This window comes from Veillonella sp. oral taxon 780 str. F0422 (assembly GCF_000221605.1).
In the GTDB taxonomy this organism is placed as follows: Bacteria; Bacillota; Negativicutes; order Veillonellales; family Veillonellaceae; genus F0422.
This window is the reverse complement of record NZ_AFUJ01000023.1, coordinates 1-115,343: the sequence shown is the minus strand read 5'-3', so window position 1 is coordinate 115,343 and position 115,343 is coordinate 1. Positions and strand designations below refer to the sequence as shown.

Genomic DNA, 115,343 nt, shown 5'->3' with positions numbered 1-115,343 from the left:
GGCTAAGGCTTTAAAGATTTCTCCTACATTAATCTTCGATGGACTATCCACAAAACTGCTATCACGGAATACAGCACGAAGAGGTTGTAACTTCGCTATATGACGAATCACCGCATCTGGTACATTCGCATCGAAACAAGCTATCAAGTCCCCATCATTATAATTATGAATCGTACATCCATCCACTACCTCAGAAGAATATGGCAAGGACAATGGCAAGCCCCATTCTAGTAAACAACCGAACAACAAGTCTAAATCCGTCCGATCTTCCTTCACATTATTCTCTAATGTAGGTAGCATCTCTTGAGTAAACGCTTGAGGTGCGTAGTACACATCCTTCATATTTGTATCATCTAGCTTAAGCACACGGAAACCGATGTCGAGATTTTCAATCCCTTCCTTACCTTCATTCTCTGAAAGAATCTTTTGATCAGCCCGGCGGATGCGTTCCTTGCCGATTTCGGTGAGAACATGAGGCGCATTAAGTCTCTCTAAATATTTAATAGCCATTGTAAGAGTATTAACTGCATCCTTTTGAGCTTTCGATAAAGCAAACTCCAGATCCTCTTGAACTTGAACTAGAATAAATTTTCTACTCGCTCCATCCATAGCATTAGATAAAAGTGTTAAATGTGCTGTGGTTCCAGATCCACATGATACATCAACTACAACTCATTTCTTTTTTGTTGCAAAAGAACAACGCATTTTGATATTTTTTCAGATATTCTATCACTAGAATGTTTTTTAGAGAAGCCATACATATTCATGAGCAAAAAATCTAATCTCCTAATTTCTTCGTCCAATTTCAACTTTCTATAGAATTCACAAATAGTTTTATCTGTAATAAATTTATTCTCCACTTTTATATAGTAGTTCTTGTCTCTATAAAATAATTCTGTTATACTTCCATCATCAACATTAAATTTCGAAGAATATACTTCATCCCATATAAAATCTTTCTTTGCTCTATTACATTTTTTACACGAAAGCACTAAATTTTTTATTTTACCTGCATTTATAGAATCTCCATTAAATGATGATTCACATAAAAAATGATCGATTTCAAATAATTCAGAACTTACTACATCCGTTGTTATTCCACAATATGAACATTTATCGCTGTATATGTCTCTAAATAACTTATGATAAACACTATCTTTTTTATTTATTTGGTTATATATTATTTTAGTTCGAGAATGTTCAGCTTTTATTTGCTTTTCTAAAGCGTCTTTTTCAGACACTATATTTTTTTTGAAACCCAATATATCGTATTTCTATAATCATTCTTCATATAATTTTCTCATTTCTTCAAACGCCTTAATAAGAGTATCTATGTCAGCCTTTGTTAAATTATCGTAATTTGATAATCCATTAATAGAATTCTCCATTTTTTCAAAAAGATATTTTTCCACATATCTTTTTTGAATAAATATTTTTTAAAATATTCCTATTTAAAATAATATTTTTCGTAGCATTTACTATTTCTTTATTCCAGTTATCTTGAAAAAAGGAATCCTCATCACAATGATACGTATTAGAATTATATTTTTTTAATGTGCTATATTCCATCTTGTCTTGGTATTGGGTAATTACTATTATTTCTTTAAACGGAAAATTTTTTTAATTATCAAGCCAAGCTCTTCCCCAGAGATTTTGTTATCTTGTACGTTTCCATTTTCAAAAAGCATTGAATCCAAAAACAATATATCAGCTTTTTGAATTTTATCATTCTCAATCAAGTCTTCGTAGGAATATTTATTTTCAAATTTCAATTCTGAATATTTATATTCAGCCTTATCATTTGAATATGAATTTAAATATTTCGAAACATACAAATCAATTTTGTCATCTACATAAAGCATAGTTATTAATTCCATCTTAAATCGTTTCCTCCATTTCAAAACTAAATTCAAATCCACCCTCTCCCGAAATAGAAAGAATTTTTCCTTTTGTAAATTAATTGTATTGTTAATTATCCACATCCCAAGACCGTGTCCATTTGTTCTGCTTGTTTCATGCGGTTCTAAAATAATTCTTGGGTTATCTAAATATTTTTTTGACAATCCCTTCCCATCATCGTAATATGATATTTTTAGCTTATTATTATCTCTACTAATTACAATTTTTATTTTTAATTCATTAGCTTCGCTGTTTTGTTGAACACTATTTAATATTAAATTATCAAATATAGTGTAGAATGTGTCTTTTGATATATTAAATTCTACTTTATCATCTATACACGTTTCTATACGTAACCAAGAATAATCTTTTTCCAACCTTCTAATATTTGATTTAAAATTTCTTTTATATTTAAACATTTCGAAAAAAATTGATTTTTTTCTACTTTTTCTAAAATCGCATCAATAAATCTCAGTATTTTTTTACTGCAATATGATTATTTTCTAATAAACCTGGTATATCTTCACACGCAATTTCTCTATTCTCTGGACTATTAACAATTTCCCAAACCCTATATTTTTTAAAGCATTAACGATGTCATCATAGGATGGTTCCATTTGATTTCTGTCGTTATTTATTTCATGTGCTATTGATGTAGCCTTCATTCCTGAGGTTGCTAGAGCATTTAAAATTCTAACATCATATTTATACCTTGCTTCTACATTTGCTTTCTCTTGTTCAAATTTTTACTATCTTGTTTAAATAATTTTAGTTCATTAATAAGCTCATCCTGTTCACTTTTATCTAAATTTTCTATCCTTTTAGGATTTTTAACAATTTCATCTGATATTTTTTTATAGGTGCTTCTTCACCTTTATTTTTTTATTATTTTTCGAATTATTTTTGTCTATATCTTTCAAATTCTTTAATACCAGTTAATATAATTTGAACGAATAATTTATAGTATATATTTTCATCTAATCCTTGTCTATTCATAAGATCTTGCAATACTATATTTTGTTGCTTATCAATCAATACATATCCAGATATTTGATTTTCTCTAACTCTCCAAGCCCCTGTGGGATGTGATGCCGCTGCTGGAGATTTTCTTGTTCTTTTCCCTAATCCTAACCAATCTCTTTCACCTTCAAACGATGATATGCTAAAAGCATTTCTATAAAGAATCACCCCACTATCAACACTTTCATCAGTACTTAAATATTTATATAAAATTTTTCTTTATCTTGCTTTGTTGCGTTTAAGTTGAAAAGTAAGTTTACAGAGAATCCCCCAAGTTTCTCTAATTGAGAAAATAATTCTTCTCCTTCCACCTCAGCAATTTCATTACCTTCAAATTCATCAAAAATATTCACTTCACTTTTATATATATTTAAATCCATTTCTGAACAATACTTTATGGCTTCACTATCAAATTCGTCTGAAAGCACTAATACAGACAGTATTCCTTTATTATATTTTAGTACAATATTCGATCTACAATTTTTCCCAGGTTCAGGTTTTGGAAAATGCAACTTCACAAATTCATCGTATTCATTAGCTATAATCCGTATCTTCATAGCCGTATCATTATATGTTTTCTCAAGGTACTTATTTAATTTTTCAATTCTCCTAAGAGTCCATTTTTCTCTAAGATTGTTTATTATTATACAAGTACCTTTATTTTCTATGCTAAAATCTAAATCTAATGTTGATTTATCCCAATCTGTTTTCCAAACAACTCCATCTTTTTGTGCCTTTTTACTATACAATTGTATATTTTCACCTAATCTAGACAAGGCAAAACGACCTACTCCTTTCGCTCCTGCTTGCACTCTAACATTATTATTTGTATCAATGAAATCGTAGCCTTTACTGCTTTTTCCAATATGCATCCAGTGTTTCTTTATATCCTCTGAATCCATGCCATCTCCATTATCAGTTATTTTCAGAGTTGTTTTATCTACAAATTCTAATTTGACAACCGACGCCCCCGCATCATATGCATTTTTAACTAATTCTAAAACTGCAGCCTCATCATTGGAAAAGTTCTGTACACCTAAAAGCTCTGCAATTGTATTATCTTCAATACTGTATTTAAGATATTCCATATTTCCTCCGTTAAAAATTAAATTCTTCAATATCTTTTGATGTAATTCTCAATGAACTTCCGCTAACATTTATCCCCACTTTCATTACATATTCCATAAAATTTTCACTTTCAAGAATTTCTTTTGCAAAAGCCAAATTATATTCCTGATGTTCATCTCTTAAAGAAATGTACATCCCTGCATATGGAATACATGCCTCATCTAGTCTATATACAGCCACTTTATCTGTAATAATAGTTGATATAAGTAATTTTTCACACTTAATTCCTAAAAGTGCTTGCGTTCTTCCGTACTCAAACCACTTTGATTTTTTATCTGATTTCCTTTTTATTAAGTCTTCTTTGAATTTTGTTAAGTAAGAAAAAGCCCCAGGATATAAGTTTTTAAATTCTTTTTCTGTATATTTTATTAATTGATTATCAATATACTTATAAGGAAAAATAATTATTTCCTCTTTACCATATCTCATATTTCTTGGTGTTGCAGTTGGCATAATTACATCCTTTTCGATCATAAATTTTCCAACCTTATAGTATTCATCTACCTCATCGTACATATCTTCATTAATTACATACGCTTTATTCAACAAGGTTGCTACCACGTGAGATACTTTGAAATAATCTCCAAACCGTTTCTTACCAATGTTAAACTCATTAGAAAAAACCCATTTCTTTCTAATTGTTTTTTACAAATATATAACCCACTATCATTACTCATATTTATATATTTGATTTTTTCACTACAATCCTTTTTATCTACTATTATAATTGCTGACTTTACCAACGCATTATCAAATATTTTTCTTTTGTATAATCTTTTATTTCAACAATATACTGAACCATAAATTCTCTAAGCTTATTTCCAAAAACAGTTTTAAAAATACTACTAGGTATTAAATATGACATTTTTCCTTCACTTGATAATGACTTAATACTATGTTCTATAAATGCATAACAATAATCAAATTTTCCTTGTCTGCAAGTTTCATATTTATCCTTAATAAATGTTCTTTCCTCTTGAGATAAATTACTGTAAGTTATATATGGAGGATTACCCACTATAAAATCAAATTGTATATTTACCTCACTTTTTAAATAATCTTCATTATAGATTTTCCATTCAACATCTTGTATCCCATTTTTTTAACAAGTAAATTCAAGTTACAAATACACTTTTCAAATTGATTTTTGTCAATTTCAAATCCAAAAATATTGTTTTCTAAACCTTTTTTTATTTTTTTTTAGAAAATTTAAGTTCTATTGCTTCTTCAATGTACCTATTAACTATTTCAACAAGTATATTTCCATCGCCACAAGAATTTTCTAATATTGTTTTATTTACTATATTTTTATGATAATCAACAGAGTCCAATAACTCTTTAACATAATTTGTGGGAGTAAAAATTTGACATTTATTCGCTATTTTTTTTTCATTTGTTTTTTTAATCATCGAAATACTCCAGTTTTTTTATTGCTTTCTTATTTAATTTTTCCAAGGACACAATTTGAGTTCTCGCAAGCTTTCTAAGTTCTATCATTCTTTCTTTTTAAACCATATCTTTACCAATAAGAATTGCATTATAACTTTTCCATGCAAGCACCAGTAACTCATTCAGACCTGCATAATCTCTCATATTGCCTTTCAAATCTAGATTTTCTTCACGCCACTATTTTACTCGTTTGTTAGATAAGTCAACATCGAGCATATCTGCTTTACTTGCATATTTATAGAATAACTGTTCGTTGGTAAGATCTTTTAATAGATATTCTTTGATTGCATCTGTATGGATTTTATAGTTAATCTTAGAAATTTCTCTATTCAAATTCCAACCTAATGATAGCTTAGAATTTTCATCTAACTTAAGCCTTTTGTAATCTTGGATTAAATAGAGCTTAAACTCTGCTGAAATCCACGAAGCCAATTCCATTGCTATATCAGGATCAGCGAACGTTCCTCCGCCTCTCCCAGATTTAGAAACAATACCGATAGCATTTGTATTTTCAGTCCATCTTTGAGGCGATAATGTGAATGCATTTGTTCCTGCTTCCTTTCTAAAGGAGTCGAATTCGACCCCTTTAAAATTAGGATTATGAATAGTCTCCCATAAACCAAGAAATTCAATTGTATCTCTTACTCTTAGCCAGTTTTTAACAACATCTTTAGGTTCATGCACATTTTTGTATCTTGCAATATCCGTTAAACTTATATAGTCATTTTTAAAGTCTTCAGTATAAATTGGAATAGCAAAACCTTTTGCTTCAATCGTGTCTTTTTTCACCTTAGACATGTGAATGCCTCCTTTATGCTCATGCACTATTTACAACATTTATTTTCGTAATAACTGTTCTAAATAGCACCCCAACAATTAATTTTTTTGATTTTAAACTTTGGTAAAAGCTCTAAAACCCTTGTATTTACTCGATTATTTGCCTGTGACATTATTATGACACGAAACCTGGAAAAGAAATCTAGTATAATATCATCATCGCTGGTAAATCGTCTTGTAAAATCAAGTAATATCTCAATTGGTTTTTGCAAGCTAAATGGAGGTTCATCCAATTCAAATAGAGTGGCAAGAGCATTAGATGCAGAAGCTTGTGTTCCAAAATTACATGTTGTTTGCGGTGATTCAACTCCACGAATTTTTTTCACTTGTATTTTTCCTGTAGAGTTAAAGAAAAACTCTACAATTTTTTGACTATTTGAATCAACAAGTTTTTCTTTATCGCCATAAAAATACTGTTCCATCTGATTTATTTGTGTGAATTCTGCCTCAATAGTAACATCTTCAACAAGCTTATTGTCCTTTGCAACCATTTTCCCATCAATTATATTAAAGTTTATCGTATCCCCTGCTTTACCAGATAAAGTGGTGCCATCAGGAGCATTAAACTTAGTTCCTTTTGGAAATGTAAATAAAGAAGCTAGATGTCTACCTTAAACTTTTTTATAGCTGCAGCTTCGAATTCATCATCAAGAGATCTAGGAGCCTTAATATTTTTGATATTCTTTTCAATAGCAAGAATATATTCATAATAACCCTTGTAAATTCCAGACTGAGCACTAACACTTTTATCCCAAATTAATGTTGCTATAATATTTTCCTGTCCAAAAAAACTCGCCACATATGTTTATTAAAGAACTCAGCTCACTATCATTAGTTGAGATAAAAATAATTCCATCATTGCACAATAAATTACGTGATAGTAACACTCGAAAATAGATCATAGAGCACCAATCAGAATGATATCGTCCTGCGGTTTCTTCATTCTTAAACATCCGATTCCCTACGTCATCGTATTCGCCAGCTTCCTCTGCATAGTCATCTCGATCCATTTTAAAGTCATCGTTATAGATAAAATCATTCCCCGTATTGTACGGTGGATCAATATAAATCATTTTTACTTTACCAAGATAACTTTCTTGCAATAATTTCAGCAATTGCAAGTTATCACCTTCGATATATAAATTCTCAGTTGTATCCCAGTTCACACTTTCTTCCTTGCAAGGGCGTAATATTTTGCGAATCGGTTTGTTCGCCTCTACGATGGATGCTTTCTTGCCAACCCAAGTAAACTCATAAGCTTCCTTTCCATCCACTACATCCTCCGATAACATTTTGCGTAACATCTCAAAATTAATAGCCCATTTTAACTGACCATTCTCATCCTAAGACTCCGTAATGCAATTCAGAAATAATTCCCCAATACGCTCCACATTATTCGCTACTACATTCGCCGTCTCTAACTTCATCTTATCCATGATGCTTACACCTTTCCTACACATACTTTCACTATATAAACTTGCTATAGGATACCTACAGTTTATCATTCTATCTGCTACACAGCACAGATCCATGCCTATGCCCTACACATGGACTATGCATATATTGCCTTTAGTATACCATAGTACGGGACTCCAACTCAAAATTCCATCCTAATGAATACTATTACGAGTAGAAACTGTGTGGCGGTTCTTATTACCTACATCACACAAACACAAGAAGAGCACGGTGTGCTCCGAACAAACATTATGAAATACCGTTTGTGAGGAGTATACCGCGCTCTTCCCTTTTCTATATTCAGTTAAGAATGCCATAGGGTAACTAGCGAAACAAGTAATATTTTTTCTAGAAGTATGCTAGAATATAGACATGAACAAGAAGAGCCATCAACGTTTCTGAGGCGTTAGGCTCCTCTCAAACAACTTAAAAAAGTGATGATGCCTAACGTGTATAAGTGCTGCCAACACTTATTTTGACGTTAGGCTTTTCACTTACATTTGTATATAAGTCAAAACTGCTACAACAAGCAATCCGAACTGAATTAATAACATCAAACTTCGAATAGTGTCATAGTACCATCTCCTCCTATAGTAAGAAGAGATGAGCCCAACTCACGTCGGTGACTCTCCTATGCACATAGTATATCACAAAATTCAGCAAATCGTTTATATTTTAATGCAATCTCCCCTGAGGAACGCAGTTAGGCGTAGCAGCCTTGTGGCAGATCGTACTGACAAAATCACATAAATACAAGAAGCCCGTGGCGTGCTCCTGAACAAACATTATGAAATACCTTTTAAGAAGGAGTATGCCATGGGCTTCCCTTTATCATATTTAGATACCACCGCCACAGGCTGCATAGCGTTACAAGTGACGATTTATAGGAGCGCATGCTCTTTTCCAATTCGAATCACCTGCTCTACAGACATATTCGTAATACGGGCAATCATCTCTACCGATAATTTTTCACGTAACATACCAATAATAGCCTCTAACGTACCTTCTTCTTTTCCCTCACGCCAGTATTTCTTCCGATCCATTTCTAACTTCATATACTCGCCCCTCCATTCCTTACTTTGCTTCACTACATGCACAATCTCATCCATCTGTTGTAACAAACCATCTACTGGTGGTCTGCCATCTACATAGTCTAAAAAATTCTGTAATAATTCCGAAACATCGTTCATTTCTCCTTTAGTACTTAAAAATATTGTAGTTAGCCCATCTCCCAACTCTCTGTCCACTTCTTCTGTACATTTTTTGTATACGTGTACTTATGACGCTTTCCAGAAAATATAGGGAACGTACAGATAAAGATAACAAAACAATCATTCAACGTCATATAGTCAGCGCCCTTTTCCATAGAATAATTGTCAATCGCACTATGATAAAACCGCGACCGTTTTACTAACTCATGCATATTCTTATACGTTTGCATTTCAATATTGTAGATAGTTCCTTTATTATCATTCACATACACATCCAAGCGCACACCTTTATCATCAAGACCAGATTCCATTGTCTTTTCTGTTTCAATATACGCAATATCAAAAATTGAAATCTCCAACAACCGTTCTAATAATTCCTTACAAATCGACTTCTCACGCATCACCTTTTCAAAGATAAAATTATCCTGAATACTCAGTTCCTGAAACTCTTTGAATTGCATAGATGTACCTCGCTCTTTAGTTTAACTAAATTATACCACATACATAATGTAGTACGATAGCATACAATACGCCACCTATCCATACAATTATTTAAAAATACCATAATCCCTATAATATTTCCTACCAGTGTAATTATAGCAACAATCATTTAAATCTCATTATGATACACATACCTTCCTAGAGAAACGCAGTTAGGCGTAGCAGCCTTTGTGGCGGATCGTACTGACAAAATCACACAAACACAAGAAGCCCATGGCGTGCTCCTGAACAAACATTATGAAATACCGTTTGAGAAGGAGTATGCCATGGGCTTCCCTTTATCATATTCAGTTAAGAACGCCACAGACTGCATAGCGTTACAAGTGACAATTCACAGACTAACTAGCAAAACAAGTAGTATTTTTTCTAGAAGTATGCTACAATATACATATAACAAGAAGAGCCATCAACGTGTCTGAGGCGTTAGGCTCATCTCAAGCAACTAAAAAATGTGATGATGCCTAACGTGTTGAGGTATGAGAGACCTCTTTTACGTTAGGCGTTTTCATTGCTTACTTATATAAGGCAATGATGTTAACTACCAATGTCAAAATAGAAATGATTAAGCTAATCTTTTCATACTTCGTCATAGTACCACCTCCTCCCATATTAGGAAGAGATGAGCCCAACTCACGTCGGCGACCCTTCTATAAACTTATTATATCACAAAATTTATCAAATCGTTTATATTATGATTTGATTTTCCTTAAGGAACACAGTGATGAGTAGAAAACTTGTGGCCGATCATACTGACTAAATAGGACAAACAAAAAAAGAGCACGGTGTGCCCCCGAACAAACAACATCCCCTGAGGAACGCAGTTACGCGTAGAAAACTTGTGGCACCCATATTGACTGAATTACACAAATACAAAACGAGCGCGACATATTCCGGAGCAAACCTACCGTAGGATCAGTTTGTGGAGGAATGTGTCGCGCTCGTTCATGTAACCACTCAATGCGTGCCACAAGTTTTCATAGCATCGCAAGAAACGACACATTATGAAATACCGTTTGTGAAGGAGTATGCCATGGGCTTCCCTTTTCTATATTCAGTTAAGGACGCCACAGACTGCATAGCGTTACAAGAGACGTCTTATTCTGGTTGAATTGTAAAGGACAAGCTAGAGAAGTATTTAGTTTGTTCTCCTTTTGTTTCAGTTGGGAATGCTACTTCTACGCCTACTACGTTCACGCCGTTAGCAGCTACTGTAACCATTGCTTTACCTTGTGCGTCAGCTTGGCTTTCATTAGTCAAGTCGTTAAGAACGTCTTTGATCAATGGAGCGTTAGCATAAGGCATGCCATCTTTGAACACTTGGATTTCATAAGTGTCGCCTTTACGCAATGTCAATGGGTTAACACTTGGAACGATTTCGATTGGCATATTCAAACGTTCAGGTTTTACTGCTGCATTCCAGTAGTTTACATTGTATTTTACTGCATGAGTAGATTTTACCGCATTTGGTACATCTTTCATCATAGCTTTATGCATTTTGCCGTCTTTATCTTTTGTAAAGTAACCATAGTCAAATGTAGTTGCTGTTGTACCTAACATTTCATTTTTTTCGATAGTTACATTGTGCTCATGAGGAATTACTTTCACGTTTAGCGGATTATACGCTACATCATATGCTTCAAAACTTTTTACCATAGATGGCATATATCCGTTATCTACAGGACCTTCCCCTAATACTAATGTTGGTTGATCAATACGTTCTGCAAACCATACGCCATGTGCAGACGCATTTGTACCTACAGAAACTGCACCTACTAAAGCTAATGCAAGAATTGCTAACTTACTTTTTTCATGATGGATACCCTCCTATGAAATATAAAATTTATAACGCTTTTATTCTACACCTTCTGAGAATGACTAGCAAGATTTATTTTTAATTATGAATTATTTCTATAACCAAATACAATAACTATCTATATATACAAAAAACGCATACTATTCTGTTATAGAATCAACTGAACTATACTTTCAAAAACACCTAAAATCACTGCAAATACTGGACGGATGATGGCTCCTAAGAATCCAAATTGTCCCAATACCAAAATACCGATAAAGAACCATAACTGAGCGCCCAATAATTTTTCTTGCCATTCATAAGGCACATATTGCAATAGCACATAAAATCCTATAAAGCCAGGCACTGGTAACATGTTAAAGACACCAAATCCGATGCACAGTGTCACAATATAGGACATAACCATTTGTAAACCTGTGCTCACTGTGCTGACTTGCATAGCCACAGACATACCAGCATAGGCTAAGAATGCCACTAAAATATTAGCGCCTAGACCTGCTAAAGCAATTTGTATCATCCCTGTCCGTGGATTTTTAAAGTGATACGGTGAAAATGGAATTGGTTTACTCCACCCTACGCTAGCAATGAGCATCACCAAAATACCAAGCAAATCAATATGAGCAAAAGGATTGATTGTATCTCGCCCCCATTGTCTCGGTGTCGTATCCCCTAGGTGGATGGCCATCTTCGCCTGAGCATAGTTAAATATAGATATAGCAATAGCGATAGCTGGTAGCATCGCAATATAATGAATCATATCTTTCATAGTATCTCCTTCTATCATTAAAACTGTTCCTTTTATTATACACGATAGTCGTCTCCTTCCTCCATAGGTGATAGAAAATTTCCTACCAGTCATACACCCTCCTAACAGTGAGTGGACAACATGCTTCATTCTATGCATACTGAAAGTAATCTATCTTTCACAAGGAGGCATCTTATGAGGCAGCAAAAAAAGTTCATTATTCCCATTCCTTATGAATTACTATACCACCTATATGTGACGAAACACATAAGCACAAGCACTATTGCCAAGCAATTACACTGCAGTCAAACCACTATTTGTCAACGCCTACGAGACTATGAGATTCCTTTTCACAATAGAACTCCCTGCATTCCCAAAGAAGAACTAATTGCACTCTATACAAGTGGTACATCCATCGACGCCATCGCCCAGCACTTTCATGTGTCCTCTCGAACCATCTATAGCCGTTTACATGAATGGCACCTAAAAGAACCTCGCCCTAGTTCTTCCCTAACAGCATTACCTATCTCCTATATCCTAGAATCCTACGATAAAGGATCTAGTGCCGCCATGATTGGTCGAGAATTACAGGTGGCACCTTCTACGATTATTCATATCTTACAACGTCATGGTATTCCTCTTCGAAATAGTATGAAACGCATTGACTTACCTATCGATGATATTTGTCATCTCTATACACAACACAAACTCTCTACCATTCATATTGGTAAACTATATGATGTCAAAGCCTCTACCATTGCCTCGAGATTACGAGAACAAGGGATTATATTACGTGGGAATAAAGATCAACTTCCTACATACTCCATTATTTCTGACTATGTACAAGGTACCTCCTTACAACAATTAGCGAGCACCTATCAGACTAAGTATCATACTATTCGTAATCTATTAATCCGTCATGGGGTCTATCAAAAAGCACGACGTATCCGCGACTTCGCCCATGCTATACAGATCTTCCACCAACGAGAAGGACTTTCCATAGCTGAAATTGCCACCCATTACGGATGCCATCCAGAAACGATTCGTCGCATTGTAAAAGATATATTACCTAAAGAAAAATCTATCCATTGATATCCTTGCTATGCGTTCTAAAGTAACGTATACTAAAAGTAAGTCTATCATTATTTGAAAAGGAGTTCATCATGGAGTATATCTTTGCCCTACTACCTTACTTTACGATAGGTATCGTAGCAGCGTTTATCTCCCGGTTTACGGGGATTACCATCTCATTCTTACTGGTACCGACCCTATTATATTGGGGTGCTACACCAGTAGAAGTTGTGTCATTTATGTTGACATTCACTTTGTATAATACATTCACCTTAGAAACACAGGATGTACGATTAGATTTTAAAGAGTTGACCTTCTTTCCAGGTTGGAAGTTAGCGATCCCTCTTGTTATCTCTTTTGGATTAAGTCTCGTATCTCCGCACTTATCTATCGGTTTATTTATTTTCTTCTTTATCTTGGAATTAGGTGCAGCCTTATACAAACGCATTCCACAAGCAGAGCGTCCTACCCTACGACAAATTGGAGTTTCCTCCTTACTTGCGGCTGGTTGGACTATTGTTGGTGTCTTAGCATACCGTCATATTCCTGATACTTGGTACTTCCTTTTGGTAGGTATTGCCATGTTAGGCTTAACTTGGTTTGCCTACTATGTAGGTGCTAATCGCTATGCTATGCGGCAATCTTGGACTGCTGTTTGGCCATCCTTATCCCTACTATTAGGTCTATTCGGATTGGAAATCTCCTCCTATATTCATGGGGTAAAACGAAATTTCCCATCTCCATTTGATCGCATTGTGCCTATGGTCACAGTGATTGGTGCTTTTGCTGGTACCATGGTTCTGTTTGTACTAGAAAATCAATTCTCTTTGGCCTCCTTAATTGCTGCCGTTGGTTGTGCTTTCGGTATCCGCATGTTTGGATACTACGGATTCAGTAAGTCTGGTAAATTCTCTTGGTTAATCATCGGTTTAACCATCCTCATCGTACTTTGCTTATATTTGGTAAGTCCTGCTCCAGTTGGCATGGATACAGGCAATCAATTATTACAAGCACCGATTGCAGAATAATCTATAACTAAACCATGAAAAAGCTATAACAAACTAGTTCCCAATACAATAGGACTGTAACAAAATAGCCCATAAATAAAATAGAGGAAAGTTGATTAAAAATTATCAACTTTCCTCTTTTTGTATATGTAAAAGTCTATCCTTGTGGGAATGCTCCAACGAACTCCCAATCGGTTACATCTGGTATACGACTCTCTCTATCCATGGATTGTAAAGTCTCTATACACCACTTGGTAGTGACATATCGTTTTACATACATATGATTATAGCCCTCTATATCTAAAGCTATTTCCAAATTTAATTGATCTGGATGATCTTCATCCATAATGGCTTGGACAAAGTGGCAGTTTTCTTTTGGTGTGTCCCAAAACAAGCTAAAGAATACACGCTCATCTGCTACAATTTGATGTAATACCTTCTCTACATCGGACCAAGTTCCCTGTTCATAGGTTTCTTCATCCGTCACTAATCGAAACATTAGGCTTCTCCTTGTTCAATGCGGATTACATCGCCAATACGGTTACATAATTCATCCAATTGGTCTTGGTCTGGACCTTCTGCCATAACGCGAATCAATGGCTCAGTACCAGATGGACGCACTAAGATACGACCATTAGCACCCAGTTCTTCTTCTGCTTCACTGATGGCATCTTGGATAGCTGTATTCGTTTCCCAACCTGCTTTGGTTAAGACGCGTACATTCACCAATAATTGTGGGTACTTTGTCATCAAACCAGCTAGCTCCGATAGGGATTTTCCTTTTTCTTTCATAATAGATAAGGTTTGTACTGCCGTCAATAAACCATCGCCAGTGCTATTGTAATCCAAGAAGATGACATGTCCAGACTGTTCACCACCAATCGAATACCCTTCAGCTAGCATTTTTTCCAATACATAGCGGTCCCCTACAGCAGTGCTGCATGTTTGCATACCCAATTCTTTGGCAGCCTTGTGAAAGCCAATATTACTCATCACAGTGCCTACAATCATGTTCTCTTTTAGTTTTCCTTGTTCTTTCAAATGTAAACCACAAAGCAGCATAATTTGGTCACCGTCTAAGACTTGACCTTTTTCATCCACCATCAAGCAGCGGTCTGCATCACCATCATTGGCAATACCAACCTGAGCACCTTCTCTCAGCACTGCCTCTTGTAAGCCTTCTAAATGAGTAGATCCTGCATTGTCATTAATATTCGTGCCTGTTGGTGTTACATTGATAGCAACTACCTCTGCTCCTAATTGGCGAAGGATCTTAGGTCCCACGTAAGAAGCTGCCCCATGGGCTCCGTCATAGACTACCTTCAAGCCAGTTAGCATATCGCTAGTGGATACTACGAAGTTCACATATTCTTCCACCCAGTCTTGATGATAGAAGATTTGACCAATATCACCTTTTGTTGGTCGTGGCAAGCAATCATCTGCGCTAGCTGTACATAATTTTTCAATTTCATCTTCTACTGCATCTGGTAATTTAAAGCCATTACCATCAAAGAATTTAATACCATTATCTGGATACGGATTATGGGATGCAGAAATGACAACCCCTGCAGTACATCCTTTTTGACGCACTAAATAAGCAATCGCAGGTGTCGGTGCTTCCCCTAAAATAATCACATCCCCACCTACAGCGCAGATACCAGAGGCTAAGGCATTTTCTAACATACCTCCAGAAATACGTGTATCACGTCCAATTAGAAAAGTAGGACGATCTACGGATTGTCCAAAGTAAGACGCCGCTGCACGACCTAAATGATAGGCCAACTCTGGCGTTAAAAATTCATTAACTAAACCTCGTACCCCATCTGTACCGAATAATCTACTCATGATGATCTCCTTTCAAAGGGCCATATGTATTCATAATTAGTATGGCAGTTTCTGCCCCATCTAAAGCGGCACTCATGATGCCTCCTGCATATCCTGCACCTTCCCCGATGGGATATAATCCCTTCGTGGACTGTGAAAGTCTATTTTCGTCTCGCACGATGCGAAGCGGTGCTGATGTTCGTGTTTCCACCCCAGTCATACACACATGGTCCGCATCAAAACCTTGTATGCGTCGCCCAAAATATGGCAACGCCTCCGCTAATGTATTCGTCACATACTCTGGCAAGCATTGGCGAATATCTGCTGGTGTCACACCAGGTTCATAGCTATATGCCCCACGTTGTACATCATTTGTCTCTGTACGACCTAAGAAATGCCCTACCGTCTGAATTGGCGCATGGTAATTGCATCCTCCTACGATAAAAGCTTGCTCTTCCCACTTTCGTTGAAAGTCCACCCCAGCTAATGGATGCTCTCCAAAGTCACGAGGACCTACAGTAACCACCAAAGCACTATTCGCAATGCCACTATCACGAGCGTATAAACTCATGCCATTGGTCACAACGCCACCCTCTTCAGAGGCACTGGCAACCACTTGTCCCCCTGGGCACATACAAAAACTATAGCAAGAACGATCTTGCTCTTTATCGTGATACACCAAGGAATATTCTGCAGCTCCTAAGCCAATATCTGCTGGATGTACTCCGTATTGTGACGTGTCGATCACATCTTGATCATGCTCGATACGAACACCAATAGCAAAAGATTTCCCCTCTAAATGAACACCTCTGTCATAGAGCATACGATAGGTATCGCGTGCACTATGACCAACTCCTAACATCACAATATCTGCAGAGATTCGTTCTATTCCATTAATAACAACACCGGTTACAACTTGGTCTTGTACTTCAATATCTGTAACTTGCGCACCAAAACGGACTTCTCCGCCCCATGCAATAATCTGCTGTCGCATAGCTTTTACCATATGGCGCAAAATATCTGTGCCTACATGGGGTTTATGTTTATATAAAATTTCTTCAGGAGCTCCAAATTCTACAAAGTACGTAGCAATCTCATGAAGTCTTGGATGGGTTACACGAGTGGTTAATTTACCGTCTGAAAAGGTACCTGCTCCACCTTCACCAAACTGTACATTCGATTCAGGTTTGAAAATACCTTCTTTCCAAAACTGTTCTACATCTAAGGTACGTTGGTCTACATCTTGACCTCGTTCTAACACGATAGGACGATACCCTTCTCGAGCTAAGTAAAAGGCCGCTAGCATGCCCGCCGGTCCAAAACCTACCACCACTGGTCGATGTTGCATAGGCATAGTACCACGCACAATAGGTTCCGGCATTTCAGGTTCCATCAAAGTAATATCTTTATACCGACTTAGTTTTTTCATCAATTGTTGTTCTTGGTCTACTTCTAAGAACATAGTGTACACGAAAGTAATATGCGGTTTCTTTCTCGCATCCACAGCCCGTCGTACCACATGAATTGCTGTAATACGTCCTTGTAAAGGGCTATATTTTTTAATCAATAATTCTTCTAACCGTTCAGCATCTTGTACGGGTATCCGAAAGTTTATGATACGTAACATGACTATCTCCTACATATGAGGTTCTATTTCTACTTTTACTACAACTCGGTCTGTCGACGTAGCCACACCTTCTGGTAATACAAAGCTATAGTTCCCCGTAAAACTACCTGTAGCACCATTGACTGGAATATCAATGGTTTTCACCCCATCAATACCATTTAAAATGGATTCTTTTCCTACAATCGTCAATTCTTTTGGTTCCACTACCACTCGTTTCACTGTATATCCAACTGGTACATTACCTACTACATTGGCTTGAACAGGTACTTTTTTCTCCATACGAATACGCTCTAAATCATATTGAATTTGAGCTCCCTTTGGTGTAACCGTAAGACCTTCTACCACATTTCCAGATGTATCTACTGGCAGAATTTCCCCTACTTCAGTAAAGCTTTCACGATGTTTATCTAAATTAATCCGAATCACCGCATAGGTAGCCTTGCTCACAAGGTGAGCTGGCCCCGCAATAGTTACCGTCGTAGGCATAATTTTAGACTCTTTAATGGCAATGTCATTAGGCACTGTCCCCAATGGTTGTGCCTGCACTTGCAATTCTTTTACCATATATTCATCCACCGTAACGGTTACATTTTCAGGGGTCATACTGTCAATGAAAGTCCCTGTAGGTGCTGTAAAGTTAATGGCTATATTTTCCTGTCCTACATGAGCATTCTTTAAATTTACATAGGCTTTCAGTACAGACGGATTAATATCAAAGATAGCATTGCGAGGTCCTCGTAAATGGACACGCACTTCCGTAGGTACACCTTCTACTAAATAGTTGGGATCCAAGTTTTGCACTTGTACTGGTACGGTATAGGTCATTTCAATGATAGGGTTTTGATCCTTCATTACATACACCCACATACCAATAGCGCAAAATAAGCAAAATAACTTCATTCCCCAATTATGTTTTAATCCTACTATCCAATGCATCATTTCGATTCACCTCGTTTTATCTTAAGTAAAGAACTGACTGCACTTGGTGTTGGCTCCAATAAGGACAACATAACTGTGCGCAACGTATCTTCTGTGACACCACGGTGAATCTGCCCTCCTAAGGCATAAGAAATTTGCCCCGTCTCTTCGCTAACCACTACCACTAAGGCATCGCTTTCTTCACTTTGCCCCAAGGCTGAACGGTGTCGTGTACCCAATTCTTTACTCACATCACGATTTTGACTGACTGGAAGTAAGCTTGCGGCAGTCTCAATACGACCATTACGAATAATCACTGCTCCATCATGGAGAGGAGATTTAGGATAAAATAAATTCATCAACAATTCACTAGTCACGAGCCCGTCAATACGAGTCCCTTGCATAGATAATACGTCTAATTTCATATTTCTTTCAAAGACCATGAGAGCCCCTATCTTGCGACGAGACATACTACGGCAAGCAATGACTACTTCTTTCACAATGGATGTGAGTTCTTCTTTAGAAATTTTAGTACGGGATGAGAAAAATCCAGTACCACTACCCAATTGTTCCAAGAGGCGTCGTAATTCTGGCTGAAACACAATGGGTAACGCAATCATAAGGACTGCCACACTTTGTTGCATAATCCAACTTATGGTATGCAAACCCATGAAGTGTGCCACAATATTAAGAACAACTAACACGCCCAAGCCTTTTAATAAGCCTAAGGCTCTTGTATTTTTAACTAGACGATATAACCAATAAAATAGCGTCGCTACAAATATAATATCTACGATATCTAAGAACCGTAATGTGGCTAATGTAGTTTGTAATTGAAACAGCATAGAATATCTCCTATCCTTTCTAATACAAATAAGGGTACATGCTCATGCATGTACCCTTTTATTGTATCCTATATTGGTATTTTTTCTAGTAAACCTATTGGTTATACATGGTAAGTTTCGATAAGTACATCCATGTTACCGCCACAGACCATACCTTCTTTAATCGCCACATCATCGTTCAAATCCACATAAATACGACGAAAACGTTCTTTCTTTTTTAATGCATCTACCGCACTCAAACGAATTTCATTTTCCGCACGGCCACCACCAATGGTGCCAAAAATAGATCCATCAGGATGCACAATCATAGTAGTACCCGCTTTACGTGGTGTAGAGCCATGAGTTTGTAAAATCGTTGTCACTGCCAATGTATCTTGCTTATGTTGTTGTAGATATTCTATAAACTCATACTTCATGTGCATACCTCTTTTTCGATAAAAAACCACCTTGTTTACGATAGGACACCGCCATGTATTCTGCTACGATGGATAGTGCTATCTCTTCTGGTGTTTGGGCTCCTAAATCTAATCCAATAGGACCATATAACATATCTAGCTCTTGCTGTGTCCAACCTTCTTCTTTCAACACTTCAAAAGCATGGAAAATACGTTTTTGACTGCCCATCACACCCACATAGGTTGGCAACACATGACGCACTTGGTGCAAGCATATACTATCGAACTCATGAGCTCTAGTGACTACCACTATGCCTGTATAGGCATGAAGATTCAAATTATCCTTTAATGATTTAAAATCTAAATGCACTCGTTTTACACGAGAATCAAAAAAGTGTTCTTGTAAGTATTCCGCTCGGTCATCAACTACGGTAACGCCACAACCAATGAATAAAAATTGGTCAGCCACACAACGGCTTACGTGACCAGCCCCTAGTATGAGAACTTCTGGATCTTTTTCTACTGGTTGTAGGAAACATTCCATATCTTCAACAGAAAATAATTGTGGTTCTATTCTTTGAGGTACTGTAAAGCCTTCAATAGCATTGCCATACACCACGTCACCAGTATGGCTATACATCACTTTATCGCCTTGTCGCTCTCCAGATAAAATCGTTACAATCAACGATGATTCATCCTTTGCCATACGTTCTTGCGCAATATCAATCAGATTCATGGTACTACTCCTTTATCTGCTCATATTCCCAAGCAGTGATGGCCTCCATCACACCACCGCCGACAGCTAATGCTTTATCTGATATAGTAAAGCAATGGCTCTCTTCACATCGTGCGTCCACATCCGCTAATTTAAAGCCTTTCGTTACTAATATATTAGAGGCTAAGATACCTCGTAAAGTACCTTTAATTTTTGCATGCACTGGTACATCCTCTACATAGCCTATGATAGAACCCGCCTCTACTTGATCTCCAATATGACTTTTCGCTACAAATAGACCTTCCGTTGGGGACTTTATCACTCGTTCATGAGTATAGCCTCCCACATTGCCAGGAATCCCCGTATTGGCTAAAGCTGGACCTTCATAAATACATCGTCCTAAGGTATGACCACGCATAGTTTCAACTACAACATGCACATCCTTGCCAGCATTGAATCCGGGACCGCATCCAATGACTAAAAGAGCATCACTTTTTTGAGTTCCCACATTTCGCTTCGCCAAAATGGCATCTACTACAATAGTTGGCTTCATCGTGGTTAGTACTGTTTCATAAGGCTCAGTGACCACAGGAATTGCTTCCCGACTAGCTAATAATTTCGCTACATCTTGTAAGGGTACATGACGTGAGCGCAATCGCTCTAAGATCATTTCCCCTCGATGCACTGCATTCCCATAGGACACTTCTCTACGAATCATGGTAGGAATCGCAATTTCATTAATCACCACAGGATACCCTGCTCGCCACAATCGATAAATAGCGCCAGATGCCACATCTCCACCACTACGGATGAGAATCATTGGTTTCATAACGTCCTCCTTCGCTCACAATACGGTCATAGTCTTCTTTCGTATCAACATCTATACCACTATGCATAGTACATTGCCTTTCAAGCCATACATATGTAACATGAGGAGCTCCTTCACCTCTCAAAATGACACGACCTCCCATATCTCCAGGAATTAAGCGTAATGCATCCGCCCAATATCTCCCAAATACTACGGGATTACCTCGTTCTTGGTGTGGTCCATACTGTGGCTGTATAATGGATTTCTCGTCGCCAATGTCTCTGAAAGTGTTACACAAGTCGTCAATGACTTGCACATTCAATAGAGGTTGGTCAATCACACCACATACGATTGCCTCTAAACGTTCTTTCTGTGTATGTTCCCATTGCAATAAGGCCTCTACTCCTAATCGGATAGATGTACCCTGCCCCCATTGTGGATGCTCATTAGGCACAGGAATCCCCTGCACCTTATGCACCATATCCTCCACACCCATACATGGATCAATAACCACCGCTAGAGGTTGTATCCTGCTATACTTCGAGAGGGCACTCTCTAGTAAGGTATGTCCTTGATAGGTCAACAATTGCTTAGCACATCCCATACGTTTCGATTGTCCAGCCCCTAATAATACACATCCTATTGCCATGTTAGTATCCTTTGTATACAACAATTTTCACGATATCCATTAGCCAAGACCACTTTGTGCAATGAAAGGGATTGCAAAGCTTGTAAAAATTCATCCACCACTGTTGAATCCACCGTATCACAACCTGTACAGAATACAATTCGTTTCCCCCGAGCATATTGAAAGACACCTTGCTCGTGTCGTAGCAGTCTTACAACTCCTTCTGGAGTTATCCTATCCCCTAGTGGAACCTCCATGATAGCCTGTACTTCTTCTATGCGATGCACATAGTCCTCTGTGAGCGGTTTGCCTAACACCTGCATATTCACTACTGCAATGGTAGTTGCCGTTTTAGTCGGTATCACTGGTTCGTGAAATTTAGGGGCTTTTAACCACTTGGTTTTCGCTCCATCTGCCTCTATGATAATCGACCAATCTGGATGACGCTCTTGTACTCTATCTAGCAACTCTGGATCTAATCCTAGTACCTTATGGCCTGCTACGGATTGAAACCAAGAACCCATCCGTCCTTGTACCAATTGTTGTTCTATATGAGTTTCACCAAGTGTTAGGTCATCCCCATAGTAGGGGTTCCAAGGAGCCACTTGTTCAGATCCCATCTTTGTTGTAGTCGTTACCACTACTGGTCGCTCTAGACTAACTGCCACAGCACCTAGTTTAGATACAACAGTTGTTTTGCCACCAGCCCCTACGACAGCAAGTATGCCAGGTTCTAGTAAGGACTCCCAGTACTTCCTATCACTCATCTTGACTCTCCTATTACTTACTCTACTTATTTTTTTGTAACGCCATATACACGCGTTCTGGAATCATTGGCAATGTAGTTACCTCAGCACCTGTAGCATTCAAGATAGCCCCTTGAATAGCTGGACAAGATGTATTGATAACAACTTCCCCAATCGATTTAATACCGTAAGCACCAGTTGGTTCATAGGATTCCACAAAGTCTACATGAACATTACCAGTATCTAACCGCGTTGGTAATTTATAATGCATGAAATTGTTTGTTTCTAACACACCACGAGACGAATAGCGAATTTCTTCATATAAGGCCATACCGATACCTTGCACAACACCACCTTCTGTTTGTACAGTGGCTAGGTTTCTATTGACAACAGTACCACAGTCAACTACCGCATAGTAGTTTTCAGGCGTTACTTTACCAGTTTCAAGGTCTACTTTCACCTCTGCAATACCCACCATGAAAGGAGGTGGAGATGTTTGACTGCCCCAAGTAGCCATACCGCTCAAGTAATGTCCTTTTGGGCCTGATACAAGTTTAGGTGCTAACTCTTTAGTAGTCATTGTTTTAGAACCATCTTCGGTCCATGCTTTTTCCCCATCAAAGGATAATGTACTTGGATCCACTTCTAAGATACGACCAAATTCTTGCAAGATTTTTTCTTTCAACTCATCACAAGCCAGTTTCGTAGCTGTACCTGTCACATAAGTCGTACTCGATGCATAGGAGCCCGGATCGAATGGTACTACGTCAGTATCTGCTTCATAGACAACCATCATATCCATGGGACAGCCCAAAGTTTCACAAGCAATTTGTGCTAACGCCGTATTGGAGCCTTGCCCCATATCTGTCGACCCTGTAAATAACATATACGTACCATCATCAAGCATGCGCACTTCTACAGAGGCAGAGTCAATATTGGCAATACCCGACCCTTGGAAGGCTAAGGCAACCCCTAAACCGCCCCTATGGCGATCATCGATTTTCCATGATTTTGGACGATTGTCCCAGTTAGACATTTCTTTCGCTTTTTGGATGGCTTCTTTCAATAGACCAGATGCCAACACTTCACCTGGATGGAAGGATTGCGCAGTTTCCCCTACACCAATTAAGTTTTTCAAGCGTAGTTCGATTTCATCTACACCCATTGTATGAGCCAATTTTGTAATAGCACACTCCAACGGCCACAAGGCTTCTGTAGCACCATACCCACGGAACGCGCCGCCTGGCATATGGTTTGTGTACACTACATTAGATTCATAACGAATCGCTTTCGTTTTGTTATATAGAGGCAAGGATTTATGTTCTCCTGCTGTGAAAGTTGTCAATGCATGGCTACCGTGTGCTCCTGCATCGGATACAGCCACCATATCGATAACTTGGATAATACCATCTTTTGTGGCACCTACACGAACTTTCCAATCCCTTGCATGTCGGCTAGTGGAACAGTTATTCGCTTCGTGACGATCGTATACGATATAGGATGGTTTTTTAATTTCCATGTGACAAAAGCTGGGAACATTTCTGTACAACCTGTTTGCTTAGAACCAAATCCGCCACCAATACGAGGTTTGATAACGCGAATTTGAGCCGCAGAAAGCCCCAAAGCATGCGCCACATGTCTACGAATATGGAATGGTACCTGTGTCGAACTCGTAATCACAAGACGATTAAATTGGTCTATGGTAGCAAAGGTCCTAAAAGTTTCCATGGCGGATTGTAAGGTAGCTTGGTCAAAGTAAGACTCTTCTACCACATAATCACATTTTGCCAATTCTGCTTCTAAATCACCCACTACATGACTATAGGAACAAGCAATATTTCGCTTAGGATCTCCCCCTACTGGGAAGTTATAGTGAAAGTCATCTTCAGCGTGAATGATGCTAGGATGATCGATAGCTGTATGCATATCCAAGACTGGTTCATAGACCTCATATTTTACTTTGATGAGAGGCATAGCTTTCAATGCTGTCCGTTCATCCACAGCCACGACTATTGCTACTTCATCCCCCACATAGCGAACCACTTGATCTAAAATCAACATATCATACGCAGATGGCTCTGGATAGCTTTGACCAGCTAAGGTAAATCGAGTTTGTGGCACATCTTTATAGGTATATATTGCTTCCACACCAGGTACTTTTAAAGCGGCGTCAATATTAATATCTACAATTTTAGCAAAGGCATGAGGACTGCGAAGTATCTTAATACATAAGGCATTGGATGGAATAAAATCTTCTGTATAGGCGGCTTTACCACTTAAAATCGTTGTGGAGTCTGTTTTTTATAACTTTGTCCTAAATGTTTCATAGTGTTTTGCCTCCTAAAAATTTACGAATCCCTCGCATATGCGATTCATAACCAGTACAACGGCATAAATTGTTGTTTAGGTAAGCTTTAATTTCCTCATCAGTAGCATTTGGGTATTTACGGCTTAATGCAATGGCACTCATCATCATACCAGTTGTACAGTAGCCACATTGATCAGCCCCTTCTTCAGCCAAACAATCCGCTAATTCTGCAGCTTCCTCTGCTACACCTTCTAAGGTAGTGATTTCATGACCCACAGCTCTGAATGTAGGGTATGCACAAGATAATATAGGATCACCATCTACCCATACAGTGCATAAACCGCAGTTTGTTGTATCACAGCCGCAACGTACACTGTAAAAACCTAAGTTACGCAATGTTTCTAATAACATTTCATCCGTTTCGATGAGAATATTTCGTTTCACTCCGTTCACTTGTAACATTATTTCCATTGTGCCACCTCTTTTACCAATCGTTTAAACATGTTTTTTGCCATCTCTAAGCGATACTCTGCACTTGCATGTGAGTTACTTTGAAAGGATAATTCCTCTTGAATCAAGATTACCGCTTCATCCAAAGCATCCAATCCTTTTTCATTAATAATCTGGCAGGATTTCGCAGCTAATGCTGGTTTACCTGGTCGACAACCAATATATACCGAGTAGCCTTGATCATCTAATCGTGCAGATCCCGTTAAATAAGGAAAATCTGAAGTAGATTTCCGTAATGCTTCAATCGCTACAGGTACTTCTTGTTTTGGCACAATAATTTCAAGTAATAAATCTCTTGTTCCATACGTTAAATATTGTTCTATCGGCATACGGCCCGCTTCAAACAAACGTACTTCTGCTCGTAATGCTAATAAGGCAGGAATAATATCAGAGAAACCGAATTTTGCTGCTACCGATCCCCCCATGGTAGCCATACTGCGGAATTGAACACCTAAAATATCTTTCACAGCTTTTGGGAGCACTCCTCTACAGAATGTTTTAAATGGTTCGTACACCTCTACATCTCGCTGTGTAGCCATGGCACCAATACGGTATTCCGTTTCGTCCTCCTCAATATAGCGGAGACCTAATTCAGACAAGTCAATCACCATAGGCCATTTACGATTTCCCAATCGCGTCCAGCAACCACCAGCTAAGATAGGTGCCATCTTTTGCTTCACCATGAGTGCATGTGCCTCTTCTACTGTTTTAGGCTGTTGCACTTGCATAAACATAAGCATACTTATACCTCCTGACTCCAACATCTCTATATCCTTATTGTACCATGTATATGAAGATTTTGGCATATGAATTATCTCAGATACTAAGCATCCATATATGCATAATCCATATACATCATATGTTACTCGCAATCATTACTATAAAAATAGGCATACACAAACTACTTCGAACTACAATGAATCTATCATTATTCGAGACTAAGTTTATGTATGCCTAATATCAACTTTATATGAGATATAGTTTGCAAGCTCTTCAATTACTTTTATAGATCTCTCTATATCCTTCTGTTTGTTTCTCTACAACCTGCTCTATATCTTCTAAAATATCTTCAGGAATGTCTTCAACAATGCATCGATCCACTTGGAAAATTGCACATGTACCACATGATGAGCTAAGCCAACGTGGAACAGGCTGTAAGTGTACCGCAATCGATACTTGCTTACAAAATTGTTCAAATTGGATAGCCCCAAAGTGAGAATAAAACGTTGCTACATATTCCATATTATTATTTTGTAATAGTGAGGATATACTCACCATTCTCTTCTTTAGACACGATTGTATAACCTTGAGTCAATACAAATCGAGTAATATTTTCTACCGCTGTTTTAGAGTCAGATTGCACAGTATATTCACTGTCACCTGATGCCATTGCTTTTTGTACCATAATGACTGGTTCTGGACAAGATAGTCCTCTTACATCAATCATGCTTACCTCCTATGTTTCCTATTTACGCATATTTTTAACAGCAATTATTAAGGCAATCACAAAGCCTACACCTACTGCAATTTGGCCCGCCACTGGAACTCCAGTACCAGATGCAGCTAAACCAAAGTTATGTGCGAATGCTGCGCCTGCTGCTAGGCCCACTACTGTAATTGTAGAATCGGAGTTACCTTCACCAGATAAGATTAATTGACGCAATGGACAACCACCCATTAATGTACAGCATAAACCTGCCAAGGCCATACCTAAGAAATTCCACAATCCATCTGTATGCGCAATTGGTTGTTTCACAAAACCAGGATGGAAGTTACCTACAGAAATGTTCACTAGGAACGCTGCTACAAGAATTGCAATAAAACCAAGAATTAATTTTGTTTCTTTAAATAGAATGATATCCCGGATACCACCTACCATACAAAGACGGCTATATTGTGCCAAGCCACCTACTACTAAACCAGCTGCCAAAGAAATCCACAACGGAGCATGAATGGCACCTGGTCCTTTTTCAGTAAAGAAAATGAACGCTGGCGCTGCCACCACAAGACCTAATAGAATCACCTGTGCTGCTGGCATAATATAGGAATCCATTTTAGATACAATGTACGTTCTACCCAAGGAATATCCACGTTTTAAGAATACTGTACCCACTGCAATACCACCTGTGAATCCTAATAGACCCATGATTGCATTCCAGTCACCACCTGCTAAGCGCAAAATCATACGGAATGGACATCCTAAGAAAATAAGACAGCCAATCATAGTAAAGAACCCTAAGGTAAATCGTGTTGCTGGAGCAGAACCACCTTTAGCTGCTCTCTCTCCACGGAACCAAGATAATAAAAAGGCTCCTAACACTAATCCAATAATCTCTGGACGAATGTATTGTACTGGTGCTGCTCTATGCAGACCTAAGCCTCCTACAGAATCACGAATGAAACAGGCAATACAAAAACCCATATTTTGTGGGTTTCCTGCTAGCACTAACAAACTGGCAATCACACCAATAATTAATCCAGCAATAATAATTCTTTGCTTTTCACTTATTGCACTCATAGTACCTCTCCTACTAAACATTACCGCTTCGACTAGTTTACTTCAGTCCCTACAAATTGATATTTTGCACGCATTACTTTATACTAAATATAATATACATATTAAAAGGAGTTATAATTATGAAGTCTATCTATGCAGATAATAGCAGTACCTCTTTCCCGAAAGCGCCCACTGTAGCGCAAGCTATGTATGATTACATTTCCTATAATGGAGCTTCTGTTCATCGCTCCTCTAACGAAGATGCGTACCAAGTGGAACGTTTGATCCTAGAAACACGCCAACAGTTACAGCAACTATTAGGTGGACCTAGTCCAAAATACATCATCTTTACTCCCAATGTGACAACTAGTCTAAATATGGTCTTACAAGGTCTTTTTTCCGCTGGTGATCACCTCCTAATCTCCAGTTTAGAGCATAACGCAGTCATGCGTCCACTCCATCAATTATCTATGAAAGGTGTTTCTTACTCCACTATTCCAAGCACACCTCAAGGTGAAATGATTACCTCCACCTTAGAATCACTTCTCTTACCTACTACAAAGGCTATTCTAGTGACTCATGTCTCTAATGTATGCGGTACCATACAACCTATCGCTGAACTCGGAGCTTTTTGCAAAGAACACAATCTATTATGTATCGTAGATGCTGCCCAATCAGCTGGTATCTTACCTATCCATATGAAAGATATGAATATCGACATTCTATGCTTTACTGGTCATAAAGGATTACTTGGACCTCAAGGTATCGGCGGCTTTCTCCTTACTAAAGATGTAGCTCATCAAATACAGCCCATACTAAGTGGTGGCACAGGCAGTTTTTCTCATACCTTAGAGATTCCCACTACCTTTCCCGATCGCTTTGAACCAGGTACGCCCAATATTCCTGGAATCCTCGGCCTCCATGCTAGTCTATCCTATCTCAATACAAAAGGTATCGAGAGTATTTACCAACATGAATTGTCTTTGACCAAGCAATTCATATGTGGCTTGCAAGAATTATCGAAATATACTATTCACGGAATTCCCGACATTCAAAATCGGACAGCCGTGATTTCTATTTCTCCTACTCATTGTGATCCAGCAGAACTGGCTCACAAACTGGAACAAGATTATCATATTATCACTAGAGTTGGGTTGCACTGCGCTCCTACTGCTCATCAAATACTAGGTACCTATCCTAGAGGAACAGTTCGCTTTTCCTTTGGCTACCACAACACAGCTGATGAAGTAGATACTATATTAAATAGCTTGGATCTATTACAAACCAAACAACTCTTATAGCTAGAATATTACATATTAAAAATAAAGTAAGCACCAATTATACATATAATTGGTGCTTACCTATTTTTGTGCTACTTTCTGTATAAAGAAAGCACTTATATATGTAACCTAAGTCTAACCATATACAGTATTTTGATTAAATAGATTGATTTCTACGAACTTTACGTTCTGCTTTCCATTTATCTAAACGAGCAATCGCTTTTTCGCGACGAGTTTTTTGGACCACATGTGTTTCATTGCCATAGCCATTTAACAATACATTAAGAATGACTGCCATTAAGCTACCGAATGTAATACCACTATGAAGAACAATTTTCAACCATTCAGGGAAATGATTATAGAAACTTGGTACTGCTAACGGAATCATACTCACACCAATACTGATAGCTACAATCATAAGATTGTAAGTACCATCAAATTGTACTTTAGATAAAGAGCGAATACCACTAGCAATAATCATACCAAACATAGCAATACCAGCACCACCTAATACAGGGTTAGGAATACTTGCTACAACCGCTGCCATTTTAGGGAATAATCCTAATGCTACTAAAATAACACCAGAAGCAGCTACTACGAAACGGCTTTTTACGTTTGTTACAGCTACAAGACCTACGTTTTGCGCAAATGCTGTATGTGGGAAACTATTTAAAAATCCACCAATCATAGTTGCAAAACCATCTGCACGTAAGCAATCAGCTAATTCTTTTTTACCAATTGGTTTCTCAACGATTTCACCAATTGCGATACAGTCACCAGTCGTTTCTGTCATAACAACAAGCATAACAATGACCATAGAAATAATAGAGGAAAATTCAAATGTTGGCCAACCGAACGCTAATGGTGTTACGACAGCAAACCATTCCGCTTGACCAACGGCCCCTAAGTTAGCTACACCCAGTGCCATTGACGCTAATGTGCCAACTACTAAACCTACTAAAACTGCTACATTACTCCAGAATCCTTTACCAAATCGATACACTGCTACTACGATTGCCAATGTTAAGGTAGCCAGTAGCAAGTTAATTGGACTCGCAAATTCAGGTGAACTAGGGTTACCTCCCCCTACCCAACGAACGGATACAGGCATTAATGTAATACCGATAATTGTAATAATAGTACCTGTAACTACAGGTGGAAAAAAGCGGATTAAACGACTAAATAGATGAGAAATCAAGAATGTGACTATCCCGGCTACGATAACGGCCCCGTAAATACTTGTCATACCATGCTCTTGACCAATTAAAATCATTGGAGATACCGCAGCAAATGTAATCCCTTGAATCAAAGGAATTTTTGCGCCGATTTTCCAAAATCCTAACGTTTGGATCAAAGTGGCAATACCACAAGTAAATAAATCTGCGTTAATTAATTGAATCAACTGCGCCTCTGATAACCCCATAGCTTGTGCTATGATAATTGGAACCGCTACTGCTCCTGCATACATTGCCAATACGTGTTGTAAACCGTAAGCAAACAATTTAGGAATTGGTAACATTCCGTCTACATGATTAACTCCCTGAATTTGATGTGCCATATGAATCACCTCATATTACTTAATAGAATATACTAGTCTTATGCTTATATCATGTTTTGAATTTTAGACATCATCTGATGAAGTAGCAAGCACTCCCATACTTGCTACAACATCGAACTTCATAGACTGAGCACACTCTCTCCCTTACTGATTATTTTCGATATCCAGTTTTCTCAAGTGGTAAAGAACGACGTTCCATACCGTCCAAACGATTATATGCATTGGCAATAGCTGGAGCAATTGGGATACTACTGATTTCCCCAATACCTTTAGCACCATATGCATATTGGTCTGGTGTACCTTTCTCTATGAATGTACATTTAATTTCTGGACGTTGTGTAGCTCTTAACAAGCCTAATGTGCCATATTTTGTAACTACCTTACCTTCATTGTACTTGAAGTCTTCTGTTACACCATAGCCCATACCCATGATAGCTCCACCCTCTACTTGCCCTTCACAAGATTGTGGGTTTACAACTCGTCCTACATCATAGGCCACATGAAGTTCACTTACTTTGTTATCATCTCCAATCGTAGCTACGCAAGCTCCATATCCATAAGCCACATGGCTCTTAGGATGATCTTTGTCCGAATCAAATGGATCCGTAACGCCAAGGAACTCTTCATAAACTTCTATTCCTTCAAGTTCAGCTAACGTTTTAGTGGCTAACAATTCTGCTAATTTTATAGCCGCTCTACGTGTTGCTTCCCCTGTAAATACCGTTTGTCGTGATGCTGTTGTAGTTCCAGAGTTTGGTGTACGTTCTGTATCTGGTGCTTCTACTATAATTTGATCTGGAGACAATTTTGTGGCTTCACATACAATCTGAGATGCCACTGTGCCTACACCTTGACCAATACATGCAGCAGATGTACGGATGCGTACTTTACCATCACGGACTTCTAAAATAACTCGACCAGTATCTGGCAATCCTACACCAACCCCACTATTTTTCAAGCAAATCGCAAGACCTGTTCGATCACTCGCATAGTATGCATCTTTTACTGCTTCTAAGCATTCAGCTATACCAGTATCCGGTGTACATAATTGTCCATTCGGCAAGTAATCACCAGGGCGAACCGCATTTTTATAACGGAATTCCCAAGGGTCCATGCCTACCTCTTTAGCTAGTAAGTCAATATTTATCTCTTGTCCAAATATAGTTTGTGTTACACCAAAACCACGGAATGCACCACCTGGTACAGTATTCGTATACACACAAATACCATCCATAGAGAAATGTTCAAAGTTATATGGTCCACTAGAGTGTGTACCTGCCCGTTGTAATACTGGGCCACCTAAAGATGCATAAGCACCACAGTCGGATACAATTTTAACTTTTGTAGCTAACAATTTACCGTTTTCATCACATGCAGTAGTAATATCCATTTCCATTGCATGACGTTTTGGATGTACATCTAAACTTTCTTGACGAGTTAATTGTACTTTTGTAGGGAATCCAGTTTTCCAAGCTACAAGCGCTGCATGATGTTGCACACTCATATCCTCTTTACCACCGAATCCGCCACCTACTAGCATACTATGAACCTTAACTTGAGATTCTTCTAAACCTAACATACGAGCTACTTCATGTTGCTCATCATAGATACTTTGGCCACCTGTGTATAATTGTATGCCCTCTTCTGTTTTCACAGCAATTGCACACTCAGGTTCCATAAATGCATGATCTGTTTGCGGTGTAGAGTAATGTCTTGTTACCACATGAGCCGCATTGGCAATGACTTCATCAGCATTCCCACGATTTAACGCTTGATGAGATAGGATATTTCCATTTGGATGTAATAATGGTGCATCTTCTGCCAAAGCTTCTTCTGGAGTTAATACAGGTTTTAATTCTGTATAATCTACCGTTACCAAATTACATACTTCTTGCAAATATTTTTTCTCTTTTACTGCTACTACAGCAATAGCATCACCTACATAGCGAGTAATATCCCCTTCTGCAATCATAACATCCCAGTCAGGAACGATATGACCTGTTTTATTGAAAGGTACATCTTTCGCCGTTAATACAGTCACACATTGAGGATGTGCCAAAGCTTCTTCAATATGGATTGCATCAACACGAGCACGTGGATATTTAGAACGAATCGCTTTGGCATAAATCATGCCATCTACCACCATGTCATCTGCATATAATCCTGTACCTAATGCTTTTTCAGCTGCATCTATACGATGTAAGCGAGATCCTACAGTACCATCTGCATCATTTTTAGGAACTGGTGCATTCTCTTTAAATAAACGAGCAGCTAATAAAATAGCATCTTCAATTTTTACATATCCTGTACAACGACAAATATTTCCCAATAAAGCTTTTTGAACATCTGCCCTTGTAGGTTCTAATGTAGTATCCAATAATGCTTTAGCACTGATAATCATGCCTGGAATACAGAAACCACATTGTACAGCTCCACATTCCGCAAAAGCATATACATACACTTCTTTTTCACGTTCTGTAAGGCCTTCAATGGTAATAATTGATTTGCCTTCCATTTGCGAAACTTTACCTATACAAGCTTTTACCTTTTTCCCATCAATGAGAATTGTACAAGCTCCACAAGCACCTGCACTACAACCGTCCTTTGTTCCGGTTAAGCGTAGGTCATCACGAAGATAATCCATTAGTCGTTTATCTTCTTCCACCTCACGCCAAATACCGTTAACTTGAAATCGGTACATACAGAGACCTCCCTCCAATTATTGTTGGAACTCCCCTTTATAGGCTTCCACTAATTTTCTATCTTGCACCACATGGTGCCCACGTAAAAATACATCATCTATTCGACCATGTACAGTCATTCCTTCATAAGGTGTATAATCTGACCGACTATGAGTTTTATCCGAAGTCATACATTCTGTTACATCTGGTGAAAGTATCACAATATCCGCATCACTTCCTACCTGTAACGTTCCTTTTTTTGGATATAATCCATATAACTTAGCTGGTGTTTCGCTAGTTAATTTCATATATTCTACAGGGTCGATTCGTCCACTATGAACAAACATATCCCACATTAGAATCATCCGCTCTTCTACACCTGGCAAACCACCTGGTGTTTTCGTAAAGTCACCAAGACCCTGCGCTTTTTGCGCTAATGTATAATTGCAGTGATCCGTACATAAAGTTTGGAAAACTCCACGTTCTACCGCTGCTTGCAAAATCTCCACATCTCTTTGTTTTCTAAGAGGTGGACTTAAGATATATCTCAATCCTTTTCCATCCGGCTGATTATACAATTCATCTGTCAGTAATAAGTATTGAGGACAGGTTTCACAGGTCACTTTTGCCCCATTCTTTCTGCGTTCCTCAATCACATCTAATCCTGCTGCAGAGCTCACATGTACAATATGTACTGGATAATCTGCTAATTCCCCTAGTCGAATGAAACGATGCATTGCTTCTGCTTCTATGGTATCTGGTTTTGAAAGCGGATGATACTTTGCTTCTGTATCTCCTTCCTCTCTCATTTCCTGTACCTTAGCTGCAATCATCGCTCCATTCTCACAGTGGGCTGCCACCAACGCACCGGTTGGGGCGATTGCTTTGATTGCTTCATAAATTGACCGATCGTCAATACTAAAGCTGTAGGCCATATATACTTTGAAGGATGCGACGCCTTCTTCAACGACCTTAGGAATTTCCGCTGCTACTTGCTCATTCATATCTAATAATTCCATATGAAATTTATAGTCACAAGAGCAACGTCCTTCCGCCCGTTTCTTATCGCGTCGCAAACCTTCTAACAAAGATTCTTCAAAAGGCGATGCAAAATTAATAATCGTCGTGGTCCCCCCATAATGGCTGCTTTTGTACCACTTTCAAAATCGTCTGCCGTGGTGGCAAAAGCGTTGGTCATTTCAAAATGGGTATGTGTATCGATTCCTCCAGGCAACACATAGCGCCCTTTTGCATCGATTCGTACATCTCCTGGTTTTGCCTCAATATGAGGAGCTACCTCTACAATTGTATCGTTTTCAATTGCTATCGTCCCTTGCATGACTCCCGTTGGGAGTACAAGATATCCTTGTTCAATGAGTATCATAGATATAATATGGAAGTTCTTTAATGAACGCTTCCACAACTCCTTTCAACACCTCTGGTAAGGCATCAATCGCTGTGCGACCCGTAGCGCCTTGGAAACGATATCCGCATTCCTTACCTTGAATATAAAAGCCGTCATTATCGCTTGCTAATAAGCGTTCTTCATCAATAAAATATGTTAATTTATCTTTATATGGGAAGCATGGTTGTACGCAATGACAAGCACAGTTACCACATTCATTACAAGACTCATCAATATGAATGATTAATTTTTTACCATCTACAGTAATACATTCATTCGTTCTATTTGGACATACACGTACGCAAGTACCACATACAACACGGCATTCATGATTTTTGTCATGAGCTGTTGGGAAACCTGGTTGCTCTTCGCGTTTTTTCTTAGCAGCTGCAGATTTTTTGTATGTTGGAGCTGTTCCCATTGCCTCCGCAAAAGATTTGATTTCTGTTGGTTTAATTACCTTAGCAGTATCGTAATCTTCTGCTTCTACTAATTTAGCCAAGTTATCCAATTGGTTATAACCTAAACCTTGTAATAAGGTTGTACATACTGTGATTGGCCAAATACCTGTGCGGAATAAAGCTGCAATATTTTTCGCATCTGCACCACCGCTATAAGACATTGGTAAGCGTTCGCCAAATGTTTCACTCAATAATTGAGCTACACCGATAGATAATGGTAATAAGGATTTACCAGACATATACATTTGCTCACCTGGTAATTCTTTTTCGTGAATCGAAACAGGGAATGTATTTGTCAGTTTCACACCGAACACTAAACCTTCTTCTTCTGCAATCGTCAACAATCGTTCAATCATTGGCACTGCTTCTTTAAAAGATAAGTCTACTTCAAATTGATGTGCATCAAAATCAATATATCCAAATTCTGCTTGATTTAATAATTCTCTTACACGATCATAGCCTAATAATGTTGGATTACATTTTAGATATAAATTTAGATGTTTTTCTTTCATTAGGTATGTACAAATCGATTCAATTTCGCCTGCAGGACAGCCGTGCATTGTGGATAATGTAATACCTTGGCAAATGTTGTCATCAATATTGCGAATGTACTCTTCTGTTACATTTTTAAATTGATGTACATTAGCTAATGCCCATTCTTCGCATTCTTTCCAAACTGGTTTGGTACGTGCTGCACGTAAACATTCCATATAGGAATCTACATCTTCACTTTTAATGCCCGCTAAGTTGTAGCCAACACTCATAATAAAGATGAATCCATCTGGATCGCCGATGCCCCATTCTTTACTAATTAATTTAATAGCAAACCATGCTTTAATGTATTCATCAGCAGCCGCATGGCAATGGTACTCAGAGGACCATTCCACATTGTATGCTTCATCTTTTGAATAAATACATGGTCTTGGGATGCCCAATTCTTCACCGAACATAATTTGTACTGTTTTTAATTCTAAAAATCGGGAACCGCCAACATAGGCTGCTACTAAGTTTTGAGCTAATTGAGTATGTGGACCTGCTGCAGGGCCTAATGGATTTTCTAGGTTACGACCAAATAAGGATAACCGTTGATCCGTACCTGTTGTGTGCATGCGCTCCACATTATATACTCGATTGTGGGTAGCATATTCTGTTAGAATATGGTTCATTAAATGTCCGAAACTTACCGGATACATGATATCGCTCATAGTATTCACTCCTTACTGAAAGTGTATTATGGGACTAATCGTTTCCATAAACGATGGGAAATTTGTCGCACTTCTCGTAGCAATTCTTCTTTATTCATGCCACATAATTGACGATCTAGCATACGTACCTTACCACCAGAAATAGTTGTAATTACATTAAGACCATTTAGGCCAAATAGTAAATGACCATTAATATTATCAGCATGTAAATCTGTTCTAGGAATATAATCTAAAACAATTACATCTGCTTCTGCCCCCGGTGTCAAGGTACCAACTTTTACAGGGAAGAATTTTTCAATCATTGCTGGGTTAGTGTTGAATAACATATGTGGAATTTCAGTCCAACCAACATTTGGATGTTGCATGTTATGTTTCACTAAGCAATTTGCTACTTTGTAGGATTCTAACATATCGCTAGTATATCCATCTGTACCAAGACCCACTGGAATACCTGCTTCCATAAGTTTTAATACATTAGGTGCTCCTACCGCATTACCCATATTACTTTCTGGATTATGAGCCACCATGGTGCCAGTTTCAGCTAATACCTTTACTTCACTATCATCTACATGGATACAATGTCCAGCAATCGTTTTTGGTCCTAGGATGCCATCTTCATGCAAGCGATGCACTGCGCGCATACCATATTTTTCTTGGCTATCTTCTTGATCTGTAGTGCCTTCTGCTACATGGATGTGATATCCCAAATTGTCTACGTTTTGTCCACGAACATAAGCCAATGTATCTTTGCTCAATGTGAAAGATGCATGTAAACCCATCATAGCTGCGAGTGTTTCAGGGTTTTCTTTTGCTTCTTTACCAAAGCGTACATTTTCTGCTACAGCTTTCTCCATTTCCTCTTGGCCATTCCGATCACTTACTTCATAGCACAAGCAAGAACGAACGCCAAAATCTTGAGCAACTTCGCTAATAACAGATAAGCTACCTTCTGTTTCTCCATAACTTGCATGATGGTCAAATATGGAAGTCACACCATTTTCGATACATGCCATATAGGTCACAATAGCACTTGCCCACACGTCTTCTTTAGCAAGACGTTTATCTAGGTAGAACCACAATCCATCTAAAATTTCTTTAAAATTTGTTGGGTTGTTACCAGGGATATATAATCCGCGGGCTAAGGCAGAATAAATATGGTGATGAGCGTTCACAAAACCAGGCATAATCAAGCGCCCATGAGCGTTTACTCGATATGCTTTTGGATATTGTTTGCGCAATGTTTCGTATGAGTCTACTGCCACAATTTTAGTGCCATCCATTAATACGCCACCGTCTTCAATAATCGGTTGTAATGGATTGCGTGTAACGACAGTTCCTTTTCCTAATAAAATCATAGATAGGCTCCTTTCTATGAAAAACAGTATTCAATGAAATACTACTATTATAATTCGATGTGAGTGCCTGTTTTTCCTTCAATACCTTCTCTAGATTTTTCTAGTTGTGTGATAATTGCTTTTCTACCTGCTTTAGATTTAGCAAAAGCTACAGCTGCTTCCATTTTTGGTTTCATAGAGCCTGCTGCAAATTCACCATTGTCGATATGTTTTTGCGCTTCTTCTACTGTAATATGTTCTAACCATTGTTGGTTTTCTTTACCATAATTAATCGCTGCTTTTTCAATAGCTGTTAAGATAATCAATACATCTGCGTCAACTTCTTGTGCTAGTAAGCTACTAGTCCAGTCTTTATCAATAACTGCAGATGCACCTGTTAAATGATTGCCTTCACGAACGACAGGGATACCGCCACCACCGCAAGCGATTACTAATTCATGACCGATTAAGCCTTTGATAGCTTGTAATTCAATGATTTCTTTTGGAGCTGGAGATGCTACTACACGGCGATATCCACGACCTGCATCTTCTTTTACCACATAATCATATTGGTTCACTGCATGTACAGCTTCTTCTTTTGTCATAAAGTGACCAATTGGTTTTGTTGGATCTAAGAATGCTGGATCATCTGCATCTACACGAACTTGTGTAACCATTGTTGTCACAGGTAGATCTGTAATACCTCTGTTCAACAACTCTTCACGCAATGCATTTTGTAAATCATATCCGATATATGCTTGGCTCATGGCTACGCATACAGACAATGGAGTATTAGGTTGACCTTCTACTTCTCTAGTTAATGCAGCCATAGCATTATTGATCATACCGATTTGAGGGCCATTACCATGAGTAACGATAACATCACAATCTGCTTCAATTAAATCTACGATTGCTTTCGATGTTTCTTTCACCGCAATCATTTGTTCTGGTAATGTATTGCCTAGGGCATTGCCCCCTAAAGCGATAACAACACGTTTTTTCATAGGGTACCTCTCTATGGTGTATATATTCCTAACTACTTTGTAGGGATTAAAATAAGGGACTGTCTGAACAGACAGCCCCTTTGCTCTTAGCGGAGAACTCTTTCTGTTCCCTTTTCTTCTAGCTCTTTTAATAATTCTACTGGATTTTCAAATTTGCTTAATAAAATCATAGCAGCAATTACATATGGTTTATAGCTTGCTTCTTTGTAAAGAGGTACACGATAACGATCAAATACGGATGCGTCAACTTCACCTTCTTCACAGCTTAAGCCAGTGATATCAGCTGGTAAGCAATGTAAGTATAATGCTTTACCGTCTTTTGTAAGACTCATCATATCTTCTGTGCAAGCCCAATCTTTATGTTGTGCATTTTGTTCTAATAAACGACCTTCTAATTCTTTAATGCCTGCTGTATCGCCTTTGCCATATAAGTCAGTTCTTTCTTCCATTGCTGCGAAAGGTGCCCAGGATTTAGGATATACGATATCAGCATCTTTGAAAGCTTCTTTCATGTCGTTTGTACGTTTGAAAGATCCGCCACTAGCTTGTGCTTGTTTTTTAGCAACTTCTTCAACTTCTGGCATTACTTCGTATCCTTCTGGATGCGCTAATACAACTTCCATACCTAAACGAGTGAATAAACCGATAGCACCTTGTGGTACGGAAAGCGGTTTACCATAGGATGGGGAGTATGCCCAAGTCATAGCCACTTTTTTACCTTTTAAGTTTTCAAGTCCACCAAATTCATTGATAAGGTGAGCTGTATCAGCCATCAATTGTGTTGGATGGTCAATATCACATTGTAAGTTTACCAATGTAGGACGTTGTTCTAATACACCGTCTCTATGGCCTTCTTCTACTGCATCAGCTACTGCATGCATGTATGCATTACCTTTACCGATATACATATCATCACGGATACCGATGATGTCAGCCATGAAGGAGATCATGTTAGCTGTTTCACGTACAGTTTCGCCATGAGCGATTTGAGATTTTCCTTCATCTAAGTCTTGTACTTCTAAACCTAATAAGTTACAAGCAGATGCGAAGGAGAAACGAGTACGAGTGGAGTTATCACGGAATAAGGAGATACCTAAACCACTGTCGAATACTTTTGTAGAGATATTGCGCTCACGCAATGCACGTAATGCATCAGCTACAGCCCAAACAGCTTGTAATTCGTCGTCTGTTTTTTCCCAAGTCAAGAAGAAGTCATTGTTGTACATGTTTTTTGTGTCTAACTTAGCTAATGCGTCTACACATTTTTTGAAATCTGCCATTTTTTGCACCTCATTAATAATTTATAGCTTTATAAAATGTAAACTATTATTTGCAATAGTTTGTAGGTAAGATTGCATATACTGCTGCACATGTTACAAGGTCTTGTTTCCATGTGATTTCGTTAGGAGCATGTGCTTGTGCTTCTGCGCCAGGACCGAAACCGATACAAGGAATACCATTACGTCCCATGATGGATACGCCATTTGTAGAGAATGTCCATTTATCAGTTAATGGGCGAGCTTTACGTTCTGCCAATGTAACTTCTGCACCAATACGTTCTGTACCGTATAAGGAGATGTAAGATTCTTCCAATGCTTTTGTTACTTTATGATCTTTAGGAATTACCCATGTTGGGAAGTAGCATTCGATTGGATATGTTAAACCAGTCCAGGATGGACGAGCATATTCGTACATGGATACTTTTGCACCGTATTTTTGTACAGCTGGTAAATCTTCGATTTCTTTTAAGCAACTTTGCCATGTTTCACCTGCTGTCATACGACGGTCAAGAGATACTGCGCAAGAGTCTGCTACTGCACAACGGCTTGGGGATGTGTAGAAAATTTGGGAAGTTGTTACTGTGCCACGGCCCAAGAAACGAGCTTCTTCATAATGGTCAGGGTTGAATTTTGGATCCAACATTTTTTCTAAGCCACGAACACGAGTAGTCTCTGTAGAATTGTTTGCATTTAATGCACGAACATCTTGTAAAATGTCAGCCATTTTATAGATTGCATTATCACCGCGATCTGGTGCAGAACCATGGCAAGATACGCCTTCTACATCGATACGGATTTCCATACGACCACGTTGACCGCGATAGATACCGCCATCAGTTGGTTCTGTGGATACTACGAATTCTGGACGAATGCCACGTTCTTTAATAATGTATTCCCAGCACAATCCGTCGCAATCTTCTTCTTGTACTGTACCAACTACTAATACACGGTATTTATCATTCAATAAACCTAAGTCTTTCATGATTTTCGCACCGTATACTGCGGATACGATACCACCTAATTGGTCAGATACACCACGACCACCGATTTCAGTGTCGCTTTCAAACCCCTCATATGGATCAAAGTTCCAGTTATCACGGTTACCAATACCTACTGTATCAATATGTCCGTCAAAAGCAATCAATGTTTTACCAGTGCCCATATAGCCAAGAATGTTACCCATAGGATCCACTTCTACTTCATCGAATCCTAAGTCTTTCATTTCTTTTTCAATGCGGCGAACGTGTTGTTCTTCTTCCGCACTTTCACCAGGGAATGCGACGATTTCTCTTAAAAATTTTGTCATCGCTGGTCCATAAGCTTCTGCTGCTTTTTTACTGCTTGTAAATCCATTACCATTTCCTCCTTAAACACACATATACGTATACGTTAAAGTTAAAATTAACTGTATATGACTTAAATAGTTAGATTAAAATTTTCCTTGCCACACAATTTCTTGATAACGTGTTGGGTCAGTGTCTCCTTCTGTGGAGAAGCAAAGTACTTTAGAATCTTTAGTAAGTCCTAATTCTTCTTTCAAATCTTTATATTCTTCCATAGTCATAGCGGCTGCTACTAAACCAAATGGAACAGCTCCAGATTCTCCAGAGATAATGCTTGCATCGCCTTTGATTGGTGCTGCAGACATTCTCATACCTAAGGATGCTACCCAATCTGGTGCAGATACAAATACATCCACATGGTTTTTCAAAATATCCCAAGAAATCGTATTCGGTTCGCCACAAGCGAGTCCTGCCATGATTGTTTGTAAGTCGCCGCCTACGATACGTAAATCTCCATCGCCTGCTTTAGCGCCTTTGTACAAGCAATCCGCTGCAGATGCTTCTACTACTACAATTTTAGGTTTCACAGGTGCATTTTTATAACGATTTACCACATAACCAGTAACAGCACCAGCTAAGGAACCAACCCCTGCTTGTACAATTACGTGTGTAGGTACATCTACGCCAGCTTTTTCTAATTGTTCAGTAGCTTCTAGAGCCATTGTGCCGTAGCCTTGCATGATCCATGTAGGAATTTCTTCATAACCATCCCAAGCTGTATCTTGGATAACAACACCATGATCTACTTTTTTGGATTCTGCTGTAGCTAAGCGTACACAGTCATCATAGTTCATTTCTTCGATAGTTACTGTAGCACCTTCTGCTGCAATATTTTGTTTACGAGTTTCTGTGGAACCTTTTGGCATAAATACCACTGATTTTTGACCTAGTTTGTTTGCTGCCCAAGCAACACCACGACCATGGTTTCCATCAGTAGCTGTGAAGAATGTAGCTTGTCCAAATTCATCACGCAATTCTTTTGATGTCAAGATGTCATATGGCAAATCAGATACTTGTTTACCTGTTTCTTTAGCAATGAATTTCGCAATTGCATAAGAACCGCCTAACACTTTGAATGCATTTAAACCGAAACGATAGGATTCATCTTTAATGAATAAACGGCCTAATCCTAAGTGTTCTGCCATGCGTGGTAATTCAGTAAGTGGTGTTTCTTGATATTGCGGGAAACTCTTATGAAACTCGCGCACCCCTTCACTTTCTTTTACATTCATTGCACAGGTGTTCAAATCCTCTGAAGCGGGCATAGTGTTCTTAACCCATTGAATTCGTTCCATGTAACTCTTCCTCCTCTTTTACTTGGTTCAAATCATTATATAAAGTAAATTTAGAAACGTTGAAATATTCCGATATTTTATCAGATGCCTTTGAAATCAAAAAAGCGCCCTGGCAATATAAATATCGTATTGCTTCCAAGCGCTCATTCTTATTCATTAAATGTGCTGGTCGCCCTACTACTTTTTCAGCTTGAGATAACATATCGCTCAACAAATCGCTAACAGATGTAACAATTCGTTCACCTTTTGTTTCCCACGCATGATTACTGGATGTAATAATCCGATCTAAAGAGTTTTGCAATGTAATAAAATCAGTAATATCATAGTTGATACACAATAAATACTGTAATTTATCATTATCATCACGTATATACATCGTCGTCGATCGAAGAACTCTTCCATCTTTGGTTCGTGTGAGATAAGCTTGTTTACCCTGACACTGACCATCGTCATTTCGTATCGCATCTAGTACTGCATGCGAGGCGCCATCACCTACATCTCGGTTAGAAATATCTCCATGCTCAATATACACAATAGAACTTTCTAATGTCTCTATTTGCACGTCGTGAATCAACACTTCACATGAAGCTCCAAATTGTGTCGCAATACCATGCGCAATTACCTTTAATTGTTCTAATTTCATAATTGTCTCCTAACTATTTTTTAGGCTATCTAACAATTTATTAGGTATGCCCTTATTATAGCACCGTCATATTCATAATTCAATACTTTTTCTAAATATTTTTTAGGTTTTCTAATTTTTTGTTAGATGTCATCTATAAACAAAAAAAGATAGAGGTAGATTGAGTCTACACTCAACCTACCTCTATACTATATATCAATTCCTATTCTTAGTAAGGAACTTCTGTTTTACGAGCTACACCCGTTTTGATTGCTGTTTCAGCTACTGCTTTTGCTACTGCTAATGGAACACGTTTGTCGAATGCATTCGCTACTACGTAGTCTTCTGCTAATTCTTCATCTGTTACAAGAGCTGCTAGCGCCTCAGCGGCTGCCAATTTCATTTCATCATTAATTTCACGTGCTTGTACATCGATGGCTCCACGGAAGATACCAGGGAATACATTCACATTATTGATTTGGTTAGGCGCATCACTACGACCTGTACCCATAACACGTACGCCAGCTGCTTTCGCTTCTTCGTACATAACTTCTGGAACTGGGTTAGCCATAGCAAATACAATAGCATCATCCGCTAAGCTTTCCAAAATTTCTTTTGTGAAAGCACCTGCTGCAGATACACCTAACAATACGTCAGCGCCTTTTGCAATCTCTGCTAAGTTGCCAGTTTTTGTTTCTTGACCCAATGTTTTGATCAACTCAGCTTGTAAAGAATCAAGACGTTTGTAGTCTTTGTTCAATACACCGGAGCTTACCATTAATGTAATGTTACGAGCGCCTGCTAAGTATAATAGACGAGCAATATTAGCACCCGCTGCACCAGCACCGTTTACAACGATTTTAACTTTGGATAAATCTTTTTTCACAAAGCGAAGGGCTGCTTTTACACCTGCTAAGCAAGCGATAGCTGTACCATGTTGATCATCATGGAATACAGGGATTTCTAACTCTTTTTTCAAGCGATTTTCGATTTCGTAGCATTTAGGAGAAGAAATATCTTCTAAGTTAATGCCAGCAAAGTTTTTTTGCACTAATTTTACAGTGTTGATTAACACGTCTGGATCTTTTGTATCAATCACCAAAGGAATGCAATCTACATTGCCAAAACGTTTGAACAATAAGGATTTACCTTCCATAACTGGAATCGCTGCCGCTGCTCCGATATCACCTAAACCCAATACGCGAGTACCGTCAGATACAACGGCTACCATATTAGAACGACATGTTAAGTCGAAGGATTTATCTTCATCTTCTTTGATGTGAAGGCATGGTTCTGCTACACCTGGAGTGTATGCTACCGTTAAGTCATGAGCATCTTTTAATTCGTATTTTGTTCCAGTTTGCAAGAAACCTTTTAGTTCCAAGCGTTTTTCAATTGCCTCTTGTTTTACGTCCATGGGAAAACCTCCTAGATTTTCAATGATGGTAAGTTTCTACCGTAGAATATTTCCGCCATCTCTTGTTTGAGTTGTTGGTTAATTTGTTTGCGCTCTTTCAGCGTCAAATCTTCTTCGGTAATACCAAACAAATAATTATTAATGTCGTACTCTTTCAGCATCATTTTGGTATGGAAAATATTTTCTTGATACACATTCACATCGATCATATTGTAGAGATTACGAGTTTTAGAATTGATGTAATTTTGGATGGAGTTCATGCGATGATCCATGAATAATTTTTTACCATGAATATCACGAGTGAATCCACGCACTCTGTAATCTAAGCTGATAATATCAGAATCAAAACTATCGATAAGATAGTTCAATGCGTTGAGCGGGGAGATTTGACCACATGTGGACACGTCAATATCTGCACGGAATGTACTTACACCATTGTCTGGATGACTTTCAGGATAGGTATGAACCGTCAAGTGAGATTTATCCAGATGCATGACCACATCATCTTTATCTACTTTATCAACAGGTTCTTCCGAAATCAGAATAGTTACGCTTGCCCCTTGTGGATCATAGTCTTGCTTTGCCACATTCAGCACATTGGCTCCGATAATATGTGAAACCTCTGTTAAAATATCAGTCAGGCGCTGTGCATTGTAAACTTCGTCAATGTATTCAATATATTGGCGTTTTTCTTCTTCTGTACGCGTATAACAAATATCATAAATATTAAAACTCAAGGTTTTTGTTAAATTGTTAAACCCATAGAGTTTCATTTTATTTGATTTTACAGATGTATCCATAACTTAATATCTGCCTTCCTTATAATACCTACCATTATTATATCGAATTAAATCCATATATTCAAGACTTTCGATATAAAATTTTTCATTTTTTATTAATTACTTAATTATAGTGTGTCGCAATTGCTCCACTAAGGCTCGTAGCGCCTTACCTCGATGGCTAATAGCCTGCTTTTGTTCCATAGAAATATTGGCCATCGTCGTTTTTAATTTGGGAATGTAAAAGTATGGATCGTAACCGAATCCACCTTTTCCCATCGGCGTTAACTGGATAAGTCCTTCACAAGTGCCTGTTGCACGGATACATTGTCCATCCGGTGTAGCCCATACAAGAGCGCATTGATACCTAGCTGTTCTATCACTTGGAGTAACATCCACCAGTTCGGCTACTAATCGCCGATTATTATCTTCATCACTACGATGCAGTCCTGCATAGCGCGCGGAATATACACCCGGTGCACCACCTAAGGCATCTACTTCTAAGCCGGAATCATCTGCCACGCAAGGCAAACCACAGGCTTCAGCATAATATAAGGCTTTCAATTCTGCATTTTCCATAAAGGTAGTGCCAATTTCTTCTGGCTCCTCAATATCTACGATATCGTCTACTGTGCGCACTTCGAAGCCTAATTCTTCAAAGGCTGCGGTAAATTCACGGATTTTTCCTTTATTCCGTGTGGCTAATACCACTGCTTTCGGTGCATTTTCATGGCCTATCATGTTACCAATTTCACCTAATGCTTCACGTTGTGCTTGCATTAACTGCTGAGTACCAGCTTCACCTAAATCTAACAGGCTATTCAACTCATCTCTTGTGAAAGTCCCATGTTCACCTGTTCCTTGCACTTCTACTAATTGGCCTTTACCGGTACAAACCACATTCATATCCACAATGGCTGCACTATCTTCTTCATAGCACAAGTCTAGCATAGGACCATCTTCACCGATTCCCATAGAAATAGCTGCTAAATAGTCCGTTACAGGAAACTTACCATATCCATCGTACATAGAATAGATAGCATCTACTAATGCCACAAAAGCCCCTGTAATCGAGGCAGTACGAGTGCCACCATCAGCTTGTAGTACATCACAGTCTACCGTAATTGATACTTCGCCTAAAGCTTCTAAGTCTACAACAGCTCGCAAGGCACGACCAATCAAACGTTGGATTTCCACGGTGCGACCTGTCTGTTTACCTTTTGCTGCCTCTCTAGGTACACGAGTATGTGTAGCTCGTGGTAACAAGGAATATTCTGCTGTCACCCAGCCTGTGCCAGTTCCTTTCAAAAAGCGGGGAACGCGATCCTCAACGCTAGCCGTACAAAGGACTTTTGTATTGCCACATTCAATTAGTACAGATCCCTCTGCATAGGCAGTGTAATGCCTAGTAATTTTCACAGGGCGTATTTCTTTTAAACTACGACCATCAATTCGCATCGTCATTCCTCATTTCCCATTACAATCGGATTATACATACCTCTTATTATACACAATCTCATGGCGGATTGGCAATTTATGTTCGCCTTTGACTGAGGGCACTTTATCCTGAGTAAGTAGGCTATGGTTTCCTTTACTTCTCAGTCAGAATGCGGTATGCTTCCTCACAAACGGCACTTCGTAATGTTTGCTGTGGAGCATACTGCATTCTTTTCAACCTTTATCTTATATAGCAAAAACTAGCCTACTTACTTATCTCTCCAGACCTCATACCTCCATTAGTCAAAGGCACACCTCTACTTTAAGTCTGTCTATAAGATTGTGTATCCTCATCGTTATGTGAGGGAGATCCTCAAGGAAACAGATTGTGCTTATCTCCGAAGAAATACGTATAGGGCATAAAGTATAGTTGTACACAAAAATACGGCGCACCTCGCTACAAATATCATACAGTATTATTTGTAACTGGTGCTCCGTACGGTAATTTAAGTTCGATATATTGTTCTTATACTCGCAGCATGGAGTTTAGGAACGCTTGTGTTCTTGGGTTTTGTGGATTCCCAAAGACCTGTTCTGGTGTTCCTTCTTCTTGGATTTTGCCGTCTGCCATGAAGATAACTCTGTCTGCTACTTCACGGGCGAATGCCATTTCATGGGTAACGATGATCATGGTCATATCTTCTTCGGCTAGTTCTTTGATGGTCCGCAATACTTCACTGGTAAACTCTGGGTCCAAGGCTGATGTAGGTTCATCGAAGAGCATGATTTCTGGTTTCATTGCCAATGCTCTAGCAATAGCGACCCTTTGTTTTTGCCCCCCTGACAAGGTGCTAGGGTATACATCTCGTTTATCCCAAAGACCTACTTTTTCTAGCAAGGACTGGGCCATAGGTAATATATCTGCCTCTTTCATTCCTTTCACCATGCGAGGTGCGACCATGATATTTTCTAGCACTGTCATGTGTGGAAATAGGTTGAAGGATTGAAATACCATCCCCATTTTCAGCAAAATTTGTTGCTGTTCTTCTTTCCCAACATAAACCGCTGCGCCTGTGTTCGCCGGTGTGTCCACCAAGGTCGCCCCATCGACCCTGATTGTCCCTTTTTGTATGCTTTCTAGTTGTCCTAAGCAACGAAGAAAGGTGGATTTACCCGATCCAGAGGGACCGATGATGGACACCACTTCGCCACGTTCCATGGATAGTGACACGTCTTGTAAGACCGCCACCGAGCCAAAGCTCTTTTCAATATGTAACATGTCTATGAAAGCCATGGTTTCCTCCTAATCTTCGTAAATCGCCATGCGGCGTTCTAAATATTGATACAGTTTCGTCAACACAAATGTCATAGCCAAGTAGAATACACCAGCTACGATGAAAGCTGTAATGTCAAAATCACGTTGTACAATGCTGCGTGTAATGCGCAAGATATCATTCATAGCTAAGACATACACCAAGGATGTATCTTTCAGCAGTGTAATCGTTTCATTTGCCAATGGTGGCAATACACGTTTGATGACCTGTGGCAAAATGATTTTGTACATCGTCTGCACATAGGTAAAGCCTAATACCTTCGCTCCTTCATACTGCCCTTTTGGAATGGATTGAATGCCACTACGGAAAATTTCACATAAGTAGGCAATGTAATTCAACACGAAGGACAGTACCGCCGCCGTCATATCTGTGAGTTCAAAGCCATCAATCATAAATGGCAAACCGTAATAGATGAGCAAAATTTGTAACATTAACGGGGTGCCACGCATCACGTATACGTAAGCATCCACGATCGTTGTCACCACTCGGTTTGTACTCAATCGGAGCAGTGCCAAGAGTAATCCTCCTGGCACTGACAAGATGATGACGATGAAGAACAAGGACAAGGTCACTTGGAATCCGCCGGCAATGGCCGGAATTATCTGTAACATATACTCCAATACGTCCATGTTTATTTATACTCCTCTTTCGTCAAGATGGATGTACTGCCAAACCATTTTTGCGCCAATTTGTCAGCCGTACCATCATTCATCACTTCTTGTAATGCAGCGTCAATTTTAGCTTTCAACGCTTCATCTTCCTTGCGCATACCTACACCTACTTTTTCACTGGCGAAGGAGCCTGTGGCTACGGTGAACACATTATTACCTTTTTTGCCGATTAAATAACGACCCACCATTTCATCCACCACGATGGCATCGATACGGCCTAATTCAAGGTCCATGAAAGCATTCACATAATCGCCATATTCTTTGATTTCTTTAAAATTTTTCGATTGTGGATCATTTTTTACCGCTTCTAAACCAGTAGAGCCTGATTGCACGCCTACGCGTTTGCCATCGAGTTGGGCCTTGTCAGCAATACCAGCATCAGATTTCACAGCAATAATTTGGTCCCCACGAAGATATGGTTTAGAAAACAAGATATTGCGTTCCCGTTCCTTCGTAATGGTCAAACCATTCCACAACACATCAATGCGTTTAGATTTTAGTTCTGCTTCTTTACTATCCCAGTCGATGGACTTAAATTCCACTTCAGAACCAATACGCTTTGCCACTTCTTTTGCCAAATCAATATCAAAACCTACGAGTTCACCTTTTTCATCTTTAAATCCCATAGGAGGGAAGTTATCATCTAAACCGATAATAATTTTTTTCGGCACCTCTGTGTTTGCCTGCTTCGTAGACGCCCCACAACCTGCCACTAACCCAACAATTACCAATGCACTAGCCGCTGCTAATACTGTTTTAGAACATTTTTGTAACCAATTCATAGTACTTTCTCCTCTCTACAGATATGCAATCTCTATTTCATGATTACATTATACTTTAGTTAATTAAAGTTGTAAAGAGATAAATTACAAAAATTTTATCATGTATTATGAAAGTAATTTATACTGACAACGCCCCTCCAATAACTAACTATCAAAACAAAAAGCGATATAGTAAGTTAAGTACTCACCATATCGCTGATTTGCTCTTTACCTATATGTTTTATATCAATGCATGCTCTTTCGCAATAGCCTTTACTTCTTCTACAGTAAAGTTAGTGACTTCTGCAATCATTTCTAAGGACAAATGCTTACGCAACATCTGAATGACAACCTCAGCTTTACCTTCTGCCCGACCTTCAGCCACGCCTTCTTTCCAATATGTATAATGATCCATTGATAGCATTGAATATTCCTCCCTCCAAGCCTCACAATGTTTTGCTTCATCTACGGCACTTTCAAGATCTCTTAGTAACTCATCCGATGCAGTATGACCATCTACGTAATCCAAGAACCGTTGCAGCGGTTTTGAAATATCATTATAAAGAAACTATGTCAGAACAAAAAGTTAGAATCTATAGATTACACCTTAAGCTGATCTTTAAATTATATCTATATATGATAGGTTAGTAGAGGAACTCAAAGATAACATAGGATAGTCCAGAACAAAAGATTACCCAAAACCAAATGAGTTCATTACCTGTACCGTCATCCCAAGTGGCTTCATCAGAAGTAGCCAATAGGATAGCAAAAAATGAGTATACAAACGATAGAATAGGCGCAACGATAAGTCCTTTTTCAACAATCATATAGATACCCATAAATGCTACTGCAATAGCATGAGGAACTACCATGATTCTAAAACTAAAGGCAACCATCAAGACTGCATAAGCCGCATGAATTAGCAATACACCAAACATATAGATTTTCTCCCTCGTGCGAAAATAGCCCCTGCCGGATAACGAACAGATATTACTCCTTGATAAGAGGGTAACATGTTTTCTAGTCCTATTCAAGTATTTTTATATCGATTCAGTGCCTCTAAGACTTTCATTTTATCTCGATGACTCAAAAACTGTAAGCTAATAGGCACGATATATATACCGCCCGTTTCTGTTTGCACATACAAGGTTTTCCAGTCTTCTCCAAATCCCATGATGCCTTGATAATGAACAAAGGTCAAATATAAGTCTGGTGCAAAAAAGCGTTCAATTCGTTCTTTTACCAATATAGGTGTTCGTTTTAGAATGAGCCCTTCTGTAGCAATATAGACCTCCACATCGTCTTGCTGGTACATGCGCAATAATGCGTAGGCAGATACAACCATAAGAAGAAGCATCCACATATTGAAGCTATGACCCAGTTCTCGATATAGAAGCACTCCACGATACAGTCCCCAAGCAGCGATAGCTGCATACACTAGTTGAAACCCCCATATCATAACAGAGGAATTATGTAATTCTTCTTGAATCGTTCCACAGGGAAACATGTTCTCTAATTCTTCACGTTTCATAGTTCCTCTCCCAAATAGCACTCCAACCTCTATGTATTTCCACTCAACACCTTTATAGACAGCATCTACTTGTCTGCTTCATACATATCCCACTATACTTCCTCACAACGTCTTAGTATAGATGATTAAAAAGATGTAATGAAATGCCCCAAAAGCATCTCATTACATCTTACTATTACTTACGTCGTAGGCCCATAGCTTCTTCTACACGAGCCAATGTTACATTCGCCACAGCGGCTGCTTTTTCAGCACCTTCTGTCAAAATCGTATCTAGCTCTGGACTGTCGATTAATTCTGCATACCGTTCATGGATCGGTGTCATCGCTCCTACTAATAGATCTGCAATATCACCTTTGAAAGTTCCATAGTTTTTACCAGCATACATAGCTTCAATAGCCTCAAAGGAATCTCCTGTTAAAGCATTGTAAATGCCCATCAAGTTGGAGATACCTGGCTGTTTTTCTTTATCGTAGCGCACGACCCCTTCAGAGTCAGTAGCTGCCTTTTTAATCTTCTTCACCACTACATCTGGTGTATCCAACAAGCGAATAGTCGCCCAATTATTATCATCGGACTTACTCATTTTTTCGTTGGATCTTGTAAGGACATCACACGAGCACCACCTACGGTAGTTTTAATTTCTGGCATAGCAAATACTTCGCCATATTTGAAATTGAAACGTTGCGCCAAGTCACGAGTTAACTCGATATGTTGACGTTGGTCATCCCCTACAGGCACGTAATTTGTTTGGTATAACAGAATGTCCGCTGCCATCAATGGTGGATATGTTAACAAACCAGCTGGGATAGTTTCTCCTTGTTTCGCCGATTTATCTTTGTATTGCGTCATACGCTCTAATTCACCGATGGAACTTAAGGTTGTTAAAATCCAACCCAACTGCGCATGAGCAGGTACTTCAGATTGCACAAACAAAGTCACTTTATTAGGGTCCAAGCCTACTGCTAAATATAAGGCAGCAAGGCTTCGCGTATTGTGGATTAAATCTTTTGGATCTTGTGGTACTGTGATGGCATGTTGGTTCACGATACAGTAAAAACAATCATGGTCATCTTGGAATGTCAAGAAGTTGCGAAGAGCTCCAAGGTAATTACCAATGGTCAACTCACCGCTAGGTTGTATTCCGGAAAATATAACAGACATAGTATCTCCTATTCTACGGTTACAGATTTTGCCAAGTTTCTTGGTTTATCTACATCAGCACCGCGAGTGATAGCTGCATAATAGGACAACAATTGCAATGGTACAACGGCTAAGATAGGCACTGTGAAAGCGTCAGTTTTCGGCACGAAGATAGTATGGTCCACATATTTCGCCAATTCTTCGTCACCTTTCATACCCACACCGATTACGATAGCATCACGAGCTTTTACTTCTTTGATGTTGCTCATCATTTTTTCACGTACCGATTCTTGTGTTGCCAAGGCGATAACAGGAATGCCTTCTTCAATCAATGCCAAAGTACCGTGTTTCAACTCACCACCTGCATAGGCTTCTGCATGGATGTAAGAAATTTCTTTCAATTTCAAAGACCCTTCCATAGCTACGGCATAGTCAATTAAACGGCCTAAGAAGAAGGCATCTTCTTTGTAACCATAATGGTTCGCAAAGGCTTTGATTTCATCTACGTTTTCAAAGATTTCATGAGTCAATGTAGGTAACTCTTGTAAGTTTGTCAAAATTTCGTGTTTTACTGCTTCATCGATGCGACCATTTAATTGACCTAAGTACACTGCTAATAACAATAAAGCTACTAATTGTGTGGTGTACGCTTTTGTGGATGCTACGGCGATTTCAGGACCTGCCCAAGTGTAGATTACTTGATCCGCTTCACGAGATACGGCGGAACCCACTACGTTAGTAATACCTAAAGATTTAGCACCTAAGCGTTTTGCTTCTTTCAAGGCAGACAATGTATCGCTAGTTTCACCAGATTGGCTGATGACGATGCATAAGGTATCTTCATCCGTTAATGGTGTACGGTAACGGTATTCAGAAGCGATATCTACTTCTACTGGAATACGAGCTAATTGCTCAATGTAGTATTTCGCTACTAACCCTGCATGGTACGCCGTACCACACGCTGTAATCAAGATGCGCTTGATGCCTTTCACTGTGTCTGGTGTCCAGTTTAATTCATCATACACTACTTCTGTAGCATCTTTATTAATACGACCGCTCAACGTATCACGAATCGCTTTTGGTTGTTCGTAAATTTCTTTTAACATGAAGTGCTCATAGCCACCTTTTTCAGCCGCTTCTGCATTCCATGTGACATGATAAATGTCTTTTTGTACTGGTTGACCAGCTCGGTCAGTGATTGTAACGCTATCTGGTGTCACAATAACAACTTCGTTGTCGTTGATGATATATGTTTCACGAGTGCGTTGAATAATAGCTGGGATATCGGAAGCAATGAAGTTTTCACCGTTTCCTAAGCCCACTACCAATGGATTATCTTTTTTTGTAGCAATGATTTTATTTGGTTCATCAGCGCAAACCATTACTAAAGAATAAGACCCTTCGATGCGATCTAGCATACGGCGAACGGTACTTTCAAAGTTGCCATCATACATATCGCTCAATAAGTGAGCTACTACTTCTGTATCTGTTTCAGATGTAAATTCAACACCTTTGGCCAATAACTCTTCTTTCAATGGCATGTAGTTTTCAATGATACCATTGTGCACTACGGCAAATTTTCCATCTGTACTTGTATGCGGGTGCGCATTCATATCGCTTGGACGACCATGAGTAGCCCAACGAGTATGACCGATACCAATATGACCTTGATTAGGATCTGCTTTTACCACAGCTTCCAAATTCGCCAAACGGCCCATTTTCTTTTGTACTTTAATTACATTATTTTCGCCTACTACGGCAATCCCTGCAGAATCATATCCGCGGTATTCTAATTTCTCCAAACCTTCCAGCATAAAATCTGCTGCATTTTCAAATCCAATATATCCTACGATACCACACATGGTATATTCCTCCTTGATTAATTCATTCATGTTGCTTCTGAAAGTAGCCTTTGTGCACCCAGTTACCTTGGTGTTTTGCTCTACTTCTACGACTGAAGCTAGCCGAGAGGCATCCGCTGAATTTCGATACTCCTCTACCTCGTCCACTGTGAAAGCTGTCTCTTCCCAGCGCTTGCGCTATTCGCCTTTACGAATTTGGTCCCTCCTTTGCATGTGTTTCGACAGTTCTGTTGACTATGCCTAAGTCTTTAAAAATAGTCATAATCAGTAGTATTATACTTCATATGAGCCGTTACTGTAAAGAAATAAACAAATTTGTTATTAGGCATATATAATGTTGTCATAGTATATAGATAAATAAATGTGCCCAAAAGGTGGTAAAAATATAATAGAGGAACGCTGATCTAAGTGTATCAACATTCCTCTATTATGCTATCATGCTATTTACGTCTCTTCTGCAATGACTCCATCACGACATAATAGTCGATGATTCCCTACCGCAGCAGCCTCTTCTTCACTATGAGTAACCCACAAGCAGGGGATAGCCCATTCAGAAATAATAGCAACTAAATCTTGTTGCAACTGAGCACGTAAGTTCACATCTAACGCCGTAAGCGGTTCGTCTAGGATAAGTAATACTGGTTTTGAGTACAGTGCTCGTCCTAAGGCCACCCGTTGTTGCTCTCCACCAGATAAGCCTTTGGCTTTCTTCTTAAGATGTGGTGTCAATCGCAAACGCTCCACAATATGATCGAATAGCTCTGGAGAACCTTGTTTACTATACCGAATATTCTCCTCTACAGTCATATGAGGAAATACAATATTGCCTTGCGGCATATAGCCAATGTGTCGTTCTTGGGTAGGTACGCCTGTTCCCTTTTCGAACCATACCTCATTATTGGCTGTAATCCTACCTTCTTTTGGCGTCAACAATCCACACAAAGCTTTCAAAAATGTAGATTTTCCACTTCCAGAAGGGCCCATCAATGTAGTAATGCCTTCTTGTAATGTGCCTTGGGCTTTCACAACAAAAGTCCCTCGTTCTATGACGATATCAAAGGAAATCATAGTACCTCCTTACCGATTTGAGAAGAGGGAACCTTTGGTTAGACCTTGAATGGCCCACACAAGCCCCAATGTTAAAATACAAATATAAATCACTAATTCAAATGCACCGTTATAATCGCCAAATTCTACGAGAGAATAAATGGCTAATGGCATAGTTCTCGTCACACCTGGAATATTTCCAGCGATCAAAATAGTAGCCCCGAATTCACCAAGTCCACGCGCAAAACACAGAATGGAACCGCTGAGGATTCCTTTCCACGCCAATGGCAAGGAAATCGACCAGAACACGCGAAACTCGGAGGCTCCCAAGGTGCGAGCTACATCTTCCATATCGCTATCAATGGCAGCTAAGGCTGTTCGCACTGATTGATAAAATAACGGAAAGCTCACCACTGCAGATGCTATAATAGCTCCTATCTTAGAGAAAACTACACGAATTCCGTGTGCCTCTAACCAGGCACCAAAAGCATTACCTGGGGAGAATATGATAAGTAACACAAAACCCAATACCACCGGTGGTAATACCAAAGGCAGTGTAAAAAAAGAATCAATTAAAGATTTCCCTGGAAAGGCATAGTGTTTCATCACATAGTTCAAACTTAGCCCGAAAATAGCGTTAATTATAAGTGCTATGAACGCCACTTCTACGGATAACTGTAAAGCTATCATTGTTTCACTGGTTCAGCAAAGCCCCATTTAGCCAATACTTCGCTAGCCTCTTTACTTGTTAAGAACGCATAGAAATCTTCTGTTAATTTATTTTGATTCTTTTTCACTACGCCGATAGGGTACTCGATCGGTGCATGTAATTTAGCATCTACTGTAGCAGAAATGTCTACTTTATCCTTCAATGCCAATGCATCAGTTTTGTACACAAATCCTACATCAGCTGCCCCTTCCGCAATATACGCACCAACTGCTTTTACGTCTTTCGCAAATACAATGTTAGGTTCTACTGCATCCCACAAATTCGCTTTTGTTAAGGATTCTTTCGCATATTTGCCTGCTGGTACTGTTTCTACAGTGCCGATAGCTACTCGTTTTGCATTCGTAATATTGTCCAATGTAACAGCCTCTTTACCTTTTGGTACGATCATTACCAATGTGTTTGCTACGAATGGGCGAATATTATCCATTAAACCTTTTTCATTTAATTGATCCATATTCTTTTTGTTCGCAGAAATAAAGATACTAGATGGCGCGCCTTCTTCAATCTGTTGACGTAATGTGCCAGATCCTGCATACACAACATTGATTTGTTCCGGTTTTAAATTATGTTTTTTCACATAGTCTGCTTTCAGCTCTTCCAATGCCCCTTGCATACTAGCTGCTGCAGATACAGTGATGGTTTCATTTGTAGATGGTGTTGTAGACGATGTAGTACCTTGTCCACCGCAGCCAGCTAATGCCAACACTCCTATCATAAGTAAACCCATAAACCAATTACGCTTCATAATGATATCCTCCCTAATTAAAATATATACACTTAGAAGCTTACTACATATTCTCATTATACTAGAAAAGCAACAGTAAGCAAAATGAATTTAGTTACATGTGGTACAATAAAGATGACAACTATACAACCTAAGGAGGTTATCTATTATGGATTTATTTTTTCACATCATTCTCACCAGTATCGTCCCCATTTTATTACTTACCCTCATGGGGGTCTTATTAGATCGATGGTTTCACCTCGATTTACGAACACTAAGCAAACTGAACTTTTACTTATTTTTGCCCGCTTATATTTTGAAATCCTTTTATGTCACCGATTTAACCCATGAAAGCTTTGAAATTTTTGGCTGTGCCCTCATTATTTTATTTGCTAACTCAGCCTTAGCAGGCATCGTCGCTAAGTGGCAAGGTTATAATTTAGGAAAAACAGAAATCGTCCGCAACGCAGTGATGTTTTCCAACATTGGTAACCTAGGAGTAGCCTTAGGGACTTTCGTCTTTGCCAATGATCCATACATCATCGATGGATCTACCCCCTATTTACATGATGGGGTTATCGCTATTATCGCTACTTTTATTATCCAAACGGTGTTCTGTAATTCTCTAGGATTTTATCAAGCTGGCAAAGGGAAATTAACCACCGCAGAATCTTTGCGTACCATCTTACATATTCCTATTATGTACTGTGTGCCTATCTCGATTATCGCCCATTATTATATCCCTATCGACTTCACGCAGACCATTATATGGGGGCCCTTAGATATTTTCGGTCGTTGCTTTGTAGGCGCAGCTATGCTCACCCTAGGAGTACAGTTGAACCGTACACCTTGGAACTTCATCAAGAAAGATGTGATGATTACTTCTTTTCTACGGTTAATTGCAGGTCCTCTGTTGGCCCTCATCGTAGTACTTCCTGTAACTATGTACTACACACCATTAAGTGCTATCGCAGCGCAAAGTATTATCATCGCTTACGCAGTCCCATCAGCCGTAAATACCGCTCTTATGGCTGTGGAAATGAACAACAATCCAGAACTAGCTACACAAATTGTACTAGCCACTACAGTTCTTTCCTCTTTTACTATGCCCCTAGCTATATTATTGGCATACTATGTATTCCCCTTATAGCTAACACTTTGGTGCGTCAATTCACTTGATATAGTAAACAAATTAACGTATACAGGTACATTCATGTCTGCTATGTAACTGTATAGCAGTCAATAGTCTAGATCAATAACACGATATAAAAACTATGCGATACCCTACTCTGCCATAAAAGCATAAAACTCTAAGAAACTATCTAACAATGTAACAATACATTGCTAGATAGTTTTTTACATGCAAAAAGGGCTGCTTTCGCAACCCTCCTACATGCTCTGTACTTATTGATGCCCTACGTGCTCTAATCCTTGACGAATTAACACGATAACATGGTCATCATTCAATCGATACCAAGCTGTTTTTCCTTCTTTTCTAAATGTTACAAGTCTTGCTTGACGCAACACACGTAACTGATGAGATATAGCTGACTGGCCCATATCCATAGAATCTGCAATTTCAGTTACACACATTTCTTTCTGAAGCAGATGTCTAACAATACGCAACCGCGTTGGATCCCCTAGGACCTTGAATAGTTCAGCTAACAATTGTGTTTCCAACTCTTGTTGATTTGTTTCCATCTTAACCTCGCTATCATATAGTAATCCATTCTCTCTAATTAGAGTTTGGTATTACTATTATATCATTTTTTCCTGTTCTGTATCACCAATTTTTTCCAAAAGAACACGAGAATCTTTTTCTTGATCCACTACACTCTCTGGCGTGGCTAATTCTAAGGGTACACCTTTGGCATAGACACCAGTAACTACCCCATATCCATCACGTAATTTCATAGTACCAATCAATGTCCCACGATAATTCGTATAGAATTTTTTATCCACTTTACTAAGGTCTACTTTGACACGATTGAAAGGAATGGAAAACTCCACCACTCCATGGTCAAATCGCTTTACATTAGCCCGAATATATTCTTGATCTTTCGGTGTTTCATCTGTGGCTGATACCACTTGTAATACACCAGACTGTTTAGGTGTGACAATGACATATACCTCATGACCTACTTCTGGGGTCTCTTTACCTTCCCAATTGGCATACGATCCTAAAAATTCCACTTCTAAATAGTCCGAAGGTACCCAACCAATGTGACGACTTACTTTCACAGGCCATTGATATTCTGTACCACCTTGTAGCAAAGTTGTATAACGTTGTTGAATGTAGAACTGGCTCAGCAAGGCAACGATGGCAGCCAGAGCAAAGACAATCCATTTTTGATATCTCATCGTTCTTCCTCCTTCACTACACCCTCAGAGTCTACTACTTTCACGTCCTTTGATACAGCTTGCTCTCCCAATGGAAATTCCTCCATTGTTGGATCTGTTGACTGACGACGAGCTTGTCGAACACGCTGATTTACCTTAACCCTTTGTAGTCGTTTACGCCATAAATATAAGGCATTGATACCTAATACAATGACCCCTAGCACTAAGAACGATACACCTCGCTCCACAAAAGTAAAGCTAGGATCAAAGAATCGAGCTCCAAACATAGCAATTAGCGTCAAAATACTACTATTCAATAAGCTCACCTTTTTCACCAAGGTGCCACGAATAAAAGTCCCTAAAGCTGCTACTAAAATATATGCATTAAATAGGATGGACGTCAAAATAGGTGTCGCCCCAGAGACAGTGACCACATAGCATCCAAAGATTACAAAAGGAATCAATCCGATAGTGCTTTCAATACGCTTAGCTAATACTAAACGACGCAATACAAGAACTGCTATGCCTAAGCTCAATACCATGCAAAACCATAGCCACCATGCCATGGTGCTTTCACCAATGCGAATCCATGTACTAATGTAAGTACCTTCCACAATGGTGTACAACAGAGCAATGGCACCTATACCTTTACAAGGAAGTGCTAAGAGGGCAATTTTCTTTTCTAATGTGCCTAAGCCGTAGGTAACGGCGCCCAATACACTAATAAAAAATAAATTCATTTGTGGCTCATAGGTGGATAAGATGAAGAATACTTCCCCAAAAATGGCACCAATAAAGGCCCAAGATACAGATACTAACAAGGAATCTTTCGACCCCTGATACTTACCAAATCTACGGATATAGTATGGTACTGCTACTAATAAAAGTCCTCCCACTGCTACAGGCCCTACCCAAGTATTTAAAGGATGGCTAGAAAAACTCCACCCCAATACACCAATAAGATATAAAATCATACCTAGAGCCGAATCCAAGACATAAATAATCGGCAAGGCACAGCAAAGAATGATAAGCACATATAGCCCCATATGCTCACCTGTATAGAAAGTATCTGCTACCAACAAAGTAGTGGCTGTCAACAGTCCCATATAAATAACAGTAATGCTTTCTGCTACCATACTAGCTGGCTTTGCTTTCCATACACCACCACCGACCACAGCAATAGCTAATAACAAGATTGCCAAGGACCAATCAAATCGTCCATTAGGTGAAAACCCATACCAGTATCCCGCAAAAAGCAAAATAATTCCCAGCAAAATAAGTATAGCTCCACCTAACACTGTAATTAATCGTGTCCAAGATGGGCCCTCTTTAGGGATAAAACCGTACTTTGCTTGTAGCTGATGGCTCTGTTCTTCTGAAATAATTCCCTCTTCTTTCCATTGGTCAAGCTCTTTGTGCAACCAATGTATATGTTTTACATTCATATGCCTCTCCATAAAAAAAGGCTTTGCTCAGAGAACAAAGCCTTATATCCTATTATTTAACAATCAATACTGGACATGTGGAATGACTAGTTACATAACTACTTACACTACCCATAAATAAACCTTTTAAAGGTCCCAATCCACGGCTCCCCATAACAATTAAGTCTGCATCATATTTTTTAGCTACTGCTAATACAGCAGGTCCAGGAGACCCTACTTCAAAAACGCATTTGACTTTCATATCAGCTGGTACCTCTTCTGCTACTTCGCTCAAGATTTTTTTACCTGTTTCTTCCATATCTTCAGCAATTTGTTCAGATACATAACCACCACTAATTGGAGTTTGGTCAAAATTAGAAATTGCGGATACAATGTTTGCTACGTGCACTAAAATCAATTCCGCATCATTACGTTTAACAATTGCCAATGCATGTTCTAACGCTCTTTTACCATTTTCCGATCCATCTGCAGGAACAATTATTTTTTTATATTCCACCATAGTAAGACCTCCTCCATATTGTCACTGTGCTACTATGTAACTTGCCTATATCACTATAATTCGACATAGACTTGAAAATTCCTTTTCTTTACTCTTATTGTCTCACAAAATCTGAATCTTCGCAAATGAAACTTGCGTCACGATAATATCTTTATGGTGTTCTTTGGACATGCCACTTTTACATTATGTTCCTCAAAGTTATAAGGAATAACTCATAAAAGCGTATATTCTTATTTTAGTCGAATTAATGACAATAAAATAGCTCCAATGATTGGGGAAATAGATAACGCCATTAAGGCTGTTTGGTAATTGCCTGTAGCTGTTAATACTGTGGATAAAATGATAGGTGCTGTGAGTGCGCCAATTTGGTTAAATAGATTTACGAATCCCGCTGTAGTTCCTCTTAGTTCTGGTGGTGCTGCTTGGATAATGATAGCATTGGTTAATGGGCTATACATAAATGCTCCCATACCTAATAGGGGTGCTGTAATGTATAACATATCTGGATTACTTGTGTTCGCAAAAATTAGCAAAGCTGGAGAGAACAAAAACATAACGATGGCTGCTAAATAGTTTCGTGGTAAAGAAATTCTATCTGAAATGAATCCGATAGTCGGTTTGGCAATCACTGCTGCAATACCGTAAATACTCATAATAGCGCCTGCAAAGATAGGTGTCACATGCAATTGTTTCACTAAATACAAGTTAGCCCAAGTAGTAACACCCCAAGTGGTACCTGTTGCAAAAAATCCCATCACTGCTAACAATAAAATATTGCGGTTTGTTCCTACAAAACGTAAGCTTTGTGCTAATGACATGCACCGTTGCTCTGTTCCTTGTGCTTCTACTGTATGGTTCTTTCTGAAAGCTTGTACTTCTTTCACCGTAAACAAAGCTAAAAAGAATACTAGTAATGGCAATAAAGCGGTAATTAAAAATGCCATTTGCCATCCGTAATGGACAGCCACAAATGGTGCATATCCGTTAACCACGGTAATCCCAAAGGATGTACAACTCATGAAAATACCTACAGCGGTACCACGTTGTTCTGCACTGAAATGCTCTCCAATGGCTTTCAAACAAGCAGATTGTACAGGGCCTGATACAATACCTAATAAGAAGCGCAACACTAAGCCATATTCATAACTTTGTACAGTACTCATAAGCCCCGTTACAATAGCCATAGCCACTAAACTACCTAAGATAGATTTACGATAGCCAAATCGATCCGCTAACAGCCCTCCTGGTAATACAGTCAATGCATACCCAAAATAAAAAGCCGTCAAATACGACGTTCCTTGCTGCGCTGTAAAATGTAAGGCCTCATTTACGATTGGCATCAACGATGACCATGATAAGCGCATCACAAAACTTAACAAAAAAGTTAACCACAAAGTCAGTAGTATACCTGTTTGTGTAAGAGTAAACCCTTTCTTCATGTAATACCTCCTATGAAATACCACAAACCTATTTATACAGATTTAATCTGCATAAGATTATAACATATGCACCTTAAATTCACATCTTTATTCTTTAATTATACTTTGACTGATTCTATGGTGTAAAGCTAGTATGACAGCATACTACAATAATTCATGCGTATCTCATAACACCTATTCTTCAGAGTATTTGAATAAACACTCCTCTAAAATAAGTATTGCAAATATACATCACATTCTAATTGACAAAAAGACTAGTTCAATGATAGACTATATCTAGTTTTTATATATGGAGAGGTGTCCGAGTGGTTTAAGGAGCTGGTCTTGAAAACCAGTGACTCCGCAAGGGGCCGTGGGTTCGAATCCCACCCTCTCCGCCACAATAAGCTGTTATCAACATGATAACAGCTTTTTTATTTCTCCGTAGAATCGCAGTTATACGTAGTAGCCTTGTGGCGCACCTTTCTATCTAAGTGATACAAACTCAAGAAGAGCACGGTGTGCTCCGAACAAACATTATGAAATACCGTTTGTGAGGAGTATACCGTGCTCTTCCTTTTTATCATATTCAATTAATAACGCCACAGGCTACATAGCAGAGCAAGATTAGTCTTTGAGTTCCGCATTCCCAAGTCCTGTTTTACGGAAGATAGCAAAGATAACGCTCAATAAGATGGCTGTTACTGTTGCCAATCCCATACCTTGCAATACCACTGGACCAATAGCTAATTTAGCACCACTCAAGCCGATAACTAGTACTACAGATGTTAGGATTAGGTTAGAAGATTTTGTATAATCCACTTTACGTTCTACCAACATACGTAAACCAGAAGCAGCGATGATACCGAATAGTAAAATACTTACACCACCCATAACTGGAACTGGAATGGCATGAATTAAAGCTGCTACTTTGCCAATGAAAGAGAACAAGATAGCAAGTACTGCTGCACCAGCGATAACGAAGGTACTGAATACACGTGTAATCGCCATAACACCGATATTTTCTCCGTATGTTGTATTCGGTGTAGCACCAAATAAACCGGATAACACATTGGATAAACCATCTGCAAATAAAGAACGGCTCAATCCTGGATCTTTCATTAAATCACGACCAATGATATTACTTGTTACTACAATATGACCCACATGTTCCGCAAATACTACGAATAAAGCTGGCATAATCATTAGGATAGCATTGATATTAAATTCTGGCTCATAGAATTGAGGGAATGCAAACCAAGGAGCATTGGCTACGCTTGCGAAGTCTACTACTCCCATGATGGCAGCAGCTACGTAGCCAGATACCACACCAATTAATACTGGAATCACTGCAAAGAATCCACGGAATAATACGGTACCCAAGATTGTCACAGATAAGGAAAATAAAGATAAAAATAACGCTTGCTCATGAGTCATGCCAAAGCTTTGCCATTGATCTCCAATGATACCTGCCATACCCATAGCTACAGGGGCAACTTCTAAACCGATAACCGCAACAATAGCGCCCATTGCGGCAGGAGGGAATAATACATCAATCCATTTAATACCAATGAATTTAACTAACAAAGCCAATAGCATAAAGGACACACCAAAGGCAATAAAACCACCTTGTGCTGCTCCATAGGTCATACCAGAGGCTACCACAGCACCTACTGGTCCAATGAAAGCAAAGCTAGAACCTAAATAGGAAGGAATCTTTCCTTGACAAATTAATACGTATAAAATAGTTCCAATACCGTTCATGAACAGGGACGTCGCTGGGTCAACTTTCAATAAGAATGGTACTAATACAGTAGCCCCAAACATAGCAAATAAATGCTGAAAACTAAGTGGCAATAACTTAGTGAAAGACGGGCGTTCGTGAACATCAATAAAATCTTTCATGGTGCATCTCTTTCTGTGTGAATCACACTTAAAACATTAAGACTTAGGTTGAAAACGATGGCGCGTTTCTTCGCCAATGGACGGCAAATGACGTGTCGTTCCTATTTGTTTGCGTGCATATTCATTACGGCGCGCAATATTTAATAATATTCCTATGACAGCAAAATTTGTCACCAAAGAGGATCCCCCATAACTAATAAAGGGTAAGGGTACCCCCGTTACTGGTAGCATTCCCACCACCATAGCAATATTAAAAAATGCTTGAATAGTAATAAAAAATGTAAGACCTACCGCTAACACTTGACCTAATAAATCTCTAGATTGACGAGCAATGGAAAGTCCATATTTTGTAAACCAAAGAAATAAAAAGATAACCAAGCACACACCTAATAAGCCAAATTCTTGTGAGAAAATAGAAAAAGCAAAGTCTGTATGAGCCTCTGGTAAATAATTATATTTGGAAATTCCCTTTGTAAAGCCTTCGCCCCAAAATCCACCAATCGACACACTCAGTATGCTCTGTGTCACTTGATATCCATTAGCTGTAGTATCTGACCATGGATCATAATAGGCACGAACCCGATCCAGTCGATAGGACACAAAAGCAATTAAGGGATACGCAATAGCTAGTACAACACCAAATGCTATACCTAGATATTTCCTATGCCCTTTATAATAGCCTACGCAAAAGGTCATGATTACGGGAAAACTGAAAATTAATACAGCTGTTCCCATATCTGGTTGAAACATAGTAATAAAAGCATACACAAAAGGAACTGTAAATACAGCTGGCACTAATAAGTTAGGGTGAAATATCCCCGGTGTACCTCGCAGGGCCTTCCACAGGGCATTTAGTTTTCCTATGACACGATTCCACCAACTCCAAAGTCCATGTAACCGTGTATTCCCACCCCAATCATAATATTCATACAAGTACATTCTCCCATGCTTTTTCACATGTCTATCAATACTATAGGCCGCCCAAATAATAGCTGCTAGTTTAGCAAATTCAGATGGCTGTAATGTCATTCCATAAGGCAATCCAATCCAACGTCGCGCACCATTAGCGCCATGCCCTAAGAAGGGTAAAAATACAATGAGCAACAAAAAGAGTAAAAACAAAAACATCTTTAGTTGTACCTTTGAGTCTGCCCATTTACGGTAATCAAACAAATAGAATCTCCAGGCTACAAGAATACCAGCCCCTAGAAAGACTAGTTGTTTACCTAATAAGAACCAAAATGGTTTCCAATTATCTCCCCCTTGTAGGGTCGTAGTATAGGTAGCACTGTAACCATTAAAAAATCCTATTAAAATAATCCCAAAAAGAGGCACTAATATACCTTGTCCATCATGCTTAATAATACTACGATAAAAAGATCGAATATTTTGCCATACACTAGATGATGGCTTAGATGAAGTATGACTATTTTCCTGCATCTGTCGTATCACTTCCTTTAGCTGGCTTAATAGCCTCTAAGCGGAAAATTGGCTGCCCTTTGGCACTAAATTTTTCCTCATATTCTGTGCGCACATTAGGCATATCCGTACTATGTAAATCATAACTTACATTTTTTAATGTCCAACCAGAGTTTGTAAACTCCTCCAAAGAGAACATAAACAAGCCTTCATTATCTGTTTTAAAGTGGATTTCTCCATTTTCCTTCAATAATCGTGCATATCGATCTAGGAAGGTGTGATAGGTCAATCGACGTTTCGCATGCTTAGCTTTTGGCCATGGATCACAGAAGTTAATATAGAACCGGTCTACCTCTCCTGGTGCTACTACTTCTTCAATCCCCGCAATATCAAATAAGCTCACTTTACCATTCTCAGCTTGTTGTTCAAATAACTTTTGAGCGGCATAGTATAGCACTCCAATTTGCACTTCAAAGCCCACAAAGTTTGCTTCTGGATGGGCTTCACACATACCAGCAATGAACTTGCCTTTTCCCGTCCCTAATTCCATATATAAAGGTTTAGATGGATCTGCAAAACTTTCACGCCATTTTCCCTTGAAAACTTCGTGATTCTCTAGTACAGTATATGTATTATATTCTAGGATTGCTTCATCAATCCATGGTTTTCTACGTAAACGCATACTATCTCCTTTTATAACAATCTTATCCTTACTATTATAGTACATCATCTGTTCTATGTCAGTACTCACTTATAATTTTTTTATTTCCATGAAAGGTTTCCTATGAAAGCATTAGTATTATCCAGTGGCGGGGTAGATTCCACCACCTTACCTGGTCTTGTTATGAAGGCGGCTCTACCCCATGCCATACATGTGGCACATGCCGTGATCGAGAACAGGCTTTCACTGATAATGGTATAGTAGATCCATTATTACAACAGAAATAACACAAAAAAGCTATTCAACCTTTTTGGATTGAATAGCTTTTATCCTTCTTTAGTCACTTCGATTACCTGACTGGAATTAGCATCAATAACAACATGCATAATGTCACCGTTCACATCTAATACCATATGGTATCTAGCCACATATTCTTTTGTTTCAAGTTCCCATCGTATTAGACGAGCACTACTACCTAAAATAGTAATAGCCACTTGCTTTGCCTCATCAGGATTAATTACATTTCCTAAGTCGATAGCTGTAGATTCTTTTAAATTTTCTGGTGCTGTATCTACTTCTGCACTTAGAACTTGGCCAGTGGTTGCATCAATCATCACACTATGACCAGCCTCCGAAGAAACACCTGCTACTTCGTAGCTTTTGCGTCCATCTTGTTCTGCAAAGGTTATCCCTTTAATTTGCGCCGTTGGATATTGTTTTTTATACAGATTAACTGCCCCTTTGGCATCTACCATAATAGGGTCAGATCCATCATTAGCTTCTACCTTATCTGTTGTGGGCACAACTTTTGTTTCTGGTAAAGCCACCTTTTTTAGCTTAACAGTGTCCGCATCCATCGATGTGGACTCCATAGATATACTATTTTGCTTGGCATTATACCAATACCATGTGCCTACTGCAGCAGATATAATAGCACAAATACTCAGGATACCTATGATTATCTTTCGTCTCATATTACATCCTTTATATACACTAATTAGTTTCTGAATCAGTATACACTATAATTATGAACATAATATGAACCAAATGCTCATACTTTTACAATATATCGTAATACACCATAACTAATTTCATAGAGTAAAATCATAGGTCCCGCAATCATAGTTTGTGATAACATATCTGGGGTCGGAGAAATAGCTGCACCGATAATAAAAGCCAAGAGAATAAACATTTTCCTATATTCTCGTAATCGATCAGATGAAAGAATACCCAGTATACCCAAAGCAATCAAAATAAGCGGCAGTTCAAACGTAATTCCGAAGGGTAAAATAAAGGCAATCACAAAATCGATATATTGCCCTATAGAAAATAATGGTTGTAATTCATCTGTACCAAAGCCAATAAAAAACTGAATAGCCATAGGCAATACTAAGTAATATGAAAATAGTACACCTACCACAAATAAGACCACCGCTGTAGGCACCACCATAAAAGTGACCCTCTTCTCGCCTTTCGACAAGGCCGGTACAATGAAAGCCCAAATCTGATAAAACCACACAGGACTAGATACAATACAACCTGCTACTAAGGAAATCTTCATATATGTAAAAAAGGCTTCTGTTGGTTTTGTATAATATAATTTTCCTGCTGGTGCCACTAAAATTTGCAGAATATCTTCCACATAATAGTACGCCCCCAAGGTACCTATAATAATTGCCACTATAGCGATTACTAAACGTGTGCGAAGTTCACTTAAGTGGTCCACCACAGACATGGAGGACGCCTCTTGCATAAGTTTCGCTTCTGTTTCTGTATAGGTATCCTGTTGCAACAAGGCGTCTTGCTCTACCTGTTGTTGAGCAAGACGCTTTCTTTGTTCTATGACACTATTCAAGGATGGACGTTTGGCACTCATTTCAAAGTTTTTTACTTGAAATTCTTTCATACTACACCTTACGGTTCGACAATTTATCAAGAACAGTTTCCAAAATATTTTTTCCTTTGAAAGATGGTAGTTGTTGTAGGGCTGTCTCCGCTTGTTTACGATATGTTGCCTCAAGAGCTAAGGCTTGATCGATACCACCTTTAGCCGTCACATACTCCATCAATTCCTTTGTATCTTTTCCATTGCGAATGTCTTCAATCATATTCGTTACATGCGTTGTATTGTCAGGAGTTACGACAGATAATAAAGGATATGTCAAAATACCTTCTTTCACATCTTTGCCGACTGGCTTACCTGTAGTGACTGTTTGCTCACGATAATCCATCACATCATCAGTAATTTGGAATGCCATGCCCAAGCCATGACCATAGGTGCGCAATAATTGAATATGCTCCTCTGACCATCCACCAAGAATACCACCTAATGCTAAGCAACCTTCAATGAAATCTGCTGTTTTCTTTTGTGTTTTTAATAGGTATCGTTCTGTACCTTGATCTAATCGGTACACATCTTCCATTTGCATAAATTCGCCTTCTACCAAGGCAGAAATAATTTCAGAAAAAATGGTCAAACATGGAATGGACCCGATTTCAGCTACAATACCAAATGCTTTAGCAAATAAATAGTCTCCACTAAGAATCGCCACTTTATTGCCTTTTGTGCAATGAATGGACGTGACTCCTCGGCGTACTTCTGCTTGGTCTAACACATCATCATGAATGAGTGTAGCCAAGTGCAGCATCTCAATAGCCGCCGCCATACGCACTCTATCTTCTTGATTAGAATCTCCACTCAAAGCAATCAACAAACACAATTGCGCCCGTAATCGCTTGCCGCCCCCTGCGGAAAGAGGACGAATGAGTGCATTAAAATCTTCTGCACCAGTTTGTAGAGATTGTTGCAAATATGTTTCTACACGCTCTAAATCTTTAGATACGCGCAGTTTCATTTGTGCATCTGTAAGAATACTCATTCCTCTTCCCCCAATAAGACTGCATTAATACGTGCTAATAAACGATCACGACCTGTATGCTTTAAAGAGCTGTACAAAATTGGTGGATACCCTGTTGGGTATCGCTCTTCAATAGTTTTTAACTGTTTTTGTCGCTCATTCATTTTTAACTTATCCGCTTTTGTTACCACAATTTGCAAAGGTACTCCGTGTGATTGCAACCAATCAAAGGCCTCCTGATCAATGGGCAACTCTGGATGACGCCCATCAATGAGTAAACACAATAGCATCATCCGTTCGCTTTGTAAAATGTAATTAGCAATAAAAGAAGACCAAATATTGGTATTGGAGCCTCCTGTTTTAGCATATCCATACCCTGGTAAATCCACTAAGAACCAATCAAAACGACGTTCCATATCATCTGGTAAATCTTCTTTTGATTCTATACTAAAGAAGTTGATCGTTTTTGTTTTACCCGGCGTACCACTGACCAGTGCTAATCCTCTATAATTACATAAAGAGTTAATCAAAGAAGATTTTCCCACATTGGATCGTCCCAAAAAGGCGATTTCAATGGTATCACCTTCTGGGTATTGATCCGCCTTTACCGCAGACGCTATATATTTTGCTGCGATGATGCGTGGACCTGTTATCTCTTTTCTAGTATACACTGGTTTTGGATGGCGTTTTACTGCTGGTTTTTTCTTCATAGTAATGCCTTTTCTAATACTTGTTCCATCGTTTTTACAGGAGTAATAAGCAATCCTTCTTTTACGATATCTGGTAAGTCTTGGATATCCTTTTTATTGCCTTCAGGAATAAGTACTTCTTTCACTCCATAGCGAAGTGCAGCTAATAATTTTTCTTTCAAACCACCGATTGGCAACACTCTACCACGCAAAGTAATTTCACCTGTCATGGCAATATCAGATCGTACTTTTCTACCGGTTAACGCAGATACAATAGCCAAGGTCATCGTAATCCCTGCAGATGGGCCATCTTTAGGCGTAGCCCCTTCTGGTAAGTGCACATGAATATCCAGTTCCTTATGGAATTTTTCTGGTAATTTCAACTCACTTTGGCGATGACGAATATAAGACATAGCCGCTTGACCAGATTCTTGCATGACCTTGCCTAAACTACCGGTTAAGTTTAATTTCCCTGTGCCTTGCATGGTTGTCGCTTCACATGGCAATACCACGCCACCTACAGAGGTCCAAGCAAGACCATATACAAGACCTACTTGAGCTTGTTTTTCACGAGACTCTTCTACAAATTTAGGGGTACCTAAATAATCTTCCAAATTCTTTACCGTTACTTTTGGTGCTTTTTCACCTTCTGTAACCACAGCAAATGCTAGTTTTCGACAAATCTTAGCAATCGTTTTTTCTAGGGTACGTACACCAGCTTCACGAGTATATTCAGCGATAACACGTTTTAATACAGCATCGGATAGTTTCACTCCTTGCTCTTGCAAACCATGTTTTTCAATTTGTTTTGGCACTAAGTAGCGTTTAGCAATTTCTAGTTTTTCTTCCTCTGTATAGCTGCTGAGCTCGATGATTTCCATACGATCCAATAATGGTCTAGGAATATTCCCTGCTACATTAGCAGTAGTAATCCAAAATACATCAGAGAAGTCAAATGGAATTTCAATGTAATGGTCACTGAATGTACTGTTTTGTTCAGGGTCCAACACCTCTAATAAGGCAGAGGATGGATCCCCTTTATAATCAGACGCTAACTTATCAATTTCATCAAGCAAGAATACAGGGTTTCGAGTACCAGCATTCTTTAGTCCTTGAATCATACGACCAGGCAAGGCGCCTACATAGGTACGACGATGGCCACGAATTTCAGCTTCATCTCGAACACCACCTAAGGAAGCACGGATAAACTTACGATTCATTGCTTTTGCAATGGAACTAGCCAAGGATGTTTTACCCACCCCTGGAGGCCCTACTAAACATAAAATAGAACCGCCTTGTTTACCAGATAACTTGCGCACTGCCAAAAATTCTAGAATCCGTTTCTTGATTTTTTCTAAACCATAATGGTCACCATCAAGCACCTCGCTGGCTTCTTTCAATTCTAAGCGATCATCAGACAGTGTATTCCAAGGGAGCTGCAATAACCAATCAATATAATTACGCAAAATATTGGATTCTGGCATCATTTGTGGCATACGACTATATCGCGTAATCTCTTTGTCGATACGATTATGGATATCCTCTGGCAACTCTAGTTTCGCTAGCTCTTCTCGTAACTCTTCTGCCTCTTGATCAGGATCCATTTTGTCACCTAATTCATCATGGATAATACGAATCTTTTCACGCAAGAAATATTCTTTTTGTGCTTTTTCCATAGATTGACGAACTTGGTTATTGATAGAGTTTTCCATATCATTGATTTGCAGTTCTGTATTTAATACACCAACTACCATATTCAATCTACGGCTAACAGATAACTCTTCTAAAATGCTTTGACGCACCTTTGTTTGGATAGGTACAAGAAAGGCTACCTGATCTGCCCATTCACTAGCATCAGCACTGCCTAATACTTGGTCCAATCCTTCATCTGTTGTTGGTTTAATAACCTCTACCCATTGAGCAAATTTAGATTGCAAAATGCGACGATATGCTTCTTCTTCCATTGGGTCTTCATGAATAACCTCTAATGGTGTTACAACGGCTTCGTAAAAAGGTTCAGTACTTAGAATAGTATCAATGTTAACACGTGTCACACCTTCTACTAAAATACGAACTACACCACCTGGCAAACGAAGCATTTGATTTATTTTAACAATTGTCCCTACACGACCTAACTCTTCTAATGTAGGACTTTCGATACTTTCATCTTTTTGAGTAGATACCACTAAATATTGATCTTTATCCATAGCTGCCTTTACAGCTTGTACAGATGTAGTACGACCAATATCTAATTGTGTTACTACTTTGGGAAATACGACCATTCCACGTAAGGGAACCATCGGTAATGTCATAGGTTTAGTTTCCATTGAACCCCCAGTACTATATGATAAAAAGAAACCCATTCCGCCTATGAAATGAGTTTCTTTGCCTTTACTATCTGATTTCTTCAGCGTGGACTCATTTATTGAGTATTGGCTCTTCTTCGCCACGAACCGCTTTATCTGTTACGATGCATTCTTTTACATCTTTCATAGATGGTACTTCATACATCACACGTTTCATAACTTTTTCGATAATGGCCCGTAATCCGCGTGCTCCCGTATTGCGTTCTAAGGCTTCTTTCGCAATCTCACGGAGTGCATCTGATTCAAAGACTAATTTTACATCATCTAAAGACAGCATTTTTTCGTATTGCTTAGTCAATGCATTTTTAGGCTCTGTCAAAATTTTAATTAATGCCTCTTCATCAAGTGGGCTGAGCGTAACCATCACTGGCAATCGTCCGATAAATTCAGGGATTAATCCGAATTTTTGTAAATCTTCTGGTACGACTTCTTTTAAAATAGAGGCTACATCTTGTTCCTCTTTCTTTTGAATGTCTGCACCAAAACCTAATGTTTTTTTCGCAGTTCGTTTCGTGATCACTTTTTCCATGCCATCGAAAGCACCACCGCAAATAAACAAGATATTTGTTGTATCTAAGTGTAACATCTCTTGATTTGGATGTTTCCGTCCCCCTTGTGGTGGCACAGAGGCTACTGTTCCTTCTAGGATTTTCAGTAATGCTTGTTGTACCCCTTCACCAGATACATCACGAGTAATAGACGGATTTTCTGATTTGCGAGCAATTTTATCGATTTCATCAATGTAGATGATACCGCGTTCAGCTAGCTCTATATCATGGTCGGCAGCTTGGATCAATTTGAGTAGAATATTTTCTACATCTTCCCCTACATAGCCTGCCTCTGTCAAACTAGTAGCATCTGCCATGGCAAATGGTACTTGTAACATTTTTGCTAATGTTTGAGCCAATAATGTTTTACCACTACCAGTAGGTCCAATAAATAGTACATTGGACTTTTGTAGTTCCACATCATCGATGACATTATCATGTTGCAAACGTTTGTAATGATTATATACGGCTACAGCCAAGGAAACTTTAGCGTCATCTTGACCAATTACGTATTGATCAAGATGAGCTTTAATCTCTTTTGGAGTCGGGATATCGTTTAAATCAAACGTCTCCGGTAGTTCTTCAATTTTGTCTTCCTCAATAATATGTTGGCATACATCAATGCATTCATTACAAATGAATACATTAGGGCCCGCTATTAATCGTTCGACTTCTGTTTCTGCTCTACCACAAAAATTACAACGTCTTTCTTTATCGTCTTTATTCAAACCCCTGTCTCCTTATTTTTCTGTTGAAGATGTACGAGTTAACACTTCATCAATTAAGCCATATCGTTTTGCATCTTCTGCAGACATGAAATTATCACGATCTGTATCTTGTGCAATCACCTCAATAGGCTGACCTGTATGATATGCTAACACGCCATTCAATTCTTCTCGCAAACGCAATATCTCACGAGCATGAATTTCAATTTCAGAAGCTTGCCCTTGGACACCGCCCAATGGTTGGTGAATCATAATACGAGAGTGAGGCAATGCATAGCGTTTACCAGGTGCTCCCGCTGTGAGCAACAATGAACCCATACTAGCCGCTGAGCCTACACAGATAGTAGACACATCAGGTTTAATGTACTGCATAGTATCGTAAATCGCCATACCTGCTGTTACCACACCACCTGGGCTATTGATGTATAAGTGAATATCTTTATCTGGATCTTCAGATTCTAAGAACAGCAATTGCGCTACGATACTATTTGCTACCGTATCATCAATGGGGCCACTTAATAGAATAATTCGATCTTTCAATAGACGAGAATAAATATCGTAGGATCGCTCACCACGACCAGTTTGCTCTACTACGATTGGCACATACATAGACATCTAACACCTCTTATACATGTACCTGCATTAGCAATTATTCAGCTTTTTCAGCACCTTTAGCATTCTCAATGATGAAACGAGCTGCTTTTTTACGTGCTACAGAACTTGCTAACATAGATACACGACCTTCTTTTACAATGATATCGTATACTTCTTTAGGGTCAGCACCAAATTGTTGGGACATAGCAAAGATTTCATAGTTCATATCTTCTGGAGTAACTTGAACGTTTTCTGCTTTTGCAATTTCATCTAATACTAAGTCAGCGCGAACGTTTTCAGCTGCTGCGGCTTTATTTTCTTCACGTAATGCTTCGATAGTTTTGTTAGAGAATTTTAAGTAGTCTTCCAATTTCAAACCACGGCCTTCAAGATTCATTGCTAATTCTTGAACCATTTGCTCAGCACGGTCTTCAATCATGATTTCAGGAATATCTACTGTTGCATTTTTAACAGCTAGTTCCACTAAACCTGCATTGTATGCGTCAATAGCACGACGTGCAGCATCATCTTCCATACGTTTGCGAAGATCTGCTTTGAATTCTTCTGCTGTATTGTATGCTGGTTCAGTTTTACCTTGACCTACAGATACGGAACGTACGAATTCATCAGTGATTTCAGGCAACTCTTTACGTTTAATATCATGGATATGACATTCAAATTTTGCTTCTTTACCAGCTAATTCTGCTACGAAATAATCTTCTGGGAAAGAAACAGTGACAGTCACATCTTCACCAGCTTTGTGGCCGATTAATTGGTCTTCAAAGCCAGGGATGAAGCTACCAGATCCGATTTGTAATGGGTAGGATTTACCTTCACCACCATCAAATGCTTCACCATCGATGAAACCTTTAAAATCGATTGTTGCAAAATCATCCTTTTGTACAGTTGCATCTGCTGGAGCTGCTACCATTTTAGCTTGTTGGCTACGGATATTGTTTAATTGTTCTTCTACTTGCTCGTCAGTAACAGTAGCATCTTGTTTTTCTACTTCTAAGCCTTTATAGTCACCTAATGTAACTTCTGGTTGTTTAACTACTGTAGCCTTGAAAATCAAATCTTTACCTTCTTCGAATTGTTCACGATCGATTTCTGGTTCACTAACAGGAATAATTTCATTTTCACGAAGTGCTTCTGTATAAGCACGACCTGCTAATAATTCAAACGCTTCTTCAGCGATAGCTTCTTTACCATAGTTCATTTCCAAAATTTTACGAGGTGCTTTACCTTTACGGAAGCCTGGAATATTAACTTGACCAGCGATGCGTTTTACAGCTTGTGCAAAGCCTTTTTTCACATCTTCCGCTGGAATTTCGATTGTAATAGATACCTTGTGCTGATCAACAGCAGTTACAGTTGCTTTCATGAAACTATTTCCTCCTTAGGGTATAGTACACCCAAATTATAAGTTTTAATATTGCATTCTTAATATTATCATAAAGTTGTCAATAGTGCAATTATTTCCCTATTTACCTTGTTCTTCAGCAATAAGTTTCATAATATCATGACGGCTTACCATACCAACTAGATGATATGCATCATCAACAACTGGTAAGTTTTTTAAATGCTTTTCTACCATAGCTCCTACAGTCACTTCTACTTCTGCATCTGCATAGGCAGTAATCACTTCTGTAGTCATGATTTCTTCAACATGAGTAGCCATTAATTTTTTAAATTGTCCATCGTATTCACCGATGCCACCATAATAAATATTAGCACCTAAGATATTGATATAATGTGGCGCATGAGGACGAACTTTTTTATACAACAAATCCCCTTCCGACACAATACCGATTAATTTATTCTCTTCATCTACAACAGCAATGGCTGTTAAATTGTGTTTTACCATCAATTTAGCTACATTTGTAATTTGTTCATCTTTACCAACAGTAATTGGATATTTGTTCATAATCTCTTGTAATGTCATGGTTACATCCTCCTATTTCATATATACATATGCAGCAAAGATAGCAATCACTATCGCTGTTACAACCAAAATGGCAGTCAAACTTTTACGGTTACCACCATCGCCCCCTTCTTGAGTTCCGATGTGGTTTCCTTCCTCATCATAAGCATGACGATATTGCCCTTCTAAATCCACGTAATCTGTTACATCTTCTATTTTCGCTTGTTGACGTAATTCTTGCAACCGCTTTCTACGTTCTTCTACATCATTTGTTACAGAATGAACCTGTACTTTCATCACATCTTCTCGTAACCCTTCGAGACGAGGTACCATTAATTGCAATCGTTCCACTAACAATTTATTGATATCTACACAAGTACTCAATGCTGTCTGATGTAGGAATAAAATGTGCACTGTCTCCTCTTCAGATACAGTGTGCTTGCTCTCTAGCATGGCTTTTACCACATCTGTTTCCTTTGCAAGCATATCCACCACTGTAGAAATATAATAATCTACACGGTCAAAAATTTTATTCAATTCTACATTCTGCTCTAATAATTCTTGTTTACGATGCAATAAATAGGCAGGATTACCACCAGAAGTTTCCATTTGATGAATCATATTAGCCATATCTATATAGGTATCTAAAACGGTACAAATCGTAGCTGTTACATTTTTATACTCACGTATATTATCGCTAACCATACCATGATGTTCGTCTAATGTCTCAGATTGCCCTATTTCTTTTAATTCGACAAAGAACGCCTCATATCCTTGTACCAAATTTTGGATTTCACCTTCAATGGCAAGAATATCTTCCTTCCCTTCGGTTAATTCTGTTTTATAATGCCCAATAAATTCAGGATCCTCCAAGGGTAATTCCTGTATATCCGCTGACACATAAGTAATTCCTTTTTCAATTGCACTTGCCATGCATATCTCCTTTCCTACCAATGATATGGTTCATTTCGATTAATCTTACAAGCTCTATATAATTGTTCTACCAGTACAAGCCGCACCATTTGATGGGTGAAAGTCATGGGACTAATGGACAATTTCCACTGTGCCCGCTGTCGTAATTCTTCCGATACGCCAAAGGCTCCTCCAATGAAAAAGATCATCTCACTATGCCCTTGTACTTCTAGTTCACTAATCCGCTTTGCCAACTCCTCTGAGCTCATTTGTTTGCCGTACACATCTAGCAACACAACAAAGGCTTGGGGATTGCAATATTTCAATAACCGTTGCCCTTCATCATAGAGTGCTTTTTGCTTATCTGATGGGCTAGGTTTATCTCCTAATTTACTTTCCGGCAGTTCTGTAATCGTCACACCCCCATAGGGTTGCAACCGTTTAACAAATTCCGCCACCCCTTCCCGCAAATAAGGTTCTTTTAACTTTCCTATACAATAGATAGAAAATTTCATACTATCATATCTCCTAAGACGTTCACTATATTTCAAACTAAGGCGTTTTATGTATGACTAGATATACCAATCGAAGTATACTCTTTGGGATCCCCATGATATGCAGTAAATCCCATTTGTCCTTGTGTTTTACACCACTTTAACAAACGCTCTGATAACTGTTCTACTAAGTGGAGAGAATTATTCTGCTCTGAACGATGGGCAAAAATAACTTCCATATTCTTAGGTCGTCTCAAGGCTGATAATACTTTCATAGCCGTCATATTACATAGATGACCTGCATGACTCTTCACTCGACGTTTTAAATCTGGTGAGTATGGTCCATATAACAACATATGCTCATCATAGTTGGCTTCCAATACCAACAAATCTGTATCATGTAGATGCTCTAGCATCTCCTTTGATACCATGCCTGTATCCGTTAATAAAGCTGCTTTTGTCTGCCCTTTATAACAAGTGATACCAATGGGATCTACCGCATCATGACTCGTAGAAAATGGTTGCAACACCATATCTCCTATGGTTACTTCATTCGTTCCTAACGTTTGAAAGCACTCCGCAGATACGCCAAATTTATCCATAAGGCGCCGTGCTGTATTAGGTCTTGTGATAATAGGTAAACCCATTTGTTTAATCATTTGTGGTACCCCTGCAATATGGTCAGAATGTTCATGAGTAATAACAATCCCTTCTACCATATGTTTGGGTATCTCTAAATCCTGCAAAGCATTAGTAATTCTTCGGCAACTAATACCTGCATCAACAATCACTGCACTGTGAGAACTGCGAATAATGGTGCAATTCCCTTTACTACCGCTAGCTACGACATGAACTTCTAACTCTTTATTTTCTATCGTCATTGTTCCTAGCATCTTTCTAATACATCTATGAAAGCTTTCATATTCTCTGTTAAATCTGGTCCTCGTCGGAACATATCGCCTCCTACAAGGAACATGGTATCTTTGCCGTAAATATTTACCAACTCTGGCAAACGGGCCTCAGTCACACCACCACCTGGAGATGGACAAGACGATTTAATCGACGCCAATGGTCCACGATTACTATCACAAATTTGGCGACATAAGTCTGGTTTAAACGTAAATCGGCCACCATAAGACACAAAAATATTCATATCCCCGCCGAAAATACGCGGCAATAAGCCCATCCAAATCGTGGCGGCAATCCCTGATGTACCGGGTAATGTGAATCCACCCATCATAGCAGGATGCACGATGAGCGGCAAGTTCAAAGAATCATCGGTAGCCAATCGATGTAGCCAGCCAAATCCGATTAAGGAAGGGGCTACCATCAGAGCTGTAGCACCTGCTTCTTTCGCATAATGGGCCCGCTCTAGCACGTCTGTGCCATCCCCTGATACATTGGCTGCATAGAGGGTGTGGTGACCACTTTTAGCATTCGCCTCCTGTACTGCATGGGCACATCGTGACACACGATCTTTGAAGGGAGAAAACGATTGATTTGTCAATCCATGGTCATCCTTAATCACATCGGCACCGCCCATAGTATAGGCATGACACATGCGAGCCAACTCTTCATTGAGTGTCCCCATAGGTTTAATTACGGCTTGAATCATGGGGCGAGTTGGGGTCTGGCATAATTCTCGAATGCCAGCTAAGCCGAATTTAGGACCTTGAAATGCATCTGCTAAACTTGGGCACAACTCTATATCCACCACCCAAATGTGTGGTTGTAGGGAAGAGTTGCCAAAGACTACATTTAAAAACTGTGTCACTTCAAAGCCTGATGTCTCTACAGGGTAGGCGATTTTTGCCAAAAAACAATCTTCTTTTTCTTCCAAGGAAAGCAATTGTCCCACCATTTGACGACGTGGGTCGCTTTCCCCTAATAATTCATAAGGAAATTCAATGGTTTGCTCCACCTGTATGGACCAAGCCACTTGCTTCGCTTCTTCATAGGTTGGAACATGCAATGCATAGGTAACGGAAAATGTTTCCATCGGTAACTCCTTTCCCATCATTACAATATACTCTATTTTATCTTTTTATAATCAATCTGAAGGTCTGTTACCATACTACTACGGCAACAGTATTTGAGAATCTGTTATCTGATTTCTCTATCTTTATAGTATGACATAAGTTCTTATGAAATGCTATGTCATACCTACAATTATACACTATATGCAATAAAAAAGAACCTCTAATCCACTAGGTTCTTTTCTAAGAATGTGGTACACTGTTACTATTATTTATTCTATCATTCTACTAGGTGTTGTGACCGCCTGTATACACTCTTAAGAGCAACTATCCATATCAGTCGGCACAACATCCTGACATTTGACATAGAGATACATGCATCATGTATCAGAAAGGACAATCTATGAACTGGAACAATTATCTTTCAACTATGACACAAACATTGCCCCCTTCTGGGATTCGTAAATTTTGGGAAAAAGCCATGGCTATGGAGGGTGTGATTTCTCTTTGCGTTGGGGAACCCGATTACATTCCGCCCCAACCTGTGCTAGATGCACTGGTAGCCAGTGTGGAACGAGGGGAAACAAACTACTCTCCCAATGCAGGTATCTTGCCACTACGCGAGGCTATCAGCAATTGGTATGACCGCCGTTACCACGTACACTACGGTACAGATGAAATGATGCTCACCATCGGTGCTAGTGAAGCCATCGACTTATCTTTGCGGGCGTTACTAAACGAAGGGGATGAAGTACTTATCCCAAATCCATCCTACGTTGCTCACCAAGCAGAGGTCCACATGTGTGGTGGTAAGGCCATACCTGTGCCGACACATTTAGAAGATGGATTCAAACTTCGTGTAGAAGAATTGGAAAAGCTTGTGACAGAAAAAACAAAGGCTATTTTGATGTGCTACCCAAGCAATCCTACAGGAGCCATCATGGACTACGAAGATCTATTGCCTATTGCGGAGTTCGCGAAAGCCCATGACCTGATCGTCATCTCTGACGAAATTTACTCGGAACTCACCTACCACAAAGACCATGTATCTATGGCGTCCTTACCGGGCATGAAAGAGCGCACCATCATCTTAAACGGTTTCTCAAAGTCCTATGCTATGACTGGTCTTCGCATTGGATTCCTCTGCGCTCCGGCACCATTCATTACAGCTTGCATTAAACTACATCAGTACAGCATCGTCGCACCAGCTACACCAGTACAACACGCTGCCATCGTGGCCCTAAACGAATGTGATGACTCCGTTATCGCTATGCGCCAAGATTACTTAGAACGCCGTGACATGATCGTGAAAGGGTTCCAAGATATGGGCCTACCGATTGCCGTTCCAGAAGGCGCCTTCTATGTGTTCCCTGACATCTCTCAAACTGGTCTATCCGACGAAGATTTCTGTGAACAATTGCTAGAGCAACAGCATGTAGCCGTTGTACCAGGATCTGCCTTCGGCACCTGCGGTGCTAACCGCATCCGATGTTCCTATGCGTCCTCTAAGGAAACCATCCAAGAGGCATTACGAAGAATACAAATTTTCTTAACAACATTACAGAAGTAACCATAAAAGGGTTGTACCAACACTACTACAGTAGTTCGGTACAACCCTTTTTCTATCTCTTCGATATGTAGTTAGACACGTTCACAAGAGGCCGTCGTGATATACACAGAATTATTTTCCACTTCTAGGAATCCCCCTGGAAGGATAAACTCTTCACGCTTGTCCTCATGGTCAATGCGAATCGCCCCTGGCGCCAAAGCGCTCACTAAAGGCATATGATGCGGTTGAATACCAAACTCTCCATCGAGAGCTTTTCCTACCACCATCGTTGCGTCTCCAGAAAACACTGTTTCATCAGGAGTAATAATTGTTACATGCATGGTACTCATAGATTATTCTCCTTTCCCTAACATGTCCCTTCCTTTGGCAACAGCTTCATCGATAGTTCCCACCATGTAGAAAGCACTTTCCGGTAAGTCATCATGTTTACCTTCTAGGATTTCACGGAAACCACGCAATGTTTCCTTCAATGGCACATATTTACCAGGACTGCCTGTAAATACTTCGGCTACGAAGAATGGTTGACTCAAGAAACGTTGAATTTTACGAGCACGAGCTACGGTCAATTTATCCGCTTCAGACAATTCTTCCATACCTAAGATGGCAATGATATCTTGTAAATCTTTGTATTTTTGAAGTACTTCTTGTACGCCACGAGCTACGGAGTAATGTTCTTCCCCTAATACTAATGGATCCAAGATACGGCTTGTGGAATCCAATGGATCCACAGCTGGGTAAATACCAAGTTCTGCAATGGAACGAGACAATACTGTAGTAGCATCCAAGTGAGCAAATGTCGCTGCTGGCGCTGGGTCAGTCAAGTCATCAGCAGGCACATACACGGCTTGTACAGACGTAATGGACCCTTCTTTAGTCGATGTGATACGTTCTTGTAATGCCCCTACGTCATTAGCCAATGTTGGTTGGTAACCAACGGCAGATGGCATACGACCTAGCAAGGCAGACACTTCGGAACCAGCTTGGATGAAACGGAAAATATTATCTACGAATAACAACACGTCTTGTTGTTGTACATCACGGAAATATTCGGCCATTGTCAAACCTGTTAAAGCTACACGCATACGAGCTCCAGGAGGCTCATTCATTTGTCCATATACAAGAGCTGTTTTAGACAATACGCCAGACTCTTTCATTTCATTCCAAAGGTCATTCCCTTCACGGGTACGTTCACCAACGCCTGCGAATACGGAGTAACCACCGTGTTCTGTAGCGATGTTATGAATCAATTCCATGATTAGAACTGTTTTACCTACACCGGCACCGCCAAATAGACCGATTTTACCACCTTTAACATATGGCGCAATTAAGTCTACGACTTTAATACCAGTTTCTAAAATATTAGTTTCTGGTGCTAATTCATCAAATTTTGGAGCGGCACGGTGAATTGGCCAATGTTCATTCACTTTCACTTCTGCTGGATCGTGGTCTACTGTTTCGCCTAATACGTTGAAAATACGACCTAGTACACCATCACCAACAGGAACGGAAATAGCGGCTCCTGTGTCCACTGCTTCCATACCACGAGTCAATCCATCAGTGGAACTCATAGCAACACAACGAACTGTGTCATCACCTAAATGTTGCATCACTTCTACAACAATCTTAGATGCTTGTTCGTCGCCTTTTGTAATAGTAATTGCGTTGTAAATAGCAGGCAATTCACCTTTTGGGAAGACTACGTCTACCACCGGTCCAATAACCTGAACTACTTTACCTATATTTGTACTCATATACGAGATACTCCTTTATCTATTATTGCAATGCGTTTGCACCGCCTACGATTTCAGAAATTTCGTTAGTAATACCTGCTTGGCGCAACTTATTGTATTCTAAGTGCAAGGTACCAATCAATTCGCCTGCATTATCAGTAGCGGATGTCATGGCCGTCATACGGGCACCTAATTCACTAGCCGCCCCATGTAGCAATGCATTATATACAGTGCTTTCCACATAGGCTGGCAACAATTGTTCCAATACAGACCCTTGGTCCGGATAGAATAAACTTTCACCGACCTCTGCTGTATCGGACTCTAATGAAAGAGGTAATAAGCGCTCATGAGTCACTTCTTGCAATAAGGAGTTCACAAACTTAGTGTATACCAATACCACTTCATCTACCTCACCAGACAAGAACATGGTTTTCACTTGTTCCACAATGTCTTGAGCATGATGAAAGCCTGGTTTATCAGAAAAACCTTGCAACTCAGAGACTACAGAATAGCCATGGCCTCTGAAATATTCCGTTGGCTTACGACCCACTGTGAATAAACCATAGGCATCTGTTGGCGTATCCTTGAGCAAGGATTGCACGTATTTAATGATATTACTAGTATAAGCACCAGCCAAACCTTTATCCGCACCTACCACCACATAGGCTACCTTATTCACAGGACGAACTGTGAGTAGCGGTAAATCTGCGCCCCCATCTAGAGAGGACATGCTTTGATGCAGCATGTGGCGGAGACGTTCTGTATAAGGTTCAGTACCTTTCGCTTTTTGTTGTGCACGACGTAGACGAGCAGATGCTACCATCTTCATAGCTTTTGTAATTTGCTGCGTATTAGTGACACTTTTTATACGCTTGCGTAAGTCTTGTGCACTACTCATAGATTACGCCTCCTCTGGTAATAATTCGTGAGTAGCACCAAAGACATCAATACATTCTAAAATCGCTTGTTGCAATGTTTTTTCTGTATCTTCTTCTAATTTCTTAGTATCTCTAATTGATGCTAATACATTGGCATAATTACCATGTACATAGTGTAATAAGGCATCTTGGAATGCTGGTACATCATGAACAGCTAATCGTTTGAAATAGCCATTAATACCTGCATATAAACATACCACTTGTTCTTCTACTTTTAACGGAGAGTATTGTGGTTGTTTCAACATTTCAGTTAAGCGTTCACCACGATCTAATTGTGCTTTTGTGGAGGCATCCAAATCAGAACCGAACTGCGCGAAAGCAGCCAATTCACGATATTGTGCCAATTCCAAGCGCAATTTACCAGCTACTTGTTTCATCGCTTTAATTTGCGCACTACCACCTACACGAGATACGGATAAGCCTACGTCAACTGCTGGACGAACACCAGAGTAGAACATATCTGTACCCAAGAAAATTTGTCCATCAGTGATGGAGATTACGTTCGTTGGGATATAGGCAGATACGTCACCTGCTTGTGTTTCGATAATTGGTAAAGCTGTAATAGATCCGCCACCCAATTCATCAGATACTTTTGCCGAACGTTCCAATAAACGAGAGTGTAAGTAGAACACGTCACCAGGGTACGCTTCACGTCCTGGAGGACGACGTAACAACAAACTCATCGCACGATAGGCAGCAGCTTGTTTTGTTAAATCATCATATACGCAAAGTACATGTTTACCTTGGTACATGAAATGTTCGCCCATAGCTACCCCAGAATATGGTGCTAAGTACTGCATAGGAGCCCCTTCAGAAGCACCAGCAGACACAACGATCGTATAGTCCATAGCCCCTGCTTCTTCTAATTTTTGTACTACACGAGCTACAGTAGATTCTTTTTGACCAATTGCTACATAGATACAAATCACATCTTGTCCTTTTTGGTTCAAGATCGTATCAATAGCAATCGCTGTTTTACCAGTACCACGGTCACCGATGATCAACTCCCGTTGACCACGACCGATTGGTACCATCGCATCAATGGCTTTCAAACCAGTTTGCATTGGCTCAAATACAGATTTACGATCTGCAATACCAGGTGCTGGGTATTCTACAGGACGATATGTTTCTGCCACAATTTCACCTTTACCATCGATAGGTTGACCAAGGGCATTCACAACACGACCAATTAAGCCATCTCCTACAGGAACCTGCATGATGCGGCCTGTACGGCGCACTTCATCGCCTTCTTTAATTAAGAAGTCATTACCTAGGAGAACGGCGCCTACATTATCTTGTTCTAAATTGAGTACCATGCCATATACGCCATGAGGTAACTCTAACAATTCGCCAGCCATGGCTTTTTCAAGACCGTAGATATGCGCAATACCGTCCCCTACTTCCAGAACAGTTCCTACGTCATCTACGTTTAATTCAACATTATAGTCCTGAATCTGCTGTTTAATAATGGCAGTAATTTCTTCAGGCGTCATTTTCATAATTAACCATTCACCCCAATCTTATTGGTACTTGCATTAAGCAATGATTTTTTTAATTCTTCCAATCGTCTAGCCATACTTCCATCAATCCGAGTGTCTCCCACTTGAATGACCATGCCACCTAAGATGGATGGATCCACATGTTCTTCGATGACACATTCTTTGCCAGTAATCTCTTGTAACTTACGCAATACTTTTTCCCGCATTGCCTCTGAAAGTGGTTCTATAACCGTTACTTTCGCTTCCAAAATACCGCGACTTTCACGGGAGCGTTTTACGTAAGCACGAGCTGTTTCCATGATATAGGGACTGCGACGGCGGTCCACCATAACATTGAGAAAATTCATAATCAATGGATGCACTTCACTACCAAAGATTTGTTGTAAAATTTTCTTTTTTCCCGCTACTTCTAACATAGGATTGATTAAAATTTGGCGTAATTCCTCATGGGTGGAAAATAAATCTTGCACATAGGAAAGATCTGTATCAAATTGTGGTAACAAACCTGATTCCTGTCCTAATTCAAATATAGCGGAGCTATATGTTTCTGCAATTCTTTCTACACTCATCGTATCACGACCTTATAGTTGTACTATCAAGTTTTGCAATGGTATCCTCTACAAGAGCTACATTATCAGCACTGGAAAAGTCTTTTCCAATTAACTTACCAGCCACTTGTACAGACAAATTCACAACTTCTGCACGGATTTGTTGCATTGCTTTTTCCCGTTCCCGTTCAATTTCTTGGCGGGCGATTTCTTTTTCTTTCACTAGTTGAGCTCGTAACTCTTTGATTTGTGCTTGTGATTCTGCTTCTGCTTGTTGTTTTGCGGTCTCGATAATCCCTTGTGCTTCTTTACGAGCTTCTTGCAATTGCGCTGTATATTCAGCTTTCAACGCAGCCGCTTCTTCTCTAGCTTGTTCTGCACTGGTAAGATCATTCTCAATGCGACGTTTCCGTTCTTCCATGGTTTGCAATAACGGTTTATACGCATACTTTGCTAAAATCAACACTAGCACAATAAAGTTCAAAATCTGAAGTACGAGTGTGCCGTTTAAATCTACCAACGGTCATACCTCCTCTTAGCTAATGTCTATTATTTAAGTAAGTCTACCAATGGGTTTGCGAACACTAATACAATCGCGATAACTGCTGCGATAATAGGCACCGCTTCGATTAAGCCTACAGAAATTAACATATTTGTAAATAATTTACCAGATTGTTCTGGTTGACGAGTCATACCTTCTAAAGCTTTACCAGATACAAGACCGTCACCAATACCTGCACCAATCGCAGCTAAACCAATTGCTAAACCAGCGCCAATGGCAGAACCAACCAATACATACGCTTTTGCTAATAATAATTCCATTATGATTTCCTCCTAAACTATTAATGTCCATCTCCAATTGTCATCCCCAAATACGAGGTAACGAGCATGGCAAAAATAAACGCTTGAATAATACCGATTGCTAGACTAAAGGCTAACCATACGATAGGAAGTACATAGGGTACCAAGGCATATAATAATTCTAAAAGAATTTCTCCCGCTAGTATGTTACCAAACAAACGGAAGGCTAATGTGACAGGTTTCGCTATTTCTTCCATTAAGTTGATGATGATAAATAATTTAAATGGCTGCACAAAATGCTTAAAATAGCCAATTCCTTTGACTTTCAAGCCTACAATCCATACAAGAATTGAGCTTGAAATAGCTAATCCCAAGGTGGTGTTAATGTCATTTGTTGGCGATGCCAAGATATGCGGACTTGGAATCAAGCCCAATTCATTACTCACCAAAATAAACAGAAAATACGTAAATAGGATGGAGCTTAAAAACTTCCACTGATTGCCTAGGTTCGTTTTAAACTGACCAGTCAATCCTTCTAGCACGCCTTCCATCACATTTTGAATCCCCTGTGGTACCATGGCCCGTGACCGTGTAGCTAATAGTGTGACTACAATAATGATTGCCATCACTAACCACGTCATGTATAGCGTATCCATATTAAAGGATATGCCCATCCATTGAACAACATGATGATGCCCTGCATGTAACTCCATATTCCCACCCCCTTTCACATAGATGATCCCCTATTACGTTGACGTACATACATACTATACTCAACATATTGCATAGGAACAAACACACAGATTCCGCCTAGTACACCTTTCATGGAAATAGAAGGGATCTGCGTGCTTATGCCTACTAACAATACGATTAAGCTAAACCGACTCATAACACCAATCCAAACTCGACGTTTCACATCGTCTAAGGTGGCGTCTTTCATCTTGTAGGTTTGAAAGGCTAAATACAAGAAATATACAACATATGTCATCATGCCCCATAGCCAACCCGTGATGTGCTGAGTCCAGTCCAGTATCCATAACACGACTACACCTAGTATAGCCACTGACAGTATCCATCGGCAATGACTTTTGATATAGGTTATATATTCTTTCATACAGTCTCCTTACATACACTGACGTATGACACCGTAAAGGCCTAGAAACCCACCGAAGATACCACCTATGAGCAACCCCCATGGGTTGGTGCCCACATAGTGATCAAAGGCATAACCAAGACCCATACAGATACCGATAGAACAAAGTATGGTAAATCCCGTAGTTGATGCTTTGGAGATAGCCATCCATAGATCTGATTTTTCTTTCCCCATAGACATACCTCCTATACCTCTAACATCGTAGATTATACCACCAATGAAAACAATTTTAACAATATATAAATTTTATATCTATCAAAACTTTCCATACGATTTGATTCAAAACCGTGTACATTCCTGAATTACACAGTCAACGAAAGTAGCTATCAACTTAATTATAACTAGAATGCATACATCGACTATTATTTTCCAAAGGACGATGGTTTTTCTTGATGCTCAAAAAATTCATGCCGTAAGGCTTGTACAATTCGTTCTGATGCTAATCCATCCCCATAAGGGTTCACTGCATTTGACATAGCAGTATACATTTCTGCATTCGTAATTAACTCTTTAGCTGTGGAGTATACAGTTGCTTTATCAGTGCCCACTAATTTTACTGTACCTGCTTGGACTGCTTCAGGTCGCTCTGTCGTATCACGAAGAACTAGTACAGGTTTACCCAAAGATGGCGCTTCCTCTTGAATACCACCAGAGTCTGTCATAATAAGATAGGTCCGATCCATTAAGTTTGCAAATGGTTCATATTCTAATGGCTCAATCAAATGTACACGTGGCATATCACCTAGTACCTCTTGTACAATACTGCGTACCTTTGGATTTCGGTGCATAGGGAATATAACTTCAACCTCTTCATGTTCTCCAATAATATCACGAATTGCCTCATACACATTGCGCATTGGATCGCCTAAATTCTCACGACGATGAGTGGTCACCAAAATAACCTTTTGGTTCACGTAATCAATTTTGTTCAGCAACTCTTCAGTAAATGTGTAGTCTTCCTTTACTGTAGTTTGCAGCGCATCGATAACCGTATTCCCTGTTACATACAAGTGATCTGGATTTATATTTTCTTTCAATAAATTCGCTTCCGATGTAGTGGTGGGTGCAAAATGGTACGTCCCAATGGCCCCCGTCAACTTGCGATTCATCTCCTCAGGGAAGGGAGAGTAAATATTACCCGTCCGAAGACCTGCCTCCACATGCCCAACAGGAATCCCTTCATAAAATGCCGCTAGCGCCCCCACAAAAGTAGTGGTCGTATCGCCATGAACAAGCACCACATCAGGTTTTGCTTCTTTCAATACCTCTTGCAGTCCCATTAAGGCACGGCAAGTTACATCATACAAGGTCTGCCCTTGACTCATAATATTTAAATCATAATTAGGTGTTATGGAAAACAAATGCAACACCTGATCTAACATTTCTCTATGCTGTGCCGTTACCGTAACGATGGACTCCATATCAGGCGCTGCTTCCAAAGCCTTAACAACTGGTGCCATCTTTATTGCCTCAGGACGTGTCCCAAATATGGTCATGACTTTTAACATAGTACCTCCCACATATTTCGTTTACTTCCTTTACCATGAAAGCCGTCATATACAAACTTTCCTAAATCACTTTATTAAGCTTTTTCAATTATCTCTATTGTATCATGTACAAGCCTTCCATACTAGTAGAAACTGTAAAGAAGTACATCGAAATAAAAGGTCACAACCCTCCCCTCACAGAGTGAGTAAGTACTAGGCAAAGCGCCTTTAGCCGCGAAATAGATTATCTAAGGCATATGGCATTTCATTACTTGCCTTAAGAAAATGCAAAAAGACCGCGGCATGTTCCTGAACAAACATTATGAAATACCGTTTGTGAAGGAATATGCCGCGGACTTAATTTCTAAAGTTAACAAAAAACGCCATATGCCCCTCAGAAAATCTTCTGAGGGACTCCTGGCGTTTTGCATAGCTATTTACGAACGTCGTTGTCTTTGGATATAATCCCAATTTTTGTTGCTGTCCACACGCATGCACAAAGTATTACAAGCACTAGCAAGACTCCTATGACAAAATTTGCTTTTGCCGCCACGATAGACACACAACCTAAAAGTGCAGTGATGGCATACATCAGCAACACAGCTTGTTTTTGTGTGAGCCCCATCGCCAGTAGACGATGATGCAAATGTCCTTTATCTGGTTGGAATACAGGGCGTCCATTAATACGTCGACGTACAATGGCAAATAAAGTATCTAAAATTGGTAATCCTAACACAATCACAGGTACCACCAATGCCACAGTCGCTGCCGTTTTTACACTACCCATGACAGAGATAGCTGCCATAGTATAACCCAATAGCATACTGCCTGTATCACCCATAAATATTTTGGCAGGATTAAAGTTGTAGCGCAAGAATCCGCAAGCCGCCCCAGCTAATGCCAAAGTAATGCAAGCCAATTCGATTTGCCCCATTTGCAAAGTCACGATACAAATCGTAATACACGCAATGAGAGAAATCCCTGCTGCCAATCCATCTAATCCATCAATGAGATTCACAATATTCGTAAATCCTACAATCCAAAATACCGTCAACGGTATAGCAAAATATTCTAAATACAATAGATGGTCACCAATGCTAATAAAATGCACCGCATTGCCAAATAGTGGCAACATAAGACCCGCCAAAATTTGTCCCATTAATTTTGTTTTTGGACCAATTTGCTTAATATCGTCCCAAATCCCTACTGCTACTAGGATAATTGAACCTACAATCAATCCTTTGATAGAAGACACATCTTTCACACTATACAGCAAAGATACCATATAGCCAATATAGATGGCCAATCCACCTAATCGTGGAATTGACACTTGATGCACCTTACGTGCATCTGGTTTATCAATAGCACCTACCTTAACAGCAAATTGTTTCACCAAAGGCGTGCAAATATACGTTACTACGAGAGCAATGACAAAGGCCCATAAATATACTGTCATTCCACCACCTCCATACGTGGTATTTCATGATTATAACAAGTGATTGTCAATAGTCTGTTATTCGAATACTTAGTTCATTGTATATAGACCATATTTATTAATTATATCAGTTAAACACAGTACATACAAGAACAGACTCAGTAAGTACATGGACTCCCTTCTCTTTATGGACATGTTAAAGACGGTTACCAACTAAACAGATTTTGTTACTAACCCTTCAATAATGCGTTTACCATCTTCCATCAGCTGCGCCAGCCCTTCTTCGCCTAAATAGGACTCTGCATACATTTTATATAAGTTTTCTGTTCCTGATGGTCGTGCTACAAACCAACCTGTATCTGTCACAATTTTAACACCATCGATAGGTTGTTCTTCAAACAAAGAGGTCGTACGAATATCTAGAATCGGACTGCCTCCTAATTTTGTCATAGTCACATCACTAGGTTTCATACCTTTTAAAGCACTTTTTATTTCCGCTGTACAAGGCATATCCACACGTTGGAACACCGGTGTTCCCCATTGTTCCGTCATATTTACATAGTGTTGTGCAGGAGTTTTCCCTGTAGTGGCTACCATTTCCACCGCTAAAAGTCCTAAAATGATGCCATCTTTATCAGTAGTCCATACGGTTCCATCCTGTTGCAAGAAGGACGCTCCTGCACTCTCCTCTGCCCCTAGGCCTATGCGTCCATCAAATAATAATGGAGCAAAATATTTAAAACCTACTGGCACTTCATAGACTGGATGATTGGAATCTTTGCAATAGGCATCCATCAAACTTGTCACAACAGCTGTTTTACCAACACCTTTCCCTTCCCAAGGGCGAGTTTCATTCAAATACTTAGCAGCTACTACTAAATATTGATTTGGCGCTAATAACCCTTCTTCTGTAACGATGCCATGGCGATCATAGTCCGGGTCATTACCGATGGCTAGCACGTGATCACCCAGATTCTTAGCCACTTCTGCCATAGCATATGGGGAAGAGCAATCCATACGAATCGCTCCATCATGGTCATAGGACATAAAACTAAATGTTGGATCATAGTCACTATTAATAATGGTAAAATTTAGATTATACTCCTCAGCAATGGCATGCCAATAGGCTCCTCCACTGCCACCTAACGCATTAATTAACACCTTTGGATTGGCTTCTTGAATTGCTTTCATATCAATAATCTGAGGCAATTCATTTACATAGGCCATTTTAAAATCATATGGTTCTAAATATTGTCCCGCTTCGTCTATAGAAATCGCAGCAGGTGCTACTGCTTTCTCTTCTTCATGATGACAGCAACCACAATGAGCACTTTCATGAGCCCCCACTAGATGATGAAAGGAAAATCGTTGAATGCTATCTAATCCTTTTTGCAAATATTCATTAGCTAAGGCTTCAATCCGCTTTGTCACTGCTGTATCTGCAGGGCCCCCATGAGGTGGATTATATTTAATACCACCATGTTCTGGCGGATTATGAGAAGGCGTAATAATAATACCATCTGCTACATTCTCTGCCGTTGTATCTGCATTGTGTCGCAAAATAGCCCGAGACACACTTGGAGTAGGCACAAATTCACGATGTGCATCCACACGTGTTTTCACACGATTTCCCAACAAGACTTCAATGGCCACTTGCAAAGCTGGTTGTGATAAGGCATGTGTATCTTGTCCAATATAGCAAGGTCCTGTAGCACCAAATTCTTGACGCACATCACAAATTGCTTGTACAATGGCTGCCACATGGAGTTCATTAAAGGTCCCTTTGGATGCAATCCCTCGATGTCCAGACGTACCAAAGCTTACTCGCTCTTCTAAATTCTCATGATTAGGAACAATGCGAAAAAAGTCTTTCACAACTGTATCTACATGAATCAAATCTTCTTTTTTACAGGTTGTCCTGCCAATGGATGTACCATATTAGTGTTCCTCCTTATGCTCTTGGGAAGGGATTTCATTTCTTGCCATTTGCACTTCATGAATCATTTGCTCTGCTTCAGCCGCTTTCACTGGATCACAGGTTTGCAATACCCGTTCTACAGCACCATTCGTAGACCTTGCCGAGAAACCTGTGCCGATAACCTCTGCTGCATCCGTGATAACCATAAATGCTGTTGGATCTTCCGCTTCTACGGCAGCTTTCAAGCGAGCCACTTGCAACAAACTTACTACTACCATAATAACCTGTTTAGGCTGATGTGTATAGGCGCCTTCTCCATTCAAAATCGTAGCACCACGACCGATTTTATCAATGATTAAATTACAAATCGTCACTGGTTTATAGGAAATGATAAACATTGCCTTGCGTTGGTTAAAACCAGTAATTACCTTATTGGTTACCATCGCTGCTAAATAGGTACTAATCAAAGTGGTAGCCGCCGCCTCAATATTGATAACAATAGCACCAACGATGAGAATCATCATATTAATACCAAATAAGATACTGCCTATTTGTAATCCAAAACGATTCCGAATAATCATAGCAATGGGATCCATACCACCCGTATTACCGCCACCACGGTAGACGATACCAAGACCCAATCCAGAGAATAGACCCCCTAAGATACCTCCAATAATTGGATTCTTCGTTAATTCCAAGGCTTCCAATGGAGACAATAGGTTGATCAAAATAGACATGATGATAGTGCCTAAGATGGTAATCCCTAGGTGCCAACGTCCTAACCATCTCCATGCCGCGTACAGCACTGGTATATTCAAAAGAAAGTTAATAGAACCTAAACTTAATATACCTTGTGTCACATAATAAATAATCAAGCTTAAACCACTAATGCCACCACTTAAAAGTTTATGCGGTACAATAAATCCTTGTACCCCTACTGCAAACACCGTCGATCCAATAATAATATGTATTATGGCTTTCACCGTACTTAAATATTTTGGTTTACTTAACATAATTTCACCTATTCTATCACTACTTCCATCATCTGACCATAAGCAAAAAGCTGCCACATTAAGAGTCAATCATAATGTAACAGCTTTTTAGTACTTATTAAACCGCTTATGGTATAATACAATATACTATTCTGCTAGGGCAATCACTTCTACTTCTACTAAGAAGTTAGCTGGTAATGTTTTGACTGCCACACAACTACGAGCTGGTTTAGATGTAAAATACTCAGCATAAATAGCATTAAATTTGGCAAAGTCACCCATATCTGCTAAAAAGCATGTTGTTTTTACAACTTTAGAAAAATCAGTGCCTGCTTCTTTTAAGATAGCTTCGATGTTTTTCATCGCTTGCAATGTTTGTGCTTCCACGCCACCTTCTACTAGAGCGCCTTGTGCTGGATCAATACCGCCTTGACCAGAAATGAACACAAAACCATTCGCTTTGTAAGCTTGAGAATATGGTCCTAATGCTGCTGGTGCTTGCTCTGTATACACTTGTTTCATAGTTGTCCCCTTTCATTACCATAAGACATTTATAATATATCACTAGTATAGCATGTAATGGTATCGAAGTGTAGCTATTTTTCATACTTCTATTGTACTTTATTTGCATACCTCTATAAGGAGTACCTATATGTCTATTATTTATACTACTTATGAAAGCCCTTTGGGCACTCTTACACTATATGCCACAGCCTCCGCCTTAGTAGGGCTTACATTTCCAACTCAATCTGTAAATTTTCAAGAACCAGTGGTCATAGACAAGACTATTTCTTCCCCCATTTTGCAACAAACTATCCAATGGCTAGATCAATACTTCGTTGGACAAGTCCCAACGATGATGATTCCCTTAGCACCTCAAGGCACAACGTTCCAACAAAAAGTATGGTCTCAGTTACAGCATATTCCCTACGGCACATCCCTTACTTATGGAGAGCTAAGCCAACGTGTATTTAACTCCCCTATTCCTAAAGGAGCCCAAGCCATAGGATCTGCCGTCGGCGCGAACCCTATCTCCCTCATCATCCCTTGCCATCGTGTCCTAGGCAAAGGAAAAGCCCTCACTGGTTACACAGGAGGGCTATCCATTAAGCGAGCCTTACTATCCATCGAAAATATATCTTTCGTGGACAAGTAAAATTACTTTATATGCTGTAACATTTGCAAGAAGTACGGTTTAAAGAATGTTCCTTCCACTTCGGTAGTACCCATGACAATCGTTGTTAAATACTCTGGTGTTCCCACTAGGGCTAAACGCAGATATCCAGGATATTGAATCCCTGTTATATCATAGGTCATATTTCCCGCTGTTGTCATCGTACCATATTTAGTATCTGTTAAGGTATGTAATGGTTCTACATTCCGTAATCGTATCTTTGCTGGACGTTTATTCTGAGAATAATCAATATCTCTGTCTTCTGCAATATGAATATTAAAATGGTTTAATAAGTCGTTTGCATCACGAGTAATTCTATCCATTTCTGCTGATGAAAGTCCCTCTTTTCCGTATGATAGCGATGATTGCGCATTCATTAACAACTCTTTAGGTAGTGGAAATACAAGAACCCAGGCTGTATTTAAACCATATTGATCAGCCCCTTGTAATTCATAAACATCCATATAATGTCCTAGCTTAAGTCCCTCTTTCATGTTCTTCAGTCCCGTATAGTCCTTTACCACACCAACTGTAGTGCTCACTTTACCTAGGTTGGCATACACATACCCTTTTCCTACCTCTGCTAACTTTGAAGAAGACAATTGCTTAACGGTAATCTTTGATCCTACGGTTTGACGCAAATCAGTCAATGGATTCTGTTCTAGCATCGCATCGAACTCTGCTATGATTTCGTCACCAGTTTGACGTTTTTTCTCGGCATCTAAGATAGTACTCGAAGGAACTCCTACTTCCTCATCTGACATTAGGTCACTAGTACCTGCTATCTCATCGGAGATCGACGCACTACTACCTGCTATACCATATGGCATTGATGCACTACTACCTACCACCTCATAGGTAGTATCATGTACTTGTGCTGACACTTGTCCATAGCCCATCATAAGGCTGGTCACTATGACAGCCAGTCCCATTTGCTTCCATAATTTCATCTACTTATTCTCCCTTCACACCTAACAGACTCTTGATAACAGGTTGCCAATAGGATCTCGATGTATCAGCCGTCGTTATTAGAGTGATAGATACCCCATCTTGACCATACCGTCCTATAAAACTAATATACGCAGGTAACACAAATCCATCCACATCCAATTGCACTCTACCATGCGTATACAATCCTGTATCGCCTTGTAGGCGTACAGGTTTCATCATCTCTCCATCAAGAAATCTTACGTTCACAAGGGGTAATACGGCTCTCAGAATCTCAGTGCTACTGAACTCTGGATTAGTGCTCGTAACGAAGGGAGCTAAGGCTGCGCCATTCTTTTCTATACGTTTTCCTCCCATAACATTTACATTGTAGAGATCTATGTTTTGTATTTCTTTCACCGTTTTATTATATAATGTTTCTCCCACAGATTGTGGTACAATAGTATTTCCTTTATATTTAATTTTCCATACTTCGGCCGCTTCCGCACCTGTCATGTGAAAGTGTACTAGTTCTGCCGTGTGTAACCCTCGTTCATCACGACCTTGTAACTGATACCGTTGCCCCCGTTGCACCACATCTTTGACAATTTTATCTAGCACCTTAGCCTCTGTTTCATCTATATGCCAATGATTAGAACCTACCTTACGAACCGTATCTTCTTTTTTTAAACCACCATCAATGAGATCATCATGGTTAACTATCGAAACATAACTAGGTAACTCTACACTACCTTGCCCATCCAATGTAATCGATGCTGCATATCCTGAAATCATCGTCCCTGCTAATGCCACACTAGCCATCACACATTTCCAATTCATAATAACTCCTTCCTAACTAGGGTCCCCTACTTTTTCCAATAATAATTTAGATTTCAACTGATGCAATTCTTCGCTAATGTTGACTTTCACCTCCGGGGCTCTACGAAGTCGTAAAAATTCTGGCCATAGTAATTGAATTTGCTCTTCTCCGTAGGCTTTCACCTGCGCCAAGGAAGGTACATTGTACACCAATTCTCCATCTACGAAGATAGGTACTAATAGTTCTTGTACTCTGAAAGTATTTGCCTTTAACACAGTTTGTTTCCATGGATACAATGGATTTTTAAACACATAATCCTGTGTGGTGTCCACTGTTTCGTGGTCTAAGCAAATTAAATCACCAATGAGCTTATGATTTCGTACATTGATGAGGCGCAATACCTTTTTCTTACCAGGATTTGTTACCTTTTCAATATTATCTGAAAATTTCATAGCTGGCATAAAGGTGTCCCCTTCCCATTGACCGGCTAGTTTATACACCCCACCTAAGGCTGGTGTTTCATCGGCAGTAATCAGTTTTGTACCTACACCCCACGCTGTGATCTCTGCTCCTTGCTGTTTCAAGTCTGCAATTTTATATTCATCTAGATCATTGGTGGCAAAAATTAATGCCTCTTTAAATCCTGCCTCATCTAGCATCTTACGAGCCTCGATGGATAAATACGCTAAATCGCCACTATCCAAGCGAATGCCATAGATGGATGGCATCGTGCCTCCTCGACGTTCACGAATCTCTTGGAACACTTGGATGGCCGCAGGCACACCTTTATGTAGTGTATTATAGGTGTCCACTAAAAACACCAAATTATTTTCGTATTGGTCTGCATACGCACGGAATGCATCAATTTCAGTAGGAAAACTCATGACCCAACTGTGTGCCATAGTCCCTACAGGTCGCATGCCATACAAAGCAGCACTGTACACATCACTAGTGCTATCAAAGCCTCCTATGAAAGCTGCTCTAGCCCCTTGTACAGCTGCGCTCACCCCTTGGGCTCTTCGCATACCAAACTCTGCTACTCCATCCTTGCCAATGACAGATCGGATACGACGTGCTTTGGTCGCAATCAAGGACTCATGATTTAAAAACATAGATAATGCTGTTTCCAATAAAATGGCCTCATCCTTGGCAGATTCTACTCGAAGTAACACTTCCCCCGGGAATACCACAGATCCTTCTGGCGCCGCATAGATGGTGCCAGTAAAGCGGAATGTTGTTAAATAATCCAAAAATTCCTCTGTAAACACACCCGTTTGTCGTAAATAGATAATATCATCCTCAGAGAAACGCAAGCCTTTCACATACTCGATAACTTGTTCCAATCCAGCGACCACAGTATAGGCGCCTTGAAATGGATTGGTCCGGTAAAAGCGATCGAACACACAACGAGTACGATGTTTGTTTTGCGTAAATAAACCTTGCATCATGGTAAATTGATACATATCTGTTAATAGAGCATGTGTAATCATAAATAACTCCTATTCTTATAGGTCTACCCTATAGCATACTAAGCACTTTTCTATGACAATTTAAATACTATGCCTATCGTCTACTTCTCTCTATTATACTCTACTATTACATTTCATGTATAATTGTTTTTCCCCTTATTGTTTGTCATAATCTCCTATTTAGGTTAGAATGATACCATATATTATATAACTTCTAATGATGAAAGGATGACTATGAATCTGTCACAATTTTTTGCATTAATTCGCCCTCGTACCTTAACGGCTGCTTTCAGTCCCGTTGTCTTAGGGGCCGCAATGGGGGCTACGCAGTTTGAAACCGTACAACCTATTTGGCTATCCTTGGTGTATACCGTAGGCATTCTAATATGTGTGTTAAGCGCGCAAATCGCAGCCAATATTTGGAATGAATATTTCGATTTTAAATCTGGCCTTGACCTCACACAAGCGGCTGGAAATAGTGGCTCTATCGTCCGCGATGGAATCTCTCCAGCGATTATCAAACGTTGGGGATATATGACGACTATACTTCCACTCATCTTAGGCATTGCCCTCGCTAAGGCCGTCACATGGTGGTATATTCCTGTAGGCACGCTTTGCATACTGACTAGCATCTTATACTCTGGTGGACCTAAACCCATTTCTCGTACCCCTTTTGGTGAACTCGCCTCTGGTCTTGCCATGGGTTTTGCCATCGTAGGTATTACCCTCTTTGCTTGGACTCACACCTTGCACTGGACCTATCTAATTCCTGCCGTACCATCCACCATCTTAATCGGTGCTATTATGATGACTAACAATTTACGTGACTTTACGAACGATGCGAACCACGGTCGTCGTACCTTAGTCATTCTTCTTGGCCGTGAAAGAGGCCTCCAACTGTTACAAGGGCTCTTCCTCATTAGCTCTCTATGGATACTAATATGGACTATCTGCGGAGTTATCCCATGGCCTTCCTTAGTAGCTTTACTTTCCTTACTGCCTGCTATGAAAGTCATCCATATCTTCAACACCTATGCAGATCCAATACGATTAAACGAAGCTATGAAGTTTACTTCTATATCTTGTACACTGTATCACTTCTTGTGGGCTATAGGACTCCTATGTAATACAATCATATAAAACTAGCATTCTTTATGAGGGGAGTCTTTATTACTTTCACAGTAGTAGCCATCTAATTCATAGCCAATAACTATAACACCTTAGATATATAACATATTTTACTTATAACAAAACTCTTGTTATACTAAGCAAGTAGAAATTCACTATGTAAGTACACAAAGAAAAGGAGATAAAATATGAAGAAATTATTTAGTTTAGCCGCTACGGCTGTATTAGGCGCTGCCTTATTGTTAGGTGGCTGTGGTTCCACTGGCACTAGCTCCACTGGTTCCGATGCAGGTAAAACATTGAAAATTGGTGCTTCCCCAGTACCTCACGCTGAAATCCTAGAGCAAGTAAAACCAATCCTTGCTAAAGAAGGCATTAAATTAGAAATCATCGAGTTCAGCGACTATGTACAACCAAATGTATCCTTGAATGACAAAGAAATTGATGCAAACTTCTTCGCTCACATTCCTTACCAAGAAAACTTCAACAAAGAAAAAGGTACTCACATTGCAACAGCAGGTGCCGTACATATCGAGCCAATGGGCATTTACTCTAAAAAAGTAAAAGATTTGAAAGAAGTACAAGATGGCGCTCAAGTAGCTATCCCATCTGATGCGACAAATGGTGGTCGTGCATTACTATTGCTTTCCAAAGCTGGTTTAATCACTTTGAACGATCCTAACAGCATTTCTGCTACAGTACAAGATATCAAAGATAACCCTAAAAACTTAAAATTCGTTGAATTAGAGGCGGCTCAATTACCTCGTACATTAGATGATTCCACAATTTCTGTAATCAATACAAACTTTGCATTAGGTGCTAACTTGAACCCAACAAAAGATGCATTGTTCTTAGAATCTAAAGATTCCCCATATGTAAACATCGTATCCGTTCGTGAAGGCGATGAAAAACGTGAAGATATTCAAAAATTGATCAAAGCTTTACAAAGCCCTGAAATCAAAAAATTCATCGAAGACAAATACAAAGGTGCTATTCTTCCAGCATTCTAATGGAATCGTTTAGAATAGACTCCTCCAAATAAAAAACACTAACAACTATCATACATACTTAACTATACAACAACAGAGGCAAATTGATTCGCTCAACTTGCCTCTGTTGTTTTTGCCTATACTCCTGTCCTTCTATACAATGTCACAAACTATCATACTCATTTCTAGCATACAAAAAAGGGTCCCGAAGGACCCCTTTTATTATTTACGAACCATAGCTCGTAATTCTTGCATTTCTTGTTGCAATGTCACAATATCTTGACGTAAGTTATCATTTTCCGCTGTCAGAACTGTAAGTTCACGACCATAGGCTTCTTTCATAGCTACCATTTCATCATGCAATACTAGCACAGAAGAAATTGGGCCATTACGATAACGTTCTGGTATAGCTTTTTTCTCTGGACTATTACCAAATTTGAAAGTTGCACCACCATTAACCATAGTGCCACCACGTACCATAGATACACCAGCATGGAACATAGTAGATTCTTTAGTATAATGAGCCACTCCTAATGCTACGGCATTCACATTTTTATAATGTCCAACGCCAGCCATAATTTGTGTTGGTTCTAATGGATCATATTGAATTGGTTTTAATGCAGATAATGCAGCGCCTAGGGCATCACCTCTACGGCTTTCCTTGCGTAATTCTTGTAAATCACTACCAAGTTCACCAATTTGGCGCTCTAATTTTTCATAGTTATGATTATCTCCTTTAGAACCGCCTTCTAAAGATTTACGGAAATCATCTTCTGTTTTATTTTCATTACCTTTGATTTCTTTCCAGTATTCATAAGCAGATTTGCCTTTAGCGCCATCTTTACCGGCTTTCCCAGCATCACCTTTGTCGCCTTTAGGGCCTACTACGCCAGTTTCACCTTTATCGCCTTTAGGTCCTACTGCACCTGTTGCGCCGGCTTCACCTTTATCGCCTTTAGGACCTACTGCACCATCTTTACCTTTTTCACCTGTAATGGCCTTGATAAAGTCATCTTCTGTCTTGCTTCCATTACCTGGTAGGTCTTTCCACACTTCGAAAGCAGACTTTCCGTCAGCTCCATCTTTACCAGCTGTACCAGCATCACCTTTAGGTCCTGCTACACCAGCTGCTCCAGCGTCACCTTTTTCGCCTTTCTCACCTTGTGGGCCTGCTGCACCATCTGCACCTTTGGCTCCTGTAATTGCCTTTATGAAGTCATCTTCTGTCTTGCTTCTATTACCTGGTAGGTCTTTCCATACTTCGAAAGCAGATTTACCTTTAGGCCCTACTTCACCTTGTATACCTTGATCACCTTTAGGACCTACTGCACCTGTATCACCCTTATCGCCTTTAGGACCCTGAATACCTTGTGGGCCTTGTGGACCTACTCCACCAGTACCACCACCAGTACCACCTGGTCCTTGAGGTCCCTGTGGTCCTTGAGGACCTTGTGGGCCTACTGCACCGACTTCACCTTGCGGACCAGTAATAGCTTTGATAAAATCATCTTTTGTCTTATCTTCGTTGCCTGGCATTTCTTTCCATACTTCAAAAGCAGACTTTCCATCAGCCCCAGTATCACCTTTAGCTCCAGTTTCGCCTTTGTCACCTTGAATACCTTGGTCACCTTTAGCACCTGGATCGCCTTTATCACCTTTGTCACCTTTAAAGTCTGGGTCACCTTTTAGTTGATCTTTATCTAAGCTAATAGTATATGTTTTACCATATTCCCCACCGTCATTCGTAGCAATAGAGATACCTTTACCTGGTTTTAATACTTCTTTCAAGGAATCTACAGTCAATACAGGGCTTGTAGTAGAGGAAGAACCATCTTTACCGCCTGTAGTTAAAGTTAATTGACCTTTATCGTTTCCACCCAAGGTAATATTCATTGTAGGATGAGCAAAGTTAACCCCTGTAAACGTTGGCGTTTTCAACATACCAATACGTAAAATAGAGTCCATAGGATCTTTATAGGTAATCAAATTATCAGAACTATATAACGTTGGCGCCGCATACTCGCTTTTACCATCTGGAGCTTTTGCACCAGCTTGTGGCGCCACTCCATACACAGTATTTGCCTTGCCTTGGATCTTAATCTCTTTATCACCTGGTGTGTACACACGTGCATCAGGTGTTGTAGTAGCTACAGTTCCATCTGCATTGAATGGCACATCATTACCTGCCAAAATAGTATTACGTTTTTCTAAGGCTTTTAATTGCGCTACATTGACAGCATCAGTATCTTCTCCACCGGCTGCTACATTAATAATTTGGCGAGTTTTACGATAACCTGGACGTCTATCACCTACAGACACAGCGGAATTAGTTGCTTTCCACGTAGGATCATTTGCACTCGCAAATGCAGCACTGGAAAAATGTGGGCCATGTAAAGCTGCATCATAACCATTAGTAGAGGCATCATTCGTCCCGCGATCCGCATAGGACTCTCCACCTAATGCAACACCATGTCTTACAAATGTCTTCGCACTTAAGCCAAGGCTAACACCAGCATAGGCCTCCTTATTTTTTCCTGATTCTCCAACCTCACTACCATGACCAATAGCGATAGCCCCATTTCCATAGGTCTTTGTATTGCCACCTACTGCAATGGCTGCAAAATCATTTGCATAAGCACTATATCCCACGCTTACAGACTGACTTCCCTCTGCATGCGCGGAATCACCTAACGCTGTTGCACCTACTGCAATCGCAGTTGTTGTACGACCTACCGCGACTGTATTGTCTGCACTTGCCTTGGATGAAGCACCGATAGCCAAGGAGGAGTTTGCAGCCAATGCACGAGTACCCACCGCTGTACTATGTTCTCCTGCTGTTCTTGTGCCTTCACCAATATTGACACTATAGATACCAGTTTCACTAATTCCTTTACCAATCGCTACTGTATTTTTTGAGTTTTGACCAATTTGTACATTACGTCCAATAGCAATGGCATTCTCACTCTTAGATTGTGCCCTTGGACCAATGGCAATAGCCCCCTCTTTGGTGGCTCCATTATTTTTCTCATTGCTATCTACCCCAAGGTCTCGACTTTTTATAGAAATGTACCGTGGCTTTTCACGTTCTACACGATTGCGAAGTACTTTTAATTGCCCCACTGTGGCAGCATCTGTATCTTCATAGCCTGCTGCTACATTGGTAATTTGACGAGTATGTTGTACTCCAGCTTTTGTACCACCTACAGATACAGCTCCATCGGTAGCATTCCAAGCGCTACTAATGGATGCATTACCAGCTTCATTCGCTTTTTTTATAGCATCTGCATAGGCCTTTTCTGCATCTACCAAATCTTGATCTGCTTTTGCCTTTTGGGCATTCGCAGTTGCTATTGCAGCATCTGCATCACTCTCTTTTTTTCTTTTTTACTCTCAGCTCGTTCAATTTCTTCTTCTGCTATTAAAACTTTATAATTCGCTTGACGAATCTCTTCATATAAAGCTTCTAGCGCTGGATTATCTGCTCCCGCTTCGCCTACTTTATAATGTGTGTTACTCATTGGATTATATCCAATGTAAGCATCACTTTTACCAACACGATCTGTACTAGAACCGCTACCTAATGCTACACCACTTGCTGCACTAGTAGTTGCCTCATATCCTATGGCTAATCCATCCACTGCATTCACATTAGAACTAGCACCTACAGCAATGGCATTCGCGCCATCGACCTGACCACCAGTTACTGTATACTCTGTACTAGCTGCATAGCCTGCAATATGGCCTCCCAAGATTAATACACTTGCTGCATATACTGCGGCATTATGTTTTCTCATACTACACCCCTTATAGTTTGATAAAATCCTTAATTCATGCTAACAAATTGTTATGAATTAAGTTGAAACATTTCTTATTAATATTGATTATATACTACTTTTGTAGACTATTCAAATCGAATTTTTTAAACATTATCGATGATTTTTGACATATAAAAAGCCTCTGACTTTTACAAATATGCAAAAGCCAGAGGCTAATACCTTACTGCTCTAGATTATTTACGAGCCATAGATTTACGTACGTCGAAAGCAACCGCTACGACAATAATCAAACCTTTAATAATCAACTGCCAGTATGGTCCCATTCCAACGAATGTTAAACCATAGTTAATAACTGTAAAGATCAACACACCAGCGATGATACCAGGTACAGTACCGATACCACCAGTGATGGATACACCACCTACAACAGATGCTGCGATAGCATCTAACTCGTACATGTTGCCATAGTTATTAGTAGCACCACCAGTACGAGCTGCTTCCAAGATACCACCTACGCCATACAAAGCGCCAGCGATAACGTAGATAATCACTAGTGTTACTGCTACGTTGATGCCAGATACGACAGCTGCTTGTGGATTACCACCAATAGCAAACATATTTTTACCAAGAATTGTTTTGTTATATACCACATACATGATTAAAGAAATCACAGCAGCGATAATAACAATGTATGGAATCGTCATAAATCCTAGGTCTAAAGAACCTGTACCAATTTGTGTAAACTCTGGACGCAAACCACCGATTGGTTGGGAGTTATTTGGTTCCATATCAAAATACAAGGAACAAATACCGTAAGTAATAACCATAGTACCTAGTGTGGAAATAAATGGTACGATTTTTAAATACGCTACGATCACACCAGAAACTAAACCGATGATAGCACCCACCACGATAGCAATCACGATTGGTAGAATCAATGGTAGCTCTGGTAAATGTTCAAAGAACGGACGTGGATAATCTGGCAACTGAGTTAAGGATGCAGATACCACTGCCGTCAAACCAACCACACGACCTGCAGATAAGTCACACCCTGCGGTGATCAAGATCATAGCAGAACCTAATGCAATGATAATACGTGGGGAAGACTGAATTAAAATATCACGAAAACTTGTGACGGATAAAAAGTTCGGGCTATACATAGAAATAGCCGCTACTAGTACTACTAGTACCAAATAGATAATATTCTGGGAAAGAAACTTTCCTAATTTACCTTGGCTCATACGATACCTCCTAGACTAAACCAGCTGTCGCTAGTTCCATTATTTTTTCTTCTGTCGCTTCATGTGCATCCAAGATGCCACTCATATATCCATTACTCATAACCATAATGCGATCACTCATACCCAATAACTCAGGCATTTCTGAGGAAATCATAATGATACTTTTACCAGCACTAGCCAGTTCGTTAATAATGGAATAAATTTCATATTTCGCTCCTACATCGATGCCCCGTGTCGGTTCATCCAAGAGTAAGATTTCTGGATTCGTATTTAACCAACGGGCAATGAGTACCTTTTGTTGGTTACCACCAGAAAGACTTTGAATTTTCGTTTCTGTAGATGGTGTCTTCACTCGCAAGGAAGTCACACCTTCTTTTGTATCGTCTAGTCGTTTTTCGTCATTTAATAATTTAAACTTATTTTCATATTTCGGTAGCGCTGCCATCGTTGTATTATCTACAATGGTGAGCATTGGGAAAATCCCTGTAGTACGGCGCTCTTCTGTAAGTAATGCCATACCCAGTTTTTTCGCATCTCGAGGGTGACGAATGCGCACTTCTTTGTCGTGTAAATAAATCTTTCCAGATTCAATGCCACGAAGACCAAATAAGGCTTCGATAACCTCTGTTCGTTGCGCTCCTACTAGACCACCTACACCAAGAACTTCACCTTTACGAAGAGAGAAGCTTACATCTTTAAAAGAATGTGGATGAATAGATGTTAATTTTTCTACACGTAATACTTCTTCACTTGGAGTATTTGTTTTTTCAGGGAATAACTGAGTCATTTCACGACCTACCATTCGTTGAATGATAAGATCTGTCGTTAATTCATCAGCATGCCAAGTACCTATATATTGACCATCACGCATGATCGTTACTTCATCAGATATGCGTAGGATTTCTTCCATTTTATGAGAAATATATATAATTGCAACTCCTTTTTTACGTAAGGAGTTAATGATTTTGAAAAGATGTTCTACTTCATCACTCGTTAGGGAAGAGGTAGGTTCATCCATAACAATAATTCTAGATTGGTGGGAAACTGCTTTTGCAATCTCAATATTTTGTAGCTTAGAAACAGATAAATCACCAGCTAATTGTTCTGGATCGATATCTACATCGATTTCATTAAACAAGGCTAGTGTGTCTTCTTTCATTTTTTTATGGTCTACAAATGTAAAAGGACCAATTTTTTGGTTGGGAATCGACCTAACCATAGATTTTCCATAACATTACGCTGTAATACAGGGTATAACTCTTGGTGGATCATGGAAATTCCCATTCCAAGAGCTTTTCGGGAATCTGTCATTTCTACTACTTCGCCGTCAATGACCACGTCCCCTTGATCAGGCTTATAAATACCGAACAGGCATTTCATAAGAGTAGACTTTCCCGCGCCATTCTCTCCCATTAGAGCATGTACGGTGCCTGGTCGGACTTTGAAAGTGACATTATCCAAGGCCTTTACGCCAGGAAATTCCTTCGTAATTTGGCGCATTTCTAATATGTACTCGCCCATACATTTTCCTCCTACTAATCAGATAATAAAGGGGGCAAAATGCCCCCTTACTGCATTTTCTTATTTGTCACCTAAAATCTTATCCGCATTTTCTTTTGTTACGATTTCGTAAGGTACCCAAATATATTTACCATCAACAATATCAAAACCTGTATTGTCTTTATTTGGTGTTTCGCCTTTAGCTAACACATAGGAAAGATTAAATACAGCTTGACCTTGTTTTTTAGCATTGTTTAATACTGTACCCAATAATGTGCCGTCTTTCAACGCTTGTACTGCTGGAGTTGTAGCGTCAACACCTACTACTGGAATGTATTTGCCATTTGTGAAGTAGCCTGCTGCTTTCAACGCTTCAATAGCACCTAATGCCATGTCGTCATTGTTACAGATAACAGCATCAATTTTATCGCCGTAACGGCTCAAGAACGCTGCCATTTTTTCTTGACCTTTAACGCGGTCCCACATACCTGTATCGCTAGCTAACTCTTCTACTTTCATACCTTCTGCTTTAAGAGCTTTAACGGAGTGTTCTGTACGAAGTACTGCGTCTTGGTGACCTGGTTCACCAGTAATCATAACATAGTGGATAACACCATCATTGCTATGGTATGCTTCAGGATGTTTTTTGAAGTAATCTGCTAAGATTTTACCTTGCATTTCACCACTTTGTTCAGCTTTCGCACCTACATAGTATACTTTATCCCATTTAGCCATATCTTCCTTCAATGGTTCACGGTTCAAGAATACCAATGGAATGTTAGCTGCTTTCGCTTTATCAATGATAACGCCTGCTGCTGTGCGGTCTACCACGTTAACGCCGATTGCTTTGTACTTCTTATTGATGAATAAGTCAATCTTTTCGTTTTGTGTTGGTTGAGAGTTTTGGCTATCTACGATATCCACTTTAGCTTTGTCTTTGGCAGCTTTATCAATTTCTGCACGAACGCCACTCATGAAAGTGTCATCAAATTTGTAAATAGCAACCCCAATTTGAGGTTTGTCACCGCTTGCTCCTTGATCGCTTCCGCAACCACCTAACACAAGTGCACCTACTGCTGCAGATGCAAGCATCGCTGCTTTCCAAGATCGTTTCATAATAATATCCTCCTTTTAGATATCCTATATACCTATAAGACTAGTGTATCTAGTCGTGGTACCTACCGTAACCAAGCTTCTTCAGCTCGTTTTGCACTGACAATATCAATCATACCTAACAATGTATAATAAGAGCCATTGCCGGAATATTCTAGATTAATCGTATGTGCTTTGTATGAATTGCGTTCTAATACACCCCGTAAAATAGGATCCATTACTCCCACTGCATTACCCATAGCACTGCTCAAAATAATCCGCTCTGGATTAAATAAGTTCGCTATATTGGCCAAAGCAATTCCTAAATAATGACCTACTCGTGAAAGGGCCTCTAAACACACTTCATCACCTTCTACTGCGGCCTCATAAATAGGCTCTACACGAAATGCTTTGCTCACAACCAATGGATTATCTTGTACCGACGTATATCGGCCTTTTTCCATTTGTTCCACTACATAGGAATGAATCGATGTTTCCGATGCGATATCTTCCAAGCGCACCTCATTGCCCTCTTCATCTAATCGAATCACACCATATCCAATTTCCCCAGCACTATCGTTAAAACCGCGGTAGAGTTCACCATGATAAATCAAGGATATACCGAGTCCATAACTAAATTTAAGGACAATGAGGTTATCCATTTCTTTACCACTGCCATAGTAATATTCGCCCGTCGACAAACAACGAACATCATTTTCTACATATACCGGCACATGGAATCGCTCTTCTAAGATATATTTGAAAGGAATATTATTCCATTTTCCATTAGGAGAGTAAATAGAAATCCCTTTTCCTGAGTCTACAGGTCCACGCAAAACGAGGCCTATACTTTTAATTTTATAGTCTTCTTTGAAGATATCCTGTATGCCACGATACATATGTTGCATGATTTCATCAGCACTACAACCAATGATAGATGTTTCTAATTGCTGTAAAATTTGACGTCCTACTGTAGCCACATAAAAGACAATCGTATGTGTTCTTATATGAACAATCAAATAGGTTTCAATATCATGATTAAAGTCTAACAACATTGATGGGCGTCCCAATGCAGACCGCTCTTGACGATCTTCATAGACCAATCCTTTCCGAATTAAATTCGTACAAATATTAGTCACTGTGGGAGGCGTTATTTTGGTCTGTCTTGCAATCAAGGCCTTTGATACGGGGCCATGACGCCTGATGTAATTCAAAATAATTTCATCATTGCTTATTTGTGGCTTTATCATGATTCTATCTCCTTTACAGTGAATACACCCCATCACCAATTTCAGCAATATATAGACTAGGGGTAACACCTATTTGTTTCTCGTACTCTTCTGGAATAGCTCTCATAAAAGCCTCAATATGCTCATCTTTTACAAGGGCAATGGCACAACCACCGAAACCTGCACCTGTCATACGAGATGCAATACAGCCTTCCTGAGATCGTGCTAAATCAACAATCGTATCCAATTCTTTACCTGTCACTTCAAAGTCAACTTGTAAAGATCTATGAGATTCATTCAAGCAATGTGCAATCCCTGCTAAATCAGCGGCTTCCAAAGCTTTCATGAAATCTAATACACGTAAATTTTCAGTGATGACGTGACGAGCTCTGCGCATCAACACATCATCAGAAATAGATTTTAAATCATCCAATGTAGCCAATGCCAAGCCAGAGATATCCTTATGCTTGCGGATAATTTCATGAGCTGCATCGCACTCACCTTTGCGCTCATTAAATTTGGAGTCCACAAGGCCTCTTTGTTTATTTGTATTCATGATAACAAGAGTATGTCCATGCCAGTTCAAAGGAACTAGTTTTCGTTCCATATGCGTGCAATCTAACAAGACACCATGGCCTTCTTTACCGTGTGCAATCGCATACATATCCATAATGCCCACTTTTACACCTACAAAATGGTATTCTACATGCATGGCCATTTTTGCCAGTTCCGTGCGATCAATTGGAGTTAGACCCAACTCTGAAAGCAACATATAACCAGTTAAATCTAGCATACATGCAGAAGAGGACAAGCCTGCACCAGCTGGCAAATTACCATTATAATAAATGTCCATACCTGGTACCTTGTGACCCTTATCTTTTAAGAATTGAATCACACCTAATGGATAATTAGCCCAATCGTGTTCAATATTATATTGGAAAGGTTCATTTACATCAACCACTACAGTCTTTTCCATATTATCAGAGTGTAAACGTACCTTGCTATCTTCACGTAAACGGATGGCTCCATAAATACCTACTTTAAGTGCCGCTGGGAATACATGACCACCATTATAGTCTTGATGCTCACCAATAACATTCACGCGACCTGGAGCAAAATAACAATGCACCTCTCCTGAACCTTCGCCAAAGAAGGACAGAAAACGCTGTTGTAATTCTTCTTTATTCATTTGCTTGTTCAACCTCACTATATAGTTTGCGCAATTCCGGTGCTGTTTCTTCTACGGCACTTGTATTCGCTGCTGCCCATGCTCCCATTTCAGAGGATGCATAGTATTTAATTTTATTGGCTTCTCTGAAAGGAGGATAGAATTGAATATTAAAGTGATAATATTCTTCATGTCCTGCATATTCAGGGCTATTTACAGGATTTTGATGATATACCATCATGTATGGAAATGGCATATTAAATAAACGATCGAAGGCTTCTGTTAATGTTTTTAACATATGCGCCAAATCTTTGGTTTCTTTTTCAGTACAATCTGTGATGTAGTTCATGTGACGTTTTGGCACGACAAATACACCATATGGATAATCTGTGAAGAACGGAATATAGGCTAAGAAAGAGTCATTTTCTCCTACAATGCGAGCATCTTTTTCTTTCTCAACTTGATTCATTTTACAGAATAAGCATTCACCATGTTCATGATGATGATCTTTCGCACTATCCAGTTCCACTTGTAGCTTCTGCGGTACAAAGGAATAGCCATATAATTGACCATGTGGATGTGGCATTGTCACACCTACAGCTTCTCCTTTATTTTCAAAAGGATAAATATATTTAATTTTTTCATCTTTTGCTAATTCACTATGACGCTCTTTAATAAGGTTTAGTAATTTAACAATATGATCTTCGGATAATTCGTAAAATTTAGCAGTATGCTCCGGAGAATATAAGATAACTTCACATTTCCCATAGTTTTCTTGACTTTTGTAAAAGTCATTACCATCTTCATAAGGAGCCTCTGGCGTTTGCGTTAAGGCTGGAAAGTCGTTATCATATTTCAACACATCATAATCTGCAGGGACTTTTTTATTAATACCTGGGCAAAATGGGCACCAATCCTTTGGCATCGTTGGGCGTGCTTTACGGTTTGAAGCGACCATTGTCCAAGTCCGCAATAAAGGATTCCATCGTAATTCCGACATGGAATACCTCCAATCTATAGTTATATGCTTTAAAAATGAAAGATAATTTTTATACATACCTATTCTTTCATATTTTAACATTTTTTTCAATACTTAATTAAATAATAAGTTATATGATTTACTCATAATTTAATCTTTTTTCATGTTTTTCCACTTTTTTGATATCTTATGATACAAAACAATGCCACATCCCCCTTCTCTCACTGCATTCTGAATGTTCGTTCAGGGGAATATGGCATTGTTTTTTCTTTATTTGGGAATATCAATATATATTGAAACTCCTGTAATACGCACAAATTATGAGTAAATCATATGGAGCCTTATTAGGGAGAGTGGGGGCTAATGTAGTGTATCTGCTAGTATGACTAAATGTAATAGCTATATGGAGTGCTCTTGCCCATGTATAGTTCTATTAAACGCAGGTATCCATTAACACCCATATAAAATCCACCTTACCTATAAAAGCCCTAGTAGATACCATGGCTCACTAGAAGAAGGTATCTTGTGTGCCGCTTTGTTTGACTTCCATTTGGGCCCGTCGTTCATCGGTGATGAAGGAGTCTGTTTTCATATTAATGACATGCAACAAGCCTCGCATAGAATCTACACCTTTTTCTTTCGCTGCTGCAATGGCTACTTTAGCACATACTTCAGAGTCGTCCAAAGCATTGTGATGATTAAATGTAATTCCTAAAAATCCACCCAATGTATTTAATTTATGGTTCACCAAATCAGGCCATACTTTTCGTGTTATGCGGACGGTGCAAGTATATTCTAAATCAGGCCATTCAATATTGTAGTGGTCCAAGGTGGCACGTAACACGTCGATGTCGAACTTCGCATTGTGTGCTACTAACAGTTTACCTTTTAAATGGTTATTATAAATCGCCGGCCACAACTGATCAAAGGTAGGCTTATTCAACACTTCTTCCGGTTGGATACCATGGATACCAATGAACTCTTGGTTGAACTGCATCACTGGGGGCTTGATTAAACTATAGCCACGTTTTGTGATCCGTCCATCTTCCACAGTCACCACAGCTAAGGAAATAGCACTATTCTTACTTTCATTAGCCGTTTCAAAGTCTAAGGCCACAAAATTTAACATATATCCTCCTCACGCAAGATTTTGAAATCTGCGATTACATCAAGAAAAAGCAGATGCATCATAGCATCTGCTTTTATTATATAGTATTTTTAATGAAAGTAAAATCGATTATTGAATCGCTTTCTCAAACACTGCTTTGATTAAAGATTTTGTTTGTTCGTAACTTTCACCAGGTTGTGCCTCATATTGTTTGTCCAAATCAAACCACAAATTTGGATAGTATTCGTATGGATGTGTTTTGAACAATTCTACAGCATCTTGATCTTCTACCCAGTTAATTTTGATTTCTTTGAAAGCAGGGTTTTCTGCTTGCAATTCTTCGATAGCGCGGAATGCGTTAGCGCAATATGGACAATGATGTAAATGGAAACCTAAAATTTCTTTCATAGTATACTCCTTTCATCGAATCGATATATTATATCGAATTTATTCAATTATAAGATTAGTATACCACAAGAAAATTCATGTTACAACTATAAGCCAGCGTGGTATGTCAAAATTGCAGTCCAAGATGTATGAATCCAACTAGACACATCAACCGTTGTATGTAGTGCAACGGCTAAAAACATGGCTCCTGTAATTACGGTGGCAGCAGTACTGCTCATAATCGCATCAATTCGTTCTAACATAAGAACACATCCTCTCTAATCTCTTACTTTATACGGCTGAAAGTCATCACTATACCCAGTCTTTGTAGTAGATGCTCTCAGTTAAAATCTAAACTATCTTTCATAATAACAAAGATATGAAACACTTTGTCACTTATGATATACTATTAGTATAGTGGAATTAAAAGATTTGACAAGAATCACTTTTTCTATTTTGTTATTTACGAAACATATATAGAAAAGTATCCTATATTGAACAAGTATCTCATTTTGTTTGATTCATATATGTAAGGAGGAATTATGGATAAACGACAAATGAAAACTAGAAAAGCTATTTTCGACGCCTTTGTTAGGCTTTTAGAACATAAAAATTATAATGCTATCATCGTGCAAGACATTATCGATGAAGCCCTCATTGGCCGTAGCACATTTTACGCACACTTTGAAACAAAAGAAGATCTATTAGAAGCGCTCTGTCACGAATTATTCTCTCATATTATCGACACCGCATCAGACTTCTCCCATGCTCATGGCTTATATAAAAACAGCCACATCAAGGAAGCTATCTTCCTCCATATCTTGCAGCATTTAGAGGACAACGATAATAATATTTTGGGTCTTCTTTCCTGTGAAAGTAACGAACTCTTCCTACGTCATTTCAAGAGCAGTCTGAAAGAACTTATCCAAAGTCATTTCTTAAACAATCAAACTTGTCCACACAACAATATCCCTCATGATTTTATCTCTAATCACATTGCAGGATCTTTTGTAGAAATGGTTCTTTGGTGGCTGGAAACTGGTCGAGAGTATTCCATTGAAGACATGTCACGATACTTTTATCATATTACAGAACCATTGATTTTGGAACATCAACATTAATACCATAAACAAACGCAACAAGGCGCTACCTTAAGCAAATTCGCTCATCGGTAACGCCTTTTTGTAGTAATATCAACTGTATATGTTTTTAATTGTCATTAAGATATTCTTTATGGCATATTGTTGTGCCGACTAGAATGTAAAACATCCATCTACTATCGATTACGCTATTTTGTAAAACAACAATTTTCATTAGAAACATATTAGACCGCCAAGGAAAACCGTTTTTTTGCCAATGGCAGGAACAGCACTAAAATGATAGATTCTAATAGGTACGTGAGCACATAGGTCATCCATATGCCGTCATTACCGAATGGAGGGATAAGCAATTCTTGCATGCCTACAAAGAAGACCACTGCAATGAACATCATATTCCGGATAGATGCAGTCTGACCGATGCCATTGTACATACCATATAATAATAATCCTACTGCCGCACAGATAGGATAGAGCAATAGATAATGGGAATATTCCAAGGCCATCGTGTAAATCTCTGGTACTGAGGTCATAACCATAATGACATCATTACGGAATAATCCCAGCACGATTTCTACAATAACCACATATACCGCTAAGCATTGCAGGGAAATCTTCAACGTATCTTTCCAAAGCACCAAGTCACGTTTTCCAAATGCTTTTCCAGTAAATACGCTGACTCCGTTCGCCTGTCCATCTGTGAAGTATGCCATGATAAAGATAATCTCCAAAATCACCGCATTCGTCGCTAATACATCACTGCCCATAGCACTGCCTGCTTTGGCAAACAAATTGTTGATGGTCAACAAACAAAATGTACGAAGCATAAGGTCTGTGTTTACTTTCATGATAGATAGGAATGGTTTCACCCGTTTTAAGGTATTCCATATATGGGACGTTAGGTCTAACCGTTCACGAACTAAGTACATAGCACCTAGGCCTACTAAGAACGCATAGATTTGGGAAATCAAAGATGCCCAAGCCACCCCCTTTACTCCAAAGTCAAAGCCAAATACGAAAAGGAAGGACAAACCAATATTCAACACATTCATGGAGATTTGCATAATCATAGTGGCGCGAATCATCATCTGTCCCATAAGCCAGCCTAACGTAACATAATTGACCAATACGAAAGGAGTTCCCCAGATTAAAATATCTGTATAGTCCGACATCAAAGCGATTACCTCTGGGTCGGGATGCATAAAACTTGCATAGTAATCAAATATCCAAGGATATCCCACGATAAAAGCGGCACTGATAAGTAAAGCAATGATGAGAGGCCGAAAAAACTTAAGGATGCACTTTCCTTCGATTGTTCTCCCAAAGCCTGTGCAGAAAAAACTGTTGTGGCCACCCGCAAAAATCCAAAGAGCCAATACATATTATTAAATAAGATAACTCCTAATGCTACTGCAGCGATGTACATAGCATTATCCATATGCCCCATAATAGCCGTATTCACGGCCCCTAATAAAGGTTGTGTCACCGTAGAAATCATAAATGGAACTGTCACTTTTAAATACTCTTTGTAGGTCAATCGTTCTTCCATCTTACCCT

General features: G+C 39.3%; 115 protein-coding genes, 1 tRNA gene and 5 pseudogenes (1 of these 121 running past the window's edge). 11 read left to right on the top strand and 110 right to left on the bottom strand.

Translation table 11 applies throughout. The features are described from left to right. From HMPREF9200_RS03195 to HMPREF9200_RS03140, 16 genes are all read right to left on the bottom strand, one after another. Nucleotides 1–609 carry the 5' portion of a hypothetical protein gene (locus HMPREF9200_RS03195; protein WP_009353297.1) on the bottom strand. The gene continues 27 nt to the left of window position 1, outside the view, so the window shows 609 of its 636 coding nt (coding positions 1–609); the start codon lies at nt 607–609; its stop codon lies off the left edge, out of view. Nucleotides 610–665: 56 nt separating this feature from the next. Continuing rightward, complete coding sequence (locus HMPREF9200_RS03190; RefSeq protein WP_176604746.1) at nt 666–1,241, bottom strand: HNH endonuclease; 576 nt, start codon at nt 1,239–1,241, stop codon at nt 666–668. Between the two features lie 354 nt (nt 1,242–1,595). Then, on the bottom strand, nt 1,596–2,318 hold the full coding sequence (locus HMPREF9200_RS08545; protein WP_009353347.1) for an ATP-binding protein: 723 nt from the start codon (nt 2,316–2,318) through the stop codon (nt 1,596–1,598). Between the two features lie 478 nt (nt 2,319–2,796). Continuing rightward, nucleotides 2,797–3,087: a hypothetical protein gene (locus HMPREF9200_RS08540; protein ID WP_009353295.1), complete on the bottom strand. Its 291-nt coding sequence runs from the start codon at nt 3,085–3,087 to the stop codon at nt 2,797–2,799. Between the two features lie 26 nt (nt 3,088–3,113). Next, on the bottom strand, nt 3,114–4,007 hold the full coding sequence (locus HMPREF9200_RS08535) for an ATP-binding protein (protein WP_009353378.1): 894 nt from the start codon (nt 4,005–4,007) through the stop codon (nt 3,114–3,116). A 10-nt stretch (nt 4,008–4,017) separates the two neighbouring features. Continuing rightward, nucleotides 4,018–4,608, bottom strand: coding sequence for a hypothetical protein (locus HMPREF9200_RS08845; protein WP_009353270.1), 591 nt, complete (start codon nt 4,606–4,608; stop codon nt 4,018–4,020). A 175-nt stretch (nt 4,609–4,783) separates the two neighbouring features. Then, nucleotides 4,784–5,140: an N-6 DNA methylase gene (locus HMPREF9200_RS08840; RefSeq protein WP_218015395.1), complete on the bottom strand. Its 357-nt coding sequence runs from the start codon at nt 5,138–5,140 to the stop codon at nt 4,784–4,786. 97 nt (nt 5,141–5,237) lie between these two features. Next, complete coding sequence (locus HMPREF9200_RS08835; RefSeq protein WP_218015393.1) at nt 5,238–5,456, bottom strand: hypothetical protein; 219 nt, start codon at nt 5,454–5,456, stop codon at nt 5,238–5,240. Between the two features lie 217 nt (nt 5,457–5,673). After that, nucleotides 5,674–6,294 carry a KilA-N domain-containing protein gene (locus tag HMPREF9200_RS03165; protein WP_009353420.1) on the bottom strand — a complete coding sequence of 207 codons (621 nt, stop codon included), beginning with the start codon at nt 6,292–6,294 and terminating at the stop codon, nt 5,674–5,676. Between the two features lie 59 nt (nt 6,295–6,353). Further along, entirely contained in the window at nt 6,354–6,824 is a 471-nt protein-coding gene (locus HMPREF9200_RS08830; RefSeq protein ID WP_009353317.1) for a hypothetical protein, read from the bottom strand. Nucleotides 6,825–7,079: 255 nt separating this feature from the next. Further along, nucleotides 7,080–7,607, bottom strand: coding sequence for a DNA methyltransferase (locus HMPREF9200_RS08945; protein WP_255260718.1), 528 nt, complete (start codon nt 7,605–7,607; stop codon nt 7,080–7,082). Nucleotides 7,608–8,282: 675 nt separating this feature from the next. Continuing rightward, nucleotides 8,283–8,345 carry a putative holin-like toxin gene (locus tag HMPREF9200_RS09190; protein WP_369688077.1) on the bottom strand — a complete coding sequence of 21 codons (63 nt, stop codon included), beginning with the start codon at nt 8,343–8,345 and terminating at the stop codon, nt 8,283–8,285. Between the two features lie 324 nt (nt 8,346–8,669). After that, nucleotides 8,670–8,978 (bottom strand): hypothetical protein, encoded by a 309-nt coding sequence (locus HMPREF9200_RS08405; protein ID WP_009353406.1) that lies wholly within the window; start codon nt 8,976–8,978, stop codon nt 8,670–8,672. 29 nt (nt 8,979–9,007) lie between these two features. Next, nucleotides 9,008–9,460, bottom strand: coding sequence for an Rpn family recombination-promoting nuclease/putative transposase (locus HMPREF9200_RS08400; RefSeq protein WP_009353403.1), 453 nt, complete (start codon nt 9,458–9,460; stop codon nt 9,008–9,010). A gap of 1,135 nt (nt 9,461–10,595) precedes the next feature. Continuing rightward, nucleotides 10,596–11,213, bottom strand: a complete 618-nt coding sequence (locus tag HMPREF9200_RS03145) for a DUF4198 domain-containing protein (RefSeq protein ID WP_369688076.1) — start codon at nt 11,211–11,213, stop codon at nt 10,596–10,598. A gap of 248 nt (nt 11,214–11,461) precedes the next feature. Further along, nucleotides 11,462–12,079, bottom strand: coding sequence for a site-2 protease family protein (locus HMPREF9200_RS03140; protein WP_127061440.1), 618 nt, complete (start codon nt 12,077–12,079; stop codon nt 11,462–11,464). Between the two features lie 174 nt (nt 12,080–12,253). Between HMPREF9200_RS03140 and HMPREF9200_RS03135 the strand changes: the two genes are divergently transcribed. After that, entirely contained in the window at nt 12,254–13,150 is an 897-nt protein-coding gene (locus HMPREF9200_RS03135; protein ID WP_009353287.1) for a helix-turn-helix domain-containing protein, read from the top strand. 71 nt (nt 13,151–13,221) lie between these two features. Further along, nucleotides 13,222–14,157 (top strand): hypothetical protein, encoded by a 936-nt coding sequence (locus tag HMPREF9200_RS03130; RefSeq protein ID WP_009353371.1) that lies wholly within the window; start codon nt 13,222–13,224, stop codon nt 14,155–14,157. Between the two features lie 136 nt (nt 14,158–14,293). Here the strand turns inward: HMPREF9200_RS03130 and HMPREF9200_RS03125 are convergent, their stop codons facing one another. The 16 genes and pseudogenes from HMPREF9200_RS03125 to yedE form a co-directional block, all read right to left on the bottom strand. After that, nucleotides 14,294–14,635: a hypothetical protein gene (locus HMPREF9200_RS03125; protein WP_009353296.1), complete on the bottom strand. Its 342-nt coding sequence runs from the start codon at nt 14,633–14,635 to the stop codon at nt 14,294–14,296. Then, nucleotides 14,635–15,981, bottom strand: coding sequence for a phosphoglucosamine mutase (gene glmM / locus HMPREF9200_RS03120; protein ID WP_009353356.1), 1,347 nt, complete (start codon nt 15,979–15,981; stop codon nt 14,635–14,637). Before glmM ends, HMPREF9200_RS03125 begins: the two co-directional genes overlap by 1 nt. Continuing rightward, entirely contained in the window at nt 15,974–17,587 is a 1,614-nt protein-coding gene (locus HMPREF9200_RS03115; protein WP_009353330.1) for an NAD(P)/FAD-dependent oxidoreductase, read from the bottom strand. Before HMPREF9200_RS03115 ends, glmM begins: the two co-directional genes overlap by 8 nt. Before the next feature lie 9 nt (nt 17,588–17,596). Then, complete coding sequence (locus HMPREF9200_RS03110; RefSeq protein ID WP_009353358.1) at nt 17,597–18,526, bottom strand: YbbR-like domain-containing protein; 930 nt, start codon at nt 18,524–18,526, stop codon at nt 17,597–17,599. Beyond that, the gene (gene cdaA / locus HMPREF9200_RS03105) at nt 18,523–19,350 is read right to left on the bottom strand and encodes a diadenylate cyclase CdaA (protein ID WP_009353264.1); all 828 of its coding nucleotides are present in this window, start codon (nt 19,348–19,350) and stop codon (nt 18,523–18,525) included. The genes HMPREF9200_RS03110 and cdaA overlap by 4 nt, the downstream gene beginning before the upstream one ends. A 101-nt stretch (nt 19,351–19,451) precedes the next feature. Continuing rightward, entirely contained in the window at nt 19,452–19,766 is a 315-nt protein-coding gene (locus HMPREF9200_RS03100) for an XdhC family protein (RefSeq protein ID WP_009353318.1), read from the bottom strand. Further along, entirely contained in the window at nt 19,756–20,481 is a 726-nt protein-coding gene (locus HMPREF9200_RS03095) for an XdhC family protein (protein ID WP_009353437.1), read from the bottom strand. Before HMPREF9200_RS03095 ends, HMPREF9200_RS03100 begins: the two co-directional genes overlap by 11 nt. Nucleotides 20,482–20,485: 4 nt before the next feature. Next, entirely contained in the window at nt 20,486–21,289 is an 804-nt protein-coding gene (gene yqeB / locus HMPREF9200_RS03090; RefSeq protein ID WP_009353320.1) for a selenium-dependent molybdenum cofactor biosynthesis protein YqeB, read from the bottom strand. Then, complete coding sequence (locus HMPREF9200_RS03085; RefSeq protein ID WP_038144544.1) at nt 21,264–21,917, bottom strand: NTP transferase domain-containing protein; 654 nt, start codon at nt 21,915–21,917, stop codon at nt 21,264–21,266. The genes yqeB and HMPREF9200_RS03085 overlap by 26 nt, the downstream gene beginning before the upstream one ends. After that, complete coding sequence (gene yqeC, locus HMPREF9200_RS03080) at nt 21,908–22,663, bottom strand: selenium cofactor biosynthesis protein YqeC (protein ID WP_009353377.1); 756 nt, start codon at nt 22,661–22,663, stop codon at nt 21,908–21,910. Before yqeC ends, HMPREF9200_RS03085 begins: the two co-directional genes overlap by 10 nt. A gap of 25 nt (nt 22,664–22,688) precedes the next feature. Then, a pseudogene (locus HMPREF9200_RS03075) lies at nt 22,689–24,862 on the bottom strand (xanthine dehydrogenase family protein molybdopterin-binding subunit); the annotation flags it as partial. Nucleotides 24,863–24,965: 103 nt separating this feature from the next. Beyond that, nucleotides 24,966–25,421: a (2Fe-2S)-binding protein gene (locus HMPREF9200_RS03070; protein ID WP_009353384.1), complete on the bottom strand. Its 456-nt coding sequence runs from the start codon at nt 25,419–25,421 to the stop codon at nt 24,966–24,968. Further along, complete coding sequence (locus tag HMPREF9200_RS03065) at nt 25,412–26,200, bottom strand: xanthine dehydrogenase family protein subunit M (RefSeq protein WP_009353291.1); 789 nt, start codon at nt 26,198–26,200, stop codon at nt 25,412–25,414. The genes HMPREF9200_RS03070 and HMPREF9200_RS03065 overlap by 10 nt, the downstream gene beginning before the upstream one ends. Nucleotides 26,201–26,453: 253 nt before the next feature. Continuing rightward, complete coding sequence (locus HMPREF9200_RS03060) at nt 26,454–26,702, bottom strand: DUF3343 domain-containing protein (RefSeq protein WP_009353401.1); 249 nt, start codon at nt 26,700–26,702, stop codon at nt 26,454–26,456. 4 nt (nt 26,703–26,706) lie between these two features. Further along, entirely contained in the window at nt 26,707–26,907 is a 201-nt protein-coding gene (locus HMPREF9200_RS03055) for a sulfurtransferase TusA family protein (RefSeq protein ID WP_009353407.1), read from the bottom strand. Nucleotides 26,908–26,925: 18 nt separating this feature from the next. Beyond that, a complete protein-coding gene (gene yedE / locus HMPREF9200_RS03050; protein WP_009353323.1) occupies nt 26,926–27,978 on the bottom strand; it encodes a YedE family putative selenium transporter in 1,053 nt (350 codons plus the stop codon). 119 nt (nt 27,979–28,097) lie between these two features. Here yedE and HMPREF9200_RS03045 point away from each other — a divergent pair, with 119 nt between their 5' ends. Continuing rightward, nucleotides 28,098–29,258 carry an aminotransferase class V-fold PLP-dependent enzyme gene (locus HMPREF9200_RS03045; RefSeq protein ID WP_009353267.1) on the top strand — a complete coding sequence of 387 codons (1,161 nt, stop codon included), beginning with the start codon at nt 28,098–28,100 and terminating at the stop codon, nt 29,256–29,258. 136 nt (nt 29,259–29,394) lie between these two features. On the opposite strand, the gene HMPREF9200_RS03040 is transcribed toward HMPREF9200_RS03045, so the two are convergent. From HMPREF9200_RS03040 to modA, 26 genes and pseudogenes are all read right to left on the bottom strand, one after another. Then, nucleotides 29,395–30,795, bottom strand: a complete 1,401-nt coding sequence (locus HMPREF9200_RS03040; protein WP_009353298.1) for a nucleobase:cation symporter-2 family protein — start codon at nt 30,793–30,795, stop codon at nt 29,395–29,397. Nucleotides 30,796–30,946: 151 nt separating this feature from the next. Next, nucleotides 30,947–33,496 carry a selenium-dependent xanthine dehydrogenase gene (xdh, locus tag HMPREF9200_RS03035; RefSeq protein WP_009353380.1) on the bottom strand — a complete coding sequence of 850 codons (2,550 nt, stop codon included), beginning with the start codon at nt 33,494–33,496 and terminating at the stop codon, nt 30,947–30,949. 18 nt (nt 33,497–33,514) lie between these two features. Next, entirely contained in the window at nt 33,515–34,564 is a 1,050-nt protein-coding gene (gene hydA, locus HMPREF9200_RS03030; protein ID WP_009353419.1) for a dihydropyrimidinase, read from the bottom strand. Further along, nucleotides 34,558–34,860 (bottom strand): amidohydrolase family protein, encoded by a 303-nt coding sequence (locus tag HMPREF9200_RS09185; protein WP_083818392.1) that lies wholly within the window; start codon nt 34,858–34,860, stop codon nt 34,558–34,560. Before HMPREF9200_RS09185 ends, hydA begins: the two co-directional genes overlap by 7 nt. Next, complete coding sequence (locus HMPREF9200_RS03025) at nt 34,847–36,547, bottom strand: selenate reductase (RefSeq protein ID WP_009353311.1); 1,701 nt, start codon at nt 36,545–36,547, stop codon at nt 34,847–34,849. Before HMPREF9200_RS03025 ends, HMPREF9200_RS09185 begins: the two co-directional genes overlap by 14 nt. A 26-nt stretch (nt 36,548–36,573) precedes the next feature. Continuing rightward, nucleotides 36,574–37,902, bottom strand: a complete 1,329-nt coding sequence (ssnA, locus tag HMPREF9200_RS03020) for a putative aminohydrolase SsnA (protein ID WP_009353416.1) — start codon at nt 37,900–37,902, stop codon at nt 36,574–36,576. 47 nt (nt 37,903–37,949) lie between these two features. Next, a complete protein-coding gene (arcC, locus tag HMPREF9200_RS03015; RefSeq protein WP_009353343.1) occupies nt 37,950–38,885 on the bottom strand; it encodes a carbamate kinase in 936 nt (311 codons plus the stop codon). Nucleotides 38,886–38,971: 86 nt separating this feature from the next. After that, nucleotides 38,972–40,165 carry a knotted carbamoyltransferase YgeW gene (ygeW, locus tag HMPREF9200_RS03010; RefSeq protein WP_009353272.1) on the bottom strand — a complete coding sequence of 398 codons (1,194 nt, stop codon included), beginning with the start codon at nt 40,163–40,165 and terminating at the stop codon, nt 38,972–38,974. Between the two features lie 46 nt (nt 40,166–40,211). Next, nucleotides 40,212–41,471 carry a YgeY family selenium metabolism-linked hydrolase gene (locus HMPREF9200_RS03005; protein WP_009353314.1) on the bottom strand — a complete coding sequence of 420 codons (1,260 nt, stop codon included), beginning with the start codon at nt 41,469–41,471 and terminating at the stop codon, nt 40,212–40,214. 123 nt (nt 41,472–41,594) lie between these two features. Further along, nucleotides 41,595–42,803, bottom strand: a complete 1,209-nt coding sequence (gene dpaL, locus HMPREF9200_RS03000) for a diaminopropionate ammonia-lyase (protein WP_009353385.1) — start codon at nt 42,801–42,803, stop codon at nt 41,595–41,597. Next, a complete protein-coding gene (locus tag HMPREF9200_RS02995; RefSeq protein ID WP_009353432.1) occupies nt 42,781–43,446 on the bottom strand; it encodes a transcriptional regulator in 666 nt (221 codons plus the stop codon). The genes dpaL and HMPREF9200_RS02995 overlap by 23 nt, the downstream gene beginning before the upstream one ends. A 208-nt stretch (nt 43,447–43,654) precedes the next feature. Continuing rightward, a complete protein-coding gene (locus tag HMPREF9200_RS02990; RefSeq protein ID WP_009353334.1) occupies nt 43,655–44,842 on the bottom strand; it encodes an NADP-dependent malic enzyme in 1,188 nt (395 codons plus the stop codon). An 11-nt stretch (nt 44,843–44,853) separates the two neighbouring features. After that, on the bottom strand, nt 44,854–45,642 hold the full coding sequence (speD, locus tag HMPREF9200_RS02985) for an adenosylmethionine decarboxylase (protein ID WP_009353328.1): 789 nt from the start codon (nt 45,640–45,642) through the stop codon (nt 44,854–44,856). A gap of 99 nt (nt 45,643–45,741) precedes the next feature. Then, complete coding sequence (locus HMPREF9200_RS08825; protein ID WP_218015394.1) at nt 45,742–46,362, bottom strand: XTP/dITP diphosphatase; 621 nt, start codon at nt 46,360–46,362, stop codon at nt 45,742–45,744. A 12-nt stretch (nt 46,363–46,374) separates the two neighbouring features. Continuing rightward, nucleotides 46,375–47,079 (bottom strand): annotated as a pseudogene (rph, locus tag HMPREF9200_RS08820) (ribonuclease PH); the annotation flags it as partial. Nucleotides 47,080–47,584: 505 nt separating this feature from the next. Further along, on the bottom strand, nt 47,585–48,352 hold the full coding sequence (locus tag HMPREF9200_RS02975) for an amino acid ABC transporter ATP-binding protein (RefSeq protein ID WP_009353352.1): 768 nt from the start codon (nt 48,350–48,352) through the stop codon (nt 47,585–47,587). A gap of 9 nt (nt 48,353–48,361) precedes the next feature. Beyond that, complete coding sequence (locus HMPREF9200_RS02970) at nt 48,362–49,021, bottom strand: amino acid ABC transporter permease (protein WP_009353424.1); 660 nt, start codon at nt 49,019–49,021, stop codon at nt 48,362–48,364. 2 nt (nt 49,022–49,023) lie between these two features. Continuing rightward, nucleotides 49,024–49,845, bottom strand: coding sequence for an amino acid ABC transporter substrate-binding protein (locus HMPREF9200_RS02965; protein ID WP_009353374.1), 822 nt, complete (start codon nt 49,843–49,845; stop codon nt 49,024–49,026). A gap of 220 nt (nt 49,846–50,065) precedes the next feature. Next, nucleotides 50,066–50,353 carry a hypothetical protein gene (locus tag HMPREF9200_RS08525; protein WP_127010957.1) on the bottom strand — a complete coding sequence of 96 codons (288 nt, stop codon included), beginning with the start codon at nt 50,351–50,353 and terminating at the stop codon, nt 50,066–50,068. 115 nt (nt 50,354–50,468) lie between these two features. After that, nucleotides 50,469–50,762: a hypothetical protein gene (locus HMPREF9200_RS02955; RefSeq protein ID WP_009353364.1), complete on the bottom strand. Its 294-nt coding sequence runs from the start codon at nt 50,760–50,762 to the stop codon at nt 50,469–50,471. Between the two features lie 92 nt (nt 50,763–50,854). Beyond that, entirely contained in the window at nt 50,855–51,355 is a 501-nt protein-coding gene (locus tag HMPREF9200_RS02950) for a hypothetical protein (RefSeq protein ID WP_009353301.1), read from the bottom strand. Nucleotides 51,356–51,530: 175 nt separating this feature from the next. Next, nucleotides 51,531–52,516, bottom strand: a pseudogene (gene trpS, locus HMPREF9200_RS02945) (tryptophan--tRNA ligase). 8 nt (nt 52,517–52,524) lie between these two features. Continuing rightward, on the bottom strand, nt 52,525–54,357 hold the full coding sequence (gene glmS / locus HMPREF9200_RS02940; protein ID WP_009353421.1) for a glutamine--fructose-6-phosphate transaminase (isomerizing): 1,833 nt from the start codon (nt 54,355–54,357) through the stop codon (nt 52,525–52,527). Nucleotides 54,358–54,801: 444 nt separating this feature from the next. Continuing rightward, nucleotides 54,802–55,425: an ATP-binding cassette domain-containing protein gene (locus HMPREF9200_RS02935; RefSeq protein ID WP_009353310.1), complete on the bottom strand. Its 624-nt coding sequence runs from the start codon at nt 55,423–55,425 to the stop codon at nt 54,802–54,804. 9 nt (nt 55,426–55,434) lie between these two features. After that, on the bottom strand, nt 55,435–56,094 hold the full coding sequence (modB, locus tag HMPREF9200_RS02930; RefSeq protein ID WP_009353382.1) for a molybdate ABC transporter permease subunit: 660 nt from the start codon (nt 56,092–56,094) through the stop codon (nt 55,435–55,437). After that, entirely contained in the window at nt 56,091–56,879 is a 789-nt protein-coding gene (gene modA, locus HMPREF9200_RS02925; protein ID WP_009353266.1) for a molybdate ABC transporter substrate-binding protein, read from the bottom strand. Before modA ends, modB begins: the two co-directional genes overlap by 4 nt. 148 nt (nt 56,880–57,027) lie before the next feature. Between modA and HMPREF9200_RS02920 the strand changes: the two genes are divergently transcribed. Then, nucleotides 57,028–58,008: an AEC family transporter gene (locus HMPREF9200_RS02920; RefSeq protein ID WP_009353309.1), complete on the top strand. Its 981-nt coding sequence runs from the start codon at nt 57,028–57,030 to the stop codon at nt 58,006–58,008. 254 nt (nt 58,009–58,262) lie between these two features. Here HMPREF9200_RS02920 and HMPREF9200_RS02915 read toward each other — a convergent pair whose 3' ends face one another. The 5 genes from HMPREF9200_RS02915 to HMPREF9200_RS02895 all read right to left on the bottom strand — a co-directional run bounded on the left by HMPREF9200_RS02915 (nt 58,263) and on the right by HMPREF9200_RS02895 (nt 62,581). After that, a complete protein-coding gene (locus HMPREF9200_RS02915; protein WP_009353411.1) occupies nt 58,263–58,559 on the bottom strand; it encodes a metalloregulator ArsR/SmtB family transcription factor in 297 nt (98 codons plus the stop codon). A 57-nt stretch (nt 58,560–58,616) separates the two neighbouring features. Further along, a complete protein-coding gene (locus tag HMPREF9200_RS02910; protein ID WP_009353279.1) occupies nt 58,617–59,219 on the bottom strand; it encodes a hypothetical protein in 603 nt (200 codons plus the stop codon). After that, a complete protein-coding gene (locus tag HMPREF9200_RS02905; protein ID WP_009353423.1) occupies nt 59,216–60,643 on the bottom strand; it encodes a DUF2157 domain-containing protein in 1,428 nt (475 codons plus the stop codon). The genes HMPREF9200_RS02910 and HMPREF9200_RS02905 overlap by 4 nt, the downstream gene beginning before the upstream one ends. 52 nt (nt 60,644–60,695) lie before the next feature. Further along, a complete protein-coding gene (locus HMPREF9200_RS02900) occupies nt 60,696–61,142 on the bottom strand; it encodes a universal stress protein (protein WP_009353425.1) in 447 nt (148 codons plus the stop codon). Between the two features lie 230 nt (nt 61,143–61,372). Next, a complete protein-coding gene (locus HMPREF9200_RS02895; protein ID WP_009353285.1) occupies nt 61,373–62,581 on the bottom strand; it encodes an MFS transporter in 1,209 nt (402 codons plus the stop codon). Between the two features lie 291 nt (nt 62,582–62,872). On the opposite strand from HMPREF9200_RS02895, the gene HMPREF9200_RS02890 reads away from it, so the two are divergent. Further along, a tRNA-Ser gene (locus HMPREF9200_RS02890) sits at nt 62,873–62,961 on the top strand. Between the two features lie 226 nt (nt 62,962–63,187). Here HMPREF9200_RS02890 and uraA read toward each other — a convergent pair. The 3 genes from uraA to trmB are packed head-to-tail and all read right to left on the bottom strand — an operon-like array spanning nt 63,188 to nt 66,566. Continuing rightward, nucleotides 63,188–64,465, bottom strand: a complete 1,278-nt coding sequence (uraA, locus tag HMPREF9200_RS02885) for a uracil permease (protein WP_009353366.1) — start codon at nt 64,463–64,465, stop codon at nt 63,188–63,190. 36 nt (nt 64,466–64,501) lie between these two features. Next, a complete protein-coding gene (locus tag HMPREF9200_RS02880) occupies nt 64,502–65,905 on the bottom strand; it encodes an FtsW/RodA/SpoVE family cell cycle protein (protein WP_009353268.1) in 1,404 nt (467 codons plus the stop codon). Next, complete coding sequence (gene trmB / locus HMPREF9200_RS02875; protein ID WP_009353360.1) at nt 65,892–66,566, bottom strand: tRNA (guanosine(46)-N7)-methyltransferase TrmB; 675 nt, start codon at nt 66,564–66,566, stop codon at nt 65,892–65,894. The genes HMPREF9200_RS02880 and trmB overlap by 14 nt, the downstream gene beginning before the upstream one ends. A 140-nt stretch (nt 66,567–66,706) precedes the next feature. Between trmB and HMPREF9200_RS08270 the strand changes: the two are divergent. Next, a pseudogene (locus HMPREF9200_RS08270) lies at nt 66,707–66,832 on the top strand (7-cyano-7-deazaguanine synthase); the annotation flags it as partial. Nucleotides 66,833–66,871: 39 nt separating this feature from the next. Here HMPREF9200_RS08270 and HMPREF9200_RS02870 read toward each other — a convergent pair. The 13 genes from HMPREF9200_RS02870 to HMPREF9200_RS02810 form a co-directional block, all read right to left on the bottom strand. After that, nucleotides 66,872–67,519, bottom strand: coding sequence for a PepSY domain-containing protein (locus HMPREF9200_RS02870; RefSeq protein ID WP_038144541.1), 648 nt, complete (start codon nt 67,517–67,519; stop codon nt 66,872–66,874). Nucleotides 67,520–67,596: 77 nt separating this feature from the next. Next, on the bottom strand, nt 67,597–68,451 hold the full coding sequence (gene tatC / locus HMPREF9200_RS02865) for a twin-arginine translocase subunit TatC (RefSeq protein WP_009353409.1): 855 nt from the start codon (nt 68,449–68,451) through the stop codon (nt 67,597–67,599). Between the two features lies 1 nt (nt 68,452). Then, a complete protein-coding gene (locus HMPREF9200_RS02860; RefSeq protein WP_009353370.1) occupies nt 68,453–69,424 on the bottom strand; it encodes a polyprenyl synthetase family protein in 972 nt (323 codons plus the stop codon). Beyond that, nucleotides 69,421–70,113: a ribosome biogenesis GTP-binding protein YihA/YsxC gene (gene yihA / locus HMPREF9200_RS02855; protein WP_009353280.1), complete on the bottom strand. Its 693-nt coding sequence runs from the start codon at nt 70,111–70,113 to the stop codon at nt 69,421–69,423. The genes HMPREF9200_RS02860 and yihA overlap by 4 nt, the downstream gene beginning before the upstream one ends. After that, on the bottom strand, nt 70,110–72,419 hold the full coding sequence (lon, locus tag HMPREF9200_RS02850; RefSeq protein WP_009353271.1) for an endopeptidase La: 2,310 nt from the start codon (nt 72,417–72,419) through the stop codon (nt 70,110–70,112). Before lon ends, yihA begins: the two co-directional genes overlap by 4 nt. Before the next feature lie 91 nt (nt 72,420–72,510). Continuing rightward, nucleotides 72,511–73,734 carry an ATP-dependent Clp protease ATP-binding subunit ClpX gene (gene clpX / locus HMPREF9200_RS02845; protein WP_009353388.1) on the bottom strand — a complete coding sequence of 408 codons (1,224 nt, stop codon included), beginning with the start codon at nt 73,732–73,734 and terminating at the stop codon, nt 72,511–72,513. A gap of 12 nt (nt 73,735–73,746) precedes the next feature. Beyond that, nucleotides 73,747–74,340, bottom strand: coding sequence for an ATP-dependent Clp endopeptidase proteolytic subunit ClpP (gene clpP / locus HMPREF9200_RS02840; protein ID WP_176604748.1), 594 nt, complete (start codon nt 74,338–74,340; stop codon nt 73,747–73,749). A 40-nt stretch (nt 74,341–74,380) separates the two neighbouring features. Further along, nucleotides 74,381–75,709 (bottom strand): trigger factor, encoded by a 1,329-nt coding sequence (tig, locus tag HMPREF9200_RS02835; protein WP_009353430.1) that lies wholly within the window; start codon nt 75,707–75,709, stop codon nt 74,381–74,383. A gap of 99 nt (nt 75,710–75,808) precedes the next feature. After that, nucleotides 75,809–76,270, bottom strand: a complete 462-nt coding sequence (locus HMPREF9200_RS02830) for a CBS domain-containing protein (protein WP_009353341.1) — start codon at nt 76,268–76,270, stop codon at nt 75,809–75,811. 12 nt (nt 76,271–76,282) lie between these two features. After that, nucleotides 76,283–77,182, bottom strand: coding sequence for a hypothetical protein (locus HMPREF9200_RS02825; RefSeq protein WP_009353400.1), 900 nt, complete (start codon nt 77,180–77,182; stop codon nt 76,283–76,285). A 14-nt stretch (nt 77,183–77,196) separates the two neighbouring features. Next, entirely contained in the window at nt 77,197–77,676 is a 480-nt protein-coding gene (gene rlmH / locus HMPREF9200_RS02820; RefSeq protein WP_009353345.1) for a 23S rRNA (pseudouridine(1915)-N(3))-methyltransferase RlmH, read from the bottom strand. A 47-nt stretch (nt 77,677–77,723) separates the two neighbouring features. Next, nucleotides 77,724–78,548 (bottom strand): MBL fold metallo-hydrolase, encoded by an 825-nt coding sequence (locus tag HMPREF9200_RS02815; protein WP_083818390.1) that lies wholly within the window; start codon nt 78,546–78,548, stop codon nt 77,724–77,726. After that, nucleotides 78,542–79,654 (bottom strand): RuBisCO large subunit C-terminal-like domain-containing protein, encoded by a 1,113-nt coding sequence (locus HMPREF9200_RS02810; protein ID WP_009353355.1) that lies wholly within the window; start codon nt 79,652–79,654, stop codon nt 78,542–78,544. Before HMPREF9200_RS02810 ends, HMPREF9200_RS02815 begins: the two co-directional genes overlap by 7 nt. 380 nt (nt 79,655–80,034) lie before the next feature. Between HMPREF9200_RS02810 and HMPREF9200_RS02805 the strand changes: the two genes are divergently transcribed. Further along, nucleotides 80,035–81,201 carry a pyridoxal phosphate-dependent aminotransferase gene (locus HMPREF9200_RS02805; protein ID WP_009353436.1) on the top strand — a complete coding sequence of 389 codons (1,167 nt, stop codon included), beginning with the start codon at nt 80,035–80,037 and terminating at the stop codon, nt 81,199–81,201. A gap of 71 nt (nt 81,202–81,272) precedes the next feature. Here the strand turns inward: HMPREF9200_RS02805 and atpC are convergent, their stop codons facing one another. The 15 genes from atpC to HMPREF9200_RS02730 form a co-directional block, all read right to left on the bottom strand. Continuing rightward, nucleotides 81,273–81,530 (bottom strand): ATP synthase F1 subunit epsilon, encoded by a 258-nt coding sequence (gene atpC / locus HMPREF9200_RS02800; RefSeq protein WP_009353325.1) that lies wholly within the window; start codon nt 81,528–81,530, stop codon nt 81,273–81,275. 3 nt (nt 81,531–81,533) lie between these two features. Beyond that, nucleotides 81,534–82,952 carry a F0F1 ATP synthase subunit beta gene (atpD, locus tag HMPREF9200_RS02795; protein ID WP_009353331.1) on the bottom strand — a complete coding sequence of 473 codons (1,419 nt, stop codon included), beginning with the start codon at nt 82,950–82,952 and terminating at the stop codon, nt 81,534–81,536. Between the two features lie 22 nt (nt 82,953–82,974). Next, nucleotides 82,975–83,829 carry an ATP synthase F1 subunit gamma gene (gene atpG / locus HMPREF9200_RS02790; RefSeq protein WP_009353387.1) on the bottom strand — a complete coding sequence of 285 codons (855 nt, stop codon included), beginning with the start codon at nt 83,827–83,829 and terminating at the stop codon, nt 82,975–82,977. A gap of 3 nt (nt 83,830–83,832) precedes the next feature. Then, nucleotides 83,833–85,368, bottom strand: coding sequence for a F0F1 ATP synthase subunit alpha (gene atpA, locus HMPREF9200_RS02785; RefSeq protein ID WP_009353315.1), 1,536 nt, complete (start codon nt 85,366–85,368; stop codon nt 83,833–83,835). A gap of 2 nt (nt 85,369–85,370) precedes the next feature. Next, nucleotides 85,371–85,937, bottom strand: coding sequence for an ATP synthase F1 subunit delta (gene atpH, locus HMPREF9200_RS02780; RefSeq protein ID WP_009353260.1), 567 nt, complete (start codon nt 85,935–85,937; stop codon nt 85,371–85,373). Nucleotides 85,938–85,941: 4 nt separating this feature from the next. Then, nucleotides 85,942–86,436 (bottom strand): F0F1 ATP synthase subunit B, encoded by a 495-nt coding sequence (gene atpF / locus HMPREF9200_RS02775; RefSeq protein ID WP_009353350.1) that lies wholly within the window; start codon nt 86,434–86,436, stop codon nt 85,942–85,944. A 29-nt stretch (nt 86,437–86,465) separates the two neighbouring features. Continuing rightward, nucleotides 86,466–86,738, bottom strand: a complete 273-nt coding sequence (atpE, locus tag HMPREF9200_RS02770; protein WP_009353316.1) for a F0F1 ATP synthase subunit C — start codon at nt 86,736–86,738, stop codon at nt 86,466–86,468. 20 nt (nt 86,739–86,758) lie between these two features. Beyond that, nucleotides 86,759–87,430, bottom strand: coding sequence for a F0F1 ATP synthase subunit A (gene atpB, locus HMPREF9200_RS02765; RefSeq protein WP_009353413.1), 672 nt, complete (start codon nt 87,428–87,430; stop codon nt 86,759–86,761). 14 nt (nt 87,431–87,444) lie between these two features. Then, nucleotides 87,445–87,831 carry an ATP synthase subunit I gene (locus HMPREF9200_RS02760; RefSeq protein ID WP_038144540.1) on the bottom strand — a complete coding sequence of 129 codons (387 nt, stop codon included), beginning with the start codon at nt 87,829–87,831 and terminating at the stop codon, nt 87,445–87,447. Nucleotides 87,832–87,840: 9 nt separating this feature from the next. After that, nucleotides 87,841–88,044: an AtpZ/AtpI family protein gene (locus tag HMPREF9200_RS02755; protein ID WP_009353299.1), complete on the bottom strand. Its 204-nt coding sequence runs from the start codon at nt 88,042–88,044 to the stop codon at nt 87,841–87,843. Between the two features lie 188 nt (nt 88,045–88,232). After that, nucleotides 88,233–89,378: a non-hydrolyzing UDP-N-acetylglucosamine 2-epimerase gene (wecB, locus tag HMPREF9200_RS02750; RefSeq protein WP_009353373.1), complete on the bottom strand. Its 1,146-nt coding sequence runs from the start codon at nt 89,376–89,378 to the stop codon at nt 88,233–88,235. A 412-nt stretch (nt 89,379–89,790) separates the two neighbouring features. Then, the gene (locus tag HMPREF9200_RS02745; protein ID WP_009353269.1) at nt 89,791–90,813 is read right to left on the bottom strand and encodes a glycosyltransferase family 4 protein; all 1,023 of its coding nucleotides are present in this window, start codon (nt 90,811–90,813) and stop codon (nt 89,791–89,793) included. 192 nt (nt 90,814–91,005) lie between these two features. Next, nucleotides 91,006–92,667 (bottom strand): alpha-D-glucose phosphate-specific phosphoglucomutase, encoded by a 1,662-nt coding sequence (locus HMPREF9200_RS02740; protein WP_255260716.1) that lies wholly within the window; start codon nt 92,665–92,667, stop codon nt 91,006–91,008. A gap of 63 nt (nt 92,668–92,730) precedes the next feature. Beyond that, nucleotides 92,731–93,780: a YitT family protein gene (locus HMPREF9200_RS02735; RefSeq protein WP_255260715.1), complete on the bottom strand. Its 1,050-nt coding sequence runs from the start codon at nt 93,778–93,780 to the stop codon at nt 92,731–92,733. A gap of 69 nt (nt 93,781–93,849) precedes the next feature. Next, nucleotides 93,850–94,224: a RidA family protein gene (locus HMPREF9200_RS02730; protein WP_009353332.1), complete on the bottom strand. Its 375-nt coding sequence runs from the start codon at nt 94,222–94,224 to the stop codon at nt 93,850–93,852. Between the two features lie 130 nt (nt 94,225–94,354). Here HMPREF9200_RS02730 and HMPREF9200_RS02725 point away from each other — a divergent pair, with 130 nt between their 5' ends. After that, nucleotides 94,355–94,858: a methylated-DNA--[protein]-cysteine S-methyltransferase gene (locus HMPREF9200_RS02725; protein ID WP_009353281.1), complete on the top strand. Its 504-nt coding sequence runs from the start codon at nt 94,355–94,357 to the stop codon at nt 94,856–94,858. A 2-nt stretch (nt 94,859–94,860) separates the two neighbouring features. Here HMPREF9200_RS02725 and HMPREF9200_RS02720 read toward each other — a convergent pair whose 3' ends face one another. From HMPREF9200_RS02720 to HMPREF9200_RS02710, 3 genes are read right to left on the bottom strand one after another with little or no spacing between them, the layout of a single operon-like run. Next, entirely contained in the window at nt 94,861–95,826 is a 966-nt protein-coding gene (locus HMPREF9200_RS02720) for a hypothetical protein (protein WP_009353383.1), read from the bottom strand. A gap of 4 nt (nt 95,827–95,830) precedes the next feature. Then, nucleotides 95,831–96,643 carry a hypothetical protein gene (locus HMPREF9200_RS02715; RefSeq protein ID WP_009353302.1) on the bottom strand — a complete coding sequence of 271 codons (813 nt, stop codon included), beginning with the start codon at nt 96,641–96,643 and terminating at the stop codon, nt 95,831–95,833. 12 nt (nt 96,644–96,655) lie between these two features. Then, nucleotides 96,656–98,113, bottom strand: a complete 1,458-nt coding sequence (locus tag HMPREF9200_RS02710) for a nicotinate phosphoribosyltransferase (protein WP_009353337.1) — start codon at nt 98,111–98,113, stop codon at nt 96,656–96,658. Between the two features lie 213 nt (nt 98,114–98,326). Here HMPREF9200_RS02710 and menA point away from each other — a divergent pair, with 213 nt between their 5' ends. After that, nucleotides 98,327–99,232 carry a 1,4-dihydroxy-2-naphthoate octaprenyltransferase gene (gene menA, locus HMPREF9200_RS02705; RefSeq protein ID WP_009353274.1) on the top strand — a complete coding sequence of 302 codons (906 nt, stop codon included), beginning with the start codon at nt 98,327–98,329 and terminating at the stop codon, nt 99,230–99,232. 176 nt (nt 99,233–99,408) lie between these two features. After that, nucleotides 99,409–100,230 (top strand): MetQ/NlpA family ABC transporter substrate-binding protein, encoded by an 822-nt coding sequence (locus HMPREF9200_RS02700; RefSeq protein ID WP_009353368.1) that lies wholly within the window; start codon nt 99,409–99,411, stop codon nt 100,228–100,230. A gap of 201 nt (nt 100,231–100,431) precedes the next feature. On the opposite strand, the gene HMPREF9200_RS08815 is transcribed toward HMPREF9200_RS02700, so the two are convergent. The 12 genes from HMPREF9200_RS08815 to HMPREF9200_RS08650 all read right to left on the bottom strand — a co-directional run bounded on the left by HMPREF9200_RS08815 (nt 100,432) and on the right by HMPREF9200_RS08650 (nt 112,952). Then, nucleotides 100,432–103,518, bottom strand: coding sequence for a YadA-like family protein (locus tag HMPREF9200_RS08815; protein WP_009353414.1), 3,087 nt, complete (start codon nt 103,516–103,518; stop codon nt 100,432–100,434). 38 nt (nt 103,519–103,556) lie between these two features. Continuing rightward, nucleotides 103,557–104,003 carry a Hep/Hag repeat protein gene (locus HMPREF9200_RS02690; RefSeq protein WP_009353324.1) on the bottom strand — a complete coding sequence of 149 codons (447 nt, stop codon included), beginning with the start codon at nt 104,001–104,003 and terminating at the stop codon, nt 103,557–103,559. 215 nt (nt 104,004–104,218) lie between these two features. Then, a complete protein-coding gene (gene mglC / locus HMPREF9200_RS02685; RefSeq protein WP_009353422.1) occupies nt 104,219–105,226 on the bottom strand; it encodes a galactose/methyl galactoside ABC transporter permease MglC in 1,008 nt (335 codons plus the stop codon). A gap of 10 nt (nt 105,227–105,236) precedes the next feature. Continuing rightward, nucleotides 105,237–106,385: a sugar ABC transporter ATP-binding protein gene (locus tag HMPREF9200_RS02680; RefSeq protein ID WP_255260714.1), complete on the bottom strand. Its 1,149-nt coding sequence runs from the start codon at nt 106,383–106,385 to the stop codon at nt 105,237–105,239. A gap of 11 nt (nt 106,386–106,396) precedes the next feature. Beyond that, nucleotides 106,397–106,747: an ATP-binding cassette domain-containing protein gene (locus HMPREF9200_RS08940; protein ID WP_009353431.1), complete on the bottom strand. Its 351-nt coding sequence runs from the start codon at nt 106,745–106,747 to the stop codon at nt 106,397–106,399. Between the two features lie 60 nt (nt 106,748–106,807). Next, nucleotides 106,808–107,842, bottom strand: coding sequence for a galactose ABC transporter substrate-binding protein (locus HMPREF9200_RS02675; protein ID WP_009353273.1), 1,035 nt, complete (start codon nt 107,840–107,842; stop codon nt 106,808–106,810). 62 nt (nt 107,843–107,904) lie between these two features. Beyond that, the gene (locus tag HMPREF9200_RS02670) at nt 107,905–109,068 is read right to left on the bottom strand and encodes an ROK family transcriptional regulator (RefSeq protein WP_126940499.1); all 1,164 of its coding nucleotides are present in this window, start codon (nt 109,066–109,068) and stop codon (nt 107,905–107,907) included. 13 nt (nt 109,069–109,081) lie between these two features. Continuing rightward, nucleotides 109,082–110,248 (bottom strand): galactokinase, encoded by a 1,167-nt coding sequence (locus HMPREF9200_RS02665; RefSeq protein ID WP_255260713.1) that lies wholly within the window; start codon nt 110,246–110,248, stop codon nt 109,082–109,084. Then, on the bottom strand, nt 110,229–111,215 hold the full coding sequence (gene galT, locus HMPREF9200_RS02660; protein ID WP_009353392.1) for a galactose-1-phosphate uridylyltransferase: 987 nt from the start codon (nt 111,213–111,215) through the stop codon (nt 110,229–110,231). Before galT ends, HMPREF9200_RS02665 begins: the two co-directional genes overlap by 20 nt. Before the next feature lie 487 nt (nt 111,216–111,702). Further along, nucleotides 111,703–112,323: a 3'-5' exonuclease gene (locus HMPREF9200_RS02655; protein ID WP_009353263.1), complete on the bottom strand. Its 621-nt coding sequence runs from the start codon at nt 112,321–112,323 to the stop codon at nt 111,703–111,705. Between the two features lie 108 nt (nt 112,324–112,431). Further along, a complete protein-coding gene (locus tag HMPREF9200_RS02650) occupies nt 112,432–112,710 on the bottom strand; it encodes a hypothetical protein (RefSeq protein WP_009353288.1) in 279 nt (92 codons plus the stop codon). 86 nt (nt 112,711–112,796) lie between these two features. Continuing rightward, entirely contained in the window at nt 112,797–112,952 is a 156-nt protein-coding gene (locus HMPREF9200_RS08650; protein ID WP_009353348.1) for a hypothetical protein, read from the bottom strand. Between the two features lie 279 nt (nt 112,953–113,231). Between HMPREF9200_RS08650 and HMPREF9200_RS02645 the strand changes: the two genes are divergently transcribed. Beyond that, nucleotides 113,232–113,810 carry a TetR/AcrR family transcriptional regulator gene (locus HMPREF9200_RS02645; protein ID WP_009353294.1) on the top strand — a complete coding sequence of 193 codons (579 nt, stop codon included), beginning with the start codon at nt 113,232–113,234 and terminating at the stop codon, nt 113,808–113,810. A gap of 203 nt (nt 113,811–114,013) precedes the next feature. Here HMPREF9200_RS02645 and HMPREF9200_RS02640 read toward each other — a convergent pair. Beyond that, a pseudogene (locus tag HMPREF9200_RS02640) lies at nt 114,014–115,233 on the bottom strand (MATE family efflux transporter). Nucleotides 115,234–115,343 lie beyond the last annotated feature (110 nt).

Coding starts and splice junctions, on each gene's coding strand:
- HMPREF9200_RS02655 (WP_009353263.1), bottom strand. CDS start 112,323: ATGTTAAATTTTGTGGCCTTAGACTTTGAAACGGCTAATGAAAGTAAG.
- HMPREF9200_RS02905 (WP_009353423.1), bottom strand. CDS start 60,643: ATGAATGTAAAACATATACATTGGTTGCACAAAGAGCTTGACCAATGG.
- HMPREF9200_RS03100 (WP_009353318.1), bottom strand. CDS start 19,766: ATGAAGTATGAGTTTATAGAATATCTACAACAACATAAGCAAGATACA.
- HMPREF9200_RS02675 (WP_009353273.1), bottom strand. CDS start 107,842: ATGAAACGATCTTGGAAAGCAGCGATGCTTGCATCTGCAGCAGTAGGT.
- HMPREF9200_RS02805 (WP_009353436.1), top strand. CDS start 80,035: ATGAACTGGAACAATTATCTTTCAACTATGACACAAACATTGCCCCCT.
- glmS (WP_009353421.1), bottom strand. CDS start 54,357: ATGTGTGGTATCGTAGGATATATTGGATTTGAAAATGCAGCAGATTTT.
- HMPREF9200_RS02870 (WP_038144541.1), bottom strand. CDS start 67,519: ATGAGACGAAAGATAATCATAGGTATCCTGAGTATTTGTGCTATTATA.
- HMPREF9200_RS03005 (WP_009353314.1), bottom strand. CDS start 41,471: ATGACAAAATTTTTAAGAGAAATCGTCGCATTCCCTGGTGAAAGTGCG.
- HMPREF9200_RS09185 (WP_083818392.1), bottom strand. CDS start 34,860: ATGATACTCATTGAACAAGGATATCTTGTACTCCCAACGGGAGTCATG.
- HMPREF9200_RS03115 (WP_009353330.1), bottom strand. CDS start 17,587: ATGTTACGTATCATAAACTTTCGGATACCCGTACAAGATGCTGAACGG.
- mglC (WP_009353422.1), bottom strand. CDS start 105,226: ATGAGCCAAGGTAAATTAGGAAAGTTTCTTTCCCAGAATATTATCTAT.
- ssnA (WP_009353416.1), bottom strand. CDS start 37,902: ATGATTTTATTAGGAAAAGGAACTGTCGTTACACGCAATCCATTACAA.
- HMPREF9200_RS03130 (WP_009353371.1), top strand. CDS start 13,222: ATGGAGTATATCTTTGCCCTACTACCTTACTTTACGATAGGTATCGTA.
- cdaA (WP_009353264.1), bottom strand. CDS start 19,350: ATGCTGTTTCAATTACAAACTACATTAGCCACATTACGGTTCTTAGAT.
- HMPREF9200_RS03060 (WP_009353401.1), bottom strand. CDS start 26,702: ATGGAATATGTAGCAACGTTTTATTCTCACTTTGGGGCTATCCAATTT.
- HMPREF9200_RS02910 (WP_009353279.1), bottom strand. CDS start 59,219: ATGAGATATCAAAAATGGATTGTCTTTGCTCTGGCTGCCATCGTTGCC.
- HMPREF9200_RS02650 (WP_009353288.1), bottom strand. CDS start 112,710: ATGAAAGAAATTTTAGGTTTCCATTTACATCATTGTCCATATTGCGCT.
- HMPREF9200_RS08405 (WP_009353406.1), bottom strand. CDS start 8,978: ATGAACGATGTTTCGGAATTATTACAGAATTTTTTAGACTATGTAGAT.
- HMPREF9200_RS02700 (WP_009353368.1), top strand. CDS start 99,409: ATGAAGAAATTATTTAGTTTAGCCGCTACGGCTGTATTAGGCGCTGCC.
- HMPREF9200_RS02935 (WP_009353310.1), bottom strand. CDS start 55,425: ATGATTTCCTTTGATATCGTCATAGAACGAGGGACTTTTGTTGTGAAA.
- menA (WP_009353274.1), top strand. CDS start 98,327: ATGAATCTGTCACAATTTTTTGCATTAATTCGCCCTCGTACCTTAACG.
- HMPREF9200_RS02900 (WP_009353425.1), bottom strand. CDS start 61,142: ATGGTGGAATATAAAAAAATAATTGTTCCTGCAGATGGATCGGAAAAT.
- HMPREF9200_RS02645 (WP_009353294.1), top strand. CDS start 113,232: ATGGATAAACGACAAATGAAAACTAGAAAAGCTATTTTCGACGCCTTT.
- HMPREF9200_RS02830 (WP_009353341.1), bottom strand. CDS start 76,270: ATGACATTACAAGAGATTATGAACAAATATCCAATTACTGTTGGTAAA.
- wecB (WP_009353373.1), bottom strand. CDS start 89,378: ATGTTAAAAGTCATGACCATATTTGGGACACGTCCTGAGGCAATAAAG.
- atpG (WP_009353387.1), bottom strand. CDS start 83,829: ATGAGTAGTGCACAAGACTTACGCAAGCGTATAAAAAGTGTCACTAAT.
- clpP (WP_176604748.1), bottom strand. CDS start 74,340: ATGTATGTGCCAATCGTAGTAGAGCAAACTGGTCGTGGTGAGCGATCC.
- atpA (WP_009353315.1), bottom strand. CDS start 85,368: ATGAAAATGACGCCTGAAGAAATTACTGCCATTATTAAACAGCAGATT.
- HMPREF9200_RS03070 (WP_009353384.1), bottom strand. CDS start 25,421: ATGGAAATAATGTTACAAGTGAACGGAGTGAAACGAAATATTCTCATC.
- modB (WP_009353382.1), bottom strand. CDS start 56,094: ATGATAGCTTTACAGTTATCCGTAGAAGTGGCGTTCATAGCACTTATA.
- HMPREF9200_RS02670 (WP_126940499.1), bottom strand. CDS start 109,068: ATGATAAAGCCACAAATAAGCAATGATGAAATTATTTTGAATTACATC.
- speD (WP_009353328.1), bottom strand. CDS start 45,642: ATGGATACATCTGTAAAATCAAATAAAATGAAACTCTATGGGTTTAAC.
- HMPREF9200_RS02975 (WP_009353352.1), bottom strand. CDS start 48,352: ATGGCTTTCATAGACATGTTACATATTGAAAAGAGCTTTGGCTCGGTG.
- HMPREF9200_RS02720 (WP_009353383.1), bottom strand. CDS start 95,826: ATGAAATTATGGAAGCAAATGGGACTGGCTGTCATAGTGACCAGCCTT.
- HMPREF9200_RS02995 (WP_009353432.1), bottom strand. CDS start 43,446: ATGAAATTAGAACAATTAAAGGTAATTGCGCATGGTATTGCGACACAA.
- HMPREF9200_RS02895 (WP_009353285.1), bottom strand. CDS start 62,581: ATGAAGAAAGGGTTTACTCTTACACAAACAGGTATACTACTGACTTTG.
- xdh (WP_009353380.1), bottom strand. CDS start 33,496: ATGTACCGATTTCAAGTTAACGGTATTTGGCGTGAGGTGGAAGAAGAT.
- HMPREF9200_RS02990 (WP_009353334.1), bottom strand. CDS start 44,842: ATGGACGTAAAACAAGAGGCAATTGAAAAACGCTTGGAACTAAAAGGT.
- HMPREF9200_RS02755 (WP_009353299.1), bottom strand. CDS start 88,044: ATGGGGAAAGAAAAATCAGATCTATGGATGGCTATCTCCAAAGCATCA.
- HMPREF9200_RS08825 (WP_218015394.1), bottom strand. CDS start 46,362: ATGATAGGCCATGAAAATGCACCGAAAGCAGTGGTATTAGCCACACGG.
- HMPREF9200_RS02810 (WP_009353355.1), bottom strand. CDS start 79,654: ATGGAAACATTTTCCGTTACCTATGCATTGCATGTTCCAACCTATGAA.
- HMPREF9200_RS03165 (WP_009353420.1), bottom strand. CDS start 6,294: ATGTCTAAGGTGAAAAAAGACACGATTGAAGCAAAAGGTTTTGCTATT.
- HMPREF9200_RS03085 (WP_038144544.1), bottom strand. CDS start 21,917: ATGGCAATAGGATGTGTATTATTAGGGGCTGGACAATCGAAACGTATG.
- yqeB (WP_009353320.1), bottom strand. CDS start 21,289: ATGAAACCAATGATTCTCATCCGTAGTGGTGGAGATGTGGCATCTGGC.
- galT (WP_009353392.1), bottom strand. CDS start 111,215: ATGTCGGAATTACGATGGAATCCTTTATTGCGGACTTGGACAATGGTC.
- uraA (WP_009353366.1), bottom strand. CDS start 64,465: ATGAAAGATTTTATTGATGTTCACGAACGCCCGTCTTTCACTAAGTTA.
- dpaL (WP_009353385.1), bottom strand. CDS start 42,803: ATGGAACGAATTCAATGGGTTAAGAACACTATGCCCGCTTCAGAGGAT.
- HMPREF9200_RS02680 (WP_255260714.1), bottom strand. CDS start 106,385: ATGAAAGAAGACACACTAGCCTTGTTTAATGAAATCGATGTAGATATC.
- HMPREF9200_RS08535 (WP_009353378.1), bottom strand. CDS start 4,007: ATGGAATATCTTAAATACAGTATTGAAGATAATACAATTGCAGAGCTT.
- HMPREF9200_RS02715 (WP_009353302.1), bottom strand. CDS start 96,643: ATGAATTGGAAATGTGTGATGGCTAGTGTGGCATTAGCAGGGACGATG.
- HMPREF9200_RS03135 (WP_009353287.1), top strand. CDS start 12,254: ATGAGGCAGCAAAAAAAGTTCATTATTCCCATTCCTTATGAATTACTA.
- HMPREF9200_RS03055 (WP_009353407.1), bottom strand. CDS start 26,907: ATGATTGATGTAAGAGGACTATCTTGTCCAGAACCAGTCATTATGGTA.
- HMPREF9200_RS02915 (WP_009353411.1), bottom strand. CDS start 58,559: ATGGAAACAAATCAACAAGAGTTGGAAACACAATTGTTAGCTGAACTA.
- HMPREF9200_RS02745 (WP_009353269.1), bottom strand. CDS start 90,813: ATGACAGTATATTTATGGGCCTTTGTCATTGCTCTCGTAGTAACGTAT.
- HMPREF9200_RS02690 (WP_009353324.1), bottom strand. CDS start 104,003: ATGAGAAAACATAATGCCGCAGTATATGCAGCAAGTGTATTAATCTTG.
- tig (WP_009353430.1), bottom strand. CDS start 75,709: ATGAAAGCAACTGTAACTGCTGTTGATCAGCACAAGGTATCTATTACA.
- modA (WP_009353266.1), bottom strand. CDS start 56,879: ATGAAGCGTAATTGGTTTATGGGTTTACTTATGATAGGAGTGTTGGCA.
- HMPREF9200_RS02965 (WP_009353374.1), bottom strand. CDS start 49,845: ATGAATTGGTTACAAAAATGTTCTAAAACAGTATTAGCAGCGGCTAGT.
- HMPREF9200_RS02880 (WP_009353268.1), bottom strand. CDS start 65,905: ATGCAGGAAAATAGTCATACTTCATCTAAGCCATCATCTAGTGTATGG.
- ygeW (WP_009353272.1), bottom strand. CDS start 40,165: ATGGCAGATTTCAAAAAATGTGTAGACGCATTAGCTAAGTTAGACACA.
- HMPREF9200_RS03095 (WP_009353437.1), bottom strand. CDS start 20,481: ATGAATCTGATTGATATTGCGCAAGAACGTATGGCAAAGGATGAATCA.
- yedE (WP_009353323.1), bottom strand. CDS start 27,978: ATGAGTGCAATAAGTGAAAAGCAAAGAATTATTATTGCTGGATTAATT.
- arcC (WP_009353343.1), bottom strand. CDS start 38,885: ATGAAAAAACGTGTTGTTATCGCTTTAGGGGGCAATGCCCTAGGCAAT.
- HMPREF9200_RS03025 (WP_009353311.1), bottom strand. CDS start 36,547: ATGAGCGATATCATGTATCCGGTAAGTTTCGGACATTTAATGAACCAT.
- atpC (WP_009353325.1), bottom strand. CDS start 81,530: ATGAGTACCATGCATGTAACAATTATTACTCCTGATGAAACAGTGTTT.
- HMPREF9200_RS02710 (WP_009353337.1), bottom strand. CDS start 98,113: ATGATTACACATGCTCTATTAACAGATATGTATCAATTTACCATGATG.
- HMPREF9200_RS02730 (WP_009353332.1), bottom strand. CDS start 94,224: ATGAAACAAGTGTATACAGAGCAAGCACCAGCAGCATTAGGACCATAT.
- glmM (WP_009353356.1), bottom strand. CDS start 15,981: ATGAGTAGATTATTCGGTACAGATGGGGTACGAGGTTTAGTTAATGAA.
- HMPREF9200_RS03045 (WP_009353267.1), top strand. CDS start 28,098: ATGAAGTCTATCTATGCAGATAATAGCAGTACCTCTTTCCCGAAAGCG.
- HMPREF9200_RS02725 (WP_009353281.1), top strand. CDS start 94,355: ATGTCTATTATTTATACTACTTATGAAAGCCCTTTGGGCACTCTTACA.
- HMPREF9200_RS03110 (WP_009353358.1), bottom strand. CDS start 18,526: ATGATGCATTGGATAGTAGGATTAAAACATAATTGGGGAATGAAGTTA.
- HMPREF9200_RS08650 (WP_009353348.1), bottom strand. CDS start 112,952: ATGTTAGAACGAATTGATGCGATTATGAGCAGTACTGCTGCCACCGTA.
- trmB (WP_009353360.1), bottom strand. CDS start 66,566: ATGCGTTTACGTAGAAAACCATGGATTGATGAAGCAATCCTAGAATAT.
- HMPREF9200_RS08940 (WP_009353431.1), bottom strand. CDS start 106,747: ATGGGCGAGTACATATTAGAAATGCGCCAAATTACGAAGGAATTTCCT.
- atpD (WP_009353331.1), bottom strand. CDS start 82,952: ATGAGTACAAATATAGGTAAAGTAGTTCAGGTTATTGGACCGGTGGTA.
- HMPREF9200_RS03140 (WP_127061440.1), bottom strand. CDS start 12,079: ATGAAAGATATGATTCATTATATTGCGATGCTACCAGCTATCGCTATT.
- HMPREF9200_RS08545 (WP_009353347.1), bottom strand. CDS start 2,318: ATGTTTAAATATAAAAGAAATTTTAAATCAAATATTAGAAGGTTGGAA.
- rlmH (WP_009353345.1), bottom strand. CDS start 77,676: ATGAAATTTTCTATCTATTGTATAGGAAAGTTAAAAGAACCTTATTTG.
- HMPREF9200_RS02825 (WP_009353400.1), bottom strand. CDS start 77,182: ATGGCAAGTGCAATTGAAAAAGGAATTACTTATGTGTCAGCGGATATA.
- yihA (WP_009353280.1), bottom strand. CDS start 70,113: ATGAAGAAAAAACCAGCAGTAAAACGCCATCCAAAACCAGTGTATACT.
- HMPREF9200_RS02860 (WP_009353370.1), bottom strand. CDS start 69,424: ATGAGTATTCTTACAGATGCACAAATGAAACTGCGCGTATCTAAAGAT.
- HMPREF9200_RS03125 (WP_009353296.1), bottom strand. CDS start 14,635: ATGTTTCGATTAGTGACGGATGAAGAAACCTATGAACAGGGAACTTGG.
- atpB (WP_009353413.1), bottom strand. CDS start 87,430: ATGGAGTTACATGCAGGGCATCATCATGTTGTTCAATGGATGGGCATA.
- HMPREF9200_RS02760 (WP_038144540.1), bottom strand. CDS start 87,831: ATGAAAGAATATATAACCTATATCAAAAGTCATTGCCGATGGATACTG.
- atpH (WP_009353260.1), bottom strand. CDS start 85,937: ATGAGTGTAGAAAGAATTGCAGAAACATATAGCTCCGCTATATTTGAA.
- lon (WP_009353271.1), bottom strand. CDS start 72,419: ATGGAAACTAAACCTATGACATTACCGATGGTTCCCTTACGTGGAATG.
- HMPREF9200_RS08400 (WP_009353403.1), bottom strand. CDS start 9,460: ATGCAATTCAAAGAGTTTCAGGAACTGAGTATTCAGGATAATTTTATC.
- HMPREF9200_RS02920 (WP_009353309.1), top strand. CDS start 57,028: ATGGATTTATTTTTTCACATCATTCTCACCAGTATCGTCCCCATTTTA.
- HMPREF9200_RS02955 (WP_009353364.1), bottom strand. CDS start 50,762: ATGTTTGGTGTATTGCTAATTCATGCGGCTTATGCAGTCTTGATGGTT.
- tatC (WP_009353409.1), bottom strand. CDS start 68,451: ATGAAAGAATTTCAAGTAAAAAACTTTGAAATGAGTGCCAAACGTCCA.
- HMPREF9200_RS03040 (WP_009353298.1), bottom strand. CDS start 30,795: ATGGCACATCAAATTCAGGGAGTTAATCATGTAGACGGAATGTTACCA.
- HMPREF9200_RS08835 (WP_218015393.1), bottom strand. CDS start 5,456: ATGATTAAAAAAACAAATGAAAAAAAAATAGCGAATAAATGTCAAATT.
- HMPREF9200_RS02815 (WP_083818390.1), bottom strand. CDS start 78,548: ATGCTAGGAACAATGACGATAGAAAATAAAGAGTTAGAAGTTCATGTC.
- HMPREF9200_RS02970 (WP_009353424.1), bottom strand. CDS start 49,021: ATGGACGTATTGGAGTATATGTTACAGATAATTCCGGCCATTGCCGGC.
- HMPREF9200_RS08830 (WP_009353317.1), bottom strand. CDS start 6,824: ATGGTTGCAAAGGACAATAAGCTTGTTGAAGATGTTACTATTGAGGCA.
- yqeC (WP_009353377.1), bottom strand. CDS start 22,663: ATGAGTGATAGGAAGTACTGGGAGTCCTTACTAGAACCTGGCATACTT.
- atpE (WP_009353316.1), bottom strand. CDS start 86,738: ATGGAATTATTATTAGCAAAAGCGTATGTATTGGTTGGTTCTGCCATT.
- HMPREF9200_RS02950 (WP_009353301.1), bottom strand. CDS start 51,355: ATGAAACGTGAAGAATTAGAGAACATGTTTCCCTGTGGAACGATTCAA.
- HMPREF9200_RS03065 (WP_009353291.1), bottom strand. CDS start 26,200: ATGCTTATGTTTATGCAAGTGCAACAGCCTAAAACAGTAGAAGAGGCA.